Origin of the sequence: Litoribrevibacter albus, from assembly GCF_030159995.1 — a bacterium.
In the GTDB taxonomy this organism is placed as follows: domain Bacteria; phylum Pseudomonadota; class Gammaproteobacteria; order Pseudomonadales; family Litoribrevibacteraceae; genus Litoribrevibacter; species Litoribrevibacter albus.
Genome location: NZ_BSNM01000027.1, coordinates 230,686 through 316,373, shown reverse-complemented (window position 1 = coordinate 316,373; position 85,688 = coordinate 230,686). Strand labels below are relative to the sequence as shown.

Sequence of the window (85,688 nt, the reverse complement as noted above, 5' to 3'; positions counted from 1 at the left end):
TGATGCTAACGCATCAGGGCTTTTTTATTGCGCGGGAAAAATGCGCTAAGAAACAGTTCCTTGCTGATTGGATGCTGAAAAGCCCAGCCTCTAATCTCTAATCCCTAATCCCTAATCCCTAATCCCTGATAAGTTCCAAAACCTATAAGGCAAACTCATTGGGCCAAAGGTAAACAGTGTATTCCTAACAAGACACGACCTTAAAAACATAAATAAACATCAGAATCTGTAGTTCAGGCAATCTGTCTTTGTTGTGTGTGCTTTAAAAGAAAAGGGGGGAGGTCGCTAGAAATTAAGTATGGGTTAATTAAATCGACGAGTGCGTAAGGTAGCAGGTTGCGAATTTGAAATGAGAATAGAAACTAAGCATTCGCCTCCAAGGGCTTATCGAACACACAAAAGGTCCTGTATCCTGATTTAGCGCTAATTATCTAGTGGTCTTTGCCGCTAATTCTTTTATAAAGCGCTTTATATGCATAAATCTAGGAATTCGTATCTGTTATAAGCTAAAGTAATTTCTTAGACTGTGCTAATACGATATGGATTACTATTTATTTGAGGTCTCTAGTGGAAGGCGAAGTAAGTACGGAACAATTGGTATTTGAACTCACAGAAGATAAAAAATTTGTTGAGCTTGTTTTATCCCTGTCGGCTTCAGCTCCTTCTCTTGCTTCAATTTTATCTGCCTTTAATGAATCTGAGTTTAGTGCTTGTTTATTCAGAGAAGATCTTGTGAATCAGTCTTTGGCTGAATTCAAAGCCAAAAAAGATTTAGCACCCAACGCAACAGACGTTATGCGCTATCGGGTTGCAGATCGTAAGAGTGCTACTCTTCATCTTGAAGTTTCATCTGATCGTTTAAACGCGTCTCTGGTTATTACTTCTGCTTTTGGTGGCAATAATCCAAATGAGAAAGTCATTCTTGCGTACCTCAAAAAACAGGGAATCAAAGAAGGTATTCAGTTAAAAGAGATCAAAGACTACTGCGCACAAGCTAGTGAGATGACTCCAGGCGCTCAGATCACCATTGTTGCTGCCAAAGGTCGTGCGGCGAAGAAAGGTATACCCTGTGAGTTTAAATGGACGGTTACGCCTTTCCAGGATCGTGAGCTTAAACCTGTTCAGCGTGAAGATGGCACAACGGATATGTATGACCTCGGGGAGATAGAAACGGTTTCACCGGGGGATGTGGTTATGGAACGCATCCCTGCAAGAAAAAGTGATGATGGTGTAAACGTTTATGGTGAGCCTATCTTCTCTATTGCTCCGCCAAATATTGCTTTTTCCACCGCAGAAGGCGTGGAAGTTTCTCCTGATAATCCGAACCTATTAATTGCGACTCGCTCCGGTGTTCCAATGCGGGCAAGGAATGTGATTCGTGTTGATGACATTCTGGTTTTAGATACGGTGGATCTTACTACTGGCCATATTGAATTCGATGGAACAGTAATGATCAAAGGGGCTGTCAGGGATGGTCTGAAGGTTAATGTTACGGGAGACATTCACGTTCGTGATCTTGTGGAATCAGCAGAGTTGATAGCCGGTGGCAATATTCTGGTTAAGCAGGGGATTCTTGGACGAAAAGTTGAGTCTGAAGATGTGCGTCAACATGACTCTTCATTCACTGCTATTGTGGAAGCTCAAGGGGATATTGAAGCCAGTTATCTACAGTACGTGTCAATTAAAGCGGGTGGCAAGATCACGGTAAAAGATCAACTTCTTAATTGTCTGGTTCATGATTGTGAGGAATTGATTGTAGGCGGTCCAACGAAGCGCAAAGCAAAGCTCGTAGGAGGGCATTATAGTGTTCGTCGTTCTGTAGGTGTAGGTATACTCGGATCGGACTCTTACGTAACGGCTGAGATTGAGTTGGGTAAAGATGTTGCTCGTTTAAAGTCTGAGATTGAAGAAATAAAGAATACCTTACTTGAGAAGCAAGACAGCTTGGCACGTTGTACTGTTCAGCTTGAAAAGTTTGAAGCCAAAGGGGATCAAAATAAAGTCGATCACTTTACCAAGACTATCGCAAGAATACGGGAAGAGGCTCAAAACTATAAGCTGCAATACGAGACGTTGAGCCAGGAATATAAAGATTTGGTTCTACAGGTTTCGTTATCCGTTTATGGCGAGTGTTATCCGGGGATTCAGGTAAGGTTTGGTAAATTCAATGCTACCTTGCAAGAATACTCCAAAGCTTGTCGCTTTAAGTTTACAAAGATGGGACTGAAGAAGGCGCCAATTAAAGGGGCTTAGCCTGTCTTTCTCATGGTGAATTGATGATTGCCGGCCAGGGCTAGGCAGATTTCATAGAACAAATGCCATGAATTCTCATCGGACATACCCTTTACTGATAGGTCTAGGGTATGTGCTGCTTTCAGTAAATTTTCCAGTTTCGTCTTTGTCAGACGTTGTAAGGCCGATCGGTAAAGTCCTTGTTTGTTTTTCCACACTTTAGCTTTTTGGAACGCAAGTTCCATTGAGCCTGACTGGCTGTAGTTCCATAAGATATTAAGTGTACGAATCTCTTTGGTAATCATACCGCTCAACGACAGTAATTCGGCACCTTCGGCTTTCAAGTGATTGAAGACGGATGATGTTGTTGCCACGTCGCCTTTAAGGCAGTTGTCACTTAGGTCAAAGATGGTATAGCGGGCACTATCAGCAATGGAATTAACAAGCGCTTCCAATGTGATTTGTGGCGTATCTATCGCTAAGCACAGTTTATCGATTTCTTGCTTGGTTGCCAGAAGGTTGCCTTCTGTTTTGACCAGCAGTAACTGTAAGGCTTCGTAGTCCATCGACTTGCCTTGCTTGCGGCAGTGTGTTGCGGCCCACTCTTCGACTTCTCTTGGTTTTAACGGCCAAACAGTGGTAGTTACACCAACTTTTTCAACGGCTTTATACCAGGCTTGCTTTTGTGTGTTTTTATCCAGACGAGGTGCTCGGATAATAACGATGGTTTCGCCGTCTGCGGTTTCACAAAACTCGCAAATGGATTTGCCTTTATCAGAGATACGGGCGTTGGGTAATCGCAGTTCAATCAGTTTTTTGTCGGAGAATAACGAGAGTGCTTGTGCTTCTGCTGCAAAGTCGCTCCAGCTGAAGCCCGATTCAACATCAAACACCATTCGTTCTGAATGACCTGCTTGCCTTGCTGCTGAACGGATGTGGTCAAGAGCCTCTTCCACAATTAAGGTTTCATCCCCATGAACCAGGTACACAGGGTGAAGCTGCTTGCTAAGCTGTTTGGTTAATTGTGGCGCTTTGACTTCCATGCGCTACTTACTCAATTGTTTGGAGAGGTAACTGGCGTATTGTCGTGTCAGCTCTTGATAGGCTTGTCTCTTAGCAGAACGTTCCTGCATATCAGAAGAGAGTAAGTTATCTTGATCATAGCTTTGGCGCTGAACTGAGATGAAGCTTTGTGTCATGCTGTCTTGTTCAAGCTCTGTTGTTATGGTCAGAGTAATGGTGTGTTCGTACTCAGAGGCATCACCGGCTCGATCTTTAGAGGAAACGCGTTTGGTTTCAGACAGGCGATCGATGCGTGTTTTTACAGAAGCCTGAGCAGATATTTGGATTTTGTATTCGCTGGCAAGCGTATCTTTGAATACCTTGCTGAATTGCGGGTGGTTGATTTTGTCTGTGTTTAAAGACAAGTCCGAAATGTTAAGAGTCCCGGTGTGATAGCCTCTTAACTGCCAGCCACAGCTGCTTGTCAGGAGAATAAGGCAAATAACCAGCGTTTTGCTCAATAAGCGAGAGGAGAACATAGATAATAGCCTTAGAATGGAAAACTTGGGCCGCCTACATGACGGCCCATTTTTATGCCTAGGTTACACGTGCTTAGTTTGCAACGATGTTTACTAATTTACCTGGTACAACAATCACCTTACGGATGGTCTTACCTTCAGTGAATTTCTGTACGTGTTCATCAGCAAGTGCAAGCGCCTCAACTTCATCTTTTGGGGCGTCTGGTGCAACTTCAATCTTAGCTCGGACTTTACCGTTAACTTGTACAACGACTTCGATCACGGATTTCACAAGCGCAGACTCATCGAATGCCGGCCATGCTTCTTCCATTACGATAGAGGTGTTACCCAATGCCTTCCACATTTCGTGTGTTACGTGTGGGACGATTGGAGACAATAACAAGACGGATGCTTCCAGAGCTTCTTGAAGGCAGGCACGATCTTGATCAGATGTAACATCAAAACGGGTAATGCTGTTGGTTAGTTCCATCACAGCAGCAATCGCCGTGTTGAACGTTTGGCGACGTCCCATGTCATCCGTCACTTTCTGGATGGTTTCATGCGTCTTACGACGAAGATCCTGCTGTTCTTTCGTCAGAGAAGTCTTATCAACGGCTGGTGCAGCACCTGCCTGAGTATGAGTATGTACGGCTTTCCACAAGCGCTTGATAAATCTATGAGCCCCTTCAACCCCTGCATCGTTCCATTCAAGGGTTTGTTCCGGTGGTGCTGTGAACATCATGAATAAGCGAACGGTATCCGCACCGTACTGTTCGATCATTTCTTGTGGGTCGACGGTGTTGCCCTTTGATTTAGACATCTTCGAACCGTCTTTATTCACCATACCCTGACAAAGTAGACGCTTGAATGGTTCGTCAGAATCTACAAAACCTGCATCGCGAAGCAGTTTATGGAAGAAACGTGCATACAATAAGTGAAGAATTGCGTGCTCAATACCGCCAATGTATTGGTCTACAGGAAGCCAGTAGTTGGCTTCTTCATCCAACATTTGATCGTTATTTGTGGCAGAACAATAACGCGCGTAGTACCAAGACGACTCCATAAAGGTATCGAAGGTATCGGTTTCACGGAATGCCGGTTGACCGTTAAATTCTGTTTTTGCCCACTCAGGATCAGCTTTGATCGGAGACTGAACGCCATCCATTTCTACGTCTTCAGGCAGTACAACTGGTAGTTGGTCCAGTGGAACTGGAATTTCGTTACCTTGCTCATCGTACATCATAGGGATTGGTGTACCCCAATAACGCTGACGGCTCACACCCCAATCACGCAAACGGTAGTTAACTGTTTTCTTACCTTTACCTTCCGCTGCTAGATAGGCAGAGATTTGATCGAATGCTTCCTGGAAGTTCAAACCATCAAACTGTCCCGAATTAACCAGGGTGCCTTTTTCTGTGTAAGCTGCTTCATCTAGGCTCACGTCTGAACCGTCTGCAGCCGTGATCACCTGTTTGATGTCTAGACCATAGGCTTTAGCAAATTCGTAATCACGTTGGTCGTGGCCTGGCACAGACATTACGGCACCTGAACCGTAATCCATCAACACGAAGTTGGCCGCCCATACAGGTACTTCATCACCCGTAATAGGGTGAATGGCGGTGATGCCTGTTGCTACACCTTTTTTCTCCATCGTTGCCATGTCGGCTTCGGCAGTCGTTTGCTGCTTGCACTCTTCGATGAAGGCGGCAAGCTCGGCATTATCTTTGGCCGCTTGCAATGCCAATGGGTGTTGTGCCGCAACGGCTACATAAGTCACGCCCATTACCGTGTCCGGACGCGTGGTATAAATCTCAATGCTTTGATCACTGTCTTTTACCGGGAAGGTCATTTCTACGCCTTCCGAGCGGCCAATCCAGTTGCGTTGCATTGCTTTTACCTGATCAGGCCAGCCTTCTAGCTGATCCAGGTCGTTTAGCAATTCGTCTGCATAGTCGGTGATCTTCACAAACCACTGTGGAATTTCTTTCTTCTCTACGACGGTATCACAACGCCAGCAGCAGCCTTCAATTACCTGTTCATTCGCCAGTACGGTCTGGTCATTCGGACACCAGTTCACCGCAGAGGTTTTCTTATAAACCAAGCCTTTTTTGTACAGTTCAGTGAAGAACCACTGTTCCCACTTGTAGTATTCAGGACGACAGGTTGCGACTTCACGATCCCAGTCATAACCAAAACCAAGGCGCTTCAATTGGCCTTTCATGTAGTCGACGTTTTCGTACGTCCATTTAGCAGGCGCTACTTCATGTTTGATGGCGGCGTTTTCCGCTGGCAAACCGAATGCATCCCAACCCATTGGTTGAAGAACGTTCTTGCCCAGCATTTTCTGATAGCGGGAAACTACATCTCCGATGGTGTAGTTACGTACGTGCCCCATGTGGAGGCGGCCACTTGGGTAAGGGAACATGGACAGGCAGTAGAATTTTTCTTTGCTGGCGTCATGAACGGCCTTAAAACATTCATTTGTTTCCCAGAATGATTGTGCTTCCGACTCGATTTTATGGGGATTATATTGCTCTTCCATCGTGTTTCCGATCAGTGTAATTGAGGACATAGAAAAAAGAGCCTAAGTCTAACTCATCTGGGGGTTTGAAGACTATAGGTGATGCTCAGATCATGCCTTTTGATCACGAGAAATACGAGGATAGAGCAGAATTCCGAGTAAAGAGAGGGCGATGAAAGCAAGAACAGGGTAATTGAGCCATTGGCTGTAAGGTGTCAGCCCTTGTTGTGCTTGCACTTTGGCATTTAATCCGCCTTCGATGAAGTCGGGTAATGCATGTGTAATGCGGCCTTTTTCATCAATCACGGCGGTAAGGCCAGTATTGGTGGCTCTCAAAACCACTCGGCTGTTTTCAAGTGCTCTCATTTGTGCAATTTGAAGGTGCTGTTTCGGGCCGATTGAGTCGCCAAACCATGCGTCATTGCTGATGGTAACAATAAAATCTTGCTGCTGGTTCTGGTGGTCAATATGACGCGCGATAAAGGCCGGATACGCAATTTCATAACAGATCGCTGGCCATAGTGTGAATTCTCTGAATTTAAGCGGTGCCTGTCCCGTTGGTCCCGGGCGGAAATTCGACATCGGTAAATTGAAGAACTGAATTAACCCTCTGAGGAGGTCTTGCAGTGGTACATACTCACCGAAAGGCACAAGTTTTTGTTTGTGATACTGCCCTGAGGCTGCGCCTAGTCCTATGACGGTGTTGTGCAATACAGGGGCGTTAGGGGCTGAATTCTTATCATAATAAGGAATACCGGTAATCAACCCTTGCTCAGGCTTTAACTCTTGTTCTGTTTCAGCCAGCCAGTCGCCAATCTGATGCTTAAAATAAGGGATGGCAGTTTCAGGCCAGATGATCAGGTCGCTGGGAGCATTACGGTTCAATTGACGGTAGGTGCTAAGGCTGACCGGGCGATACTCGTTCTGCCATTTCTTTTCTTGAGGGATGTTTCCCTGCATTAAAGAGACAGACAGCTCGGCCTTGGGGGTGGTCCAACTTACTTGTGAAAGTAAAAAGCCCAATGGCCAGAGTAAGATCGCCGCTGCAATAAAATAGGCGTGGCGACCACAGGTGCGTTTTACAAGGCATAGTTTCACTGCGCTGGCGGATAATGCCACGACAAGGCTGACGCCAAATACGCCTAATATGGGTGCCCAGCCGGAGAGCCAGCTTTCAATGTGTCCATACCCCAGATAAAGCCAGGGAAAACCTGTAAGAAACCAGCTTCTCAACCATTCAAACAATACCCAGATGACGGAAAACGACAGAGCATTAATCAACGGGGAGGAGGTGAACCATTTTTTATAACAATAGCTTTGAAACGCGAAAAATAGACCTAACAGGAAGGTGAACAGTCCGGTCATCAATAGTGCTAATGGAATCGGGGCGTAACCGTAATCGTGAATGGAAACATAAACCCAAGAGGCGCCAATGACGAAGACGCCAAAGCCATAACTCCAGCCGAGCTTAAACGCAGACTTTGAGGTTTCTGTCGTATCCAAAAGCCATTGAAACAACGCCAATGAGAGGATGGCTAGTGGCCAGTAATCAAAGGGTGCAAAGGACAATGGCAGTAGGCATCCAAGCAAAAAGCTGCTGATCAGTTTGAGCATGTTGAGCTTTGATGTAGTGAGTCGCTCTTGGATGCGAGTCAGTAAGCTGCTTGATGAAACGTGCTTAGAGGAGGTCTTGCTGATCACCGCGCTTCCTGCTGTGTGATGGTCTTGGGAGGTTTAATATCGATCTGTCGTCGCCGGGTGTAAGCAAAGCAGCCATGACGGCTGCTATTCACTCTCGGATACATCGTCCGTCGCCATCATGACTTCCAGAAGTCGAACCTGGCGATTGTCCGCATTTAATACCTTGAACGTCATGCCATTGATGGTGATGGATTCGTCTCGTTCCGGCAGATGGCCAAACCCATTGGTTACGATGCCGCCAATGGTGTCGAATTCCTCATCGCTGAAATCGGTCGAGAAGTATTCATTGAAGTCATCGATTTCAGTCAGGGCATTGACCATGAAGCTGTCTGAATTCTCGATTGGACGAATGTTGCTTTCATCGTCTTCAATATCGGTTTCGTCTTCAATGTCACCGACGATTTGTTCTAACACGTCTTCAATGGTAACCAGTCCTGCAAGGCTTCCGTATTCATCAACCACGATGGCCATGTGATAGCGATCGGTACGGAATTCACGTAGTAACGTATTCAGCCGCTTGCTTTCAGGAACAAAGTTTACCGGACGAAGTATGTCTTTGATGTTAAAGCGATCGAGATTGTCATTCGCCAAATACGGAAGGAAATCCTTCGCCAGCAATATACCCAATACTTCCTCATTGCTTTCGCCTAATACCGGGAAGCGTGAGTGTTGGGATTCAATGATGGTCGGCAAAATATCAGAGGGAGACAGTGACGCCTTAATGCAGGTCATCTGAGATCTTGGCACCATGATCTCTCGCACGTGCATGTCACCTACCTGGAGGGCGCCTTCCATGATGGACAGCGCTTCTGCATCACACAGGCCCCGGTCGTGAGCACCGCGTAGGAGCTCTTTCAAGTCTTTACTCGATTCCGGTTCGGAAGATTGAGTAAAGGATTTGGTAATTTTTTCAAGCCACGAGGGCTTGGTACTGTGACTGTCGTTTTGTTGGTCTTCGTTCATTATTTTAAGTTGACGAATTGAGGTAATTCGAATCCTAGCTTGTTCGGGAATCCCTTGGCAAGACCAGATTAATTATATTTCCTGATAAGGGTCTGGAATTTCGAGCTGAGAAAGAATATCAATTTCCAGAGATTCCATTTCCTCAGCCTCACTTTCTTCAATATGATCATAGCCCAGTAGATGCAAGATGCCATGAATGATCATATGTGCCCAATGATGTTGAAGGGGCTTACCTTGTTCTTGGGCTTCTTGCTCCACCACAGAAGCGCAGACGACCAAATCGCCAATCAAAGGGAAATCTGGCAGGTTGTCCGGTGCTTCAAAAGGAAAAGACAATACATTGGTTGGTTTGTCTTTGCCTCGGTACTGGTGGTTCAAAGACTGACTCTCATCGGCTTCAACAACTCGAATAGTCAGCTCCGCATCCTCTTTTCGACCTTTGAGCGCACTGTCCGCCCAGAGTTGAAAATCATCTGCTGTAGGCAGATTGGATTGGTCACACGCGATTTGAATATCAATGTCTGTCATGTGATTAGTCTGCCTTTCCTTGTGAATTTCGTAGGGCGAGAGCTTGTTCTCGTTCGGCTCTGCGCTGCTCTTTTTCTGCTTTTTCTTTGGCTTCCTGGATGGCTTCAAATTTCTCGTAAGCTTCCACCACTCGTTGTACCAATGGGTGACGAACGACGTCTTTAGATAGGAATTGCGTGAAGCTGATACCTTTGACGTCCTTCAGGACGTTCATTACGTGAATCAAGCCAGAGCTGGAACCTTTCGGTAAATCGATCTGGGTGACGTCCCCGGTAATCACGGCCGTTGAGCCAAAGCCAATACGGGTCAGGAACATTTTCATTTGTTCGCGTGTGGTGTTCTGACTTTCATCCAGAATGATGTAGGAATTGTTCAGGGTACGACCGCGCATGTAGGCAAGAGGGGCTACCTCAATCACATTTTTTTCGATCAGTTTTTCAACGTTTTCGAAACCAAGCATTTCGTATAGCGCATCGTACAAGGGGCGTAGATACGGATCGATTTTTTGAGACAAGTCGCCTGGTAAGAAACCTAATTTTTCACCTGCTTCCACAGCAGGACGGACTAACAAAATACGACGGACTTCGTCATTCATTAATGCTTCAACCGCACAAGCAACGGCTAAGTAAGTCTTACCTGTACCGGCCGGGCCAATACCAAAGTTGATGTCATGCTTGCGGACACAGTCAACGTAGTACTTCTGATTCTTACCGCGCGGTTTAATGTGCGCTTTAGGGGTTTTAATGACATCGGAAGAAAGTGCCTGCTTATCATTTTCGATCATGTCCATGCCGCTTTCCTGAATGAAAAGGTGGATCAGATCCGGTGTGATGTCCGTGCCGCTTTGAGCTTCTCGGTAGAGATGGTTCAAAATTTCACATACCGCGTGAACCGGTTTCTCTGGTCCGGCTACCTGAAATTGATTGCCGCGATTTCGAATGGAAACGCTCATGCGCTTTTCGATTTGCTTAATGTGGCGATCAAACTCACCGCACAGGTTGGCTAGGTGTTGGGCATTGTCGGGTTCAAGAGAAAGGTTGCGCGTTTGAGTACTCAAAGTGGCTCCTCTAGGAGTAATTCAATCAAAAATCGAGAGTTCTAAATAAAACGTTCTATGGATAATTATAGAAGCTATCCATTTTGATTGACTAGCGAGAATTTCATTCAAGTGAAAAATAAAGCCTGGAGGCGTCCCGAATCGGGGCTGTCAGTATAGAGGAGGCATAAAAAAGGCCATGTAGTTGACATGGCCTTTTGAGTCGTTAACCGGAAGCGATTAACGAGGATTACACGGCAGAACCAGATCACCGCGTAACGAGTTTGGCAGCGCTTCCGTGATGGTGACGTCGACGAATTTGCCAATCAGGCTGTGGTCATCGGTTCGGAAGTTAACAACACGGTTGTTTTCGGTACGGCCCTGAAGTTGGCCAGGGTCTTTCTTGGACAGGTCCGTCACCAAAATCGTTTGTGTGGTGCCAACCATACGACGGCTGATTTGATGCGCGTTCTGAAGAATGCGGTCTTGAAGGATTTTAAGACGCTTTTTCTTTTCTTCTTCAGGGGTTTCATCCGGAAGGTCCGACGCTGGCGTGCCTGGACGCGCGCTGTAGATGAAGCTGAATGAATGATCGAAGCCGATTTCTTCAATTAACTTCATGGTTTGTTCAAAATCGAACTGGCTTTCGCCTGGGAAACCGATGATGAAATCTGACGACAGACTGATGTCTGGACGGATTTTACGCAGTTTACGAATCTTGGACTTATATTCCAATGCCGTGTGGCCGCGCTTCATTTGCATCAAAATGTGGTCGGAACCACTTTGTACTGGTAAGTGAAGGTGACTCACCAACTCAGGAACTTCTGCATAAACGTTAATTAAGCTTTCGCTGAATTCCACTGGGTGTGAGGTGGTGTAACGAATACGATCAATACCCTCGATTGCCGCAACGAAGGTAATCAGCTCTGCCAAATCCGCAATACGGCCGTCGTGCATTTCACCTTGGTAGGCATTTACGTTTTGACCCAACAGGTTAACTTCACGAACGCCTTGGTCTGCCAAACTGGCGATTTCAGCGATTACGTCATCAAACGGGCGGCTTACTTCTTCACCTCGAGTGTACGGCACGACGCAGAAGGTGCAGTATTTTGAGCAGCCTTCCATGATGGAAACGAACGCGGTACAGCCTTCTACTTTTGGTTCCGGCAAATGATCAAACTTCTCAATTTCAGGGAAGGTAATGTCGACAATTCCGACGTCGCCGTCTTTGGATGATTCGATCATTTCTGGTAAGCGGTGTAGGGTTTGAGGGCCAAATACCATATCCACAAACGGTGCACGTTCCTGAATCGCATGACCTTCCTGGCTGGCAACACAGCCCCCCACACCGATGATAAGATCCGGGTTTTCCGATTTGAATTTCTTCCAGCGACCTAGCTGGTGGAATACTTTTTCTTGCGCTTTTTCACGGATAGAACAAGTGTTTAACAGCAGTACATCCGCTTCGGCTTCGTTATCCGTTAATTCCATTTCGTGGCTCTCGCCCAGGAGATCTGCCATCCGCGACGAGTCATACTCGTTCATTTGGCATCCGTGGGTTTTAATAAACAGCTTTTTCGTGGCCATGAAATTTACCTATCGCTAAGAAACTCAATTGGGGTAGTTGGCAATTCGTGTGATTAAAAAACGCACAGGAATTTTAGGCGCGACATTGTACTTGAGGATACCGATAAATCCTAGTAATTCGGTCAGTATCCTGTCTGAAAATATGCTACACTCGCCGTCCGCTGACATTGGGGTGATATCAAGTGGTTTGGTCTGATGTTCCGGTCCATTGGATTGCCTGACAGAACGACTCCCTGCAATGTTACGCATTTTAATGATGTTTGAATGTGGATAATGAAGTAACCATGCAAAATAACCCAGTTTATAAAGTCATATTTGTGAATCAGGATCAGGTGTTCGAGATCTTTGCGGCCAAGATTTATCAAAGTGATCTTTGGGGCTTCATTGAAGTAGAAGAGTTTCTGTTTGGTGAGCGTAGCCAGGTGCTGGTGGACCCAAGTGAAGAGCGCTTGAAAGGTGAGTTCGCGGGCGTGAAACGCAGTTATATTCCAATGCAATCCATTGTACGCATTGATGAAGTCGAAAAAGAAGGCTCGGTAAAGGTTTCAGAGGCGAAAGGCGGAAGTGTCAGTCATTTCCCCGTGCCAGGAGCACCGAGTGGATCACCTAAATCCTAAGATGTTTTTCTAACATTCCTCTCAATATACGGTATATTCAGAGCATCTAAAATCAGTGGACGACTTTAGGTGCTCTATGCGCAAACTCTTTTATTTCATTCTTGTGGTCTCCGCCTTTTGCTTGTCATCGTGCGGAAAGGAATCCAATTCTTCGGATAACGCCCAGCCATCATCCGGGCCCGTCAAAACGTTTCATCCTCCCCGTGATCTGGTTGAGATTAAATCCTCCGGTGTTTTACGGGTGCTTTCACCTAATTGGGATCAATACCAATACCTACCCAGAGAAGGAACGCCGGCCAATCGATATCGGGCTATGATCAGCCAGTTTGCCGATAACTTAGGGGTCACCATCGAATGGGTGTATGTCGACCGATTTACTGAGCTGAACAAGCAGTTGCTGTTAGGGAAGGGCGACTTGGTTGTGGCCAATATGACGGTGACCGAGCGTCGAAAGAAGGATGTCGCTTTTTCTGTGCCTATTGAGCACATTGAAGAATGGCTGGTAGTCCGCCCTGAAGAAGGCATGAATGAGGTAAATGATCTGGGGTTGGCAAATATCGTTATTCCTCAAGATTCGGCGTTCAAGGTTACGCTTGAGAAGGCCGCAAAACCCGACTGGAATGTGGTAGAGAAAGCCAAGGAGGCCAGTCCGCAAGCGCTGGTGGAGGATGTGCTTAATGGTCGATATACCGCCACCGTTGTCGATTCTAATGTGGGTGAGTGGTTACTTACAGGCCTGAATGTGAAAGTGCTTGGGGCATTGGGTAGCCCTCGGGATATTGCCTGGGCGGTGCATCCTAAGTCAGATATGCTGTTGGCGGCATTAAACCAGTTTATTTATCAGTTTCAATTGTCTGAAACCCAGCAAGACCATACCGACGATTGGGCGGAAATAGTCGAACGTAAGACGCTGAGAATGATTACCCGAAACAGTTCGGACTCCTACTTTATGTGGCGGGGTGAGCTGATGGGGTATGAATACGATTTGATTAAGAAGTTTGCTGATCGGAACGGACTCTATCTCGATGTTGTGGTGGCGGATGGTCAGGACATGATTGATCTGCTGCTTCAAGGCAAGGGTGACATCATTGCCTCTTCTCAGGCGCGATTGGCGTCTCGAAGGGCGCGCGGTGTTGAATTTACCCGTCCTTATAATGTGGTGGATGAAGTGTTGGTTGGGCGTTCGGGTCTGGAATTGACATCACTCGATGAATTGTCCGGTTTTACGGTAATGGTCGAGGCGAACTCCTCTTATCGGGAAAGCTTATTGGCATTAAAAGCCAAGGGCATTGATTTTCAGCTTATGGCACCTGGTGATCTGCACATTACCGATGAAGTTGACATTATGGGGCTGGTTGCTGATGGTGTGGTGGATTTTACGGTTGTGGATAACCATCTGGCGGCCCGGGAATTACTGGATATGCCGGATCTTCAGGTGTATGCCTCTGTGACTGAAGGTGTTGGTCATGGCTGGGCCGTTCGTAAGGAAAATGCAGAGCTGCTGAAGCGACTCAATAAGTACATTAAACAGCATTATCGCGGACTGTTTTTTAATGTGACCTGGCAGAAGTACTTTGATACGCAGCGGGGGCAATTCTTTGGTCGAGATCCTCTTGAAATGTCGGGCCAGTTGTCTCCCTACGATTCGATTGTGCAGCCTGTGGCAGAGAAGAAAGGCTTCGACTGGCGAATGATTACGGCTCAAATGTATCAGGAAAGTCGATTCAACCCCAAGGCGCGTTCCAACATGGGGGCCCGTGGTTTGATGCAGGTGTTGCCCAAGACAGGGAAAGAGCATGGTGTCGTGGATCTCTTTAACCCTGAGGCGAATATTACCGTTGGTGTCGATTATTTGGACTGGGTTCGGGACCGTTTTCCTAAACAGTTACCTCCTGGGGAACGTGTGCTCTTTGCTCTGGCCGGTTATAACGCAGGGTACGGCCATGTGCAGGATGCAAGGCGGTTGGCTCGCAAGAAGGGATGGAATCCGGATCAGTGGTTTGGCAGCGTAGAGAAGGCGATGGTGTTGTTATCTCAGCGTAAATACTATCGTTCGTCGCGCTTTGGTTATGTAAGAGGGCGGGAACCTGTGGAATACGTTCGGCAGATTCAGCGTCGTTATCAGGGCTACCAAGCGATCATTCCTTCAACTTGAGTTATCTGTGTAATTGGTTTTGTACTATTGGTTTGTATTAGAGGTTCCGTGCTAGCAAGCGCGCTTGAGATTGGGATATGTCATGGCCTTTTAAGGCGGGTTTGGTATTATGTCGCGATATTTTTTAGGTCGTACAGGTTGGGGTGAAAAGCCATGAGTGCAGAACAAATTGAAAACTATGCAATGATCATCGGTGTTTCGACGCTGATTGGTTTTATGTTCTTTATCATGTGGGATTTAGCGAAAAACTCCAATGCGGGCAAATTCGGAACTATTATAATTTTTACCGTATTGGGGTTGGGTATTTTTGGTTTCATAATCAAAACTATCATCGTTGAAATGATGGATATGTAGGAGTGAGCTGAGATGCACGCTGTAGCAAGGAAGTGGTTGGTCGCGAGTGGAGTGTCGGTCGTTCTTTCAGGGTGTGTCATGATGTCGGCCCCAGAGTTGGATTTTAAAGGCATCGTAGTGAACAAAAAGGAGCCGCCGGAAGCCTGTGCACCGAAAGGTAATCTGGTGGCTACCGCAATCGCAATGATTGAATCCATTGGTGATGATCCGGTGGCTCTTAATCGGGAAGCCATGCAGGATTTAATCAATCAGGCTGACAGAGCGAAGGCGAACTATGTCTATGTGGCGGATCATCGCCAATACAGCAATAATCCTCGTAAAAATCTGGTGTCCCGTGTCGTGATGAAGGCAAACGCCTTCTACTGTCCGTCACTGGATATTGCCAAAGAATAGGATCTCATCGAAGGAAGGTCATAATGTCAGAGCGTTCATTGGAAGAATTAACTACGGTAGGGTTCGGCCCTCGAGTTGGTGCCACTCTGATTGATACCCTATTGTTGGGATTGATTACCGATACCGTGCTTTTATGGGCCTTTGGTCGTTTATACTTTGTAGATGCCACGCTTGCTCAAGAGAGCTCCTTCGATGAATTCATGCTGTATATTTTCCCTATGCTGGTGGTGATTGGTTGCTGGATGAAATACGCCGCGACACCGGGGAAAGCGTTATTAGATCTACAGATCGTGGATGCCCGAACCGGAGGGCAGCCGACCGTAAGCCAGTGGATTATCCGTTATTTAGGGTATTTTGTGTCTGTGCTGCCATTGGGGCTTGGTCTCTTCTGGGTAATCTGGGACAAAAAGAATCAAGGCTGGCACGATAAGATGGCGAAAACGCTGGTGGTTGAGCAAGACGGTTTTGAGGCCCTGAATCAAGAATTGAACAAGGCCGTATCTGACGCATAGTTAGGTTGTTATTCCTTTCTATTTCTTTCCTGCTACTTCCTGAATGGAATTCAGAATGCCGCGCAGCATTCGCAGTTCTTTTTGTTCCGGACGAACTCGATTCGCCAAGCGAATAAGTCGATTCATCGCTTCCCCTTGGTGAATGTCATTCAGAAACCCTGTATCCCGCAGGGTTTCTTCCAAATGCTGATTGAATAATTCAACTTCCTTTACACTAGGATAAACGACGTTTTCTTCCGATTCCTCTTTGACTCTTAGCGATTCGCCGTTCTCATACTGCCAAATTTCATAACACAGAATCTGGATGGCTGAAGAGACATTCAGGATCGGATAGTCAGGGTTGGCCGGAATTTCGGTATGAAAGTGACAGCGTTCCAGCTGCTTACTTTCCAATCCCATGCGTTCGCGTCCAAATAATAGGGCAACCGGTCCCTGATTTGCTTCGGTAGCGAGTTTTGCTGCGGAATCTTTTGCGCTTAAAACCGGACGAGGGAAGCTTCGTGAGCGCGCACTGGTGCCAATAACTAACGAGCAATCTTCGATGGCTTCGTCCAGACTGCTAACAACGGTTGTGTTTTCCAGAATATCTAACGCCCCAGCGGCTCGCGATGTGGCTTCATCGTCTGGAAAACAACGAGGGTTGATCAGGTAGAGTGAGCTTAATCCCATGTTTTTCATGGCGCGTGCGGCTGCACCAATGTTGCCGGGGTGGTAGGTTTGATCCATGACGATACGGATGTTTTCTAAGCTCATTTCGTCTGCCTTTTAAATTGCCTGAAGTTGAGTGGCGGCATGGTATCACAAGTCGTTAAAAAGGTAGGAGAGGCTGTCATCTGATGGTCACAAAAGTTTAATAGTATGCCTCATCAGAATTTCTTGCCTTTGACGGATTCAATGGCGCAACAGACTATGAGAGTGTGAATGATGATTCGTTTATTTCTAGTAATGATGATCGGCGTAGTGTTATCAGGGTGTTTGGCGACAGGTGGTCCCATTCATTATTACAAAGGGGAGCCTCGAGATGAGTCCAAGCTGGCGACTATCATTCTTCCTGAAGAGATTGACGTTGTTGCGGTGAATAACCGTAAGCGAGCGTTACCGCTGGTGCGCGGAGAAACCTATGAATTGAAGTTGTTACCAGGCTTAAATGAATTGGTGTTGGAATACGATACTTTGTGGGAGTTGGATGCAGATACCCATGAAACCGTAACATCTGACGTGGTCATGATCAGTCAAGTGCTTAAAGCGGGGGATGTGTACAGTATCTCTGTGCCTAAGTTTGACTCGTTGAGTGCAGCCAAGCAGTATGCCAAGAACTTTAAAGTTGACATGGTTAAGAAAGCGACAGGTGAAACGGTCGCATCAAAACCGGCGCGTTATGGTGTTATGTCGAGTGTGCCGATGAGCCGTGTAATGAGTAACCTGGAAGCCGGTGTTACTGGCGAGTCTGAAGTTGTGGTGCATGGTTCGGAGGATCGGGCGCATCAGGCGGCAGGCCTATATTCTCCGCTACAAAATTTACGTTACTGGTGGAAAGAAGCCTCTGAACAGGAGCGTGAACTCTTTGAAGATTGGATGGCAACGGTCGAATAGATCATGCATTGAGTGCATCCGGGCACTCTCTTTTCCAATCGCTTTGCTATATAGTGCCCCTTCATTTTTTAGTAAGGAAAGTGAAGGGGCTTTTTTATGCGTCACACTACGAGTTTGGCTGTACGTGGATACCATTTAGATGTTTATGGGCATGTGAATAACGCGCGTTATTTGGAGTTTTTGGAAGAAGCACGCTGGCGCTTTTTTGAAGAGCAAGCGGTCATTGAATCTATCACCGGCGAAGAATTGGCAATGGTAGTTGTGAACATCAACATCAACTATCGTCGAGCGGCCCTTATTCATGAAGAATTGGAGATCGCTACCGAAGTGACGCGAGTGGGTAATAAAAGCTTCGTGATTCATCAGGAGATTGCGGTAGCAAAAACCGGTGAGATGATCGCAGACACTGACGGAACATATGTGTTGTTTGATAACAAGCTAGGTCGCGCTGTTGTCATTGAAGGCGAATACAAAGTGTTGTTGGATAAGTTGTGTGGCTAGCGAAAGCTAGTTCACGCTACTCTTTGTCAGAAATGATACATTTTTTCGGGAATGGGATTTAACGGTAGAGCTAGCTATTAATGCAATAGTGGTAGCTACAAGATAATAAACACAGAAAATTAAGAATATCTAACTCGGGAAAGGCTGTTGGTAGTAGTGAGTTAGAAAAGAAATGGGGTGGACGATGGGATTTGAACCCACGACGACCGGAATCACAATCCGGGGCTCTACCAACTGAGCTACGCCCACCACATCATCACTTTAAGAAAAAGTGATGGCTCCTCGAGCTGGACTCGAACCAGCGACCAATAGATTAACAGTCTACTGCTCTACCAACTGAGCTATCGAGGAACAATGGCGGAGGAGGAGAGATTCGAACTCTCGGCGGGCTATTAACCCGCGCCGGTTTTCAAGACCGGTGCATTCGACCACTCTGCCACCCCTCCGCTGAGGTCGCCTATAATATCTAGTCAGGAGAATCTGTCAATAACTTTTTTTGAAAAAATTAAATAATTTTTAGGGTTGATTATTCTTTGAACGGATTTGGTCGGGTTTGTGGGTTTTTAGAGAATAATCATGGGATTGGCAAGCAGAACTGCGTCTAGCTGCTACTCTAAAATGAGTGGATTCTATAACTGCGAATCTTAACTTTCGCAGGTGTTTGGAGGTAATAATGTCAAAACTCACGATTGCACAGGCGACGAATTTGTTTGATGAGTTTGTGGTGGTGCTTGAGGATGTCTATTGGGAAGCAAATACACTGGTAATTAAGGATGAGGTTTTTGCACTCATTCGTCTATTGAGTGCTGAGCTTACTGAATTACAAAAAGTCAGTTTGCAGGATGATCATTATGATTATGAGGTAATTAGTACCAAGCCATCAGTGTTGCGGGACAGTGTCAAAGGGGTGCAGGAGAATGTGGTGCCTACGATTTTAAGGCTTCAAACCTTGCAGCGGCTAAGTCCTTATCTTGATCAGGCGTTGGAGGCATTCGCATAAGCTTTTCGGGAAGTGTTTGATATTCAAGGTGCTTTCCCTTGATTTTATCAGGTTGGCTGTGGTGATATGGGTTCTTAAATGTCAAATGGAAGAGTCAATGTCAGTCAGCCAACTTGCTAAGATTCGTATCAAAAATCTTCGCCTTAGAACCTACATTGGAATCAAGGATGAGGAAATCAAAAATAAGCAGGATGTCGTAGTTAATGTGGAGCTTCATTATGTTGCCAAGCGTGCAATGCATTCCACTGAAATTGAAGATGCCCTGAATTATCGTCCTATCACCAAATCCATCATTCAGCACGTTGAAGAAAATCGCTTTGAATTACTGGAGCGTTTAACAGCTGAGTTGTTAGATCTTGTTAGTGCGGATGCCCGAGTGACCTTTGCTGAGGTTGAGGTGGATAAACCGCATGCTTTGCGTTTTGCAGACTCAGTATCCATTGCCTTGTGTTATCACAAAGATTAAGTCGCTTTTGATTTGTGGTACAGGCAGAGAATGGCGCTGGATAGAACACACCCTATGATCATAATGTAGAGTGTTGTTTGCCAGCTCCATAGCTGAATCCATAGTCCTGGTAATATTGAGCCTAAGGCTCCGCCCGTATAATAAAAAGTTAAATATGTTCCGTTGGCGAGCCCGGTGTACTTGGTCTCGTTTTGATTGACTTCTGTGCTGCAAATGGAGTGGTTAGCAAAGATTGCGCCTGAGACCAGCATAAAACCAAGGCAATACATCAGGAGTGAATCAATACTGAAGCTCCATAAGCCAAGCGCAGTAATAGCCAGCCAGAATAACCCGCCTTTGAACTGTAAGTCTGATACCCGTTGACGCATATTGATGGTGGCTAAGGCCGTGCCGATCGCGACGATATAAAAACTGTATACCAGTAAAATTGGCCAGTAACTTTCAGTGTTAAACGCCTGCATGATTCTGAAGGGAATGAAGTTCAGAATGGCGACCATAGTGAAAAACTGCAGCATGATGAACGGAAATAAATAACGGTTACGACGATGCTTGATGCAGCTGAATACTTCTTTGGGATGAATTGGGTCTCGGTGAGGGGGTTTGTAGTTAGGTAGCTTTTGTAGGGGCTTGATCAGTAAAAGGCTGGCAACCGCTAGAATAATGAAGGTGGTTCGCCAGTCAGCATACTCGGTTAGTAGCATGCTGAGCGTTCGCCCGCCCAAGCCGCCGACGATGGTTAGGGCGATGTATATAGAAAGCGTGGTTTGAAGTTTGTCTCCTGGCGTTGTACGGGTGAGTAACGTCATGATGGAGGTTAGCATGACTGGCAGGGTCATGCCTTCAATGGCTCTGATGGCAACGGCCTGGTTGATGTCGGTGATGTTGGCGAATGCAACATGGCAGAGTGCCATGGTTACGCATGAGTAAGTTAAGCCTGCTTTGGCGGAAATTTTCTCTAATAGGAAACCATAACTTAGCGGTGCAATTGCTAATGGCAGCATAACTGCGGTGGTAAGGAGTGCTGCCTGATTGCTAGAGCTATTAAACTCACTGGCTAATGCTGGAAGAATAGGTTGTGGTGCGTAAAGGATGCCGTAGGCGAGGAGCGTCAGGAGATAAAGTAAGCGATGATCGGGTTGTATCATAAAGTCTTACCTTATCTCTCTGTGATCATGGTTATTAACTCTTGCGGTTAATGGCAAGAGCTAGGACGGCCTCCATGGCGTTGGTGTGATCATTTTTCGGCAATTTGTTCAGAGCGGTTTGGGCTTTATCTGCTAGCTCATTTGCTTTCTGTTTGCAGTAGTTCAATGCGCCGGAACTGTGGACAATTTCCTGAATCTTGGTGATGTCTTCCAGGCCGCCTTTGCGAATCGCTTGCTTGATCAGTTGAACTTCTGCTTCTGTTCCTGCTTTCATCGCTTGAATCAAAGGAAGCGTCGGTTTGCCTTCTGCCAGATCGTCACCGACATTTTTACCCATGGTTTCAGCGTCGCCTTCGTAATCCAGGATGTCATCCATAATTTGGAAGCCCAATCCTAAATTTAGACCATAATCCGCAGAGGCTTTAATCAGAGTCTTGTCATCTGTGGAAAGTAGGGCGCCACACTCTGTACTGGCTTCAAACAGCTTGGCGGTTTTTCCGTAAATGACGTTCATATATTGTTCTTCCGTCACGTTAGGGTTCTTAACGTTCATTAACTGAAGAACTTCCCCTTCTGCGATCACGCAGGTGGCGTTGGAAAGGATTGCCATGACATCTAGATTTTTGGTTTCAACCAGAATTTGGAAGGCGCGAGAGTATAAGAAGTCGCCGACCAGCACGCTGGGCTCATTGCCCCATTTAGCGTTTGCGGTGGTTTTGCCTCGACGCATGTCGGACGCATCTACGACGTCATCGTGAAGCAAAGTGGCTGTATGTAGGAATTCAATAACGGTGGCCAGCTTGATGTGGTTATCACCCTGGTAGCCCAATGCGTTTGCTGAAAGCAGGGCCAGCAGAGGGCGCATGCGCTTTCCGCCAGATTCAATGATGTGGTGACCAATTTTTACAACGAGCGGTACATCCGAGTGCAGTTGGTTGAGGATAAACTGATTAACCGCATCAAAGTCGGTTTGAACTGACGAGTATATGTTGGTTTTTTCCATTGAGCTTGGCTCTTATACAACCTGTATAGTTATTTGAAGTAGCAATTTATTTAAGCGTGGAAATTGCTGAGCTTAGAAAGCGACCTAGTATAACGTCTTTTTTTGAGAAATGTCTCTAATCTGTAGTTATTCAAAGAGTTAGCTTTGTATGTGTTTTGGATGATGATTTTTGACGTCGGTCTATGCGCAAAAAAGCCATTAGTTATGGGATTTGTGCTTGAATTGTTGGGCGGTTGCTCATAGAATAAGCGCCCCTGCGAACTCGTCCGCAGGATTTAAGCTCCCTGTAATAGGGGTTTCAGAGTGAACTCCATAGAAACAGGTATGTAAGAAGCTTCAGTATTCGACGAGATATTTTGGAGTGTATTTCAATGCATGCAGTTTTTGTTAGCGGTGGTAAGCAGCACCGTGTTCAAGTTGGCGAAAGCATCAAGCTAGAAAAGCTTGAAGTTGAAACTGGCGCATCTATCGATTTCGATCGTGTATTGCTAGTTTCTGATGGTCAAGACGTTAAAATTGGTGAGCCTGAGCTTAAAGGCGCGAAAGTAACTGCTGAAGTAGTTGCTCACGGTCGTCACAAGAAAGTAAGCATCATCAAGTTCAAGCGTCGTAAGCATCACATGAAGCGTATGGGTCACCGTCAGTGGTTCACTGAGGTGAAAATCACAGGCATTAACGCGTAATCGACCTGTTATTTTCAGGTTAGTCGATTTCAAAGTTAACTAATTAGGAGTAGCGTCACATGGCTCACAAAAAAGCTGGTGGTAGTACTAGAAACGGTCGCGATTCGGAATCCAAACGATTAGGCGTTAAGCGCTTCGGCGGCCAAAAAGTTTTAGCTGGTAACATTCTTGTTCGTCAGCGCGGCACTAAGTTCCATGCTGGTACAAACGTAGGTTGTGGTAAAGACCACACTTTGTTTGCGACAGCAGAAGGCGAAGTGAAATTTGAAATTCGTGGTCCTAAGAATCGTCAATACGTTTCTGTAGTTCCTGCGTAATTTCGACTGACAGGCCGTTTGGTCATGTTGGTGAAAAAAGCCCCGCTTGCGGGGCTTTTTTATTATATATTGTCTGTGTTTGCTTTTTTTGAAATGGGATCGCTGTTAAGCGTCATACCCAAGGGGGTGCTTGGTGAAGTTTGTTGATGAAGCTCAGGTTTATGTTGAGGCGGGTAACGGTGGTAACGGTTGCTTAAGCTTTCGCCGAGAGAAGTTTGTGCCTCGTGGTGGCCCTGATGGTGGTGACGGTGGTGACGGTGGTTCTGTTTATGTAGAGGCGGATTATAATCTGAATACCTTGATTGATTATCGTTATCAGCCGAAATATAAGGCTGAGAATGGTCAGGGTGGTCAGGGGCGAAATTGTCGCGGTAAAGATGGTGGCGATGTCGTTTTGAAAGTGCCTGTAGGTACAACGATTATTGATTTGGATACTGAAGAGACCTTGGGTGATCTGCGTGATGCGGGTGATCGAGTGATGGTGGCCAAGGGTGGTTATCATGGTTTGGGTAATACCCGTTTCAAATCTTCGGTGAATCGTGCGCCGCGCCAAACGAGTCCGGGTAAGCCTGGTGAGTCTCGTAATCTCAAGTTTGAATTGAAGGTGTTGGCGGACGTAGGTTTGCTGGGATTGCCAAATGCCGGTAAGTCGACCTTTATTCGTGCGGTGTCTAAAGCAAAGCCTAAGGTGGCGAATTATCCGTTTACCACTCTGGTTCCTAACTTGGGAGTGGTTAGTCCTCAGCCGCATAAAAGCTTTGTAATTGCTGATATTCCCGGGTTAATTGAAGGGGCGGCAGAGGGTGCTGGACTGGGTATTCGATTCCTTAAGCATCTGATTCGTACACGTTTAATGTTGCATATTGTGGATGTGGCGCCGTTTGATGAGTCGGATCCAGCAGAATCTGCGTTAGCGATTATTAATGAATTGGAAAAATTCAGCCCTACATTGGCATCTCGTGATCGTTGGTTGGTGCTGAATAAGTTGGACTTGATTCCTGAAGAGGAGCGTGAAGCTCTGTGTGATTCAATCATTGAAAAGATGAATTGGGATGGTCCTGTTTACAAGATTGCGGCGATCAATGGTGAGGGCACTAAGCAAATGTGCCATGACATCATGCAGTTTGTGGATGATTTGAAAGCTCAGATTGATGAAGACCCAGAGGTTGCTGAACAGGAGTTTGCTATTCAGGAAGCGATGGCAGAAGAGGGTCGTCAGAAAGTTGAGGCGCTTCGTGAAGCTCGTCGCGCTGCGAGAAAAGCTGCTAAAGAAGGTGGCGTGGATGATGATGACGATTGGGATGATGACGACTACGACGTAGAGGTTGAATACGTTCGCTAAGCTGTTGTTTATAAATCGGATTGCTTGTAATCAGATTATTAATAGATCGTCTTGTGTGTAATTGTTTTTTTTGGTCGGCGCTTAAAGAATGGCAATGAAGTTTGACAGTCGTGAGTCGCTTGGTCGATCTGATCGTTGGGTGATTAAGATCGGAAGTGCGCTTCTTACTAATGATGGTGAAGGGTTGGACCGAGTCGCAATCGCGGGTTGGGTTGATCAGATCTCGGCATTGGTTCGTTCTGGGATTGAGGTGGTGTTGGTTTCTTCTGGTTCTGTGGCGGAAGGAATGAAACGTCTTGGTTTGGATGCTCGACCGAAAAATATGCATCAGCTTCAGGCGGCGGCAGCTGTCGGGCAGATGGGGCTGGTTCAGGTTTATGAAGAAAACTTCAAACGACATGCTCTGCATACTGCTCAGATCTTGTTAACGCATGATGATTTGTCGGATCGTCAGCGTTATTTAAACGCTCGAAGCACGCTTAAAGAATTGATTCGTCTTGGTGTTGTGCCGGTAGTCAATGAAAACGACACGGTTGTGACTGATGAGATTAAGTTTGGTGATAACGACACTTTGGGTGCGTTGGTGGCAAATTTGGTTGAGGCGGATTTATTGGTGATCCTGACGGATCAGCAGGGTTTATTTACCGCAGATCCTCGTTCGAATCCGGACGCTACGTTAATTTCTGAGACGCTTGCCAGTAATGAATCGTTGGATGAGATGGCATCTGGTGGTGCAGGTGTGTTGGGTCGTGGTGGTATGGCGACGAAGGTTCGTGCGGCGCGTTTGGCGGCTCGATCCGGAGCACATACGATTGTTGCGTCGGGACGCCTTGAGGATGTGTTGTTAAAGGTTTCATCGGGGAATCAGGTTGGTACTTGGTTTCAGCCGGATGCTCAAACGCTTGATGCCAGAAAGCAGTGGTTGGCCGGGCATTTGCGGGCTAAGGGTGAATTGGTGTTGGATGCTGGTGCGGTGCGTGCGCTAACGGAGCAAAACAGAAGTTTGCTTGCGGTTGGGGTAAGGCAGGTGTCTGGAGTTTTCAATCGTGGTGAAGTGGTTGTTTGTCGCGATGAGTCTGGTCATGTAGTTGCACACGGTTTGGTGAATTACGATGTTGATGAGGTGATTAAAATCCTCGGTAAGCCCTCTGAAAAATTTGAAGCGGTGCTGGGTTATCTGGCTGAAGAAGAGTTAATTCATCGGGATAACTTGGTGTTGATGTAGGGCTGAATTTGTTGTTTTATGATGAATTCGAGCAAAAGGTCTTGTGATGAAAATCCAAGGCCTTTTTTGTGGCTGCTGCTTGCTAGTGTCTTATTTTGGTGGTGTCTTGTTTTGGTGGTGTCTTGTTTTGGTGGTGTATGATGAAGGGTGCTTAGGTAAAATTTAGGCACAAAAAAACCGGCTTGTGGCCGGTTTCGCTTAGCAGCTTAACTGCGGATTAGCTGTTAAGTGCTTTAATCTGAGCGCTCATGCGACTTTTAATACGAGCAGCTTTGCTCTTAGCAAAAATATTTTTTGTAACCATCTTGTCGATGATTGGTTGAGCAGTTTGGTATGCAGTAGTTGCTGCAGCATGGTCGCCAGCTTCGATTTGCGCTCTCACTTTCTTAATGTACGTGCGTACCATAGAGCGTAGGCTTGCATTGTGTTGGCGGCTCTTTTCTGCTTGGCGAGCACGTTTTTTAGCTTGTGGAGAGTTAGCCACTTGTCTGACTCCTGAGAATTTTTTAACTGAAATTTTTAGACGCGCAACTATGCCTCTATTCATGCATGGTGTCAACTATAAATTTAAAGATCGGGCTGATGTTGTATACTTGCCGGCCTGGTGAATCCTCTACTTATCAATGTTCGAATGGAAAATGTATTTTGTCAGAAAAGGGAAATCCAGAATCCAAGGGTTCTGTTGAAAAAACAAACAAAGTTAAGGTGTCAAAGCCTGGACTTTTAAGATCCAGTGCGGTTGTGGCAGTGATGACCATGTTGTCACGTGTCTTGGGTTTGGTGCGAGATGTCGTGGTTGCTGTCTTCTTTGGGGCGTCAGCCGGAGCGGATGCGTTTTTTGTCGCCTTTAAAATTCCCAACTTTTTCCGCCGCTTATTTGCAGAGGGTGCGTTTTCGCAAGCCTTTGTTCCGGTGCTGACTGAATATCAGCAAAAGAAAAGTCATGAGGTGGTTCAGGATTTGGTGAATCATGTGGCGGGGACATTGGGTGGGGTCTTATTGTTTGTGACCTTGCTGGGGGTGTTGGCAACGCCTTTATTGGCAATGCTCTTTGCGCCTGGGTTTGTGGGGGATGAGTATAAATATGCTCTGACCTCGGACATGCTCCGCTTTACCTTTCCTTATTTAATGCTGATTTCCATGACAGCTTTTGCTGGTGGCATCTTAAATAGCTATGGGCGGTTTGCTGTGCCTGCCTTTACGCCTGTGTTGTTGAATTTGAGTTTGATTGCTTCAGCTATTTTTCTTGCGCCTTATTGCGATGTGCCTGTGATGGCGTTGGCTTATGGTGTTTTGATTGCCGGGGTGGTTCAGTTGGTATTTCAGTTGCCATTTTTGGGTGGGTTGGGATTGTTTCCTAAGCCTAAGTATAAAAGGCAGCATGAAGGGGTTAAGCAAATTGTTACTCTGATGATCCCGGCATTGTTTGGAGTGTCGGTTAGTCAGATTAACTTGTTGCTGGATACTGTGTTGGCGTCATTTCTTCAGACGGGCAGTGTGGCGTGGTTGTATTATTCGGATCGTTTAACTGAGTTACCGCTAGGGGTGTTCGGTATTGCTATTGCGACGGTGATTTTACCGTCCCTTTCTCGCAAACATGCCAATGATGACGGGAATGCTTTTGCTCAAACGCTGGATTGGGCAGTGCGGATGGTTTTATTGATTGGTGCACCGGCGATGTTGGCTTTGATTCTTTTGGCGGAACCGTTGATCTCTACCTTGTTCTTTCATGGTGCGCTCAAGGAATCGGATATCCCGATGATCAGTGCCAGTCTGCGTGCTTATGCACTCGGGTTATTGGCTTTCATGTTGATTAAGGTGTTGGCGCCCGGGTTCTTTTCTCGTAAAGATACCAAGACGCCGGTGAAGATTGCCATTCGTGCGATGATTGCCAATATGGTGTTTAACTTGATTCTGGTCTGGCATTTGAATCATGTGGGGCTGGCCTTGGCGACGGCCTTGTCATCCTGGATGAATGCAATCTGGTTGTATTTGGCGTTGCGTAAAGAGGGTGTTTTCGTGTGGCAGCCAGGTTTGTTGATGTATTTTGGTAAGCTGCTGTCTTCCTGTGTGGTGATGATGTTGGCTCTGTGGTGGTTGATGCCGTCCGAGGCAATCTGGTATCAGGGGTCAGTGATGGATCGGGTGTTGTGGCTGGCATTGTTGGTAGGTGTTGGTGTGGCCAGTTATTTCGCTATGTTAATCCTGTGTGGTTTCCGGCTTAAGCACTTTAGATCGGCATCTTAAGTTGAAATGGCGTGCTTTTAACTTGGGTTAAGTAAAAGTCGGGTGAATTTTATCCAGATATTGGCAATCCTTTGGGTTTGTGGCTGTGCAGCGCCTCGCCGCTGTAATATAATGCCGGCTTTTGTTTTTGGGGTTAGGTGTAGTTGAATGCGCGTAATTCGTGGAATACATAATCTCCGTCCGGAGCATCGGGGATGTGTGGCGACGATCGGTAACTTTGATGGCGTGCATCAAGGGCATCAATCGTTGTTACGTGCGTTGAAGTGCCGAGGTCAAGACTTGAACTTGCCGGTAACGGTAATTATTTTCGAACCTCAACCCAGAGAATTTTTTGATCGTATTTCCGGTCAAAATAGTGCCCCGGGGCGTATTACTCGCTTCAGAGATAAAGTCCAACGTTTGTTTTTGGAAGGTGTTGATCAGGTTGTATGCCTGAGTTTTAACGAGCGCCTGAGATCACTTACCGCAGGTCAATTCGTTCAGCAGTTGATCGTCGATGGGCTGGATGTTAAACATCTGGTGGTTGGGGATGATTTTAAATTTGGCTGTGATCGTTCAGGGGACTACGAGTTTCTTGTTGAAGCGTCAAAGCGTTTTGGTTTTGAACTGGCCAGTATGGATACTTTTTCTCTGGATCAGGAACGCGTCAGTAGTACGCGTGTCAGAGAAGTATTGAATGCAGGTGACTTTGCGTTAGCCTCTCAATTGCTGGGGTGGAATTATCAGATTTCGGGCAAAGTTGTTCATGGTCGTAAGCTAGGGCGTCAGATTGGTGTGCCAACGGCGAACGTCCAGTTATCGAATGTGAAAGCGCCGTTCAGTGGCGTGTTTGCCGTGGAAGCCAAGCTGGGTGATATCATCATGCCTGCGGTGGCGAATTTAGGCGTCAAGCCAACGGTAAATGGCATTGCACCTTCACTGGAAGTGCATGTGTTGTCGAATTTGGTAGACTCGGACCTCTATGGCAAGCGATTGTCGGTTGAGTTTAAACAGAAAATTCGAGACGAAAAAAAGTTTGATGGTATCGATGCTTTGAAGGCGGCCATTGAAAAGGATATTGAAACAGCAAAAGCGTATTTTAAGCTGGGCTGATCAGTATCGTTTGATAAAGTATTCATTTGACTGTGACTCTGAGTCCTTAATTAGAAATTGAAGTGTTGACTTCAGTTCTAACTACCAAGATGTCTCAGCAAACATAAAAATTAAGATAAAGACCCAATAGGTTTTGGAAAATAGTATGGCTGATTACAAATCCACATTGAACTTGCCTGATACAGAGTTTCCGATGCGAGGCAACTTGGCGAAGCGTGAGCCTGAGTTGTTGAAGCGTTGGGAAGAAAATGGTCTGTATCAGAAAATTCGCGAAGCAAAAGCGGGTCGCGACAAATTCATTTTGCATGACGGTCCTCCGTATGCAAACGGCGATATTCATATTGGTCATGCGGTTAACAAAATTCTGAAAGACATTATTGTCAAAGCTCGTACTTTGAGTGGCTTTGACGCGCCTTATGTTCCAGGTTGGGACTGTCATGGTTTGCCGATCGAACATAAAGTGGAAGGTTTGATCGGTAAGGCGGGTGTGGCTGTTGATCCGGCAACCTTCCGTACTGAGTGTCGTAAATATGCGATGTCTCAGGTTGATGGTCAGCGTAAAGATTTTAAACGTTTGATGATTCTAGGTGATTGGGATAACCCATACCTAACCATGAACTTCAAAACCGAAGCCGACATCATTCGTTCATTGGGCAAAATTGTAGAAAACAAGCACGTCACCAAAGGCTTTAAGCCGGTTAACTGGTGTATGGATTGTGGCTCTGCCTTGGCGGAAGCGGAAGTGGAATATCAGGACAAGAAGTCTGTATCCATCGACGTGAAATTTGCTTTTGCAGACAGTGCTGAGCTGATCAACCGTTTTACACCGGTAGACGGTGTTGATGCTGATCTAAGCGGTTTGACTGCGAGCATTGTGATCTGGACCACGACGCCTTGGACGCTGCCAGCGAACGAAGCTGTGTCTGTTCATCCTGAATTAGAATACTCATTAGTGCTGTTAAAAGAAGCGAATGAGCTGATCATCTTGGCATCTGCCTTGGTTGAGGATGCATTGGGTCGTTATGGCATTGATGCAGAACAGGCCCAAGTGGTAGCAACGGCCAAAGGTAAAGACTTTGGTTGGGTTGTTGGCGAAGCTCAAGATCAGCAGTTGTTGGTTCAGCATCCGTTCATGCCATCAGATTCTGATGCGAATGCGCCTAAGTTTGTTCACGTGATCACAGGTGATCATGTTACCGCTGATTCGGGTACGGGTTCTGTACATACGGCTCCATTCCATGGCGCGGATGACCATAATGTCTGTAAAGGTTTCAACATCGACTCCAAGCAAATGTTGGTGAGCAGTGAAGGTAACTTTATTTCTAATGATGCCTTGGAAGCGCTTGAGCTAACCGGCTTGTCGGTTGCGGATAAAGGTAACTTCCGGGTGCTTGGCATCTTGAATGAGAACGGTGCCTTACTGAAGAAACAAAATCTAACGCACAGCTATCCGCATTGCTGGCGTCATAAATCGCCAATCATCTTCCGTGCGACACCTCAATGGTTCATCAGCATGACTGAAAATGGTCTGCTGGAAAAGGCCATGAAAGAAGTGAATGAATCGGTTGAATGGCGACCAAGTTGGGGTAAAGCACGTATCGATTCAATGATGACCGATCGTCCTGACTGGTGTATTTCCCGTCAACGTACCTGGGGTGTGCCGATTGCCTTGTTCATCCATAAAGAAACGGGTGACTTGCATCCTGAAACTGCCAACTTGATTGAACAGGTTGCGTTGAAAGTTGAAGAAAAAGGCATTGACGCCTGGTTTGAATTAGAAGCCTCCGAGTTGCTGGGTGATGACGCCGAGAACTACGACAAGGTTACCGATACCTTAGATGTTTGGTTCGATTCTGGCGTAACCCATTACTCCGTTCTTGATCAGAATGATCAGTTGGTATCTCCTGCTGATTTGTATCTTGAAGGCTCGGATCAGCATCGTGGTTGGTTCCAGTCTTCACTTTTGACCAGTGTAGCCATTCGTGAAACTGCACCGTACAAAACGGTACTAACGCACGGCTTTACTGTGGATAAAGACGGTCGCAAGATGTCTAAATCCCTAGGGAATGTGATTGCGCCTCAGGAAAAAGTAGATCAGTTGGGCGCGGACATTCTTCGTCTTTGGGTTGCTTCAACGGATTACTCCGGTGAGATGACGGTTTCCGATGAAATCTTGAAGCGTACTGCCGATTCTTATCGTCGTATTCGTAATACTGCACGTTTCTTGTTGGCCAACTTGAAAGGTTTCAACCCAGAAACCGACATGGTTGCACCAGAGAACTTGCTATCACTTGATGCCTGGGCAATCGCTGAAACTGAAAAGCTTCAGAAAGAAGTGATTGCAGCGTACGACGATTACGCATTCCACAGCATTTACCAGAAAGTACATAATTTCTGTGTGATTGAGTTGGGTGGTTTCTATCTCGATATCATCAAAGATCGCCAGTACACCACGAAAGCGGATAGCTTGGCACGTCGTAGCTGTCAGACTGCTTTGTATTATGTGCTTCAAGCGATGACTCGCTGGATTGCACCGATCCTTTCGTTCACTGCAGAAGAGATGATTGAGCTTACCCCTGGCGAAACGGTGGAATCCGTGTTCCTAACCGAATGGTTTGAAGCGTTCCCTGAATTGCCAGAGCAAGAGTTGGGTGATGACTTCTGGCGCCAGGTGATGGACATTAAAACGGAAGTGAATAAGTCCATCGAGCAAGCGCGTAATGATAATGTGGTGAAAGGCAGTTTAACGGCTGAAGTGACACTGTATTGCAGTGAGTCTGTGAAGGCTGTGCTTGATCGCTTGGATGAAGAATTACGCTTTGTATTGATCACCTCTGCAGCGAAAGTTGAATTGGGTGAAGGTGGTCAGCCTTCCGGTATTGAAGGTCTTTCCGTTGCTGTGGTTAAGACTGAGAAAGAGAAGTGTGAACGCTGCTGGCACCACAGTGATGATGTGGGTTCAAATGATCAACATCCTTCGCTTTGTGGTCGTTGTGTTGAAAATGTGGAAGGCGAAGGAGAGCAGCGTAAGTTCGCATAAGCGAGCTTACGTCCCATTGTATGGCATTGGAATTTCATCAGAAACGCGCGGTTTGGTTGTTATTAGCCGTTGCCGTTATTGCGTTTGATTATCTTACTAAACAAATTGCCTCTTCGGCTCTGACCTACGGCGTCTCTGTTGAAGTGATGCCGATGTTCAATTGGACCTTGCTTCATAATTATGGGGCAGCGTTTAGTTTTTTGTCTGATCAAAGTGGTTGGCAGCGTTGGTTTTTTGCTGGTATCGCTTTGGTTGTATCGGCTGGCCTGGTCGGATGGCTACTGCTTGGGAAACAAATTTCCCAATGGGAAAAAATAGCCATTGCACTGGTGCTGGGTGGTGCGTTGGGCAACCTCTATGATCGCATGGTGTATGGTTATGTGATCGATTTTATTCATGTGTATTATGATGTTTATCACTTTCCCGCCTTTAATTTCGCAGACACTGCAATTTCAATTGGTGCGGCAATTCTGGTGATAGATTCGTTGTTTATGGCTCGGAGATCTCAATGACTACCAACACCACTACAAATACAATCGCTGAGGGCATGGAAGTCACTCTAAATTTTGCCATCATGTTATCAGACGGTGGCGTTGTGGATTCGAATTTTGAAACTAAGCCTGCGACCTTTGTGATGGGTGATGGAAACTTATTACCTGGTTTTGAAGAGGTTTTGGTTGGATTGACTGTGGGTGACGAGCAGACCTTCACTTTGTTGCCAGAGAAAGCGTTTGGTCAGCCAAATCCAAACAATGTGCAATCCTTTAAAAAAGATCAGTTCGCGGATGTGGATTTAGAGCCAGGTTTGATGCTTTCCTTTGCTGACGCCAATAAGGCTGAACTGCCTGGTGTTGTGAAATCTATTTTGGAAAATGAAGTCATCGTTGATTTTAACCATCCGTTGGCTGGTGAGACTTTGGAATTCAAAGTTAAGATCGTTGATGTTCAGCCTGCTCAAGAACAAGCAACGGCTGCAAACTAATAATTGCCTTTGGGCAAAGGTGTTGTGATGAAAATTAAATTGGCAAACCCTCGTGGCTTCTGTGCTGGCGTTGATCGGGCGATTGAAATTGTTAATCGTGCGCTGGATGTCTTTGGTGCTCCTATTTATGTTCGTCACGAAGTTGTTCATAACCGTTTTGTGGTGAATGGCCTAAAGAGTCGAGGGGCTATCTTTGTTGATGAACTCGATGAGGTACCAGACGATAATTTGGTGATTTTTAGTGCTCACGGTGTTTCCAAAGCTGTGCAGGATGAAGCGAAGCGTCGAGGCCTAAAGGTCTTTGATGCAACCTGTCCTTTGGTCACCAAGGTTCATATGGAAGTAACCAAGTTCAGTCGGGAAGGTCGTGAATGTGTGCTGATTGGTCATGCGGGACATCCGGAAGTCGAAGGCACGATGGGCCAATATGACCATGATCATGGCGGCGAAATTTACTTGGTTGAAAATGAGCAAGATGCTTATCAACTGAAAGTGAATAACCCGGAGAGATTAGCGTACGTCACCCAGACGACCTTATCTATGGATGATACAGCCAAGGTCATTATTGCGCTTCGCGAGACCTTTCCAAAGATTGAAGGCCCTCGCAAAGACGATATCTGCTATGCCACTCAGAATCGGCAAGATGCGGTTAAAGAGTTAGCGTCTGATTGTGATCTGGTGTTGGTGGTTGGCTCACCTAACAGTTCGAACTCAAATCGCCTGCGTGAGTTGTCTGAGCGCATGGGGTGCTCTGCCTATTTAATTGATGATGCTGAGCAGATCGAAAAAGCCTGGCTGGATGGTGTTGCTTCAATAGGTATTACGGCTGGCGCTTCCGCACCTGAAGTCTTGGTTCGTGGCGTGATCGAGCGCCTGAAAGCCTTTGGTGCTGATGCACCTGAAGAGCTGCAAGGCAAACCAGAGAACGTTGTTTTCTCCATGCCAAAAGAGCTTCGTATCCCGGTAACTGAGGTTTAGACCTCAGTTACTCCTCCCCCGTTTCCTTTCTTTTGTGATACTCATCACGTAAATATTCTCTGTAATTCAAAGCTTTACCACTCAGTCTGAGGATTTTGACCGCTGGTCAGCTATGGCTAAGTGATTAAATTGTCATTACGTATACTAAAATTATTACGAAAAACCTGACTGTGTATGTAAGTCCACGGAGAAATGAATTTGTTTTCAAAGAAAAATCTTGGATTTAGTTTGATTGAGCTTATGGTCGTTCTTGCGATTTTGGGAGTGATTCTGCTGATCGCTTTCCCTTCTTTTAAGAATATGATTCATGGGCAGCGACTAAAGACTCAAGCGAACGATACCCTTGCTGCCATTGTATATGCGAAGAGTCAGGCGCTAAAAATTCGCTCGGAAGTGACGATTTGTGCGCTAAAAACCAATGTTGAGAACCAGTGTGGGACATCAGGAAATGAATGGGCAAATGGTTGGCTTGTTTTTGTCGATTCAAATGGAGATGGCGTGGTAAGTGAAGACGAGTCTGTGTTAAAGAGTCGGGGTGACTATAAAGAAGTTACTTCTACAGCGTCTGTCACTGGTTTTATTTTCAATGGAGAAGGGATTGCTAATACTAGTGGAGACATTCATTTCTGCTATGCCGAAGCAAATGGAAATAAACGACGCCGCCTTTCTTTGACTCCTGCCGGGAATCCATTGTTAACATCTTTGCCTGACTGCTGATAGAGGTCTTCAAATGTCTAAGGGACAAGTAGGTTATACCATCATTGAGGTGATTGCTGCTGCCGTTATTTTAATGGTTTCGCTCCTTGGGATGGGAGTGCTTCAAAGTACAGCAATGAAGCGAAATACGAGTGCGATGAATAAGGTCTATGCGATGGAGGCTGCTACTTATATAAGTGACGCTATTAAGTCTCAGGTGTCTTCAAATCCTACCTCTAATCAAGGCGTTAGTGCTCTTTATGATTCCTTTTCTGCTGACTTTTGGGGATCGCCAAATTATCAAGCAAATCTCGTGACTGATTGTGGAACTGGCTGTGCAAGAACTACGATGATTCGTCATATGCTTGCGGAATGGGAAATGATGATAGGAGAGTCCCTTCCAAAAGGACAAGGTAAAATTGAACGTAAAACAGACAGCTTGAAGGTTGAGGGTACTGGTGTTCAAACTACATATTACGAAGTGACTATCATGTGGGATGATCGCCAAATGGCTCAAAATTCTGATGGCTCTGATGTTGAGTTAGGCACGAAATGCAGTGGAAATCCTAAAATTGATCTTACATGTATGAAAACAATAGTTCGACCATAGTTGAGGCAATCATGAAGAATCGTATTCACAAAGGGTATACGTTAGTTGAGGTACTGGTTGCTGTTTTAATTGCCTCAGTTTTAATGGCTGCAGTTGTCCGTTTGTTTACCAAAGTAGGCGAGACATTTGAGTTAAATGCAGATGCTTTGCAGCTAATGGAGTCAACTAGGGTTGCACTTAAGTTTGTCAAAAGTGATTTGACTCAAGCTGGGTATATGGGATGTGTGTTTACCGATATTAATCCCAAAAAAGCTGATGAATCTCTAGATAAGCTGATTAGAACAGCCACATCGTTGGTTCCTGATAGCTATTGGGGCGTTGCGGGTCAGGATGGTGGGAGTAATCCTGATAGTTTGTCTCTGTTCTATATGCAGGACTTAGATGTACGTGTGATATCTAGAGATACGATTGGGCAATTCTTTCCCGAGCCTGCATTTTTAGTTGATGCTAAGAATGTATTTGATAGCAATGGCAATTCTCTAATTTCAAAAGGAGATTGGTTAGTTGCTTCTAATTGTGAGAATGCGACTTCGTTTATTCTGACTAATGATCCGGAGGTTCTGAATGCGTCAGCATTTGATCTTGGTGGCTTAGATGATGGGATTGCAGATGGCTCTGTAGCTAGGTTGGATTTCTCTACTGGGGAAAGCTTTGATGGTTTCAGTAATCAACTTAATCTAGGTGACTCAAGAGAAATTTCTGCTTCATATAATGCTTCAGCAAGTGGCGGCGCTACGTTCATTGGTCGTTATTTCGATGTGAGGTATGTAGTCGCTGACTCCGAAATAGATGAAGGAAGTACAAAGTCTTTATTTCGACTCATTAATGGTGAGACCCCTTCAACTTCCAATGAAATTGTAAGGCTAGTTGAAGATTTTCAGGTCTTTTATGGTGTTGATGATGATAATGATGGAATCACTGATTGGTTCGTAGATAGCCTTTCAGACGTAACTGGTCGCAATAAACCTGTTCAGATTAAAGTCTCTATTACTATTCAGGGAGGAAATACCTCTCAAGAGCTTGTAAATATGGTTAAGGTTAGGAATAAGGGGTTATAGGTTATGTCAACGATAAAACGTATATCTCTAAAATATCAATCAGGCAATGTTTTGCTTGTTTGTTTGGCATTAATGCTAATTATGACGCTTTGGGGCGTATCAACGACCAAGAATGTTACCTTGACACTTGAATCTAATTACAACGCGAGAATGAAGCAACTCTCCTTTGAGGCTGCCGAGTTTGCAGTAGCTCAAGTTGGTGAGCTTATAGAAAATCAAATTACATCAACACAGTTAATTGCGTCATCTTTTGACGGTAGTGAAGGTCGGTATAGTTTGGTGTTTGATGCGGCTAATGAAATTGATTTCTCGTTCCCCGCCGATGGAGATTTTGAGTATAAGAATGAGAAAGCTTGGGATACAGGTCGTTCCGATATGAGTTTTATTGAAATTGAATATGATGCTTCTTTTGAAAAGCAACCATTGGCAATTGTTGAATATTTAGGCCGAACAGAAAGCGACGATGATGGTCCCCAAGGTCGTTATGCATTTAGAGTCACTGCTATTGGTTGGGGAGTTGAAGGATTAGCTTCAACAGTCATCCGAACACATTATGCATTCAGCATTTAAGAAGGTACTAAGTATGATCACTAAAAGGTTATCCAATAAGATTTATTCTGTGGGTTTATTGATGATCTCTTCTTACATTTATGCTGCCCCAGGAGTGATTAAAGATCGTCCTTTGTTTCTTGGTTTTAGTGTTCAGCCTAACATTTATTTTGTAATGGATGATTCTGGCAGTATGGCGTGGGATGTCACAAAAACTAAGGAAGCAGAGGATGCACATCCCAAGGGTACATATTACTTTAGCTATGAATACTGTAAAAAAACCGATAAACAGGGGCGGTGTAAAGAATCAGCGTTTTTGACGGATAAATATTATTTACATGATGATTATGAAGAGTATTTATTCAATAGTGGACATTTACCCAGCAAAATCTCAACAACTAAGACGCCTTTATATCCTTCAACTTTTTATAGTTCAACTGAAGAGCTTGATAGCCAAGGATATTTAATTGATGACATTCTTCAAATGTGTGCAGGTTATAATTCCACCGCTTATGATTCAAGTATTGAATACACTCCGTGGGCTGGGAGCTATAGTCAAAGTTCAGTTAGTTTGAATAGTGACTATGGATATGTACCCTGGAATGATTTGGACCATGACGGGTTATACGATAAGGGGGAGTGTTCCACTGAGTATTCAGATATTGTTCAATACACCTCTATGTCCACTACTGAGAAACAGAATTTTCGTAATTGGTATACCTATTACCGAACCAGAAAGAATGTTGCTAAAAAGGCTGTTGGTGAAGTGATAGAAAACTCCGAAGCTAGAATGGGAATGAACACTATTTGGAACCGTGTTCGCTATTCTGTTTCTGATATGAGAGTCGAAAGCAACAAGACTTCATTACTGTCCAGTGTTTATAGTGTTGGCTCGAGCAGCGGTACTCCTTTAAGAAGTGCTTTAGAAGAGGCGGGGGAGTACTTCAAGGGAGGTAATTCTCCAATTCAAGCACAAGATAAAGGTGGCTCTTGTCAGCAAAACTATACCATTCTTATGACCGATGGTTATTGGAATAGTGATACAGACTGGACAGGCCCTGGTGATATTGATGGATTATCTACCAATGAATATGTCAGGGCTTCAGACCGAGATAGCTATTCGAATACTTTAGCCGACGTAGCATTGAAGTACTATGCTACAGACTTCTTTGAAGATAATGTTTTAGCTGATGAGGTTCCCACTATTGAAGGGGTTGATGAAAACCCTGGACAGCATATGGTGACGTTTACTGTCGCATTTGGAGTGAATGGTCAAATTGTCCCAAATAGTTCTGTATCTGGTCAGGAGACAGATGAAGATGGAATGCCTTTATATCCAGATAAATCCTTTAGTTGGCCGAAACCCGAATCTAATAAAAGCTCGACCATTGATGATATTCGTCACGCCGCATGGAATGGCCACGGACTATATTTAAATGCAAATAACCCTCAATCGTTAATTGAATCTCTTGAGGCATCTATTGATGAAATTGAGAGCCGAACAGGCACCGCATCTGCATTGGCTTTTAACTCAACAAGCTATCGTACTGACAGTAAATTCTATTATGCACAGTTTACCTCTGGTTCCTGGGGAGGCGAGCTGATAGCACAGCAACTTACCGGTGATCTTCAAGTTGGAGATGTTGAATGGAAGGCATCAGAGAAGTTGGACGCTAAACAGCCCGATCAACGTAATATTCTAACTTATGACGTTGACGCGGGGAATGCGGTAGCGTTTCGTAAAAATAGTCTTCCTAGTGCTCATTTATCAGATCTGAAAACTTTATATAATTCTGACTATATCTCGTTTTACCAGAATGCGGGTAAGGGCGAAAACGACTTCATTTCTGATGCGGTTGATTATCTTCGTGGAGAGCGGTCTAGAGAAGGGGCAAGTGAAGGCGCTTTCCGGGATCGTTCTACTGTATTGGGAGATATTATCAATTCTGCACCTGTATATGTATCTGGTGCTGCTTCAAGTTGGCCTGATTATATTGAGCCTGGTTATATTTCCTATATGAGAAGCCTGTTTTCTCGGACACCAATGCTCTATGTGGGCTCTAATGATGGAATGTTACATGCATTTAATGCTTCGAACGGGGAAGAACAGTTTGCATTTATACCGGCAGGAGTTGTCTCTACTGAAGCAGATCGGGGTTTACACTATCTTGTAGATAAATCTTACAATCACCGGTATTACGTTGATGGGACTGTAGAAGTTGCTGATGCTTACATTGGTGGTGCATGGAAAACTCTTCTTCTTGGTGGTCTGGGTGCCGGTGGGAAATCTATTTTTGCTATTGATGTCACCGATCCAGAAACGATAACAGAAAGTACCTCTAATAAGGTTTTATGGGAGGTGTCACTTGATTCTCTTGGGCTGACGTATCCCCAGGCAAAAGTAGCCAAAATGAATGATGGATCTTGGGTCGTGCTATTGGCGAATGGATATCATAATTTATTAGATGGTAAAGCTAAGATCTTCATGTTGGATATCGCAACAGGAGCTCTTCTCAAAACCTTTGATACTGGTGTTGGGGCTTTGTCTTCGGGGCAATGTCTTGATGCCTGTAACGGTATGTCTAGTATTACTGTTAGAGATCTGGATGGTAATGGTACTGGAGATTTTATCTATGCTGGAGACCTGAAAGGAAATGTTTGGGCGATAAATACTTTCTCAACAAATCCATCTGAGTGGGTATTTGATAGTCAAATAACTTATGATAACGGAACGCCAAAGTCATACAGTGGTTCTCAGATTACCCCCGTGTTTATAACGGAAGGTCAAAGACCTATAACAACTGAACTGGTGGTTGTTGATAACCCCGTTGTTTTTGACGTTAAAACTTGGCCCAATCAGTTACTGTTTTTTGGAACGGGTCAGTTTCTTGCTGAAGGTGACCATGACTCAGCCGATGCCGAGTATGTCTATACGGTCATGCATGCCAACTCGAAATATAATCTCTCTATAAGCTCCGATTCCAATTTATTTGCTGAGCGCGTTATTAAAGTGTCTAGTGTTCTGGTTGATGGGGAAACAATTGCAACACGTTCAATTGAGCCTGCTAATTCGTCTGAAGCAACTTTTCTGTATGGGTATGAATCTGATGAATCGGGAATATCAAGAAAAATGGGATGGTATTTGGCCTTACCTGCTTCCGGAGAAAGAATCATTCATAATCCTTTAAGGGCTTCTGATTATGTGATCTTCAATAGTCTTATACCTGAAGTTGATCCTTGTACCTTTGGGGCTTCCGGTTTCACCATGGCAATTTCGTTATTGTACGGCTCTAATCCAGGGCCAATCTTAGACTTTAATCGGGATGGTGAAATAAATGAGGAAGATAGTACGCTTGCGGGTTACCAACTTAAGAGTCCTCCTGCTGGGTTAACAAGATTAGGAAATGACGGTATAGGCCAGTCAACGTTTGAAAAACCTATTATTGAATTGTTTTCACCTCATACAAATGAACCGAATAAAATTTCATGGGAGGAACTCAAATGATAGTTGGGCGAAGAGGCATAGTTTACTTTCTTGCGTTACTAACTCTAAGTGGCTTTGCTAATGCAGTTGAGAGTGATTATAGATTTGTTTCAGGCACATTAGATGATTTTTCAAAAAATAGTATTGTTATTTCTGACCAAGCATTTTCAGTCTCGTCATTAGTGACTTGCTATGATCGGTCTGGGAAAACTTTAGTAGGTTGTTCAGGGCTGAAAGGGGCTCGTTGGGTCGAGGTTTCTATTGACTGGGAAAGTGATGAAGTTATAAAAATTAGAAGATTAAATAAGTCCGATCTTCCTAGGATATTAGATAATGATTAACCAAAATATTTCACGATCTAAAGGATTTACCCTGGTTGAATTAATGGTAGTTATTGCCATTATTGGCATTATTGCGGTTATTGCCTTTCCATCGTATCAGGAGTTTATTCGGACCGGGTATCGAGCTGATGCTATGGCGACAATGATCGAGCTTACTACAGAGATGGAACAGTATAAGTTTGAGCGCCAGACTTATAAGGGGGCTGCTACTGGAGGCGGCGATACAGGTGTGCCTGATGAAAATTTGTTAATGGCATTGGATGAGGGGGTGACAAATCACTATGTTGTAACAATTTCCAGTGCCTCCCGAGATGGTTATCTTCTAAAAGCTCAACCAAAAGGATCTCAAGAAGACGATGCATGTGGTGTTATTACTATAGGAAAAACTGGGGTATTCAATTATGCGCCTTTAGATGGCTCTGATCCCCCAGATTATTGTGAGAAATAACCCTAATCTCTTGTAATAGCTTTTAATTTCCAACCACTTTCGTAGTTACTTCCAATACTACTCTTTATATATTTGCTCCAACGGAACTGATCAGTCACAAGGATGTGATGCATGTTACGAAAGAGTGGATTTTCTCTTATAGAACTTCTCGTTGCTTTGCTGCTAATTTCGATTACGTTGTTGGGAACGGCGCGTCTTCAGATGGCAGCTCAACAGCAATTAGATCGCGGCTTTTACACCGCACAAGCGCTTGCTTTAATTGAGGAAGCATCCCGTCGGATTTATCTCAATTATGACCAGCGAAATGCCTACCAGGTTAATGATCTTTCGAATCTTTCTTCTGTGACCTGTAATCCTTGCTCCCCTCAAGAGTTAGTTCGTTTGGACTTGTCTCATCTCTCTGAAAATCTTCACACATTATTTCCTTCTGCTAATGCCAGTATTCGACGGTGTGAGAATACTTTGTGTATGTCGGTGGCATGGTTTGGCGCGGGTACGGAGCATTGTGATCAGGAACAAGACTGTATTGAGCGATTCTTGTTATAGGCAGTGGTTATGAAGCGATCGGGCTTTTCTTTGATTGAGATAATGATTGTTCTGTTGTTGAGCAGCTTGTTATCACTTGCCTGTGTCGAATGGTTTGTCTCTATTGCCAGGTTTTATCGTAGTCAGGCGTTACAGATAGAGAATCAGGAGGTTGGTCATTTCTCGCTTACGTATTTATCGAAATATTTTGTACGAGCGGGAGCTGGGTTAAATCAATCCGAGCCATCAGTTCAGTTCTCAGATGGTTCCGTTTTCATTCGATATAACCAAGTCTTACCAGATATAGGTGTTTTAAAGAACTGTCTTGGAAATAGTAGCCGAAGTTCAGTAATTGAGGATGCGTTTGTTGTACAAGATTATATTTACGGTGGTAACGAGTTGAAGTGTATTTCTTCAGGCCGAGGTGATTGGTTGACAGAGGGAATTGAACATTTGGACTATCAAGTGGCTGTGGATCAAGGGGCATTTGAAGAAGGGCGCTTTCTGCTGGGGCAATATGATGGGGTACCTGATGCTTATGTCTCTGCTGGAGAATTTGATGCTAATTCAATGAAGGCCTTGGCAATTCGCGTATCCGTCATGACTTATCGGCCGGATCAAGTAAATAAAGTCCATGTGGATTATTGGAAAATGGAATCCCGAGATAATGCAATTACCGAAAAATTTACGACTTTGGTCATACTCCCAAATTCCTGATCGACAGAATGGTCTCATTATATTCTGGGTGCTTTTTCTTCTTTTGATTGTTTCAACCTCGTCATTAGCGTTAGCCAAATACACTCTATCTCAGTGGAGTTTGGTTAACTATTACGAGAGATATTACGAAAAACAGAGAGCGCTTCGACAACTGGATAAGCAATTAACCGCTTTATTATTGAAGGAAGAAAACTATAACGAATCGTGTCTGAGCGATAGTGATAAGTATACTTCGTGTTCATTTATGCCATTAGATAATAACGTATGGGGCTTGTACGGGCGCTCGTTAGATGAAGCAGAAGTGCAGTCGATTGAGAGCCAGTGGTTTGGCTCGGAAGATATCATTTCTCCTATTCATTGGGTGTGCTTTGAGCTTAGAAATACCGGGGACAGTACAGTGGTATCAACCTTTCTTTATCGACGTTCGGTAAGTCAGCTGTCAGAAGCCTTAACTGTTTCAAGAGAGTTAGTATGGCCTCGATTGTAAAACACATCGGCTTTACGTTGATCGAGTTGTTAATTGTTCTCGTGATCATTGGTCTTCTGTGTTTAATCGCATTCCCCAGTTATCAATCGTTTATTCAGTCAGAACATCGGACTTTGGCTCAACAGTCTCTTATGACGTGTGTTACTAATTTGGTTCAACAAAAAATTAAGTTAGGTAGCTTTTCAGAAATCTATCAACTTTATTCCGGTAAGAACCTGGCAACGCTTTGTAACCCAAAGGTCCCTCAACAAGGAAGTACTCATTACCAGATCAGCATCAAGGCGTTTAATGGGAAAAATGAAATACTGTTAGAAGCGACACCTGTATCCAACTTGGCAGAGGAGGATGGAATTTTAACGCTTTCGAATCATGGTGAAGGATGTCGAATCACAGGGAGTGATCACTGTCTTCCTTGGTAATCTGTCTACGCCGCGTTCGTGCCACAACTGACAGGATTTCCTTTACTGCCGTCAACAATACCGTCTTGGTTCCAGTCTTTAGCAAGACGAGCTTTTCCTCGACGATTAATGATAATTTGACGGGCCAATTGTGAATCACCGTTGCTAGGGCAAATGGTGTATCGACCGTTCTGATTATTTGTCAGTCCGCCTGGCGTCATTTGTAAGTATCGATGACTGCCGAACCAGGATTCAGACTTGATATAGCCTTCCAGGTTCAAGTTTTCAATACGGATTAATTCTTCATCGGTGTTTAGTGTTCTGTCTTTGTTTGAATCTTTAAAGATCATCAATGCGCCTTGCCAGTCTTTGGAGCAATGTTGATGATCTGAGGTAGGACATAAAGTGATAGTGCTGTCGGTTTCTATGGCGGTGTAACGTGTGAAGTTAATAGCGTCCATCAGCGTAGACACTGCTGCTTCAACATTGTGTTTGTTCTTCCACTGATAGAACGACGGCATCGCCAAATAAGCCGTAATGGCCACAATCGCAATGACTACTGTGAGTTCAACCAGAGAGAAACCGTGTAATGTTTTTTTCATATCCAACCGACGTTATATTTTTCTTGTTTTTATTATGATTTGGGTTGGATATTTTAATGAGTACTGGTTCCAATTTTAATATTAATAAACGTAGGCTTTTGCAACATTGTGTAAATAGGGTAAGGGAAGTAGAACTTATAGCTGAGGCTATTTGAATTTTGTTCACTTAAATGAGTTCTACTATTCCATTTCCAGTTTTTTGAGTTTGTATCGTAGCGCCCGGAAGGTAATGCCCAGTCGCTTGGCTGCGGCTGTTTTATTCCAACGTGTTTCTTCCAAGGCTTGTTGAATTGCTTTCTTCTCAATGCTTTCCAGATAATGATCCAATGACTCAATTTCTGTGATGTCGACTTCCGACGCGTCGTTCATCGTTTTGGATTTGGTGGTAGGCAGTTGTAGATCTTCTACACGAATCACATCATCTTCACATAGGGTGTAAGCCCGTTCCAATATGTTCTGAAGCTCTCGAATATTCCCAGGGAAGGGATAGTTTTGTAGCTCTGCCATTGCGGAAGGATCAAGCTCAATCTGGTCCATTTGCCATTCTGAGGCAATTTTATCCAGCATGTAGGAGGCCAATAACGTGATGTCTTCTTGGCGTTCTCTCAGTGACGGTACATTTAAGTTGATCACGTTAATGCGGTAGAAAAGATCTTGCCGAAAATGTCCTAGATCCACTTCCGCACTGAGATCCTTATGGGTAGCACTTAGGATGCGCACATCAATTGAAATTTCCTTTTGCTCCCCAACCGGTCGAACGGATTTTTCTTGCAAGGCTCGCAACAACTTCACCTGCATGGCTAGTGGTAGATCGGCCACTTCATCCAAGAACAGCGTACCGCCATTGGCAGCTTGGAAGAAACCTTCCTTATTTTCGGTTGCGCCGGTGAATGCGCCTTTTTTGTGACCAAAGAATTCACTTTCCATCAATTCGCTGGGGATGGCCCCGCAGTTGACCGCAATGAAGGGGCCTTCTGAACGGGGACCAAGATCATGAATCAGTTTTGCAGCCAATTCTTTACCGCTGCCTGATTCCCCGTGGATATACACAGGCGCTTGGCTTCGAGCGAGTTTTGCTACTTGTTTGCGAAGCAGTTGCACGGCCTTGGACTCACCCAGAATTTTTGAGGTGGCGGCTGTAGGCTCTTGGGTAACATGCTTCAAGGTCTTAGTGTTTTTTTCACTTGATGGTAGTTTGAGGGCGGATTGAACCAAATCTCGTAAGTGTTTCAGGTCAATGGGTTTCGAGACAAAGTCAAAGGCACCGGCTTTTAGCGCAGTGATGGCTGTTTCCATACTGCCATAAGCGGTAATCACCGCTACTGGGGTATCTGGGTAGTGCTCCTGGATATGTGCCACCAGGTCAATGCCGTTGCCATCCGGTAGGTTCATGTCGGTTAGGCAGAGATCAAATGATTGAGCCTGGAGGTGTTCTTTTGCCTGTTGTACGTTTTCCGCCAATGTGGCATCCAGACCCATTCGCATCAAAGTGATATCCAGTAGTTCACGGATATCCGGTTCGTCATCAATAATTAATACATGCTGGTTCATATCAAATAATCTTATCTGGATGGGCGAAAGTAATTCTAAACTGGCTGCCTTTGATCGGGTGCTTACTGTAGTCTAGGTTGGCATGGTTCAGCTCGCAGAGTTCTTTTGAAATGAACAGTCCCAACCCTGTGCCTGCACTGTCAGTGGTATAAAAGGGCTCAAATACTTTTTCTGGATCGGATTCAAGAATGCCTGGACCGTCGTCGATGACATCAAGAAAGGGAAGACCTGTTTTCTGATCCACATCGGTCAGCAGTTCTACAGTGGCTTTTCCTGTTGTCTGTTGGCTGTATCTTAAACCATTGGTAATTAAGTTTGTCACCACTTGTTCAAGCTGACTGTCCACAAATTGAGCTACAACATGTTGATTGAAGGTTAATGTAACTTCACTTTCGATGTTGCCCTGTTGAATGGTTTCCACCAGGTTGGGTAGCCATTCACTTAACTTTATGTGGTCGGCTGAGGCCACACGCTGTTTGGACAGCTGTAAAACATTCTCGATGATGCGGTTTACCCGCAGGCAATGATTTTGAATGATGCTGGCCAGTTTAAGGTCTGCTTTGTCTAGGTTCTGTGATTCCTGCATCAATTGCGAGGCATGACTGATAGCGCCCAGTGGATTGCGAATCTCATGAGCGATACTGGCGGTTAGTCGTCCCAGAGAAGCAAGCTTGAGTTGCTGTGCTTCCCGTTTTAATTTGGATGCGTCTTCCAGAAAAATCAAAATTTCTTCAGAGTGTGCTGTCAGTCGGGCAAAGCTGCATCGTACTTCAGTATGGCCGCCAATGGAGGAAAAGGTGGCAAATTGGTGCTTCAAACCGGATTTCCAGTCGGATAAATACTGACAGATAAGCGGCGGCAAAATGTGCGGTGATGATTGAAGCGCGTTATGTGAACTGTCACTGGGCATTAAGGCTTTGGCTGCTTCATTAACAAGGTGAACTCTACCTCCTTCAGAACAGACAATGATCCCCGTTCGCATACGTTGAATGATCATCTTGTTGAGATGCTCGAGATTGATAATCTCGCGGGCCTGCTCTTTGGCAAGATGCTCACTTTCATCAATTCGCTTGGTGACATTTTGAATCAAAATGGAGGTGCCAAAATACATCAGCCCTTGCAGTCCGGCACGAACATACCCGGATGAAGCACTACTTTGCTCCAGTTGAAGGTAAAACTCCATATATAAGGTACTGATGGACGCAATAGCGGCGAACAAAAGCCCAAAGCGTCCGGTGGTGATAATATTTCCACAGGCTACCGCAATGATGATGAGATTACCGAGGCCGCTATGGATACCGCCGCTGGCATACATCAGGATGGTTAAAAAGGTAATATCGAGTGTTATCGTGGCGATGATGTGGCCAATCCGGACTTTGCGTAACACCATCAGCAAAGCCGTTAATACCAAGGCCGCAAACAGGTAGCTATAACTAATGACTTGATAAAGCTTAAAGGTGGTGTGCAGTTCTGTTTCTGCTTGAGCGCCAAGCACTGCACTCATTGCTAACGCCAAACTGAGGGAAAGTAACAGGCGATAGTAGTTATAAACTTCAATCAATCGACGATTGGGTAGCCAAAGACCTTGTGGCATGGAATGTAAACATCCTTTGTAACAAAAAAGTACCTTGAATCGAGCAGTTGTCCAGCATGAGTTGCTCTGCATGTCTGAGTTTGCAAGATTAACACATGAGGCATCATATTGTGCTTTGATAAATGGTATAAGATTTAAGACAATACGCACCAGCATAAATACAGAGTTAAGGAACATTCATGGCAAAACTATCCGTTGTAATGGCACAAGTGAACCCTTTGGTGGGCGATATCGAAGGAAATACGCAACTGGTGCTGGATCAAGTAAGGCTTGCCCAATCTGAACATGATGCAGAATTGGTATTGTTTCCTGAGCTGGTATTAACCGGGTATCCGCCGGAAGATTTGTTGCTTCGTCCAAGCTTGGACAAGCGGATCAGTCAAGCTCTGGAACGCTTGAAAAAAGAGCTGCCTCAAGATGTATACGTTGTCTTAGGGCTGCCGCTTAAAGAGGCGAACAAATTATATAACTCTGCTGTGGTTCTGTTTGCTGGTGCAGAGTTGGCTCGTTATCACAAGCAAAAATTGCCTAATTTCCAGGTGTTTGATGAAAAGCGGTATTTTACCGAAGGTCATACAAAAGCGGTGGTGCTGGATATCGAAGGGATCACCTTTGGAATTACCATCTGTGAAGACGTGTGGCATGACTCGCCTGTTGCGGATGCGGTGGATGCCGGAGCCCAATGCATTCTGAACCTGAATGCTTCACCGTTTCATCAAAATAAAGTGACCGAACGCCATCTGTTGATTGAAGAGCATTGCCGTAAACATCAAATCAGCCTGCTGTACGTGAATCAGGTAGGTGGACAAGACGAGTTAATCTTCGACGGTGCCTCAATGGCAGTAGATGCTCAAGGTAACCGAGTGGTGTTGGCTCAACAGTATCAGGAAATGCTGGTGCCTTTAACATTAGATGCGGAGCATGATCGCGTAGTGATTTCGGGTGAAGTGGTTGATGAATTATCAGAACATGCCTCTGTGTATCAAGCACTGGTGACAGGTGTTCGTGATTATGTGAATAAAAACCATTTTAAAGGCGTTGTGCTGGGCTTGTCCGGTGGTATTGATTCAGCGTTAACGTTAGCTGTTGCTGTGGATGCAATTGGCGCTGAGCGTGTTGAAGCGGTAATGATGCCCTACAAATATACTTCTCAAATGAGTTTGCAGGATGCAGAGGCAGAAGCCAATGCATTGGGTGTGCGATACAAGGTGATTCCGATTGAAGCGTCCTTTAATGCGTTCATGACAATGCTGGAAGATGAATTCGAAGGCACGCAGCGTGATACCACCGAAGAGAATCTTCAGGCGCGTTGTCGAGGTGTGTTGCTGATGGCCATATCCAATAAGAAAGGTTATCTGGTATTAACCACCGGCAACAAATCTGAAATGGCGGTGGGGTATTCCACGCTTTATGGTGACATGGCGGGTGGCTTTGATGTCCTTAAAGATGTACCTAAGACTCTGGTATTTGCTTTAAGTCGATACCGTAATACCGTGTCAGAAGTGATTCCGGATCGAGTGATTACTCGTCCGCCTTCGGCAGAACTAGCCCCAGATCAAAAAGACGAAGACTCGTTGCCACCGTATGATGTGTTGGATGAAATCCTGCGACTGTATGTAGAAGAAGATGTCAGTGCTGATGACATTGTAGTTCAAGGGTTTTCAAAAGAAGATGTTTATCGGGTGGTGCGTTTGGTGGATCTTAATGAATACAAACGCCGACAGGCGCCGATAGGTATCCGCATTACTCAACGTGGCTTTGGTAAAGACCGACGCTATCCAATTACTTCCGGCTGGCATATTGGTGAATAAGACGCTTTGGTAAAGCTGGAATAGAAAAGGCCCAAATGAATGGGCCTTTTTTAGTTCCGAGACTGATTATTGATAGTCTCCGGGTGTAAGTGCACTAGTTGTAGTCGTAAAACCCTTTACCGGATTTACGACCTAACCAGCCACCACGTACGTACTTTCTTAACAGTGGGTGTGGGCGGTATTTGCTGTCCCCGAACTCGTCCTGCAGTACTTCCATAATGGCCAGGCAGACATCCAAACCGATCAGGTCAGCCAGTGCCAATGGGCCCATTGGGTGGTTTGCGCCCAGTTTCATGGCGGCGTCGATGTCTTCCGCTGAGGCCACTCCTTCAGCAAAGATTGCAATGCCTTCATTAATCATTGGAATCAGAATACGGTTTACGACAAACCCTGGTGCTTCTGCCACTTCAACAGGCGTTTTACCGATTTCTTCGGTAATGGACTTCACCTTACTAAAGGTGTCATCGCTGGTGGTGATGCCGCGAATGATTTCTACCAACTTCATGATTGGTGCAGGATTGAAGAAATGCATACCGATCACCTTGTCTGGGCGATTGGTGGCCGCCGCTACTTCTGTGATCGATAGGGACGATGTATTAGTCGCAAAGATGGTTTTTTCTTCGCAGACTGCATCCAGCTCTTCGAAAATACGCTTCTTGATGGCCATGTTTTCGACGGCGGCTTCAACAATAAGGTCACAGTCAGCTGCGTCTTGAATGTCCACGCTACCGGTCAGGTTTGCGCGAACCTGATCCGCTTGTTCTTGTGAAAGCTTTTCTTTAGCGACTAAGCGATCCAGATTCTTTTGAATACCCGCAAGGCCACGATCTACAAACTCTTGTTGAATGTCTCTTAATACAACGGTGAAGCCTTTGCTCGCAAATGCTTGAGCGATGCCGGCTCCCATCGTGCCAGCACCAATAACGCATACTTTTGACATAGTGACTCTCTCTTTCGAAGAAATGGAATGGACCTGTTAGGGGGTCATTGGGTTCAAAAACTGCGCGGAGAGTATCAAGAGACTGCTTTGGGGGCAAGTCTGCCTCCAAAGCAATAAGAAGAAGGGTTAGATGCGGTTGTTGATTTTCTTAAATAGTTCGATCAGGTGTTTAGTGGAGCTGTCCTGACCATTGGTCTCGTTCTCACCGGTAATAATCTGATAAATGTGTTCGCCCAGTTCTTTACCAAGTTCCACACCCCATTGATCGAAGGAGTTGATGTTCCAGATCACGCCTTGAACAAAGACTTTATGTTCGTACATTGCAATCAACGCACCAATGGTTCTTGGCGTGGATTTTTCAAATAAGATGGTGTTCGACGGACGATTACCGGGAATCACCTTGTGTGGAGCAAGCTCGTCAATTTGACTGTCCGTTTTACCTTGCGCTTTAAGTTCTGCTTTCGCTTCTTCAAGAGTCTTCCCTTGCATCAGCGCCTGGCTCTGGCTAAGGCAGTTGGACAATAGGAGGGCGTGATGGTCGCCAATGTGGTTATGGGTACGCAGCGGCATAATAAAATCCGCTGGTAGAAAGTGTGTCCCTTGGTGCAGTAACTGGTGATACGCGTGCTGACCGTTCGCGCCAGCCCCCCCCCAGATGATAGGACCGGTAGACCAGTCAACCGCTTCCCCTTTGTGAGTAACGCTCTTGCCGTTACTCTCCATATCCAACTGTTGGATATGGGCCGGTAATGCACGCAAGTAATGATCGTATGGCAGAATCGCATGGGAGTCGGCGTTAAAGAAGTTTGAATACCAAACGCCGAGCAAGCCTAAAATGACTGGAATGTTGTGATCCAGAGGTGCTGTTCGAAAGTGCTCATCCATATCGTAGGCACCGGCCAACAGGTTTTTGAAGTTCTCAATGCCGATGGTCAAGGCAATGGGTAATCCAATGGTGGACCAGAGTGAGTAACGGCCGCCTACCCAATCCCACATAGGGAATATATTTTCTTCTCGAATTCCGAAGTTATAGGCTTTTTGTTTATTCGCGGTAATGGCTACGAAATGTTTGTGGACATCTTCTTCCAAGCCGCCGTTTCGTAAAAACCAGGCTTTAGCCGATTTGGCATTCATGATGGTTTCTTGAGTACCAAATGATTTCGACGCAATGATAAACAGCGTGCTTTCTGGTGATAAGTGTTTGAGCTCTTCGGTGATGTGTGTGCCGTCGATGTTTGCCACATAATGCAGATTGAGGCCGGCTTTCCAATAAGGCTTGAGTGCAGCTGATACGACTTTAGGGCCAAGATAGGAACCACCGATACCAAGATGCACAATATCGGTGAATCGCTTATTGGTATACCCCCGCCATTGAGCACTGTGTATGGACCAAACAAAGCGCTCCATCTGGTTTAGCGCCGCTTTTACTTCCGGCATCACATCTGTTCCATCAACTTTGTATGGAACGGCTGCTTGATTACGAAGCGCAACATGCAGTGCCGGACGTTCTTCGGAGTTGTTTATCTTTTCGCCATTGAACATGGCTTTTATCGCAGCTGGCAGCCCGGCATCATTTGCCAATTGGGTCAGCAGTTTGATCGTTTCATCCGTAATCAGGTTTTTAGAGTAATCCAGGTAGATCCCGGCCGCTTTCTGAAAAAAACGCTCAGCCCGTTGCGGGTCTTTGCTGAATTCTTCACGCAAGTGGAGTTGTTTTACCTTTGCTTGATGTTCTTGTAGCTGGCTCCATATCGGCAGAGTGTTGGGATAATTCGATGTGTATGGAAGTTCTGACATGATATGAGTCCTTTGAGTAGGTGGATTCGTTCAATCCTTTTCGAACGGCACCTGATTACAACTAAATATTTAACGGTTACTTTATTCGATGGGGGCTATAGATGCAAAAGTAGGAGATGCAAAAAGAAGGCCTTTTGGCCTTCTTTTTGGGGGATAAAATGGTACGGTCTCGATTACGCGACTTGAACTGGAATCGCGTTAGCGCTGTGGCTGACTTCGTTACCTTCTTTCAGGTAGACCATTTTAGGCTTATGGTTAACCAGCTCTGCTTCGCTGAAGTTGCCGTAAGCACAAATAATCACTCGATCACCAGGAGACGCTTTGTGAGCTGCAGCACCGTTCATAGAAATGATGCCTGAACCCGCTTCACCACGAATGATGTAGGTCGTGAAACGCTCACCATTATCCAGGTTATAAATTTGAATTTGTTCGTATTCGCGAAGGCCTGTCATATCAAGTAAGTTTGCGTCGATAGCGCAAGATCCTTCATATTCCAAAACGGCATGAGTCACTCTTGCCTGATGCAGTTTTGCTTTCAGCATTATGGATTGCATGGAAAATCCCCTCTACTGGATACCGATGAAAATCCCGATCGTTACTTGATGGTGTCGGACGAACTGCAACAGAAAGCGCCTGACTAGTACTACGACCTGAACAAAGTGCGCGAAGTATGCCCGAAAGCGCTTGAGTGATCAATCTATGAACGAGCATATATTTGACCAATAGCGCCTTCAGTACAGAATCTTATTCTTCTTCGGCAGGGGTTAGTGAAATTACGATGTTGTCGATCAAGCGGGCTTTGCCTAGATAGGCCGCAGCTAATATCACTAACTCTTGATCTGAACGCAGTGCCGGTTCGAGGGTCTTAGCGTTACAAATGTCAAAGTAGTCTGGTTTGAACCCTGCCTGTTCCAAGGCATGGTTTGCTCGCGCCTGAATGCCTTTGAAGTCTGCCTGACCTGACAGGATGACTTCTTTGGCTTCTTGCAGAGCTTTATACAGTGCTGGTGCACATTGACGCTCATCGCTGGTTAAGTAGCCGTTGCGAGAGCTTAATGCCAGACCGTCTTTTGCACGGGCGGTGTCTGCGCCGATGACTTTGACTGGCAGGCAGAGGTCCTCGACCATTTTCTCGATTACCATCAGTTGCTGGTAATCTTTACGACCAAAGATCGCAAAATCCGGCTGAACAATGTTCAGTAATTTACAAACAATCGTGGCAACGCCTCGGAAGTGACCAGGGCGACTGGCACCGCAGTAAACGTCTGAGATGTTAGGGACTTCAACGACGGTATGGTTTTCTTGCCCGACCGGATAAATCTCTTCAACGCGAGGGCGGAATAAGAAGTCAACGCAGCCTGTGGCAAGGAGTTGAGCTTCATCTTGTTCCGGCGTACGAGGGTACGACTCCAGATCTTCGTTCGCCCCAAACTGCAGTGGGTTAACAAAAATACTGGCGACTACACAGTCTCCTTTTTCAGCGGCTTTGTGAATCAGGCTGATGTGTCCTTCGTGCAGATTTCCCATGGTCGGAACAAAGCTAATGCGTTCCTTATCGAAACGACGCATGTACAGTTCTTTACGAAGTTCTTGGATGCTGTGAATGATTTTCATAGTCGCAATTCTTATTAATCAGTGGATGTCTTAACAGATGACAAAGATGAAGAGATCGTCGGTGGTTGGGGGTGTGTTCTAGCCGTTATAGGAGAACAGACACGACCGGGGTGAATAACCCCGGTGTTTCTCTCTGAATATCTGTTCTGCTTACTTGAACGTATGTTCTTCGGACGGGAAAGCACCAGACTTTACGTCCGTAATATAGTTTTCAATGGCTGCCTGAATGCTGGTGTTGCCTTCCAGGAAGTTTTTAACAAACTTTGGTCGATGGCCTGTGGTCGCGCCAAGCATGTCATGAATCACTAACACTTGTCCGTCGGTTTGGTTACCCGCGCCAATGCCGATCACTGGAACATCAACGGCTTTGGTGATTTTGTCCGCAAGCTCGTAAGGAACGCATTCAAGCAGGATGATATCGGCACCTGCTTCCGCAAGCGCAACCGCGTCGGTGATCATCTTATCGGCTTGCTGATCCTGACGACCTTGTACTTTATAGCCACCCATCTTATTAACGGTTTGAGGGGTAAGCCCTAGATGTAAACAGGTCGGGATGCCGCGCTCACTCAATAAGCGAGTGGTCTCAACCAGCCAGTCGCCACCCTCAAGCTTGACCATGTGCGCACCGGATTGCATCAATACTGCGGCTGTTTCCATGGCTTGCTCTGGTGTGGCGTAAGACATGAACGGCATGTCAGCCATCAGAAGGGCACCTTGGTTACCGTTCGCGACACATTGAGTGTGGTATGCCATATCTTCAATGGTGACGGGTAAGGTACTGTCATTACCTTGCAATACCATGCCTAAAGAGTCACCGATCAGGATGACTTCTACACCGGCGCTGCTCACAAGTTGAGCAAAGGTTGCGTCGTAAGAGGTTAAACAAGTGAATTTTTCACCTGATTGTTTCATCTCTTTAAGAGTATTGACTGTTACTGCCATGGTGTTCGACCTAGCTGTTTAAGAAGTGCGCATGTTATCACACAGAAAAAGATAGTTAAGAGTTAAAAACGGCTTTTTGTGCATTTATGTATCAAAAAAAGCGGAGAAAATGTTGGATTGGGGACGAACTATGGCAGTGAAATTTCAGGGAAAGACTGGATGGCGTTCTCAGGACAGGCTTCAAGTAATTCAGGTAAACAGCTGCCATCAGGCAGTTGAAGATTTGGGGAGAGGTCTGAAAGCGGAATCAAAACAAAGTTTCTGAACTTCATTTGGCAGTGGGGAACGATCAAGCGTTCTGAGGATATGGTGTCCTGATTAAATAGCAGGATATCGAGATCCAGAGTACGGGCTCCCCAGCGAATCGTTCGAACCCGGCCATGTGCATTTTCAATGGACTGAAGTAGGTCCAACAATTCGATGGCTGACAGCCGAGTAGTCAAACGTGCGGCGGCATTGGCATAGTTCGGCTGATCTTGAGGGCCAATGGGCGTGGTGTTGTAAACCTGGGAGAATTCGATGCTCTCAATGTCGCTATGATCCAAAAGTGCCTGACTTGCGGATTTTAGTTGATCAATGGGATTGTCGAGGTTACTTCCCATTCCTATGTAAGCGACATTGATCATCGATAAGTTCTTCGCTAGTACGTCTACAGTTCTTGTGATTACGAATCTTGAGCCGGCTTAGGCTTTCGTGAGCGAGAGCGGTTCTTGTATCGGTTAGTGCCGGAGGGCTTTCCAGGGGCGCGCTTTCCGCCTCGACGAGGGTGGCCTGCTTTGCTGGCCATCTTTTGCTTTATGTTGTCGTCGCTGGATTGAAAATCCGTCCACCAGGCACCTAAATCATCCAGGTTTTCACCGGCTTGCTCGCGTAGCAGAATGAAATCATAGGCGGCTCTGAATCGAGGATGCTCAAGCATTTGGAACGCTTTCTTTCCGTTTCTTCGTTGCAGGCGCAGCTGTAAATCCCAGATTTCTTTGATCGCTGTTGAAAAGCGTCTAGGGATGGCTGTGATTTTTACTTGCTCATCCAGCACCAGTTGCGCAGCTTTAGTCAGTGCTGGTACGGGTGGCATAAATTCTTTCTGTTCTTGCCAGCGCTGTTGCACTTTTGGCCATAAGAACGCAGCAAACAAGAAAATTGGCGTGACGGGTTTGTCTTCGGCAATGCGTTTATCTGTGTTCTGACAGGTGCAAAGAATTAAACGCTCAACAAAACCAGAGGTATCCTGGTCTAGCAGTTCATCCGTTTCAGGAAAGAGGAAGCGAAGTAACTTATGTTCTCTCAATAAACGGAAGGATTGTTCAGCGTGGCCAGATTGGAACAACTTCAGTGTTTCATCAAAAAGCCGCGCTGATGGGATATTTAACAGCAGCTTGCCCATTTCTTGAATTGGCGCTTGGGTTGCTGTTTCAATGGTGAAGTCCAGTTTAGCGGCAAAGCGAATGGCTCTGAGCATTCGAACCGGATCTTCCTGATAGCGAACGGTAGGTTCGCCAATCATACGCAAAGTTCTGTTTGTGATGTCTTCCATTCCGTCGCCGTAATCATGAATGGAGAAATCAGAAATAGAGTAGTACAGCGCATTCGCTGTGAAATCACGTCGAGCTGCGTCTTCTTCCACTGTGCCATAGACATTGTCTCGTAGCAGCATGCCTGAGTTGCTGGTGGCTGACTTATGTTGGCCTTTGATGGTGGCAACTGGCGCAGCATCTTCAGGATGATTTGCTCTGAAGGTGGCAACCTCAATAATTTCCCGGCCAAAATGCACGTGAACCAGACGGAAACGGCGGCCAATCAGGCGGGAATTTCGGAAGAGTTTGTGAACTTGTTCAGGGTGCGCGTTGGTTGCGATATCGAAATCTTTGGGTTGATGATCAAGTAAAATATCCCGAATGCAGCCACCAACCAGATAGGCTTCAAAGCCGGCACTTTCCAATCGATACAAAACTTTAAGGGCGTTATTGCTGATCTGTTTTCTTGAAACAGGATGACTGTCCCGACCGATAGTCCTAGGTCCAGAATGCTCTGATGTACTGTCGGTTTTTCGGTTGAGAAAATGTTGGACGCGTTTCTTGATGCCCTTAAACACCATAATGTTAGATTACTTCTTTAATAAAATTGAATGATTGGAATGCGTTTGTGAGATACCGCAAGCGCTGAGATTTGTTTGGAGTGTACATGAGCGGGGCCGCTTACACAAAGGAAATGATAAAGCTTACAGGCGGTTATTATTTTTTTTGTGCCTGACGTTCCCTTTACCGTTCAGTTTAAACAAACCTAGGGCATCCTGCCCGAGTGCTTCACGTTAAATGCTGTTTGAGAGCGTTTTTATTTATATTTTTGCTTCATACTTTCTTGCCCCGTTTTTTATTTTTATTGTTGGGGCGTCTTTTCACCTGTTTTTATTTTTATTGTTGGTGATGGAAAGTACTGTATACGTTACAGATCTAATGCCAGTTTTTAAAAATCCATTAAAAACAGGTAGTTATGATTATTGTTCTGAAATTTGGGAGACTGTGTTTACATGGTGTGTTACGAAAACTTACTTTTGAGTGTTAAGTAAGGTAACAAATGGGGGGGTCTGAGGGTAACACAATAAAAAAGGACTCCTGGGAGCCCTTTCTGTATTTATGCTAAGTCGCTTAGGACTTTTTACGACGAGGGATACCCAATCGTTGTCGACGCTCCCAAAGGCTTTTACGGCTGATGCCCAAGGCTTTGGCTAATTCGGTTTCGCTCATTCGATCCTGATTTTCCAAGACGAATTTTTGGAAATAATCTTCAAGCGATAAGCCTTCCTGAGAGTTGTCAGGGCTATCGGGTTGCTCCGCCACTGCAGAGGTAGATTGTGGTGTTTCAGGCGCTGGAGAATCCAAATCGAGCGACAAAATCTCTGCTGTAATCAGATCGTCTTCGCACATGATTACAGAACGCTCAATGGCATTTTGCAGTTCACGCACATTACCAGGCCAGCTGTATTGCTGAATGGCTTCCATGGCATCGTCTGATAACAGAACTTCCTCGCAGCCCACTTTTTCACAGTGAAGTTTGAGTAACTCTTTCGCAAGCTCAAGAACATCACCTTCACGCTCTCTTAGTGGAGGCAGTTTCAATGAGACAACGTTCAAGCGGTAGTACAAATCTTCACGGAATTGTCCTTCACTCACCATGCGTTTTAAATCACGGTGGGTTGCGGCAATAAGACGAACATCCACTTTCTTTGATTGAACGGAACCCACGCGACGGATCTCGCCTTCTTGAAGAACACGTAATAATCGCGCTTGGGCTTCAAGTGGCAGTTCACCGATTTCATCCAGGAACAGCGTTCCGCCATCGGCGGCTTCAACCAAGCCGTTACGTGCAGCAGTTGCACCAGTGAACGCGCCTTTCTCATGACCAAACAGTTCGGATTCGATCAGGGTTTCCGGAATGGCCGCACAGTTAACCGAAATCATCGGGGATGTAGCGCGCTTACTGTGTTCGTGAATAGAACGAGCTGCCAGTTCTTTACCTGTACCTGATTCACCCAGAATCAGCACGGTGGTATCGGTTGGAGATACTTTTTGCAGACGTTTAAAAAAGGTCTGCATTGCCGTACAGGTGCCAATGATTTGAGTCGGCGATTTATTTGTCGATGCTTGAGGTGCGGCACCCGGTTTTTGAGAAACATGAGGGCGATTAAGAATGTCCGCAACGGACTTCAACATTTCCTCATGATCAAAAGGTTTCGCAATATAGTCGACGGCGCCCATCTTCATCGAATCGACCGCTGATCGCAAACTTGCGTAGCTGGTCATGATCAGTACCGGAACACCGGGGGATTGTTTGATCAGATCGGTCCCAGGCGCGCCAGGAAGACGAAGGTCACTGATGATTAAACTGTAATCCGCTAAGTCATAGGAGTCCGTCGCTTCCTGAACGGAACCGGCATCATCTACTTGATAGCCGTTTCGTTCGAGCAGTCGCTTCAATGCCGAGCGAATAATACCTTCATCTTCTACAATCAAAATTCGTTTCATGAATTTCCCTTAAAGCCGCAAGATTTCTAACGTTGCCTTTGCTATTCAGATGCTTCAGGTCGTTCTGGATCATCGTCATTATCATTATTATGGCGTGGTATAGTAATCGCAAACCGTGATCCTTTTCCAGTCTCAGGGTACGCGGGGCTGTCTACTTGTATGTTGCCATGATGTTCTTCGATGATGCTGTAGACCATCGCAAGACCTAATCCGGTTCCCTCACCAGGTTCTTTGGTGGTGAAGAATGGATCGAAAATCTGATCGATCTTTTCTTCAGGAATTCCGTGGCCTTCATCGATTACCTCGATCACGCAAGACAGCTCGCTAGCTGTCGAGCGCACCACAACGCTGGTGCCATCCGGTGAGGCATCCCGTGCATTACCAACCAGGTTTACGAACACTTGCACCAGACGTTGGGCGTCACCAATGACTTCTAGCTCCGGATCACAATGGTTAATAAATTCGACATAGCGCTGATTCTTTTGGCTAAGCGTCAACAGGTTGATGGCTTCGTTGACGCACTGATTAATATGAACCGGACCTAGTGAACGCTGGCTTTTATGTGTACCTGCGTGAGCAAAACTGACCAGAGTTTGAACAATGTTCGATACTCGCTTGGTTTGTTCAATAATCTGCTCGGCCATGTCCTTCAATTCAGGGTTGTCGGTTTCGTACTTAATGTCTTGTGCCAGACAGTTAATCCCTGTAATCGGGTTGCCTATCTCGTGAGCAACACCTGCTGCAAAGCGACCGATGGAGGCCAAACGTTCACTGTGGATCAGCTCTTCTTCCAGCAGTTGCGTATCGGTCAGATCTTCAATCAGAATCACGATGCTACCGGTGTAGGGCGAATCAATTTGTCGATCACGGAAGATCACCGCTTTATGAAGATTGAACCAATGCGTTCGGCCACCAAATTCAACGGTTTTCTTATGATGATGAGTGGACTCATCTTCAGTAAAGGTTTGCAGAACATCGCCCCAAGGGTCCGGCACCGTACTAATGTGGGCGCCGACGATTTCGCGTTCGTCCACTTCGGTCAATTCAGAGATCGCCCGGTTCCACATCAAAATTTCACCATCACCGCCAATGGAACACACGCCCATCGGAAGGTTTTGCAATGTCATTCGGTGATAACGGCGCAGGCTGTCTAGCTCAGCGGCCAGACCAGTCATCTGTTGGTTGTAGTTTTCGATACGGCTTTCAATAAAGTGAATGTCGTCGAGCGCACCGCCCACAGGCGTTTCTTTGTAAGGGATGTTGCGATCAATGATGCTTTTGGCAAGCACGGGCCCCATTAATCCCGATAAGTTGGCTTCGAGTTGATCCCGTAAACGACGTAATGCGTATGGCCTGTCTTCATGCAGCGGCAGTTGGAGATCTTTCAGCGCCCGATCAACTTCCCGAATCGCGGTTTTGGAGCCCAAAGGTTTGGCGAGACGCTCGCGAAATTCCTCTGCACTCAGAATATCAAGCTGACGGCGTTGTGGTGTGGTCAGTGTATCTACGGCACAGGCTTGAGCCGTGGCCTGTTCGTCCTCATTGGTTTCGGTGAGCACGCTCACCAGAATGAACAAGGTGACATTAACCACAGTGGCGCCTAGCGCAATCAGATAGCCGGATTGCTGGCCAGCAAAGTTGTAAGTGAAATCATAGAAATCCAATACCGAATGGCCTGAAACCAGGGGTACCAGAATTCCGATAATCCATACCACGATGCCACCAATCAGGCCTGATAGGAATCCTTGACGATTACCGGTTGGCCAGAACAGCAATCCCATTACGCCCGGCAAAAACTGCAGTGTAGCGACGAAGGCGGCCAAGCCTAAATCGCTGAGATTTTGATCGGTGCCGATGGCGAGGTATAAGAAATAGGACGCGGTGACAATGGCAATGATTAGAATGCGGCGAATCCACAAGACATTCTTATATATGTTGATGCCTTCACGAATCGGCAGTGAAGGCAGAATCAAGTGGTTTAGACACATCGCTGATAGGGCCAGCGTCACCACAATAATCAGACCGCTTGCGGCTGCAAGCCCACCGATAAAGGTCAGTACTGTTAGCCACTCGCTGCCCTCATGAAGGCCAACGGTCAGAGTGAAGTAGCTTGGAGAGTATCTTAGCCCCAGTTTTAAGCCAGCCCAGAGAATGATCGGAATGGGAAGACTCATGATCAGCATCAAGACCGGCATGCCCCAGCTGGCGGTGTTTAATGCTCGACGATTCATATTCTCAGTGAAGGTCATGTAGAACATGTGCGGCATCACAATGGCGCTGGCAAAAAACATCAGCAGCAAGGCATGCCAGGGCCCTTCATTGAGGGTGGTGTGCATGGTGCTTAGCAAATCTTTATTCGAGGTCAGCCAGTCTTCCATGTCGTTGGGGCCATCAAACACATAAAAGATGCCATAGAAACCCACGGCTAGAATGGCGATCATCTTAATGATGGATTCAAAGGCAATGGCTACCACAAACCCTTCGTGCTGGTTTCGGGTTGAGGTATGGCGGGCACCAAAAATAACAGCAAAGACTGTCATCAACAGACAGAAGGCGATACCAATAATCTGAGCGGGTTGCTCGTTGTTGGTCATGATCAGTACGGTATCGACCACCGTTTTAATTTGTAAGACCAATAAGGGCAAAACCCCTATGGTCATAAACCCGGTGGTGAGAATGCCCGCCCATGAACTGCGGTAGCGGAAGGCAAACAAGTCGGCTAATGAACTGAGTTGGTAAGACTTGGTTAGCTTGAGAATGGGCTGCAACAGCACGGGCGCCAACATAAAGGCTCCGGCAATACCGAGGTAAAAGGCCAGGAAGCCAAAACCGTATTCGTAAGCGAGCCCGACGCTGCCATAAAATGCCCAGGAGCTGGTGTAAATGCCCAGTGACAAGACATAGGTCAGAGGATGCGAGATTAAACGTCGGGGAAACCACCCCTTATCGGTAATGAACGCGATACCAAACAGGAAGAACAAATAACCGATGGCAATCAGACTGATGGAGGTGAGGTCAAAAGTCATCGTCACCTCGCTGTCGGCTCAGCCAGAAAGAAAGAATGATTACAAAAAACCAGATGATGTAAGGGCGATACCAAGAGCCACCAGGCTCTAACCACCAGTTCATAATGATGGGAGAGAATACATAAATCCCTAAAACCATCAGAAACAACAATCGATAGACGTACATTCGAGGTTATCCAACCCATTTTTATTTTTAAAATGAAGCGAATGCCAAGCCTATCATCGGCTTAGCAATAAATCCTTAGCGACATTGTAATGAAAGTCGCTCCGAATATCGTGGTAGAAACTCAAATCCAGACAAAAAATTTGATTGGGTGGCGTGAATCGGGTTTTAAGCGCTTTCCTGAATGCTTTCAGATTTGATGCAATCAGGGAGTTTCTGCTTCCACTGTTTGCAGCCGAATTCAAGAAACTCGGTTAAATTATCAGTTTCTGGAGTTTCTAAGCCGAGATAACGATAGACCTGTTGAAGATTGCTCAGTGCTAGCTGGTTATCAATGGCCGGAGCGAAGTTCTGCTTGCTTAACTTTTGACCGTTTTCGGCGACGATAACCGGGAAGTGCCCAAATACAGGGGCTTGATAGCCCAGTGCTTGATACAGCAATAGCTGTTTAGGCGTGGAATCCAACAGGTCGTATCCACGGATGACATGGCTGATGTTTTGTTCGTGATCGTCAACCACGACCGCCAGTTGATAGGCGAAGAGTTGATCCCGCCTTTTTACCACAAAGTGGCCATCGATGCCCTGTTGAAGCCCTTGGTATAGATCCTGATAGTCATAATTGCCAGGTTTTGCCCGCAACGCATAGGGTGCATTAGGGTTTAGCGGCTGAATGCACTTTTCTGGATGAGGTAAGACATTAGGCAGTTGTGCGTTAAACTGAGAGCGTTGTTCGTTAAATTGACTCAGTTGTTTACGAGAACATTGGCACGGATAAATGGCTTCTTGTGCGAGTAATTGGTCGATAGCTGCCTGATAGGCGTCATGGCGTTGGCTTTGATACCACACCTCTTGATCCCAATACAGGTGATGAGCTTCCAATGTTCTGAGGATGCTATCGCTTGCGCCCGGTTGTTCTCTGGGGGGATCGATGTCTTCAATACGAACTAACCATTGACCTTGGTGTGCTTTGGCATCAAAAAAACTAATGACCGCAGCCAATAAGGAACCCATGTGTAACGGGCCGGTAGGTGAGGGGGCAAAGCGTCCGATGTACATACAGTGGAGTACAGGCTAGAAAACAAAGCAGGAGGTCATGATATGACCGCCTGCTATGTCTGAGGATGAAGGGATTAAAGACCGGTAGTCTTTTCTTTCAGCTCAGCGAGGGTCTTACAGTCGATACATAGCGTCGCGGTTGGGCGAGCCTCTAGGCGGCGAATACCGATTTCAATGCCGCATGCATCGCAGAAGCCGTAATCGTCTTTTTCAATCAGCTCGAGAGTTTTCTCAATCTTCTTGATTAGCTTACGCTCACGATCACGAGTGCGAAGTTCAAGACTGAATTCTTCTTCCTGAGTCGCCCGATCACTTGGGTCAGCGTAATTTTCTGCCTCATTTTGCATGTGATGCACAGTGCGATCTACTTCTTCCATTAACTGCTGTTTCCAGTTGTTAAGGATTTGAGTGAAGTGCTCACGCTGAGCTTCATTCATGTACTCTTCACCCTCTTTAATCTCATAAGGAGTGAAGGTTGATAGCAGCTTTTCTTGGTTCTCTGGCATATAGGTGCCTCTTTAACTACCCATCCTGACATATATAGTGTTATCTGGCCTGGGAATAGTCCTTCCCCGTCCAAGCTGGGAGACATTACCAGATAAATTTCTTTTATGCCATACTCTTCGCGCTTTGAACGAAACCAAGTCATTAACGCTTGATTAATATGGCTTAAAAGCAGGCTAATAGGTAAGTATAGCTCAATGAAATATTCTAGTAAGTTAGAGTCAGGACGTTGGATAAAACGTTATAAACGGTTCTTTTTGGATTTAGAAACAAACGATGGCGTATTGACCATTCATTGCCCTAATACCGGCTCGATGAAAAATTGTGGTTCGGAAGGGGATATCGTGTGGTATTCACTCTCTGATAACCCTAAGAGAAAGTTGCCCGGAACCTCTGAAATTGTTGAGTTATCAAACGGTCATAAGATCGGCATTAACACCCATTTGGCTAACAAGCTGATTAAAGAAGCGCTCGAAAATAACGTGATCACCGAGCTGTCGGAGTTTTCATCCTGGAAATCCGAAGTAAAGATCGGTAACAGCCGCATTGATCTTCGGGGCGAGAATGAAGCTGGTGAGTATTGTTATGTGGAAGTCAAAAGCATGACTTTACTTGAAGAGCATGGCTTAGGCTGCTTCCCTGATTCCGTTACTGAACGAGGTCAAAAACACCTTAAAGAACTTACCGAATTAGTGCAGTCGGGCGTCCAGGCGGCCTTGATCTTTTGTGTGCAACATACCGGAATAGAAAGAGCTGCACCTGCTGATCACATCGATCCTGAGTATGGGCGATTATTGAGAGACGCTGTAAAAGCAGGTGTAAAGGTCCTTGCTTACCAAGTCGCGTTTACCGAGGACAGCGCAGACGTCGTTAAGGGCTTACCTGTGGTTCTTTGAGTCCACTCGGTTGAATGACAGTCAATAAAATCTTATTGCTCATCCAAATAAATGCCATCCTCTTCGATGTGGATGGCAATTCTTTGTAGCGTTTGGCCATTACATGGGCCACTAATACACAAACCACTTTCAATACTGAACAAGGCACCGTGCATAGCACATTGGATTAACGTATCCGTGCTGTCCAAAAACTGATCCGGTTGCCACTCCAGATTGACCCCCAGATGCGGGCAATAGTTTTTGTAGCCATACACATGGTCCGACTTTTTCACCAGAAACACCGATGTGTCATCGTCCAATTCAAAGCCTTTACTTTGATTGTTTTCAAGATCTGAGAGCTTACAAAGGTATTTCATACTAATTGCGAATAGATGTCGAAAGAAGGACGGAAGTATAACAAAAGAGAAAGCTCAAGATAAAAGGACTTGTTGCAATGAAACATTATCTGGGATGGATACTGTGCTTTTGGTTATTTATGCCTGTCTCGTTATCCGCTGAAATCTTTACCTGGAAAGATGACAGGGGAACCACTCACTTCACCAATTTACCTTACAGCGTTCACCCGGGGGCTCAGGTCGTCACGTTCGGCGTGATGAACTACATGCTTGCGGTGGATGTTGATACGGTCGACTGGAACCTTCAATCCAAGAAAACCAATCCTAAAGCATCGTTTCTGGACGAAGTGAAACAATGCAACCAATGGCGGATTGAATTGGTCAATCTCAAAGACAAGTTAAAGAAAGGTTATACCCTGAAAGAAGCTAAGCGTTTGAAGGCTAAGAAGCTCGCTTTGAAGGATCAAATCTGGCGGGAGTGTCGGTAGAAGCCCTGAGACAAAACAGGGCTTCTGTCGACCTAGCTACAAAGGCCAAGTACTCGTTCCATCAATAGCCACCGCCGGTTTATCAAACCCTTTACAGAACTCAGTACCTTCCGATGCGTAGAAGGTTTTGTTCATTGCGGGTAAGCCAAGTGCGGTCACTTGTTGTTGCGCTTTGGTGCTTGGCGGGAAGCCCCACATCGTTAGGTAGCTGTCCATCGCCAGTCCTGTAACTTTGCTGAGCGCAATGTTCAGCCAATCATTTTTATTGATCGAGTTGGCTTCGGCCAAGCTGTAGGTAGAGAAACCCAGCGCAGTTTTATTGGCATCCCAGGTAGTTTCATCGCTTAGTGCTGAACCGAACTCTCTTTCTACTATGTGTAGTCTTGGTAGCAGCATCCAGCCGTCTTGTAGAACGCCTTGGGCTTGTGAGGCCATCATCATTTGAATGTAGATCGCCGCGCCGTGCGACCAGTCAGTAAAGCCTTGATCGATCATGTATTGAGTCGGATCGGCTTGTGATTGCGCGGCTTGTAACGCATCGAACAATTCTTTGAAAGGTAACGACTGGCAGTTAGGTTCGTTCCCTGTGTCTTGATAATAATGGGACTTTGAATGATAGGAGTACGGATTGGTACTGGCGTGCGTTGGCCAGCCTTCAAAGCGGAAACGAGAACGTTCCAGCCCATGCCCTAACTCATGAATGTCACCATGACCGATTGGCGAGAAATCCCAGCCAGCATCATACGGGTTGCCCGAGCAGCCCCAGCCACAGGTGGGTTGATCGGCATTCATGTGTTTCACAATGTCGATATTGGTTACCGTAAAGCCATTATCATTGGCAAAGTCATGAATCTCTGGGATGACATCAATGCCAGGGCCTTGGAAGCCTGCCAATACATGAGGCAGGTTCGAGACATAGCGTTCGGTGGCGAGAGCAACGTCCGCAGCGGTGCCTCCCCAGTTATTCATTGAGTTCACCATTTTCGAGGTACGAGAGTGCACTTCAAATCCGGCTGTGGATAACTCTGCCCAGTCGAAGTCATTAGCACTTAATTGTTGCTCAAAGCTTTGGTTGTCTTCGCTGCCGTTCCAGAAGGGGTGAAGACCAATGCGTTCGAAGCGGAACTCGACCGTGTGACCATTTTCTCCGAACTCCAGCTGTATTGGGCCGCCGTATGGTGAAGTGATAGCGAGGGTTTCTCCTGGCTGGATTTCAATATGGGTACTCTGTAGATATTTCGGGCGATTGTAGGCTTGGTTTTCGCCAAACCAGTGAGTAGAGCCGGAGCGAATACTGTTTACAAACACCTTGGTGGTGACGTCGCTGCTGTCTAGGCGGGTCACTTGAACGGTTTGACCTGGCATTGCATAGACACCCGCTGCACGGAAGTAGCGTTTGGTGGTCATGCTGATGGTTTTATTCGTTGGTGTAATGTGGCTGAAATCGGTACGGCTAAAGTTGCCTAAATCCGTTGGGACAGGGTTAACCGATCGGATGTTATAGACCGACATGTCGGCATACATCGCATGAATGAAATCGCTGGTGCTGGTTTCGCCTCGTGTCATTGGGTACTGAATGGATTGACGATAATGATCCCCAAGCAGTGCCAGCAGTTTTTCCAGTTGGTAACGATCGCTGTTGGCGAAGATATTCGTTTTGTTTTGATCCAATTTGGACATCATGCTTCTGACTTCATTGGCACCGTCGAGGACATCGGCTTGCAGATTTGGCATCGCAGAGCAATCATCATCAACGCACTGACTCCAGTCGAAAGTCGCTGTAAGTTGGGCCGAGCTTTGCGATAAGGTTTGCAGTAGCGTTTCTATTTCGCTGATGTGTTCAGGGGTCTCCTCAAGATAAGCACCCATGTTCTGTGCGCTGAGGTAATACTTATCCCAGTAGTTGTCTCCGACAAACTCCACATTAAAGTGGTTAAGGATTGCGGTGCCCAGCGTTTCCATGTGGCCATCGGTATGTAGATAGAGAACGGCTGTGCCTTGAGCCTGGGCTTGTACAATAGCATTGGTGATCACGCTGGTGGATAAGCCGTCTAACTTCTCTTGAGAGATGATCAATAGATCCGGTTGCTCCTGAACACAACTCAACAGTGCGTTGCCGTTACAGCTGTCAGCCACATTGTATTCCACCTGACCAGGGTAATAGGTGTCCAGCCAGTTGCGGGTGGCGCTTTGATCGGGGAAATAATAACCATCACTCATGTGAGCGATACGTACTTTCAATGGCGTTTCATTAAAATTTTCTCTGCCGGTCAGCCATTCAATGCTGTTTTTTAGCCACTGATGCATAGCGTCATTGATGTCGAATCCGCGTTGCCAGGTCCGCATTGGATTGCTGCCTAATACCATGTAACGGCTGGTGATCGAATCCTCTGCTTCTTGGCCGATGATGCCAAAGGCTTCGGAACCAGCGGTGCTGTTTTGGCTGGCATTGCTGATCAGTAAAGTGTCATTAACGCCGAAGGTTGCCTTTAGCTGTGCCGCATCGTGAGTGACATCCCAGGTGAGGTTAGTCAGGCTTGAGCCATCCTGTTTTGCTGAACCGTCTGTGTTCAACTGAAGCAGTTGACGTTTGATGCTGGAATACTGTGTCCGATAGTCATCGATGGTATCTAATGCTGCATTAACCAGTGTGATTGATTGGCTGACTTCTCTTGCGTCCCCTGTTCTTAGGGCCTTTTCCACTTCCGTTTCTTCCGCCGGAGTGACTGAATTATTGTTTTCCGTGGATGAAGAGGAAACGTTATCACTACCACCACCGGAGCCGCCCCCGCATGCCTGAAGTAGAAAACAAACGCATGAAACGAAGAATACACGTGCCAACATACTGCTATCTCATTGATTGTTATTGTAATCGGGGGATCATACGACATCGTGTAGTAGCAGCGGGAATGCCTTTTTGTATTCTTTCGAGTCCAATTGTAACGGTTTTGCGCGATATGACTGGGTTCACAGAAAGGTGTTGGTGTGATTTGCTGGTGAATCCAAAGAAATGGATGATGCTGAAAAAAAGCGCCCCTTCCAATGGAAGGGGCAAACCGTGATTAGCTTGATGAGGAGATAGAAACCAATGAGTGTGTTCGTTGATTTCTGTCTCTAATAATAATCATTCTCATCTTTGTGTCAACTAAATAACAATGATTCTCATTAAAATTTATTGGAAAGTTGTTCGGGTTTCCATAAATGACTTATTCACAGGCGTTTAGGCCGTGATCATCTCGTTCATGGATTTAATTTTTCTGGCCATACTTTCAATGAGGCTGACGCAAGTTTTCGGGTGGTATTGAATCAGGTTCACAAACTGGTCTTTCGGAACGGCCAATACGTGGCATTCTTCGGAGGCCACTACGCTGGCACTTCGAGGGGAGTTGGTAAAGGCCGCCATCGCACCAAAAATTTCTTCGCTGTAGATATCCCCGACCTTTTTCGACTTCACCATGACATCCGCATGACCGGAGAGCATGGTATAGACTTCAGCGGACTCGTCTCCTTCCTTGATGATCAGGTCGCCTGCTTTAAAGGTGAGGAAGCCTGTTTGGGGAATCGAGTGGATTTGTGCCAAACGGGAATAGGCATCTTTGAAGAAGGTCGAGAGGATTAACAGGTATTGTGCCCAGTGAGGTTTGTTGGATACATGATCGGCAAAGATTTCTTTGTTGATTGCGATAACGGTAACCGGGTCCGGGCTGGAGAGTTTTGGTGACGGGATATCCAGCGTGTTCTGAAGGCCGACTAGATCTCCCTCTTCATAATAAAACACCACGCGATCATTGCTTTCTACCTGAATGGTGCCGGATTGAAGGTAAAAAAGTGTGTTGGTATCGCAGTCCTGATACAGGTCTTCAATCTGGTTTAATTCTCTCGGAGGTAAATCATTAATTAACCCTGATACCAAATACTTGCTTAGCTCTTTGAGTCGAGCCGCCATGCGTTCTATGTGGTCTGGATGTTCACCAAGTAATAGCATTAGGTGTGTCGCCTTATCACGGAGCATTTATTCTTCGTTGAATCGTGTTTAGAGTATAGTCAAATGTGTGACTTTGCCTTCAAGTAAATAAATGTTACCCCGAGGCCTGTGTCTCATTTTAAGTATCTGACTCAGCAGTATTATTATTGAAATAATTTAGTGTTTTTTGGGTGGCTTATCAATTATCTATACCCTTATCTGTTATCTATACTAGAGTGGAAGGTACTGGCTTTCGATTAACTTAGGCTCAAGCAGGAGCGCCCAATGCCCTTTAGTCGTGTTTCTTTCAATGGAAAATCTCAATCTCCTTATCATGGAAAAACCGTTTTAGTAGTAGATGACAGTGACATCTCTCGCCTGATGTTGAAGGCGATGATTGAGGCCATCTGTGGTAGCCTTGTCGTTCATGAGGCCAGGGATGGAGATGAAGCCATCAAGATGGTTGAGAAGTTTAAGCCGGATTTGATTACGCTCGATGAAGAAATGCCCAATAAGAACGGGTTGGATACAGTACCTGAGTTACAGAAGATCAATCCAGGCGGTCGAATTGTCCTGATCACGGCCCATAAAGAAGAAAACGTAAAAGCAAAAGTTAAAGAACTGGCCATTGAGTATGTTGCTAAGCCAATTACCGAAGCAAAGGTGATTAATCTATTAAGCTAACTCCTTGGCTTCATACTAAGGATGTCGTTGATTTAATGTCTCAAGAGTTAGAGTTAAAACTGGAATTGAGTGAAGATGCTGTTGCTCAGTTCTTGAATCTTAGTTGGTTTCATTCAAATCCTGCCAATGTTCGTCAGCCAGATAAAACTCTGGAAAATATCTATTTTGATACACCGGACCTGCAGCTTTTAAAGACTAAGGCGGCGTTGCGTATTCGGAGATCAGGCAGTCAGTATTTACAGACCTTAAAAACCAAAGGTAAGTCCGTCGGCGGTCTGCATCAACGCGGTGAGTGGGAATTCAAAATCGCCGATACCGATGCTGATGGTGATGGTGAGGTTGAGCCACGACTGCAGCCGGAGTTATTTCCATCGGATGTTTGGCCTGCGGAATTGAATGTCGATCAGTTGATGCCCGTCTTTGAAACTAATTTCACGCGATCCGGTTGGTTGTGGACATCATCGAAAGGTTCTCGAATAGAGGTGGTGTTGGATCAAGGGCAGGTAATTGTCGGAGAGCAAACCACGCAGCTTTCTGAGCTTGAGCTGGAGTTGCTGGAAGGCAGCCCCGAGTGTGTCTTTGATCTTGCCGAGGCACTAAGTAAACAGGTGCCTATGTTGGTGTCTGATGTGACCAAGGCTCAACGTGGTTTTGAACTTTTTCAGCCTGGCGTGTGGCAAACCAGTCGAATTACGTTGGAAGATGCTAGGGAACCGGCAAGTCGATTGGAATGGGCGATTCAAGGCGTTATGAATCCGTCTGAATTGAATGATCCGAAGTGCCTTGCATCCGTGCTGGAAACCTTGGTTGACGATGGTTTGTTGAATGAAATGGACGTCAGACCTTGGTTATTATTTGGTGATGTCAGTACACTGAATCCGCTCTTGAGAGGACAATGGTTATTACGTTTGGCACGGTATGCCTGGCGCCATTCTTCGTGACATTGCAGTGACATTACAAGCCAGAGATGCGGAAATCGATCCGGTAGATAAAAGAAAAACGGCAAACAAAACAGCAAAAAGGACATGGTGTGGATATTAATAAACTCTTAGGCCGAAAACTCACATTACGTGATTTGGTGGATATCCTGAAGTCGCAGAATCGACTTTCAGCGGAAGACGCTGCTGAATTGTTTTCGAATGTGGATTCGTCTAAGAATCATAGCCCGATCGAACAATTGGCTGCGCTACGTCTCGCTGATAAGCAAAATTCTGAGCGGACGTTGGATTCTGCGACCATTGCTGAGTTGTTGGCTCGGGTTTCCGGGCAACATCATTTCCACATCGACCCGTTGAAGGTGGATGTGGCGTCCATTACCTCTGTGATGTCCTATGAGTTTGCTCAGCAGCACCAGATTCTGGCTTTGGAGGTGACGCCTACCGAAGTGATCATCGGCTCCAGTGAACCCTTCATTGATGATTGGGAAAGCGGTTTGCGGCACGTTTTGAGAAAAGAAATTAAACGTGCGGTCGTTAGCCCGGAAGATATTCGTCGTTATACGGTCGAGTTCTATAATCTGGCTCGCTCAGTGAACAGTGCTGCCACTGATCGTAAGGGCCAGACGGAAAGCAAAGTTACCAACATGGAGCAGTTGTTGGAGCTTGGTCGTAAAGGTAGTCACGACGCCAATGATAAGCACATTGTGAATATTGTGGATTGGTTGCTGCAGTACGCCTTTGATCAGCGGGCCAGTGATATTCACCTGGAACCCCGTCGAGATCAGGGGGTGCTCCGTTTCCGTATTGATGGTGTGTTGCACGCGGTTTATCAGTTCCCGGTGCAGGTGGCGATGGCCGTATTAAGCCGGATCAAGATCTTGGGACGGATGAACGTGGCAGAAAAACGTAAGCCTCAGGACGGTCGTCTCAAAACCAAAAGTCTGGAAGGTAATGAGGTGGAGTTACGTTTATCCACAATGCCAACCGCCTTTGGTGAAAAGCTGGTAATGCGGGTATTTGACCCGGATGTGTTGCTGAAACCCTTCAGTGAGCTGGGGTTGATTCAGGACGATTTTAAACGCTGGAATCAGATGACGTCTGAGAACAGTGGTATTGTGTTTGTGACCGGGCCGACGGGTTCCGGTAAAACGACGACGCTTTATTCTACCTTGAAAGCGCTGGCTACCCCGGAAGTAAATGTGTGTACCATTGAAGATCCGATTGAAATGGTTGAGCCGGCATTTAACCAGATGCAGGTGCAGCATAACATCGATCTGACCTTTGCCAGCGGTGTGCGTTCTTTGCTTCGTCAGGACCCGGACATCATCATGGTGGGGGAGATTCGAGATCTGGAAACTGCTGAGATTGCTATTGAGGCAGCGTTGACCGGTCACTTGGTGCTTTCAACGTTACACACCAACGATGCTCCGACGGCGGTAACTCGTTTGCAGGAGCTGGGTATTCCTCCGTATCTGATCAAAGCTACTGTGTTGGGTGTGATGGCCCAGCGTCTGGTGCGTCGATTGTGTCCACACTGTAAAACTTCACAACCCTTGGATGAAGGCGCTTGGGAACGTTTGACGAGACCTTGGCGTGCGGGTGTGCCGACCGAGACCTATGGGCCAGTAGGATGTTTGGAATGTCGGGATACGGGCTATTTGGGGCGTGAAGGGATCTACGAGGTGATGCCAATGAGTGAATCGCTCAAAGAGTTTGTTCACGAACAAACGGACTTATCCCAGCTGCGGGCTCAAGCCTACAAGGAGGGGATGCGTTCCTTGAGAATCAGTGGTGCCCAAAAAGTAGCGCGTGGTATTACCACCATTGAAGAAGTCATGCGAGTGGCCCCACTGAACTAATCGGGGCCATTCGTTTAGTTTGGCTTGTTTGTTTAGATGTGCTTGGTTCTGGCTTTCAGTATATGGCTGAGTAAAGGCGCTCTTAAAAGGACTTAGTAAAGCAGCTCGAATTCCACATAGGCAAAGCCATCAAACCACGGGAAGAGCAAGAACTCGGCACCGAAGTGTTCGTTACCCACGTACATCATCGGGGCGATGGCGGGAAATATTTTGGATTCGTCGTCTTTGTAGGAAGTCCGCTTTTTGGTGATCATGCCTGCTATTTTGGGCACCACCTTTAGGTGTTCAAACTGGTAGGCTTTACCCCAGGTTCTTCGCACTGCCCAGGCGGACTCATCGTAAGAGTCGGTGAATACAGTGGCGGCCCAGTCTATTTCGGTGTTGTCTTCTTCGTAGAATCGAACCAGACCACCCACCGTGTTGTGGGTTTCATTAAAGTCTTTCTCGTTGCCTGCCTTGTCTTTAGGTTCTTCACTCCAGTGATAAGAGAAACCACCTAAAATCACACCGTATTGTTTGTCTGTTTCTTCATTGGCGAAGGTAATCAAAGGCAAAAAAAGTAGGATGTAAAAGGCGGACGTCAGCTTTTTCATTGAAACTCCGTAGTAATTATTCTTAAAGCCACTCTATAATTTATTCTTTGGAACTGTTTAGAGCAGTGCTAACTCTAAGGGCACGATTAGCGTTAAGCAAGAACGGAATACCTGCAGGCGGCTTTCATCATGCGTACTCCTTTGGTTATGATGAGCAAGTAAGAATGTCTGTGTCCAGGTCGGAGCCTTGTTTCTGGTATTGAGATATCTGGATGTTTTTATCCGCGTTGATGTCTTATTCGCACTGATAGTTTATCGGTGTGGATTGTTCAATGTACTCGTTGAATCACGTAGGTGGTTCAATCAATTCAGAATGGTTAATGTCGTTTCCGGCATTGATGAACATTGGAAGTTGATTTGATTCGTTTGTATGGCCTTACCAAATTCTCCCTTTGAACGGCGATCTCGCTGGTATCGGTATCTCAATGAGCCGAGTCTTGAAAATAAGGTGTCAGTCGCGATTTCTGTATTTATCGCTACCGTCATCGTTTTGAATATCATTGAAGTGATCATCGGTTCGATTCCTCAATACGGTTTACAAATGAAGGAATGGTATTGGGTGTCGAGCCAGGTTTTGGTGGTGTTTTTTGCCATTGAGTACGGGATGCGTATTTGGGTGGCGGCGGAAATGCCCCATGAAAATAAGATGCGAACCGAATGGCAGCGGCGGCGAGACTATATCTTTTCGTCGATGGGGCTGGTGGATCTATTTGCATTCCTGCCTTTTGCTCTGATTTTTGTTCTGCCCAGCTCTGAATTTTCTGACTTACGAATCTTGAAGTTGTTTGCGATGGCGCGCTTGCTCAAGTTAACGCGCTACTCGACCTCATTAACAATCCTGCTGCGTGTGTATCAAGAGAATAAACGCATTCTATTGGCGGCATTGTTCGTGATTTTGTCGCTGACGTTTGTGGCCGCAGCGGGTGTGTATATCTTTGAGCATAAAGCCCAGCCAGTTGCTTTTGGCAGTATTCCCGCCGCGATGTGGTGGGCGTTAGTGACCTTAACCACCGTCGGTTATGGTGATGTGACTCCGATTACTTTAGGTGGCAAGATCTTTGGCTCGTTAGTGATTGTGTGTGGGGTGGGGGTTGCTGCAATGCCTGCCGGTATTTTCGCCTCTTCGTTTGTTCAGTTGATTAAAGAACAAGAGCGGCAGCGGCGCAGAGAGCGGCGTGAAAAGAAGTATCAGGCGGTTGCTGATCGAGCAAAGGCGGGTGTGACGGAGTATCCACAGTTGCATTTGGAGTTATCCAGTTCTGAGCAAATTGAGGTGGACTACTTGATGAAAGAGTTTGATTTAACTCTGGATCAGGCGGTGGGTGTGGTGATTCATTTCAGGCATTAATCGGTCTAACAAAAAGCACCAGCTAACGCTTTAAGCATTCACGAATCATTTAGATATTAAAAAGGCTCCATTCAGGAGCCTCTTTCATTGCTGTAGTGTGAGTGATGAAGGTTATTTCACTTCTCGATAATACGAGAAGATCTCTTCCAAACTGCGCCCTGGCTTCCACTTAAAACTCTCTCTGAATAGAGAGCCGTCAATGATTACCGGGTATTTGAAATAATTCACCAAATACTCAGGGAAGGAGCGGGTGTTCATGAATTTCGCAACAAATTTAGGTAGCGATGGTGGAATCGACAGTATCGGTAAGCGATTACATCCACATTCCACCAAAGCATCCTGATACGAAACCCAGTCATCGGGGGCGACGTTATATATACCTGGCCGATTCTGACTGAATGCCGTGGCAATGGCTTCTGCCATGTCTTCCACGTGAATGAACTGCATCAATGGTGAGAAACCAAACAGAATCGGTGCGTACTTTTGAGAAAGTAGCATCGAGATGGTGTTTCTTACGCCAGGCCCAACAATGTTGCATGGACGCAGAATTGTGATGTGCAAATCCGGGTGTTTCCACTTGTAAATGGTGGATAAGTTTTCAAGCTCAACGGAGTCGACCAGATCCTGGGTTAATTCTGAAGCTTTCAGTGGGAAGGTCTCGTCCAGCAGTGCCGGATTATAGGCGTCCGCACCGTATACGTGGTGAGTAGATAGCACTAATACCTGATGTACGTTGTATTTAAGGCACAGGTTGAAGAGTTTCTGTGTGCCAAGTACGTTCATGTTGTAGCGACGGGTACGGTTTGCTTCGTGCAGACCCATTCGGCCCAGATGCAGTACGCCATCAAACTCATAGGTTCTGAAAATATCTTCGAAGCCACGTTTGTTGAAATCCACTTTGTAACTTGGAATGTCTTCACCAAGTTCTACGCGTCTACGGAAATCTACAGCAACGATTCGGTATTCGCGCTTCAGAATGGAAATCACATGTTGAGCAAGTGCGCCGCCAGCTCCTGTGATCAGGATTTGCTTGGTTTGATCAATGGAGGCGCTGCTTTTTGGTACGTCTAATTCTTTCTTGCTTTTGGTTGTCATGGTTAGAAGATCCGTTTTCTTTCCGCCAAACCTTTGTTAATCAAACCGCGAATAGCGGATTTGACTTGCTCTACTTGCTTGGTTACTTCTTGTTCTGTGATTTCTCGACCGGTTTCATTCTGGTCATGATTGAAATGCATTGGCTTGCCGAAGTTTAGATGAACTTTCGCCGGGAAAATAAACGGCAAGGCAATTGGAACATAAGGAACATGAAGAAGCTTGGCGAGGGGCTTAACATTGGCGATGGCCGGAATGGTTTCTTCACAGCCGACAACACCCACAGGAATAATCGGGGCGTTATACTTCATTGCTAAGTGCATGAAACCGTTACCAAAACGCTGTAATTGATAGCGCTTGTTGTAGAGCTTTCCTGACCCTCTAATCCCTTCCGGGAAGACAATCACGGCTTCGCCTCGTTCTAGCATCTTAGCGCAATTAAGAGGATCGCCAATGACTGCACCAACGGAGTTAAGTAGGTTTCCAAGGAAAGGAACGGTTGGAAAGAAACGCTCGATCATGGCTCTTGGAGCTCTTGGAGAGTGAGGGTTCATCTCCATCGCAATGCCGATAAGCGTACCATCCAGAGGTAACTGCCCACTGTGGTTGGCGATAATCAGGCAAGGGCCATCTTTTGGAATATTTTCTAAACCGTCGGCTTCTACTCGGAAGTAGTGATCGTAAAGCTTTTTGAAAAGAGCGACGCCAATCTTGTTAATGTCGCTGTTAAAACCCCAAGCATCGTAGCCTAAGGAACCGACTTCTTTAGGCATTTTGTCGATGTGTGACTCTAGATCCTTAGAGACCACAAGGCTCTTAATGAGTTTTCGCATCATCCTGATATACCATTACTGCGGTGATTGAGAACTGCTGGATGTCGTATGAAGGAGTAATCGCATCATTGATGAAATGGCTGTGCGACTACATTCTTCACTAGATAGAGTAATAGCTCTATTTTCCATCTCTTAAGTTACTAAGCTACTGACATTGACATAGATATTCAAGCAAATTTTTGTGAGAATGTAACAAAATGTTTCAAAGTGTTATTTCTGACACAGTTGTCTTCTTTATTCATAGATTGATAATACTTTTACAGGTGGTTGAAACAATTCTTTGATAAAATTGATTGATACTTGTGCTGTTTTTGTTTTCAGGGATGCTTTCTATGCAGCAGCTTTCTTCTCTTGACGCTTCGTTCTATTTTCTAGAAACAGAACATACACCAATGCATGTTGGTGGTTTGTACCTGTTTGATAATAGTGAAACCGGTCAGGATTTTACGTTTGCCCAGTTCAGAGAGCTGATTTTATCTCGTCTCCATATCGCGCGTTTTTTCCGTCAGCGCATCATTGAAGTACCTCTCAAACTCGATAACCCTTATTGGGTGGATGACCCTGATTTTCATGTGGATAACCATCTATTACATGTTCCTCTGGGGAAACCGTCGAATCGTAAGAAGTTGGTCAACATGGCAGCGGCGGAGTTTGCAAAGCCGTTGGAGCGTGATAAACCGCTTTGGGAAGCTATATTTGTGGATGGTTTCGATGAGGAAGAATTTGGTTCGCATCGTTTTGCCGTCATATTTAAGCTTCATCATTGTGCCATTGATAATATTTCCGGTGAGGAGATGATCAGTGCGCTTCTGGATGTTGAGCCTAATTTGTCCCGTTCCGAGATTGCGCGGGAATGGAGGCCGGAAGAACTACCAACGGAAACTGAGCTTCTTTTGAAGTCCTACAAAAAGAAAGCATCCCAAATGGCGCAGTTGGGGCAGTTGGGGCAGTTGGCGCGGGAGTTTTTATCCAATCTTACCAATACCATGTTGAAGAAGCGTTTGGTCGAGAGTTCTGGAAATCAACCTGGTTTGTTCAGTGCGCCGCATACGCCGTTTAATGGTTCGATCTCATGTCGTCGGGTATTTGGTCATAAAGCGCTAGATATGAGTCGTATTAAGGCCGTTCGTGATGCGGTAGATGGTGCTACCGTTAATGATGTGATTTTAACGATTTGTTCAGGCGCATTGCGGCATTACCTGAACTTTAAGCGAAACCTGCCGCGTAAATCCTTGATTGCGTTTTCACCGCTGTCAGTCCGTTCACGAACCATTCATGCCTCTTTTGGAAATCAGATGTCTGCTACTTTGGTGCGTCTTGGCACGCACATTGAAAATCCTGTAGAGCGACTTCTGACCATTCATAAAAGTGTTTCCAGCTCCAAGGTATATAACCACGCGATCAGTGCCGACAGTTTGACGGAGATTATTCCGACGACAACGTTGGCTTTGGCCAGCCGGTTGTATTCCGGTCTGCACTTGGCGGATCGTCATTCTCCGATCTATAACTTGTCGATCACTAACGTACCTGGGCCGCAAAGACCTTTGTATCTTGGCTCGGCGAAGTTGGAGTCGCAAAGTAATTCTGCACCTTTATTTGATGGCTTAGGATTAGTGATTGTTGCTTTAAGCTATAACGGTGTTGTCGACATTGCTGTCACCTCTACACCGGAAGTGATGCCAGATATGCAAATCATGACGGATGCCATTGGTATTGCGTTGAATGATTTGGAAGTGGCGATAGAAAAGTCGTCAGTGACATCAGTGGATTCAGATCCTACTGAAGGACGTTCGGAGTTGCCGGTGGTGTTGACGAAGAGTATCTGGGATGAGGTTCTGGAGAAGGCCAAAGGTGCGGTAGGGCTAGACAGTTCTCAATAATGATCAAAGGGGCTTAACGCCCCTTTGTTCGAAATGTCATCAATCTGGCTAGTGTCAGCTAGCTAACAGTGATTCGACTTTTTCAATGTATGCCTGCTTGGCAATGTCTCTATCCATGCCTTTCTTTCTGTTCCAGGCATCAAACTTATAACGATCTGCAACTTTGGTGATGCCAGGGCGTTTGCCTGAGATATCGCCAATGGTGGCTTGCTTATACAGGGCGTAGAGCTCGCCTAATGTCGCGTTGTCCGGTTTTGATGTCAGGGTCTTGATGTTTTCTGATGCATCTGAAAATAGTTCTTCGAGGCTAGGTTTAGCGGGCTCTTGAGGTGCAGGTACTTCGCTGGATGTTTCTTCTTGTGCTGTTGTCTGTGTTGGAGTTTCGCCGAGTGCTTGTTCTCCAATCTCAATCAATTCATTAAGCGTGTTTTTAGCGTAATCACGAGTTTTGATGGCTAAACCAATGCCTGCGTAACCAGCCAATTTTCCGACCTCTAGGACTTGTTCTGCTACTTGATCAATAGGCGCAGGAATGTCTTGGTTTAAGGTGGGTGGTAGCAGATCAGATAACTTTTGGGGGATAAGATCAAACAGTTTCATGCGATGCTCTCATTGGGTGGCAAGCGTTTAGGCTATCAATGTGCGCGTACTGATTACGTGAAATAGATAGCCATAAGCTTTTTGGAAAATAAATTGGCTGTAAGCATGCAGAAATAAATTAGAAAAGACTACCTAGTAATCCTTTACCGGTCATGTCCGTTAAATAAGTGTGAGCTACATGGTAAGTAGTTTGGGAAGTGTTCAACAAAGCTCCTTTGAAGGAATTTACATTTATAGGTGAGCGTATCTGAAACCCCTTTGAATGATTTTAATGCTTGCGTAATGATGGTTTTTGGGGTGTTTTCTCCTTCTTGCTCTGAATAGTTGAGCAAAGCAAATTCGGTGATTTTTTCCAGTAGGATATTTTGGTTGAGGTCGGACTGAAGGTGTTGAAGAAGTGCTCCTTCCCGTAATAAATGTTTTATCTGTTTTTGGCCGCATTTGCCTTCAATAATAGTGGCTCTGGCGGCTAACAGTTCGAGTGTTTTAGTGGTCCAGCCGTGAGTCTGAAATACTCGGTTGAGATCTTCTGTTAGTGATTTTTCTTTATGGAGGTCGGTGCTGGATAAGAAGTGTATCAGCATTGGAATGTGGGCTTCATTCTTTAGTACCAGTGGGATTAATATGTTGATCCCAAAAAAAGAAGAGCTATCAGACCAAAGTGGTCGATGATTTCTGTTGTACTCTGTTATGGTGTCACACAGAGTGCTGAGTGCTGTATCAAACTGATTCTGTCTGGTGAGGATATCAAAGTAGAGCAGTTCTGAAGTTACTTTCTTTTTGGTTGAGTAAGTGAGTTTGAACTGTTTTGGGATTTTAAATTCTAAGAAGTTTCCTTGATTGTCCAGCTCTCCGAAACGTAATGGTAAGATGCCTTGTGCAGATGTGTGATCTTTTACGATGGATGTGTGTTGGCTTAAAAGCTTGGCGATATGCTCGATGGTTTGAGCAATAGAGTATGGGTCGTTGAGATAAGAGATTATATTCATAGGGTAAAGAGTGAAGCCAATGAGAGTGCTGATGAAATCCAGTGGTTTATCCAATGGTTTTCTTCAATCTAGACACTGAAAATCTCTATTACCAATGAATCTGTGTTCACCTGTCGGGTTTTGATGTAAATAAGTGTAAATGTGTGGCATTTTAAGTCGAACTCTTGACTTGATATCTCTCGAACGGAGCTATAAATCTGATAGCTGTTTGGTATTTTGTGTCCTTCTTGTCTAGTTTGGTTAATGCGTGTGGCTTTAACCTGCGTGGGTGGGGTAATCGGTTTATACTAAGATTAAGGATGACTCGGGGCGGGACGAGATTGGTTTACCCTTTTCAAGAAAGTAACTAATGAAGAAACTATTTATTTCAGTATTGCTAATGCTCTTTTCAATGAGCGTTTTGTCAGAAGAAAAAGTGGTGTCTACGCGTGGTAAGGATAAATCAGCTACGGCGAATATCACCATTGAAGATCTCAAAGAACAGAAGTTTGGTGTTAAGACCAAGTTTAAGAAATCGCAGAATATCTATCGATCTCAAATTGCTAAGCACTGGCCGGAAGTGTTAACGACGGACACGACTCACTGGGTTAGCTATTCGCAGGATTGGTTGATTCGACGTCAGTTGGACTATAAAAAATCCCGTATTGAGCTTTCTATCCAACACAAAAAACTGGATGGTTTGGATGTCTCGGGGATGGGCTTGCATACTGCGTTGAGAAAGCATGCGGAAGAGCAACTGGATGAGATTCTGCGTAAGACGGTCATGGAAGCGTTTGCAGAAGATCCTTCGTTTAAGGAATTGTTTGCCAAGACAAAGCCTCGTGGTAGTAGTTTATTGATGGGGGCGCTCTTTAAAACGGCTAACCCATCTGACCGTACCATTAATAAAGTAAAAGCAAGTTTGCTTTCCAAGGCGTATGTGCGTTACCCGACGGTAGCGTCCTCTGTTCCTTCTGTGAAATTAGGTGGTTTGACTACTGATTTTATTATTCCACTTCCTCAGAGATTCAGGTCTTTGCCTGCTTGGTTGTTGAATGAATTTAAAGAAAGTGGCTTGTCTTCTAAGAGTGATCAGCAAGTGATGCAAGCCATTTCATTTGCAGCGACTCGTAACAATATGGCGGCGGCCGATGGAGAGAGATTTGGCTTGTTAGGTTTGTCTCTTGATAGTGTGATGGCTGTACAGCCTGAATTATTGCTGGATGAAGAATCTTTCACGTACTTGTTGGATCCTAAAGATAATATGGATTTGGGTGTTCGCTACTATCTGTGGTTACTTAATGAGTTTGGTGGCGTTAGGAAGGGTTCTAAGCGGCGCTTTATTGTCGCAATGGCATTTTACTTGGGTAAAGATCGCTTGATGGATGCGCTCAATGAAAATGGCATTAATGCGTTAAATAAGTATTCGATTAAGTCTTTGTATTCGGAGCTTATGGGCAGTGGTGTTTTGACTGAGAAAGAGCAGACTTACCTGGCTGATCTTGTCGACTATAGAAAGCGTCAGGTGATGGGGGCTTAAACGTCTAGGGTCTGAATGCTGATATCCAGAAAATACCAATAAAAACGTGAGAAGAAGCTGGGGTTAACCTGGCTTTTTTTATGTGCGTACTTTTAGTTTGATGATGCTTGAGTGTCGGGAGATAAATATAAGAGAAACGTTAAAACGGTGGATTGTTTTGATGTTGGAGATAAGAGAAGGAAAAAAAGATGGCAGGGGTAGCTGGATTCGAACCAACGCATGACGGGATCAAAACCCGTTGCCTTACCGCTTGGCTATACCCCTGTAATGGTGCGGAAGGAGAGACTCGAACTCTCACGCCGTGAAGCACTGGAACCTAAATCCAGCGTGTCTACCAATTTCACCACTTCCGCTCAGGTAGCTTGTTTTGGGCTGTTGCCTTAACAAGTGGCGCTCATTATACGAAGAAAAAAAACGTTGTAAACCCCTTGAATGAAAAAAATAAAAATATTTATATAGATAGCCTAAATAAAGGTTTCTAATCAGGAAAAGTCATGCGTAGGTTGTTGTGGGGAATTTCTATTGGGTTGCTGTTCGCTTTCGGTGTGCAGGCAAAAGAAAGTGCTTTGGTCGAATGGCAGGGGAGCTTCAAGCAAGGGGCTCTGTTGATTGGTCACCTTACCTCAGATGAGGTGGTTTCCATTCGCACTTCCAAAAGAACGTTGATTATTAATGGCGAACGAAGCTTTGGTCTTGGGCTGGGACGCGATTTTGGTCCAACGCTGGATTTGATCTTTAAAATGAAAGATGGGCGTGAAGTTGCTCGTCAGTATTCGGTTGAGGCGAGAGAATACAAGATTCAAAAAGTCGAAGGTGTACCGCAACGGACTGTTACACCAGATCCCGAGCATTTAAAGCGGATTCGGGCGGAAGCTGCCAAGGTTCGTAAGGCTCGTGCTAACTCTGGTGATATGTCGCATTATATGGAATCTTTTATTTGGCCTGCGAAGGGATTAATCAGTGGCGTGTATGGCAGCCAGCGCTTTTATAACGGAGAGCCACGCCGACCTCATTTTGGGTTAGATATTGCAGCGCCGGAAGGGTCTCCGGTGATTGCTCCAGCTTCGGGGGTGGTTGTCCTGGCTGAAAAGGATTTGTTTTTTTCAGGCGGTACGGTCGTAATTGATCATGGGCATGGCATTAGCTCTAGTTTTCTTCATATGAGCAAACTGGATGTAAAGGTTGGGCAATCAATCAAGCAAGGTGAGAAAGTCGGAGAAATTGGATCAACCGGCCGTGCCACAGGCGCACATTTGGATTGGCGAATGAATTGGTTTGATCAGCGAGTGGACCCACGGTTACTAATGAAAGAATCGGTTCCACCTAAAAAATAAGCATAAAAAAGCCCAGTCATTGACTGGGCTTTTTAGTATTCTGGTGCCGGCACCAAGAGTCGAACTCGGGACCTACTGATTACAAGTCAGTTGCTCTACCAACTGAGCTATGCCGGCAACGGAGCGAAATAATAGCGATGCCTTTTTTGAGAGTCAATAACTTTTTGTCATAAAACTGAATAATTTTTTCATGAATAAAGAGTCATCTTTGAAGATGAACTAGCTCACAATTTAAGCAACTTTTTGTAACTGCTGTTTAGCAATGGTTAGATTTTGTTGCTATAGTTCCAAATACGATAACTATAAAAACAATAATTGGAACAGGGTAAACCTGTCGGAGGATGGTAATGAACCAGCCTAGCACTAAGGAAATGAATGCGTTTCAGGCTCTGGACGTGTTTCACTCCAACAATGAATTCTCAGCTTCTAAAACTTCTGAATCCGGTCGTGTAACTCAGCTAACAGAGCGAGTGTTCCCTCGTTTACGCATGAAAGCCGAGTACCAAGTCTGTATTGGATTTGATCAAGTATTCTCAAGCTTACCTTCTATGGAAGATGGATGGTGTTCAGAAGACACAACCTCTTCTGATCCTCAAATTCATCAAATGTCTGAATCCTCTGAAGGCGATATGTTGCGATTCTCTTCCTATGAAGAGGTGATGGCAGATGTGGCGCTTGAGAAATCGGAAGTGGCATCTGTTGAGGTGATTGATGTCAGTGCTGGTGGTTTCTGTTTGGAAATCGATCCCCGTAAGGCGGGCTATCCAAAGATTGGCGAAGTGATGGGCGTACGTGAACATCAGAATGCTGAATGGAAAATCTGTGTTATTCGTTGGTCCAGACCTTCCTCTGAGGGCGCACAGATAGGGGTTGAGTTATTAGCTCCTTCTGCCTTTAAGACGTTATTGAGAGATCCTTACACCGAGGCTGTTCAGTCTCCGGCTGTGTTTATTCCTGGTATGCCTTTGGTGGGCGTTCCTGATTCGGTATTACTTCCTCAGAATCGTTCGGTTACAACTGGTGATAAAGCATTAGTTCGACGATCTGGCGTGGATTTACCGTTTTTAATGGATAAATCTGGTCTGATTACTGGATCGGTGAAACGTTTGTTCATTTCTGCTGTAGAAGCGAATGACAGACAAGAGCGTGTGGATATCGCAAGCTCTGACATTTGGGCTTCCTTTTAGGAGATTCGTCGTACCCAAGTGACCTGAAAATTGTGAAAAGATGACTGCAAATGAAGATGCCCGTCAACTTAAACGCTGACTATTAAAAGTGTTTAAGTTGATGGGCGTTTTTGTGTTTATCTAACTATCTTTAAGAGAGCACCCTCTTTAAGGCAGTACCTTCGCAAGTTGGATGGAGAGAATAAATAATAATTATATAACGGAGATAAATACTATGAGCCGAATTGCTCAGGCCCAGTTTAAGTCAAGGCTGGGTAACTTACTTATCAATAAAGGTCTGGTTACTGAGCAGCAACTTGCTCAGGCGGTAGATCATCAAAAAGTATCCGGTTTGAGACTGGGTGAGGCCCTGGTATCTCTGGGTATTTTGACCGATCGTCAGATCTCTAAAGCGTTGAGACGTCAAAGTAGTATTCGTTTTGCGGCTACATTAGCCACTGCGATGATGATGCCGTTTCAGGTGGTTAAAGCGGATGCCGCTCGAATTGAAAATGATGAGCCGCCTGCACAAGAACTTCAGAACAAACCAGGAATGGGGGGCTTAGAGCCGCTTAATGAGCTGGAAATGGATGTCATTACCGCTCAGGGGCTACGCGAAGATCTTCTGGCGTTGATTGATAGTCCGGAAGATGCGGATGGTTATCAGACGATGGAGACGGTGGCTAAGATTGCGTTGCCTGTTTTGGCGATGATGGAGGCAGATACCTATATCGAAGGTGTGGAGTATGATGGTTCTCCTACCGCTAAGATTCATGACGACGGTTCCATTGAGTTGGCTGTTCCTACGTCAATTGGGGAAGTGCGTTATGAGAATCTGCGGGTTGCCGGTGCGCCGAAATCACAAAGCTTTGGTGATATCACTTTGAAGAATATAGATTTCTCGGGGACTCGTTTGGTGATTCGTCCTAGAACCTAATAGACAGGTCTCGGGATTTGTTCTAACAAAAAAAGGCAGCTTAAACAGCTGCCTTTTTTGTGTGTCTTAGCTAAATAACAAAATATGAGTTGTAGTCTAGCTGCGACCTTCTGCTTGTTCGACCAGTTCAGTTGCTTTGTCACAGAGTAGATCGTTCGTTAGATATAAGGTCTCACACAGATCACTCGAAACGTTCTTTAACCGCCGTGTAGTGTGCGCGGCCAAGCTCATTCCGAAATACGGTTGTCCCTCAAGCAGCAGTGCCAGCCCTTCTAGTTGATCTGGCAAACGACGCTGCTGCTGTTGCAGCACTCGATTGCTTTTCTGTTGATAACGCTGGATGGCTTCTTTAAGAAACGTAAATTCTCGCTTGATCATCTTAAAATCTAAATTCTCCTGCTTGAATCTTGCTATACAAGGTTGGGTCAACCTCTGTATAGGCTTGCTCGCCAGGTAACAACACCCACAGTTTGTCTGAAACTTTCTCCGGGTTAAATGCTTCGTCTTTGAGCGTGTGTTTCTGGTATTTAAAGGTGCCCGTAGTTTGTAGCTGTTGCTGTTCTCGAATAAAGACAGGTACAGCATAGCTCGGTAGTTCGCTGTTTAGATGAGACATCAGCTTGTTTGGATCAAACGCAATGTTCTCATGCGGTGTCACGGCGACCATGCCAGCTCGGCCATTGGTGTCCTGAATTTCAACACCGTAGCAGACGCTTTCGGAGACATCCGGATGTTCGTTGAGGATGTGCTCGACTTCTGTGGTGGATACGTTTTCCCCTTTCCAGCGGAAGGTGTCTCCCACGCGATCAACGAACTGAGCGTGACGATAGCCCATGTGTCTCATCAGGTCGCCGGTATTAAAATAGCGATCGCCTTGTTTGAAGACGTTTTCGAGAATACAGGACTTGGTCTTCTCCGGGTCGTTGTATCCGTCGAACGGTGCTTTCGGACAAATCTCACCAATCAGTAAGCCAACTTCACCTTTCTTGACCGGTTGAAGGAAGCCTTTGCTGTCACGTATTGGCTGGTCTGCTTCTTTATCGTATTTAACAATGGCGTATGGCACGGGAGAGAAGCCCACAGTACAGTCAAAGTTAAAGATGTTGGAGAAGCCGACATTACCTTCACTTGAGGCGTAAAGTTCAAAGACGTTTTGAATATTGAATCTTTGTTTGAAGTCTTTCCAGATGCCTGGGCGTAGGCCATTACCGATCATTTTGGTGACGGAATGATTTCTGTCCTCAGCAGACGCCGGTGCATTGATTAGGTATCGACATAATTCACCCACATAACCAATCGCAGTTGCATCGTATTTACGACAGTCGGACCAGAATTGGCTAGCACTGAATTTTCGGCGGATTGCAAAGGCAGAACTGCCAGCCAACGCTGATCCCCATAAAATCACCAGGCCGGTCGCGTGGTACAACGGCAATGTGGAGTAGAGCGTATCGTCTTTGTTCAGTCGCGCGATGATGAACCCAAAGGTGCCAAAGGCTTTCATCCATCGACCATTCTTAAAGATGGCGGCTTTCGGTAAGCCTGTGGTTCCAGAGGTGTAGATATAG

At 45.6% G+C, this 85,688-nt stretch carries 80 protein-coding genes and 6 tRNA genes (1 of these 86 running past the window's edge); 43 read left to right on the top strand and 43 right to left on the bottom strand.

All coding sequences use genetic code 11. The features are described 5' to 3' along the window. Positions 1–555 precede the first annotated feature (555 nt). Positions 556–2,253 (top strand): flagellar assembly protein A, encoded by a 1,698-nt coding sequence (locus tag QQL66_RS21200; protein ID WP_284384276.1) that lies wholly within the window; start codon positions 556–558, stop codon positions 2,251–2,253. On the opposite strand, the gene holA is transcribed toward QQL66_RS21200, so the two are convergent. From holA to miaB, 8 genes are all read right to left on the bottom strand, one after another. Further along, positions 2,250–3,275 (bottom strand): DNA polymerase III subunit delta, encoded by a 1,026-nt coding sequence (gene holA / locus QQL66_RS21195; protein WP_284384275.1) that lies wholly within the window; start codon positions 3,273–3,275, stop codon positions 2,250–2,252. The genes QQL66_RS21200 and holA overlap by 4 nt on opposite strands. 3 nt (positions 3,276–3,278) lie before the next feature. Next, positions 3,279–3,773, bottom strand: a complete 495-nt coding sequence (locus tag QQL66_RS21190; protein ID WP_284384273.1) for an LPS-assembly lipoprotein LptE — start codon at positions 3,771–3,773, stop codon at positions 3,279–3,281. A gap of 73 nt (positions 3,774–3,846) precedes the next feature. Further along, positions 3,847–6,294, bottom strand: coding sequence for a leucine--tRNA ligase (gene leuS, locus QQL66_RS21185; RefSeq protein WP_284384283.1), 2,448 nt, complete (start codon positions 6,292–6,294; stop codon positions 3,847–3,849). A gap of 90 nt (positions 6,295–6,384) precedes the next feature. Beyond that, entirely contained in the window at positions 6,385–7,974 is a 1,590-nt protein-coding gene (gene lnt / locus QQL66_RS21180; protein ID WP_284384271.1) for an apolipoprotein N-acyltransferase, read from the bottom strand. An 84-nt stretch (positions 7,975–8,058) separates the two neighbouring features. Then, positions 8,059–8,937, bottom strand: coding sequence for a CorC family transporter (locus QQL66_RS21175; protein WP_284384269.1), 879 nt, complete (start codon positions 8,935–8,937; stop codon positions 8,059–8,061). A gap of 72 nt (positions 8,938–9,009) precedes the next feature. Further along, complete coding sequence (gene ybeY, locus QQL66_RS21170; protein WP_284384267.1) at positions 9,010–9,465, bottom strand: rRNA maturation RNase YbeY; 456 nt, start codon at positions 9,463–9,465, stop codon at positions 9,010–9,012. 4 nt (positions 9,466–9,469) lie between these two features. Further along, positions 9,470–10,522: a PhoH family protein gene (locus QQL66_RS21165; RefSeq protein ID WP_284384266.1), complete on the bottom strand. Its 1,053-nt coding sequence runs from the start codon at positions 10,520–10,522 to the stop codon at positions 9,470–9,472. Between the two features lie 219 nt (positions 10,523–10,741). Next, positions 10,742–12,088 carry a tRNA (N6-isopentenyl adenosine(37)-C2)-methylthiotransferase MiaB gene (gene miaB / locus QQL66_RS21160; RefSeq protein WP_284384264.1) on the bottom strand — a complete coding sequence of 449 codons (1,347 nt, stop codon included), beginning with the start codon at positions 12,086–12,088 and terminating at the stop codon, positions 10,742–10,744. Positions 12,089–12,372: 284 nt separating this feature from the next. Here miaB and QQL66_RS21155 point away from each other — a divergent pair, with 284 nt between their 5' ends. The 5 genes from QQL66_RS21155 (at position 12,373) to QQL66_RS21135 (ending at position 16,119) form a co-directional block, all read left to right on the top strand. Further along, positions 12,373–12,705, top strand: coding sequence for a DUF1820 family protein (locus QQL66_RS21155; protein WP_284384263.1), 333 nt, complete (start codon positions 12,373–12,375; stop codon positions 12,703–12,705). A gap of 76 nt (positions 12,706–12,781) precedes the next feature. Then, positions 12,782–14,860: an MltF family protein gene (locus QQL66_RS21150; RefSeq protein ID WP_284384261.1), complete on the top strand. Its 2,079-nt coding sequence runs from the start codon at positions 12,782–12,784 to the stop codon at positions 14,858–14,860. Between the two features lie 153 nt (positions 14,861–15,013). Then, complete coding sequence (locus QQL66_RS21145; protein WP_284384259.1) at positions 15,014–15,214, top strand: DUF2788 domain-containing protein; 201 nt, start codon at positions 15,014–15,016, stop codon at positions 15,212–15,214. Positions 15,215–15,226: 12 nt separating this feature from the next. After that, the gene (locus QQL66_RS21140) at positions 15,227–15,607 is read left to right on the top strand and encodes a hypothetical protein (protein WP_284384258.1); all 381 of its coding nucleotides are present in this window, start codon (positions 15,227–15,229) and stop codon (positions 15,605–15,607) included. 23 nt (positions 15,608–15,630) lie between these two features. After that, the gene (locus tag QQL66_RS21135) at positions 15,631–16,119 is read left to right on the top strand and encodes an RDD family protein (RefSeq protein WP_284384256.1); all 489 of its coding nucleotides are present in this window, start codon (positions 15,631–15,633) and stop codon (positions 16,117–16,119) included. Between the two features lie 18 nt (positions 16,120–16,137). Here QQL66_RS21135 and QQL66_RS21130 read toward each other — a convergent pair whose 3' ends face one another. Further along, positions 16,138–16,872 carry an RNA methyltransferase gene (locus tag QQL66_RS21130; RefSeq protein WP_284384254.1) on the bottom strand — a complete coding sequence of 245 codons (735 nt, stop codon included), beginning with the start codon at positions 16,870–16,872 and terminating at the stop codon, positions 16,138–16,140. A gap of 168 nt (positions 16,873–17,040) precedes the next feature. On the opposite strand from QQL66_RS21130, the gene QQL66_RS21125 reads away from it, so the two are divergent. Further along, complete coding sequence (locus tag QQL66_RS21125) at positions 17,041–17,712, top strand: DUF2057 family protein (RefSeq protein WP_284384253.1); 672 nt, start codon at positions 17,041–17,043, stop codon at positions 17,710–17,712. Positions 17,713–17,808: 96 nt separating this feature from the next. Further along, complete coding sequence (locus QQL66_RS21120) at positions 17,809–18,213, top strand: acyl-CoA thioesterase (protein ID WP_284384252.1); 405 nt, start codon at positions 17,809–17,811, stop codon at positions 18,211–18,213. Positions 18,214–18,386: 173 nt separating this feature from the next. Here QQL66_RS21120 and QQL66_RS21115 read toward each other — a convergent pair. The 3 genes from QQL66_RS21115 to QQL66_RS21105 all read right to left on the bottom strand — a co-directional run bounded on the left by QQL66_RS21115 (position 18,387) and on the right by QQL66_RS21105 (position 18,659). Then, positions 18,387–18,462, bottom strand: a tRNA-His gene (locus QQL66_RS21115). A gap of 26 nt (positions 18,463–18,488) precedes the next feature. Further along, positions 18,489–18,564, bottom strand: a tRNA-Asn gene (locus QQL66_RS21110). Positions 18,565–18,568: 4 nt separating this feature from the next. Continuing rightward, positions 18,569–18,659: transfer RNA gene (locus QQL66_RS21105), tRNA-Ser, on the bottom strand. A gap of 227 nt (positions 18,660–18,886) precedes the next feature. Here QQL66_RS21105 and QQL66_RS21100 point away from each other — a divergent pair. Beyond that, positions 18,887–19,213, top strand: coding sequence for a hypothetical protein (locus QQL66_RS21100; protein WP_284384250.1), 327 nt, complete (start codon positions 18,887–18,889; stop codon positions 19,211–19,213). A 97-nt stretch (positions 19,214–19,310) separates the two neighbouring features. Then, entirely contained in the window at positions 19,311–19,679 is a 369-nt protein-coding gene (gene folX / locus QQL66_RS21095) for a dihydroneopterin triphosphate 2'-epimerase (protein WP_284384248.1), read from the top strand. Here the strand turns inward: folX and QQL66_RS21090 are convergent. Together QQL66_RS21090 and QQL66_RS21085 are read right to left on the bottom strand one after the other, a co-directional pair. Next, the gene (locus QQL66_RS21090; RefSeq protein WP_284384244.1) at positions 19,676–20,824 is read right to left on the bottom strand and encodes an MFS transporter; all 1,149 of its coding nucleotides are present in this window, start codon (positions 20,822–20,824) and stop codon (positions 19,676–19,678) included. The genes folX and QQL66_RS21090 overlap by 4 nt on opposite strands. A 34-nt stretch (positions 20,825–20,858) precedes the next feature. Beyond that, a complete protein-coding gene (locus tag QQL66_RS21085; RefSeq protein ID WP_284384243.1) occupies positions 20,859–21,827 on the bottom strand; it encodes a polyprenyl synthetase family protein in 969 nt (322 codons plus the stop codon). Positions 21,828–22,198: 371 nt separating this feature from the next. On the opposite strand from QQL66_RS21085, the gene rplU reads away from it, so the two are divergent. From rplU to proB, 4 genes are all read left to right on the top strand, one after another. Further along, positions 22,199–22,510 (top strand): 50S ribosomal protein L21, encoded by a 312-nt coding sequence (gene rplU / locus QQL66_RS21080; RefSeq protein WP_284384242.1) that lies wholly within the window; start codon positions 22,199–22,201, stop codon positions 22,508–22,510. Between the two features lie 59 nt (positions 22,511–22,569). Next, the gene (gene rpmA, locus QQL66_RS21075) at positions 22,570–22,827 is read left to right on the top strand and encodes a 50S ribosomal protein L27 (RefSeq protein WP_284384240.1); all 258 of its coding nucleotides are present in this window, start codon (positions 22,570–22,572) and stop codon (positions 22,825–22,827) included. 133 nt (positions 22,828–22,960) lie between these two features. Next, positions 22,961–24,169 (top strand): Obg family GTPase CgtA, encoded by a 1,209-nt coding sequence (gene cgtA, locus QQL66_RS21070; protein WP_284384239.1) that lies wholly within the window; start codon positions 22,961–22,963, stop codon positions 24,167–24,169. Positions 24,170–24,263: 94 nt separating this feature from the next. Continuing rightward, the gene (gene proB, locus QQL66_RS21065; protein ID WP_431356928.1) at positions 24,264–25,394 is read left to right on the top strand and encodes a glutamate 5-kinase; all 1,131 of its coding nucleotides are present in this window, start codon (positions 24,264–24,266) and stop codon (positions 25,392–25,394) included. Positions 25,395–25,611: 217 nt separating this feature from the next. Here proB and rpsT read toward each other — a convergent pair whose 3' ends face one another. Beyond that, positions 25,612–25,878 carry a 30S ribosomal protein S20 gene (gene rpsT, locus QQL66_RS21060; protein ID WP_284384236.1) on the bottom strand — a complete coding sequence of 89 codons (267 nt, stop codon included), beginning with the start codon at positions 25,876–25,878 and terminating at the stop codon, positions 25,612–25,614. 221 nt (positions 25,879–26,099) lie between these two features. Here rpsT and murJ point away from each other — a divergent pair, with 221 nt between their 5' ends. From murJ to QQL66_RS20975, 17 genes are all read left to right on the top strand, one after another. After that, entirely contained in the window at positions 26,100–27,641 is a 1,542-nt protein-coding gene (gene murJ, locus QQL66_RS21055) for a murein biosynthesis integral membrane protein MurJ (protein WP_284384234.1), read from the top strand. A gap of 147 nt (positions 27,642–27,788) precedes the next feature. Beyond that, entirely contained in the window at positions 27,789–28,733 is a 945-nt protein-coding gene (gene ribF / locus QQL66_RS21050) for a bifunctional riboflavin kinase/FAD synthetase (protein WP_284384231.1), read from the top strand. A 145-nt stretch (positions 28,734–28,878) separates the two neighbouring features. Next, a complete protein-coding gene (gene ileS, locus QQL66_RS21045; RefSeq protein ID WP_284384230.1) occupies positions 28,879–31,773 on the top strand; it encodes an isoleucine--tRNA ligase in 2,895 nt (964 codons plus the stop codon). Positions 31,774–31,793: 20 nt separating this feature from the next. Continuing rightward, the gene (gene lspA, locus QQL66_RS21040; protein ID WP_284384229.1) at positions 31,794–32,285 is read left to right on the top strand and encodes a signal peptidase II; all 492 of its coding nucleotides are present in this window, start codon (positions 31,794–31,796) and stop codon (positions 32,283–32,285) included. Next, positions 32,282–32,755 carry an FKBP-type peptidyl-prolyl cis-trans isomerase gene (gene fkpB / locus QQL66_RS21035; RefSeq protein WP_284384227.1) on the top strand — a complete coding sequence of 158 codons (474 nt, stop codon included), beginning with the start codon at positions 32,282–32,284 and terminating at the stop codon, positions 32,753–32,755. Before lspA ends, fkpB begins: the two co-directional genes overlap by 4 nt. 27 nt (positions 32,756–32,782) lie before the next feature. Beyond that, positions 32,783–33,733 (top strand): 4-hydroxy-3-methylbut-2-enyl diphosphate reductase, encoded by a 951-nt coding sequence (gene ispH / locus QQL66_RS21030; protein ID WP_284384225.1) that lies wholly within the window; start codon positions 32,783–32,785, stop codon positions 33,731–33,733. A gap of 192 nt (positions 33,734–33,925) precedes the next feature. Then, positions 33,926–34,450, top strand: coding sequence for a GspH/FimT family pseudopilin (locus QQL66_RS21025; RefSeq protein ID WP_284384224.1), 525 nt, complete (start codon positions 33,926–33,928; stop codon positions 34,448–34,450). 13 nt (positions 34,451–34,463) lie between these two features. Beyond that, on the top strand, positions 34,464–35,039 hold the full coding sequence (locus tag QQL66_RS21020) for a PilV family protein (protein ID WP_284384223.1): 576 nt from the start codon (positions 34,464–34,466) through the stop codon (positions 35,037–35,039). 11 nt (positions 35,040–35,050) lie between these two features. Continuing rightward, positions 35,051–36,097: a prepilin-type N-terminal cleavage/methylation domain-containing protein gene (locus tag QQL66_RS21015; RefSeq protein WP_284384222.1), complete on the top strand. Its 1,047-nt coding sequence runs from the start codon at positions 35,051–35,053 to the stop codon at positions 36,095–36,097. 3 nt (positions 36,098–36,100) lie between these two features. Further along, the gene (locus QQL66_RS21010) at positions 36,101–36,667 is read left to right on the top strand and encodes a pilus assembly PilX family protein (protein WP_284384220.1); all 567 of its coding nucleotides are present in this window, start codon (positions 36,101–36,103) and stop codon (positions 36,665–36,667) included. Positions 36,668–36,680: 13 nt separating this feature from the next. Further along, positions 36,681–40,151 carry a pilus assembly protein gene (locus QQL66_RS21005; RefSeq protein WP_284384219.1) on the top strand — a complete coding sequence of 1,157 codons (3,471 nt, stop codon included), beginning with the start codon at positions 36,681–36,683 and terminating at the stop codon, positions 40,149–40,151. Further along, positions 40,148–40,471, top strand: a complete 324-nt coding sequence (locus tag QQL66_RS21000) for a hypothetical protein (RefSeq protein WP_284384218.1) — start codon at positions 40,148–40,150, stop codon at positions 40,469–40,471. The genes QQL66_RS21005 and QQL66_RS21000 overlap by 4 nt, the downstream gene beginning before the upstream one ends. Further along, positions 40,464–40,919 (top strand): type IV pilin protein, encoded by a 456-nt coding sequence (locus tag QQL66_RS20995; RefSeq protein WP_284384216.1) that lies wholly within the window; start codon positions 40,464–40,466, stop codon positions 40,917–40,919. The genes QQL66_RS21000 and QQL66_RS20995 overlap by 8 nt, the downstream gene beginning before the upstream one ends. 111 nt (positions 40,920–41,030) lie before the next feature. Beyond that, positions 41,031–41,465 carry a prepilin-type N-terminal cleavage/methylation domain-containing protein gene (locus tag QQL66_RS20990; RefSeq protein WP_284384215.1) on the top strand — a complete coding sequence of 145 codons (435 nt, stop codon included), beginning with the start codon at positions 41,031–41,033 and terminating at the stop codon, positions 41,463–41,465. 9 nt (positions 41,466–41,474) lie between these two features. Next, a complete protein-coding gene (locus QQL66_RS20985; RefSeq protein ID WP_284384214.1) occupies positions 41,475–42,161 on the top strand; it encodes a prepilin-type N-terminal cleavage/methylation domain-containing protein in 687 nt (228 codons plus the stop codon). Between the two features lie 43 nt (positions 42,162–42,204). Next, positions 42,205–42,648, top strand: coding sequence for a hypothetical protein (locus tag QQL66_RS20980; RefSeq protein ID WP_284384212.1), 444 nt, complete (start codon positions 42,205–42,207; stop codon positions 42,646–42,648). After that, entirely contained in the window at positions 42,633–43,067 is a 435-nt protein-coding gene (locus tag QQL66_RS20975; protein WP_284384211.1) for a type IV pilin protein, read from the top strand. The genes QQL66_RS20980 and QQL66_RS20975 overlap by 16 nt, the downstream gene beginning before the upstream one ends. Positions 43,068–43,072: 5 nt before the next feature. Here the strand turns inward: QQL66_RS20975 and QQL66_RS20970 are convergent, their stop codons facing one another. From QQL66_RS20970 to QQL66_RS20960, 3 genes are all read right to left on the bottom strand, one after another. Continuing rightward, positions 43,073–43,648 carry a GspH/FimT family pseudopilin gene (locus QQL66_RS20970; RefSeq protein WP_284384210.1) on the bottom strand — a complete coding sequence of 192 codons (576 nt, stop codon included), beginning with the start codon at positions 43,646–43,648 and terminating at the stop codon, positions 43,073–43,075. Positions 43,649–43,828: 180 nt separating this feature from the next. Beyond that, entirely contained in the window at positions 43,829–45,199 is a 1,371-nt protein-coding gene (locus QQL66_RS20965) for a sigma-54-dependent transcriptional regulator (RefSeq protein ID WP_284384206.1), read from the bottom strand. 1 nt (position 45,200) lies between these two features. Then, positions 45,201–46,793: a sensor histidine kinase gene (locus QQL66_RS20960; protein WP_284384204.1), complete on the bottom strand. Its 1,593-nt coding sequence runs from the start codon at positions 46,791–46,793 to the stop codon at positions 45,201–45,203. A gap of 179 nt (positions 46,794–46,972) precedes the next feature. On the opposite strand from QQL66_RS20960, the gene QQL66_RS20955 reads away from it, so the two are divergent. Next, positions 46,973–48,604, top strand: coding sequence for an NAD+ synthase (locus QQL66_RS20955; protein WP_284384202.1), 1,632 nt, complete (start codon positions 46,973–46,975; stop codon positions 48,602–48,604). Between the two features lie 94 nt (positions 48,605–48,698). On the opposite strand, the gene QQL66_RS20950 is transcribed toward QQL66_RS20955, so the two are convergent. The 12 genes from QQL66_RS20950 to dksA all read right to left on the bottom strand — a co-directional run bounded on the left by QQL66_RS20950 (position 48,699) and on the right by dksA (position 62,670). Continuing rightward, complete coding sequence (locus tag QQL66_RS20950) at positions 48,699–49,544, bottom strand: 3-hydroxybutyryl-CoA dehydrogenase (protein ID WP_284384199.1); 846 nt, start codon at positions 49,542–49,544, stop codon at positions 48,699–48,701. A 126-nt stretch (positions 49,545–49,670) separates the two neighbouring features. Continuing rightward, positions 49,671–51,341 carry a glucose-6-phosphate isomerase gene (pgi, locus tag QQL66_RS20945; protein WP_284384197.1) on the bottom strand — a complete coding sequence of 557 codons (1,671 nt, stop codon included), beginning with the start codon at positions 51,339–51,341 and terminating at the stop codon, positions 49,671–49,673. 173 nt (positions 51,342–51,514) lie between these two features. Beyond that, positions 51,515–51,895 carry an aspartate 1-decarboxylase gene (gene panD / locus QQL66_RS20940; RefSeq protein WP_284384195.1) on the bottom strand — a complete coding sequence of 127 codons (381 nt, stop codon included), beginning with the start codon at positions 51,893–51,895 and terminating at the stop codon, positions 51,515–51,517. Positions 51,896–52,085: 190 nt separating this feature from the next. Beyond that, the gene (panC, locus tag QQL66_RS20935) at positions 52,086–52,955 is read right to left on the bottom strand and encodes a pantoate--beta-alanine ligase (protein WP_284384194.1); all 870 of its coding nucleotides are present in this window, start codon (positions 52,953–52,955) and stop codon (positions 52,086–52,088) included. A 150-nt stretch (positions 52,956–53,105) separates the two neighbouring features. Beyond that, positions 53,106–53,897: a 3-methyl-2-oxobutanoate hydroxymethyltransferase gene (gene panB / locus QQL66_RS20930; protein WP_284384192.1), complete on the bottom strand. Its 792-nt coding sequence runs from the start codon at positions 53,895–53,897 to the stop codon at positions 53,106–53,108. Between the two features lie 128 nt (positions 53,898–54,025). Continuing rightward, positions 54,026–54,523: a 2-amino-4-hydroxy-6-hydroxymethyldihydropteridine diphosphokinase gene (folK, locus tag QQL66_RS20925; RefSeq protein WP_284384190.1), complete on the bottom strand. Its 498-nt coding sequence runs from the start codon at positions 54,521–54,523 to the stop codon at positions 54,026–54,028. A 38-nt stretch (positions 54,524–54,561) separates the two neighbouring features. Continuing rightward, entirely contained in the window at positions 54,562–55,992 is a 1,431-nt protein-coding gene (gene pcnB, locus QQL66_RS20920; RefSeq protein ID WP_284384188.1) for a polynucleotide adenylyltransferase PcnB, read from the bottom strand. Between the two features lie 550 nt (positions 55,993–56,542). Further along, complete coding sequence (locus tag QQL66_RS20915; RefSeq protein ID WP_284384187.1) at positions 56,543–57,919, bottom strand: sigma-54-dependent transcriptional regulator; 1,377 nt, start codon at positions 57,917–57,919, stop codon at positions 56,543–56,545. A gap of 41 nt (positions 57,920–57,960) precedes the next feature. Further along, positions 57,961–60,945 carry a sensor histidine kinase gene (locus QQL66_RS20910; protein ID WP_284384186.1) on the bottom strand — a complete coding sequence of 995 codons (2,985 nt, stop codon included), beginning with the start codon at positions 60,943–60,945 and terminating at the stop codon, positions 57,961–57,963. Then, positions 60,935–61,111 carry a hypothetical protein gene (locus QQL66_RS20905; protein ID WP_284384184.1) on the bottom strand — a complete coding sequence of 59 codons (177 nt, stop codon included), beginning with the start codon at positions 61,109–61,111 and terminating at the stop codon, positions 60,935–60,937. The genes QQL66_RS20910 and QQL66_RS20905 overlap by 11 nt, the downstream gene beginning before the upstream one ends. Before the next feature lie 165 nt (positions 61,112–61,276). After that, positions 61,277–62,164, bottom strand: a complete 888-nt coding sequence (gluQRS, locus tag QQL66_RS20900; RefSeq protein WP_284384182.1) for a tRNA glutamyl-Q(34) synthetase GluQRS — start codon at positions 62,162–62,164, stop codon at positions 61,277–61,279. A 74-nt stretch (positions 62,165–62,238) separates the two neighbouring features. Beyond that, positions 62,239–62,670 (bottom strand): RNA polymerase-binding protein DksA, encoded by a 432-nt coding sequence (dksA, locus tag QQL66_RS20895; protein ID WP_284384181.1) that lies wholly within the window; start codon positions 62,668–62,670, stop codon positions 62,239–62,241. A 195-nt stretch (positions 62,671–62,865) separates the two neighbouring features. Between dksA and sfsA the strand changes: the two genes are divergently transcribed. Continuing rightward, positions 62,866–63,564, top strand: coding sequence for a DNA/RNA nuclease SfsA (sfsA, locus tag QQL66_RS20890; RefSeq protein WP_284384179.1), 699 nt, complete (start codon positions 62,866–62,868; stop codon positions 63,562–63,564). A 32-nt stretch (positions 63,565–63,596) separates the two neighbouring features. Here sfsA and QQL66_RS20885 read toward each other — a convergent pair whose 3' ends face one another. After that, positions 63,597–63,920: a Rieske (2Fe-2S) protein gene (locus tag QQL66_RS20885; RefSeq protein ID WP_284384177.1), complete on the bottom strand. Its 324-nt coding sequence runs from the start codon at positions 63,918–63,920 to the stop codon at positions 63,597–63,599. 77 nt (positions 63,921–63,997) lie between these two features. Between QQL66_RS20885 and QQL66_RS20880 the strand changes: the two genes are divergently transcribed. Then, the gene (locus QQL66_RS20880; RefSeq protein ID WP_284384175.1) at positions 63,998–64,387 is read left to right on the top strand and encodes a DUF4124 domain-containing protein; all 390 of its coding nucleotides are present in this window, start codon (positions 63,998–64,000) and stop codon (positions 64,385–64,387) included. Between the two features lie 36 nt (positions 64,388–64,423). Here the strand turns inward: QQL66_RS20880 and QQL66_RS20875 are convergent, their stop codons facing one another. Further along, positions 64,424–67,231: an ImpA family metalloprotease gene (locus QQL66_RS20875; protein WP_284384172.1), complete on the bottom strand. Its 2,808-nt coding sequence runs from the start codon at positions 67,229–67,231 to the stop codon at positions 64,424–64,426. 376 nt (positions 67,232–67,607) lie between these two features. Next, positions 67,608–68,399, bottom strand: coding sequence for a cyclic nucleotide-binding domain-containing protein (locus QQL66_RS20870; RefSeq protein WP_284384170.1), 792 nt, complete (start codon positions 68,397–68,399; stop codon positions 67,608–67,610). Positions 68,400–68,636: 237 nt separating this feature from the next. Here QQL66_RS20870 and QQL66_RS20865 point away from each other — a divergent pair, with 237 nt between their 5' ends. The 3 genes from QQL66_RS20865 to tfpB all read left to right on the top strand — a co-directional run bounded on the left by QQL66_RS20865 (position 68,637) and on the right by tfpB (position 71,832). Continuing rightward, positions 68,637–69,035, top strand: a complete 399-nt coding sequence (locus QQL66_RS20865) for a response regulator transcription factor (protein WP_284384168.1) — start codon at positions 68,637–68,639, stop codon at positions 69,033–69,035. Positions 69,036–69,070: 35 nt separating this feature from the next. After that, entirely contained in the window at positions 69,071–69,976 is a 906-nt protein-coding gene (locus tag QQL66_RS20860; protein ID WP_284384167.1) for a CYTH domain-containing protein, read from the top strand. 89 nt (positions 69,977–70,065) lie between these two features. Next, entirely contained in the window at positions 70,066–71,832 is a 1,767-nt protein-coding gene (tfpB, locus tag QQL66_RS20855; protein WP_284384166.1) for a type IV pilus assembly ATPase TfpB, read from the top strand. A gap of 92 nt (positions 71,833–71,924) precedes the next feature. Here the strand turns inward: tfpB and QQL66_RS20850 are convergent, their stop codons facing one another. After that, the gene (locus QQL66_RS20850) at positions 71,925–72,425 is read right to left on the bottom strand and encodes a hypothetical protein (protein WP_284384165.1); all 501 of its coding nucleotides are present in this window, start codon (positions 72,423–72,425) and stop codon (positions 71,925–71,927) included. 370 nt (positions 72,426–72,795) lie between these two features. On the opposite strand from QQL66_RS20850, the gene QQL66_RS20845 reads away from it, so the two are divergent. Continuing rightward, the gene (locus tag QQL66_RS20845) at positions 72,796–73,773 is read left to right on the top strand and encodes an ion transporter (protein ID WP_284384163.1); all 978 of its coding nucleotides are present in this window, start codon (positions 72,796–72,798) and stop codon (positions 73,771–73,773) included. 111 nt (positions 73,774–73,884) lie between these two features. Here the strand turns inward: QQL66_RS20845 and QQL66_RS20840 are convergent, their stop codons facing one another. Beyond that, on the bottom strand, positions 73,885–74,868 hold the full coding sequence (locus QQL66_RS20840) for an SDR family oxidoreductase (RefSeq protein WP_284384162.1): 984 nt from the start codon (positions 74,866–74,868) through the stop codon (positions 73,885–73,887). A gap of 2 nt (positions 74,869–74,870) precedes the next feature. Further along, positions 74,871–75,701: a lysophospholipid acyltransferase family protein gene (locus QQL66_RS20835; protein WP_284384160.1), complete on the bottom strand. Its 831-nt coding sequence runs from the start codon at positions 75,699–75,701 to the stop codon at positions 74,871–74,873. 329 nt (positions 75,702–76,030) lie between these two features. Here QQL66_RS20835 and QQL66_RS20830 point away from each other — a divergent pair, with 329 nt between their 5' ends. Beyond that, a complete protein-coding gene (locus QQL66_RS20830; RefSeq protein ID WP_284384158.1) occupies positions 76,031–77,578 on the top strand; it encodes a WS/DGAT/MGAT family O-acyltransferase in 1,548 nt (515 codons plus the stop codon). Positions 77,579–77,632: 54 nt separating this feature from the next. Here QQL66_RS20830 and QQL66_RS20825 read toward each other — a convergent pair whose 3' ends face one another. Beyond that, a complete protein-coding gene (locus QQL66_RS20825) occupies positions 77,633–78,178 on the bottom strand; it encodes an acyl-CoA-binding protein (RefSeq protein WP_284384157.1) in 546 nt (181 codons plus the stop codon). A gap of 143 nt (positions 78,179–78,321) precedes the next feature. After that, complete coding sequence (locus tag QQL66_RS20820) at positions 78,322–79,221, bottom strand: hypothetical protein (RefSeq protein WP_284384155.1); 900 nt, start codon at positions 79,219–79,221, stop codon at positions 78,322–78,324. A gap of 295 nt (positions 79,222–79,516) precedes the next feature. Here QQL66_RS20820 and QQL66_RS20815 point away from each other — a divergent pair, with 295 nt between their 5' ends. Continuing rightward, positions 79,517–80,686, top strand: coding sequence for a hypothetical protein (locus tag QQL66_RS20815; RefSeq protein WP_284384154.1), 1,170 nt, complete (start codon positions 79,517–79,519; stop codon positions 80,684–80,686). Positions 80,687–80,875: 189 nt separating this feature from the next. On the opposite strand, the gene QQL66_RS20810 is transcribed toward QQL66_RS20815, so the two are convergent. Continuing rightward, positions 80,876–80,950, bottom strand: a tRNA-Gln gene (locus tag QQL66_RS20810). A gap of 4 nt (positions 80,951–80,954) precedes the next feature. Further along, positions 80,955–81,039 (bottom strand) — tRNA-Leu (locus tag QQL66_RS20805). 141 nt (positions 81,040–81,180) lie between these two features. Between QQL66_RS20805 and QQL66_RS20800 the strand changes: the two genes are divergently transcribed. Continuing rightward, the gene (locus tag QQL66_RS20800) at positions 81,181–82,020 is read left to right on the top strand and encodes a M23 family metallopeptidase (RefSeq protein WP_284384153.1); all 840 of its coding nucleotides are present in this window, start codon (positions 81,181–81,183) and stop codon (positions 82,018–82,020) included. A 41-nt stretch (positions 82,021–82,061) separates the two neighbouring features. On the opposite strand, the gene QQL66_RS20795 is transcribed toward QQL66_RS20800, so the two are convergent. After that, positions 82,062–82,137: transfer RNA gene (locus tag QQL66_RS20795), tRNA-Thr, on the bottom strand. Between the two features lie 230 nt (positions 82,138–82,367). Between QQL66_RS20795 and QQL66_RS20790 the strand changes: the two genes are divergently transcribed. After that, positions 82,368–83,207, top strand: a complete 840-nt coding sequence (locus QQL66_RS20790) for a hypothetical protein (protein ID WP_284384152.1) — start codon at positions 82,368–82,370, stop codon at positions 83,205–83,207. Between the two features lie 214 nt (positions 83,208–83,421). Beyond that, positions 83,422–84,123: a cyclic di-GMP-binding domain-containing protein, MshE-related gene (locus QQL66_RS20785; RefSeq protein ID WP_284384150.1), complete on the top strand. Its 702-nt coding sequence runs from the start codon at positions 83,422–83,424 to the stop codon at positions 84,121–84,123. Positions 84,124–84,219: 96 nt separating this feature from the next. Here the strand turns inward: QQL66_RS20785 and QQL66_RS20780 are convergent, their stop codons facing one another. Both QQL66_RS20780 and QQL66_RS20775 read right to left on the bottom strand, forming a co-directional pair. Then, the gene (locus QQL66_RS20780) at positions 84,220–84,501 is read right to left on the bottom strand and encodes a hypothetical protein (protein WP_284384148.1); all 282 of its coding nucleotides are present in this window, start codon (positions 84,499–84,501) and stop codon (positions 84,220–84,222) included. A gap of 1 nt (position 84,502) precedes the next feature. Then, positions 84,503–85,688, bottom strand: partial view of a long-chain-acyl-CoA synthetase gene (locus QQL66_RS20775; protein WP_284384147.1) — the 3' portion only. Its footprint extends 632 nt past the window's final position; only the last 1,186 of its 1,818 coding nucleotides appear in the window; the start codon falls outside the window, past its right edge; it ends in the stop codon at positions 84,503–84,505.

Bases quoted from the DNA above. Each gene is read 5' to 3' on its own strand.
- QQL66_RS21015 (WP_284384222.1), top strand. From the start codon at position 35,051: ATGAAGAATCGTATTCACAAAGGGTATACGTTAGTTGAGGTACTGGTT.
- QQL66_RS20860 (WP_284384167.1), top strand. From the start codon at position 69,071: ATGTCTCAAGAGTTAGAGTTAAAACTGGAATTGAGTGAAGATGCTGTT.
- QQL66_RS20880 (WP_284384175.1), top strand. From the start codon at position 63,998: ATGAAACATTATCTGGGATGGATACTGTGCTTTTGGTTATTTATGCCT.
- panD (WP_284384195.1), bottom strand. From the start codon at position 51,895: ATGCAATCCATAATGCTGAAAGCAAAACTGCATCAGGCAAGAGTGACT.
- pgi (WP_284384197.1), bottom strand. From the start codon at position 51,341: ATGTCAGAACTTCCATACACATCGAATTATCCCAACACTCTGCCGATA.
- QQL66_RS20785 (WP_284384150.1), top strand. From the start codon at position 83,422: ATGAGCCGAATTGCTCAGGCCCAGTTTAAGTCAAGGCTGGGTAACTTA.
- QQL66_RS21000 (WP_284384218.1), top strand. From the start codon at position 40,148: ATGATAGTTGGGCGAAGAGGCATAGTTTACTTTCTTGCGTTACTAACT.
- ileS (WP_284384230.1), top strand. From the start codon at position 28,879: ATGGCTGATTACAAATCCACATTGAACTTGCCTGATACAGAGTTTCCG.
- QQL66_RS20835 (WP_284384160.1), bottom strand. From the start codon at position 75,701: ATGATGCGAAAACTCATTAAGAGCCTTGTGGTCTCTAAGGATCTAGAG.
- QQL66_RS21090 (WP_284384244.1), bottom strand. From the start codon at position 20,824: ATGATACAACCCGATCATCGCTTACTTTATCTCCTGACGCTCCTCGCC.
- QQL66_RS20800 (WP_284384153.1), top strand. From the start codon at position 81,181: ATGCGTAGGTTGTTGTGGGGAATTTCTATTGGGTTGCTGTTCGCTTTC.
- gluQRS (WP_284384182.1), bottom strand. From the start codon at position 62,164: ATGTACATCGGACGCTTTGCCCCCTCACCTACCGGCCCGTTACACATG.
- leuS (WP_284384283.1), bottom strand. From the start codon at position 6,294: ATGGAAGAGCAATATAATCCCCATAAAATCGAGTCGGAAGCACAATCA.
- QQL66_RS20995 (WP_284384216.1), top strand. From the start codon at position 40,464: ATGATTAACCAAAATATTTCACGATCTAAAGGATTTACCCTGGTTGAA.
- QQL66_RS21140 (WP_284384258.1), top strand. From the start codon at position 15,227: ATGCACGCTGTAGCAAGGAAGTGGTTGGTCGCGAGTGGAGTGTCGGTC.
- QQL66_RS20970 (WP_284384210.1), bottom strand. From the start codon at position 43,648: ATGAAAAAAACATTACACGGTTTCTCTCTGGTTGAACTCACAGTAGTC.
- QQL66_RS20845 (WP_284384163.1), top strand. From the start codon at position 72,796: ATGGCCTTACCAAATTCTCCCTTTGAACGGCGATCTCGCTGGTATCGG.
- ispH (WP_284384225.1), top strand. From the start codon at position 32,783: ATGAAAATTAAATTGGCAAACCCTCGTGGCTTCTGTGCTGGCGTTGAT.
- QQL66_RS20975 (WP_284384211.1), top strand. From the start codon at position 42,633: ATGGCCTCGATTGTAAAACACATCGGCTTTACGTTGATCGAGTTGTTA.
- QQL66_RS20790 (WP_284384152.1), top strand. From the start codon at position 82,368: ATGAACCAGCCTAGCACTAAGGAAATGAATGCGTTTCAGGCTCTGGAC.
- miaB (WP_284384264.1), bottom strand. From the start codon at position 12,088: ATGGCCACGAAAAAGCTGTTTATTAAAACCCACGGATGCCAAATGAAC.
- fkpB (WP_284384227.1), top strand. From the start codon at position 32,282: ATGACTACCAACACCACTACAAATACAATCGCTGAGGGCATGGAAGTC.
- QQL66_RS21020 (WP_284384223.1), top strand. From the start codon at position 34,464: ATGTCTAAGGGACAAGTAGGTTATACCATCATTGAGGTGATTGCTGCT.
- rplU (WP_284384242.1), top strand. From the start codon at position 22,199: ATGCATGCAGTTTTTGTTAGCGGTGGTAAGCAGCACCGTGTTCAAGTT.
- QQL66_RS21010 (WP_284384220.1), top strand. From the start codon at position 36,101: ATGTCAACGATAAAACGTATATCTCTAAAATATCAATCAGGCAATGTT.
- ybeY (WP_284384267.1), bottom strand. From the start codon at position 9,465: ATGACAGACATTGATATTCAAATCGCGTGTGACCAATCCAATCTGCCT.
- holA (WP_284384275.1), bottom strand. From the start codon at position 3,275: ATGGAAGTCAAAGCGCCACAATTAACCAAACAGCTTAGCAAGCAGCTT.
- QQL66_RS20965 (WP_284384206.1), bottom strand. From the start codon at position 45,199: ATGAACCAGCATGTATTAATTATTGATGACGAACCGGATATCCGTGAA.
- QQL66_RS20990 (WP_284384215.1), top strand. From the start codon at position 41,031: ATGTTACGAAAGAGTGGATTTTCTCTTATAGAACTTCTCGTTGCTTTG.
- folX (WP_284384248.1), top strand. From the start codon at position 19,311: ATGTCAGTCAGCCAACTTGCTAAGATTCGTATCAAAAATCTTCGCCTT.
- ribF (WP_284384231.1), top strand. From the start codon at position 27,789: ATGCGCGTAATTCGTGGAATACATAATCTCCGTCCGGAGCATCGGGGA.
- QQL66_RS21190 (WP_284384273.1), bottom strand. From the start codon at position 3,773: ATGTTCTCCTCTCGCTTATTGAGCAAAACGCTGGTTATTTGCCTTATT.
- QQL66_RS20840 (WP_284384162.1), bottom strand. From the start codon at position 74,868: ATGACAACCAAAAGCAAGAAAGAATTAGACGTACCAAAAAGCAGCGCC.
- QQL66_RS20875 (WP_284384172.1), bottom strand. From the start codon at position 67,231: ATGTTGGCACGTGTATTCTTCGTTTCATGCGTTTGTTTTCTACTTCAG.
- QQL66_RS20960 (WP_284384204.1), bottom strand. From the start codon at position 46,793: ATGCCACAAGGTCTTTGGCTACCCAATCGTCGATTGATTGAAGTTTAT.
- QQL66_RS20955 (WP_284384202.1), top strand. From the start codon at position 46,973: ATGGCAAAACTATCCGTTGTAATGGCACAAGTGAACCCTTTGGTGGGC.
- QQL66_RS20885 (WP_284384177.1), bottom strand. From the start codon at position 63,920: ATGAAATACCTTTGTAAGCTCTCAGATCTTGAAAACAATCAAAGTAAA.
- rpmA (WP_284384240.1), top strand. From the start codon at position 22,570: ATGGCTCACAAAAAAGCTGGTGGTAGTACTAGAAACGGTCGCGATTCG.
- QQL66_RS21135 (WP_284384256.1), top strand. From the start codon at position 15,631: ATGTCAGAGCGTTCATTGGAAGAATTAACTACGGTAGGGTTCGGCCCT.
- QQL66_RS20910 (WP_284384186.1), bottom strand. From the start codon at position 60,945: ATGACTTTTGACCTCACCTCCATCAGTCTGATTGCCATCGGTTATTTG.
- QQL66_RS21005 (WP_284384219.1), top strand. From the start codon at position 36,681: ATGATCACTAAAAGGTTATCCAATAAGATTTATTCTGTGGGTTTATTG.
- QQL66_RS21175 (WP_284384269.1), bottom strand. From the start codon at position 8,937: ATGAACGAAGACCAACAAAACGACAGTCACAGTACCAAGCCCTCGTGG.
- QQL66_RS20815 (WP_284384154.1), top strand. From the start codon at position 79,517: ATGAAGAAACTATTTATTTCAGTATTGCTAATGCTCTTTTCAATGAGC.
- folK (WP_284384190.1), bottom strand. From the start codon at position 54,523: ATGATCAATGTCGCTTACATAGGAATGGGAAGTAACCTCGACAATCCC.
- panB (WP_284384192.1), bottom strand. From the start codon at position 53,897: ATGGCAGTAACAGTCAATACTCTTAAAGAGATGAAACAATCAGGTGAA.
- pcnB (WP_284384188.1), bottom strand. From the start codon at position 55,992: ATGGTGTTTAAGGGCATCAAGAAACGCGTCCAACATTTTCTCAACCGA.
- QQL66_RS21125 (WP_284384253.1), top strand. From the start codon at position 17,041: ATGATGATTCGTTTATTTCTAGTAATGATGATCGGCGTAGTGTTATCA.
- QQL66_RS21025 (WP_284384224.1), top strand. From the start codon at position 33,926: ATGAATTTGTTTTCAAAGAAAAATCTTGGATTTAGTTTGATTGAGCTT.
- QQL66_RS21145 (WP_284384259.1), top strand. From the start codon at position 15,014: ATGAGTGCAGAACAAATTGAAAACTATGCAATGATCATCGGTGTTTCG.
- sfsA (WP_284384179.1), top strand. From the start codon at position 62,866: ATGAAATATTCTAGTAAGTTAGAGTCAGGACGTTGGATAAAACGTTAT.
- QQL66_RS20950 (WP_284384199.1), bottom strand. From the start codon at position 49,544: ATGTCAAAAGTATGCGTTATTGGTGCTGGCACGATGGGAGCCGGCATC.
- QQL66_RS20870 (WP_284384170.1), bottom strand. From the start codon at position 68,399: ATGCTCCGTGATAAGGCGACACACCTAATGCTATTACTTGGTGAACAT.
- QQL66_RS20780 (WP_284384148.1), bottom strand. From the start codon at position 84,501: ATGATCAAGCGAGAATTTACGTTTCTTAAAGAAGCCATCCAGCGTTAT.
- QQL66_RS20865 (WP_284384168.1), top strand. From the start codon at position 68,637: ATGCCCTTTAGTCGTGTTTCTTTCAATGGAAAATCTCAATCTCCTTAT.
- QQL66_RS20830 (WP_284384158.1), top strand. From the start codon at position 76,031: ATGCAGCAGCTTTCTTCTCTTGACGCTTCGTTCTATTTTCTAGAAACA.
- QQL66_RS21155 (WP_284384263.1), top strand. From the start codon at position 12,373: ATGCAAAATAACCCAGTTTATAAAGTCATATTTGTGAATCAGGATCAG.
- QQL66_RS21100 (WP_284384250.1), top strand. From the start codon at position 18,887: ATGTCAAAACTCACGATTGCACAGGCGACGAATTTGTTTGATGAGTTT.
- QQL66_RS21085 (WP_284384243.1), bottom strand. From the start codon at position 21,827: ATGGAAAAAACCAACATATACTCGTCAGTTCAAACCGACTTTGATGCG.
- QQL66_RS21150 (WP_284384261.1), top strand. From the start codon at position 12,782: ATGCGCAAACTCTTTTATTTCATTCTTGTGGTCTCCGCCTTTTGCTTG.
- QQL66_RS21130 (WP_284384254.1), bottom strand. From the start codon at position 16,872: ATGAGCTTAGAAAACATCCGTATCGTCATGGATCAAACCTACCACCCC.
- QQL66_RS20905 (WP_284384184.1), bottom strand. From the start codon at position 61,111: ATGTACGTCTATCGATTGTTGTTTCTGATGGTTTTAGGGATTTATGTA.
- QQL66_RS20985 (WP_284384214.1), top strand. From the start codon at position 41,475: ATGAAGCGATCGGGCTTTTCTTTGATTGAGATAATGATTGTTCTGTTG.
- QQL66_RS20850 (WP_284384165.1), bottom strand. From the start codon at position 72,425: ATGAAAAAGCTGACGTCCGCCTTTTACATCCTACTTTTTTTGCCTTTG.
- QQL66_RS20915 (WP_284384187.1), bottom strand. From the start codon at position 57,919: ATGAAACGAATTTTGATTGTAGAAGATGAAGGTATTATTCGCTCGGCA.
- lspA (WP_284384229.1), top strand. From the start codon at position 31,794: ATGGCATTGGAATTTCATCAGAAACGCGCGGTTTGGTTGTTATTAGCC.
- panC (WP_284384194.1), bottom strand. From the start codon at position 52,955: ATGAAAATCATTCACAGCATCCAAGAACTTCGTAAAGAACTGTACATG.
- dksA (WP_284384181.1), bottom strand. From the start codon at position 62,670: ATGCCAGAGAACCAAGAAAAGCTGCTATCAACCTTCACTCCTTATGAG.
- QQL66_RS20825 (WP_284384157.1), bottom strand. From the start codon at position 78,178: ATGAAACTGTTTGATCTTATCCCCCAAAAGTTATCTGATCTGCTACCA.
- proB (WP_431356928.1), top strand. From the start codon at position 24,264: ATGAAGTTTGACAGTCGTGAGTCGCTTGGTCGATCTGATCGTTGGGTG.
- QQL66_RS21120 (WP_284384252.1), top strand. From the start codon at position 17,809: ATGCGTCACACTACGAGTTTGGCTGTACGTGGATACCATTTAGATGTT.